Here is a 113042-nt window from a genome sequence, read left to right as displayed (position 1 = left end):
CCAACGTGATAAGCAGCAGGCCGATGAGGTTCCACACCAGGCAGGCGAGATAGGTGCGGTTGAAAACCACCGCGCAGCGCTCGGACCAGCGCAACACGGCCCAAGCAATGATGGCGAAGAACAAGGCGCCGATGCTGCTGTAGAGCACCCACCAGAGCAGGGTGCTGATAAGAGTGAGCAGGGTGGTCATGCCGCTTTCCTGTTTTTTTGCTCGTCATTCCGGCGCAGGCCGGAATGAGGGATAAGTGGGGCTGTCAGATCCCCACGCGCCGCAGCAGCTTGTCCATCAGCCACGCTGGCCCAACCAGCAGATAGGCCAGGTCGGTGAGAAAGCTCGGGCGTCGCCCTTCGATGGCGTGACCGACGAACTGGCCAATCCACGCCACGACAAACACGGCGACAGCTGTCAGTCGCAACGTCGATGGGCCCAGTTGCCGGTAGGCGAACTCGGTGAGTACGCACAGCACGGCCAGCGCGATCAGCAAGGCGGCGCCAAGCCGGTGCGACTGCTTCCAGTACCACGCAAACGCCAGTACCAGCGCGGCTACCGCCCAGAAGCCAGGGCGGCCGATCATCGGTGGCACCGGAATGGTCCACATCAGGGCGATCGCGCACCACACGATCAGTGGTACGCAGATCCAATGCAGGAGGCGATTGGTCGGGTGCTGGTGATCGTTGCTGTAGCTATCCAACCAATGCTGCATGTGTGCCTCAGCTGAGTGTGATACCGGCAAGACGCTGCAGTGCTTCGGCGTACTTGTCCGTGGTGGCGCCGATGACGTTGGCGGGTACGCGCGGACCGGGTGCTTGCTTGTTCCAGTCCAGCGTTTCCAGATAGTCCCGCACGAACTGCTTGTCGTAGCTCGGCGGGCTGATGCCCACCTTATACGAATCGGCCGGCCAGAAGCGCGAGGAATCGGGCGTCAGCATCTCGTCCATCACGTAGAGCTTGCCGTTCTCGTCGGTGCCGAACTCGAACTTGGTGTCGGCGATGATGATGCCGCGCTCAGCCGCATACGAGGCCGCCCACTTGTAGATGGACAGCGTCGCCTCGCGCACCTGCTCGGCGAGGTCGGTGCCCACGGCGGCGATGACCGCATCGAAGCTCACGTTCTCGTCGTGATCGCCCACGGCGGCCTTGGTCGAGGGCGTGAAGATGGGTTCCGGCAACTGTTGCGCCTGCTGCAGGCCGGCCGGCAGCTTGATGCCGCACAGCGAGCCGGTGGCCTGATAGTCCTTCCAGCCCGAGCCGATGATGTAGCCGCGTGCGATGGCCTCCACCGGCACCGGCTTCAGGCGGCGGGTGACTACGGCGCGCTTTTCGTACAGCTTGAGGTCGGTGCCGGCAGGCAGCACGTCGGCCAGCGGCACGTCGAGCAGGTGGTTGGGCACCAGGTGCGCCGTCTTGTCGAACCAGAAGTTGGAGATCTGCGTGAGCATCTCGCCCTTGCCCGGAATCGGATCGGGCAGCACCACATCGAACGCGGAGAGGCGGTCGCTTGCCACGATCAGCAGCCTGTTCTCCGGCAGCGCATAGACGTCGCGCACCTTGCCGCGATGGATCAGCTCGAGGCCGGGCAGGTTCGATTGCAGCAGGGTGGTGGGCACGGTCTTTCGCTCCTGGATGGCCGGCCTGGCGGAGCAGGACGGGGGATACGGTGAGCCGGCCCGGAACGGGCCGGTGAACAAGCCGGCAATTGTAGCCGGTGGCGCCTGTGCGCGAGGTGTAACGGTGGGAGGGCGCCCTCCGGTTCAAGCCTCGGCGGCTGCTAGACTTGGCGCTTTTTGAGCCCCGGCCCGTCCACATGGTCCAGCCCGCCCGCCCTGCCGTACTGCCAATCCGCTATCTGGCGCTTGTTGCCGTGGCCTGGGCTGCGCTGGGGCCCGTGTACGCCGCATCACCCGCCAGGCCCGCGCGGCTTGGCCTGTGCGCCGCCTGCCACGGCGAAACGGGCATGGCGCAGATTCCCGGGGCGCCCAATCTGGCCGGCCAGAAAGTGGACTACCTGCTCGAAGCGCTCAAGCAATACCGCGATGGTCGCCGCAATGTACCGCTGATGCGCACCGTGATCGGCCCGGTGAGCGATGCAGATCTGGATGCACTGGCGCACTGGTACAGCGCGCAGACGCCGCACACGCAAGGCAACCCATGAATTTCACCTGGACCTTCTGGCTGTTCGTATTTGGCTTCCTGTTCGGGCATGGCCTGCCCGGCGCCGTGGTGGGCGGCCTGATTGGCTTCACCATCGATAGCCTGCGGCGCGGACAGATGCGGCGGGCGACCCCGGAGGCCGGCGGCTATATCAGCCCGCTGTTCGCCTTGCTGGGTGCGGTGGCCAAATCCGATGGCCGCGTGTCGGAGGCCGAAATCGCCATCGCCGAGCGCCTGATGCAGCGCATGGGCCTGGAGCACGAACAGCGCAAGCAGGCCATCACCGCGTTCAACGCGGGCAAACAGGTGGAGTTCAACGTCACGCCGGCCATCGAAGAGCTGCGTCGTTGGGTCGGTCTGCGCCGCGACCACGCCTTCCCTGTGCTGGACGTGGTGATCGAGACGGTGTTGGCGGAGGGCAATCCCGCGCCCGAGAAAATGGCGATCCTGCGCCAGCTCGCTTTCGCGCTGCGTGTCAGCGATATGGAGCTGATGGCGCTGATGGCCATGAAAGGCTACGCCTGGAACGCGACCGGTTACTCGCGCGGCCAGGGGCCCTATGGCGGCAATGGCGGCTACGTACCGCCCCAGCGCAACACGAACGGCCCGGATCCTTACACCGTGCTGGGCATCGCGCGCAGCGTGGACGACCGCGCGGTGAAGCGTGCCTATCGCAAGTTGATCTCCGAGCACCATCCGGACCGTCTTGGCGACCTGCCCGAAGCCATGCGCAAACAGGCCGAAGCGCGCGCCAGCGAGATCAATGCGGCTTACGAGCGCATCAAGGCCGAGCGCGGATTCAAATAAACCAGGCGTCTACGCGTGGGAGCGCACGCTGTGCGCGACTGCAACCGCCTTGAAACCCCGGGTCGCGCACTTCGGTGCGCTCCTACAGGAACCATGAACATGAGCAAGCAATCCAACGTCATCGCCCCTTCGATCCTCTCCGCCGACTTTGCGCGTCTGGGCGAGGACACCGCCAAGGCATTGGCCGCCGGCGCGGACTGGGTGCACTTCGACGTCATGGACAACCACTACGTGCCCAATCTCACCATGGGCCCGATGGTGCTCAAGGCGCTGCGCGACTACGGCGTCACCGCGCCAATCGACGTGCATCTGATGGTGAAGCCGGTGGACCGCATCGTGCCGGACTTCGCCAAGGCCGGCGCCACGCTGATCAGCTTCCATCCCGAGGCGAGCGAGCACATCGACCGCACCATCGGCCTTATCAAGGATTCGGGCTGCCAGGCCGGCCTGGTGTTCAACCCGGCGACGCCGCTGAGCTATCTCGACTACGTGATGGACAAGCTGGACCTGATCCTGCTGATGTCGGTGAATCCGGGCTTCGGCGGGCAGAAGTTCATCCCGTCCGCGCTGACCAAGCTGCGCGAAGTGCGTCGTCGTATCGATGAGAGCGGCCGCGCCATTCGCCTGGAGATCGATGGCGGTGTCACCGCCGCCAATATCGGCGAGATTGCCGCTGCAGGTGCCGACACCTTCGTGGCGGGCTCGGCCATCTTCAATGCGCCCGACTACAAGACGGTGATTGAGGCCATGCGACAGAACCTGGTTGCCGCGGGCGGCTGAGAGCCTGTTCACGACCTCCGCGTAGCCCGCGTTGTTCTTGAATGGCCACCCGGTGGCAGTGCGTGGCGCAGCGCCTGCCTGGTGGGCAGGTCAAGCCGCGCGCTGCCACCGGGTGGCCATTCAAGAACAACCCTTCGGGCCGGGGCTGTTTGCCCACAGGCCAGCGTCATCACTCAGTCGTGTACGGACGTACACTCCCTCGATCTTCCTTGTCCTGCGAGCAAACAGCTCCCGGCGCGGGCCACGCGGAGGTCGTGAACAGGCTCTGAGGCCGGATAAGAAAATCCCGGCGCGGGTAGCGCCGGGACAAGTTTCGTCGGAACGACGTGTGAGGAGACCACATGGGGTCGCCCATCCACGGCAAGAATCGGCGACCACCGAAGGATATGACCGGGGCCGGACGGTTTGGTTCCCCCTGTTCGCCAAATCGATGGCCGGCGGTGTAGTCCGTTCATTTACGTTAAAAAAATCCCCGCGGTGAGCGGGGAGGGAACGTACCAAGGGGATGGGACTTACCGGTTCAACTGGGTTGCTCGTCATCGCCGGTTTGCCCGGCCCGGGCGGCCGGCACGCCTCCATGCGCACCAGCCGCCTCCATGCCTTCCACGGCAGATGACAGAAAGCGGAATTTCAGTGTTCGCCGCCCGGCAGGGTGGCGCCTCAGTGCAGGCTCATCACCACGCCCAGCACCAGCGCACCCAGCGCCAGCACCACGCGCAGCGGCTCGAAACCGCGCAGCTCGGCATTGGGATCGATGGGTGGCTGACCGGTGGGGCGCATGGCGAATTCCTCGAGAGACGGTGCCATTCGGCCATCGCCCGGGGTGCGCCCCGGGCCCCGGATATGGCAAAACGCGGGCAAGTTCGGCCCGTGATCGGGCGCTTCAGATGCAAGCTATACGCAAGGTCTGGCTTAGCCGAGCGGGAGACGCCGCTCAACGAGAGAAACCTTCGTGATGAACCCGCCGGCCACTCGCCCTTCGGCATGGCGCCGCGCCGACCGTAAATGGCGAAACGCTGACGGTTGCTGATCATGGCTTGCGTGACGGTGACGCACGCTGCACGCTGCGCGCCATTGCCATAGTGGAGCGTGCCATGGGCCGCAGTATCGCCATAGTCGAAGACGAACCGCTGATCCGCGCCAATTATGTCGAGGCGCTGACCCGCTTCGGCTACGAGACGCGCGGCTATGGCTCCCGGCACGAGGCTTCCAGCGCGTTCGGCATGCGGCTGCCCGAGCTGGTGATCATCGATATCGGCCTGGGCGACGAACCCGAAGGTGGCTTCGACCTGTGCCGCGAACTGCGGGCGAAATCGGCCACCTTGCCGATCATCTTCCTCACCGCCCGTGATTCGGATTTCGATGTGATCTCGGGTCTGCGTCTGGGCGCGGACGATTACCTGAGCAAGGACACCAGCCTGCATCAGCTGGCGGCGCGCATTGCGGCGCTGTTCCGCCGCATCGAGTCGCTGAAAGTGCCGGCCAGCAGCGAGACGGTGATTGAGCATGGTCCGCTCAAGCTCGAATCCGAGCGCATGCGCATCACCTGGAATAACGAAGAGATTCCGCTCACCGTCACCGAGTTCTGGATGGTGCACACGCTGGTGCGCTTCCCCGGTCACGTGAAGAATCGCGATCAGCTGATGCGCGAAGCGGAACTGGTGGTGGACGATGCCACCATCACTTCGCACATCAAGCGCATCCGCAAGAAGTTTATTGCCGTGGCGCCGGAGTTCGATGCCATCGAAACGGTGCATGGCGTGGGTTATCGATGGAAGCCGTAATGAAGCGTCTGCTTGGCGTGTGTTTGTTTTTGTTGACGGCTCTGTGTGCGCAAGCCAAAGAGGATGATCAGGGGCGTGGCGTGTTGGTTTACGGTGGCGCTGACCGCGACATCCCCGGCTGGGCCATTCTCTCCGATCTTCCGGATGGCTGGACGCGAGATTGCTGCATGTATGCCAAGGCGATTGGCGTGAATCTCGTGCTCTACAAGGGTGAGTGGACAGGCAAGCCTGAGCGCGTGATGGTGCTCAACGTCTGGCCGTCCAAGTTGTCCTCGCTTGAAGCCGAGCTGCAGGATGATCGCCATCACTATATGGAGCGAGACCGTTCTGCCAAGTTCAGCGTGCTTGCGCTCAACAACAAGGCCATGTCCTGTCGTGGCGTGCTGTATGAGGGCACGGACCACGAGGACGACGCTGTTGTGTTCTGCGATCCCGGCCTGGCAACGGGCATCCGTTTCAGTTGGTCCATGACGCTGTCCCACGATGATCCCCAGAAGCAGGACTTGCTTGCGTTGTTCCAGCGTGTCGTAGAGGGATCGCAGTACATGAAGCAAGTGGGCGGAAAGCCGGGCACCGCAAAAACCCAGCATTGAGCTGCGTTTTCGGTATCGTCGCACCATGACTCTGCGCCAGAAGCTCCTGCTCGTCGCCCTGTGCACACTGGCCCTGCCGGTGGCCGGTTGGCTGTACGTGCGCCAGATGGAAACCCTGCTGCGCGAAGGGCAGGCGCAGGCGCTGACCGCGTCGGCCCGCGCGATGGCACGCAGCCTGGTCGTCACCGATGCGCCGCTGCCGCCCGCGGGGCCCGTGTGGTACGTGCAGCAGGCCGCCAACCCCATCACCATCGATGGTTATGCGGACGACTGGGCGCCGCTCACGCCGTGGAGCCAGCCGCTGGACAAGCGCGGCAAGCTGCTGCTGGCCAGGGATGCCGACTGGCTCTATCTCTACGCCGAGGTGCGCAGCACACAGCGCACGCGTGCCGATACGGATGATCCCAATGCGTTGCGCGCCGATCATCTGGTGCTCAGTCTGGGCAAGGGAGAGCAATCGCGCCGCTATCTGCTGGCCAGTGCGGCACCGGGATCGGTCACGGCCCGCCCGCTTGATCCGCCGGTCGATGGGCTGCCGGCGATGGTCACCGCGCAATGGCAGGAAGACGGCAGTGGTTATCACGTGGAATTGCGCGTGCCGCGCACGGCCTCGCTCGATGCGTTGGGGCTGGCGGTTTACGACGCGAACAGCGGCGCCGACCCGGCGGCCGTGCAGAGCAGGCCGCTGGTGACCTATTCGTCCCAGCTTTCGCACGAGCTGGGTCAGTTGGCGCTCGACGGCGTGCAGGCGCGCGTGCTGTCGCCACAGGGCTGGCTGCTGGCGCAGACAGGCCATCTGGCGACGCCGGCTACTGGGCCAGGCGATCAGCCGGGCTGGTTCGCCTCACTGGTCTATCGCTCGTTATTGGCCAATCAGGTCGAGGACGCCGAACTGTGGACGCAGGACGTGCCACGTCTCGACGTGGCCGAAGTGCGTGAGGCGAGCGAAGGCAAGCCCGCCACGCTGTGGCGGCAGGGCGAAGCGCGCGGCAGCGTGGTGCTGGCCGCGGCAGTGCCGGTAGAACGCGACGGTCAGGTGCGTGGCGTGTTGCTGTTGGAGCAGGCGAGCCGCGCGGTGCCGCTGCTGGCCAATCGCGCCTTGCTCGGCCTGCTGTTGACCAGTTTCGGTGTGCTGCTGGTGGCGGGCGCGATTCTGTTGATCTTCGCCACGCGCTTGAGTATTCGTCTGGGTCGTTTGCGTGACGCTGCTGAGCGCGCCCAGTTGAATGATGGCCGCCTGGATGGCCCGTTCCCGATGACCGGTGCGGAGGATGAGATCGGCGATCTGGCGCGCAGCTTCGAGCGGCTGTTCGAGGTGGTGGGTGGCTATACCGACTATCTGCGCACGCTGGCTTCCAAGCTCTCGCATGAACTGAATACGCCGCTCGCCATCGTCAAATCATCGCTGGACAATCTCGAGCACACGCTCCAGTCGCATCAGGCGATGCCGCCGGATGCGCAGCCTTATCTGTCGCGTGCGCGGGATGGTGTTGCGCGCCTGGGCATGCTGGTACGTGCGATGAGCGAAGCCAGCCGGATGGAGCGTGCCATTGCCGCGGCGGAGCCTGAGGACGTGGATCTGGTTGCGGTGGTGCGCGGGTGCAGTGATGCCTATCGTCCGCTGGCCGGTACGCGAAGCCTGGAAACCGTGTTGCCCGACGGGCCAATGACCATGCATTGCGCGCCCGAGGTGATCGCGCAGGCGTTGGACAAGCTGTTCGACAACGCGCTGTCCTTCACCCCTGAACATGGCTGGTTGCGTCTGACCTTGCGGCAGCTCGATGACGGTGCCGAGATCGAGTTGGCCAACCAGGGCCCGCCGTTGCCTGCAGCGATGCAAGGACGGCTATTCGATTCGCTGGTGAGCCTGCGCGACAAAGCAACCCCGGGCGATGCGCCGCATCTTGGCCTCGGTCTGTACGTTGTCCGCCTGGTGGCCGAGCGCCACGGTGGCGTGGCCATGGCGCGTAATCTGGAAGACGCAAGTGGCGTCGCATTCACACTGCAATTGCGTGGGATGCCGCGGCAGAGGCTTTAAGGCAGAAGTGAGTGAAGAGAAGTGAGAAACGAGAGAGAGCCAGTTCTTCTCTCACTACTCACTCCTCTTCACTCGCTCCTCGCTCTACTTCGTCTCACCCAGCGTCCACCCGCCACCGCCGGGCATCACCATGAACTGGCGAACCGTCGTTGCCGCACAACTGGCCGGCTTGTCCGTGCACCGGGCCAGGGTGACGCGCAGGTGCTGATCGTCCACCAGATCGAATTCGGTGAGCTTCGTGGTCGCGACGCTGGCGGCGGAATCGAGCGCCGTGCCGATGAACACGCCATGGCGGAACACATACAGCTGCAGCGCGTCGGGTTCGCACTGCTGGTTGACCGACACCGCCGCCTCGGCCACATAGGTGTCGCCTTTTCGCTGGGCGCGTCCGGTAAGCACGCGTTGGCCGGTCAGCAGAAAGCGGTCCTCGTCGTTTTTCGGCGAGGCCGCCTTGGCGGCGCACTGCGGGGATGCATCGGCCGTGCTGGAAGGCAGCGGCTGCAGCGGTCTGGGCACATAGGGTTGCGCCACCTGCACCGGGGCCGGGCGGTGCAGCCACAGGAAACTGGCGGCGACGCTCAACAACACAGCGGCGACCGCCCAGGCGCGGCCGCGCAGCAGCGGCCGGCGGTACAAGTAGATCAGCGCGCCCAACGCCACCAACAGGGCAACGGGGGCCAGCGAGTGGATCAGTAGTGCCAGCAAACCGAACAGGGCGGCCACCACCGCCACGGCAGAAAGCGGTGGCCTGACCGATGATGTCGTGGGCGCCACCGATGCGGGTGGTTGCGGCGGCAGCGGCGGTGGTTCGGCAAGCGCATCAACACCGGAAAATTCGGGCGATTCGTGCGTGCGATACACCGGCGGCAGCGGGGGCGGCTCACCGTCATCAGATGCTGGCGACCAGGCGAACCATGCCTGCCCGCCGTCATGGCACCACTGATCGCCCGGCTCGGCGTAACGGTCCAGCGCCTGTTCGGGAAGCGGGCCGCATATGCGCCCGGCCCGTCGCAGCCAGATCAGCCGGTCGCTGTCGGGCAGGGCGTCGGCCTCGACGCCCATATCGCGCAGTTGAGCCGCCTGCGCCTCCGCAGCCGTTGCATCAAGACCGCGGCGGATGATCAGCGGCGCGCGCTCGAAGACGCGTTCGCGGAAGCCAGACATCTCCATGCCGAAGGCGGCGGCCATGCGCTCATGCACGGCCGAAGGGTCGTGCCCGTCGAGCAGGCGACCGGAAAGCACCAGACAATAGTGGTCCATATCCTTCGATTCCCCTGCGAATACCGCATCATGCACCGATGCCGCAAGGTTAGGCGGCCTACGGCGGGCGAACAAGCCGTATTGGCAGGCCCGGGAGGGGTTTCTACCCCGTGCGCTTCGGTTCATCAGGGTGCTGCCCCTACAATGGCGGTTCAAGCTTGGCCATCCGGACCTTCCCCACGTGATCTCCCGAGACGAATTCGACGCACTGGCAGCGCAGGGACACACCCGTATTCCGCTGGTGCGCGAGGTGTTTTCCGACCTCGATACGCCGCTGTCGGTGTACCTGAAGCTGGCCGACGGCCCGTACACCTTCCTGTTTGAATCGGTCGAGGGCGGCGCCACCTGGGGGCGCTATTCGATTATCGGTCTGCCGGCAAAGCGCGTGTATCGCCTGCGCGGCCACGAACTGGAAGTGGAAGATGCGGGCGAAATAACCGAGCGCCGCTACCTGGAAGACCCGCTCGGCGAAATCGAAGCCTTGCGCAAGCAATACCACGTTCCGCGATTGCCACAATTGCCCGCTTTCAGCGGCGGGCTGGTCGGCTACTTCGGTTTCGAAACCATCGGCTATATCGAGCCGCGCCTGGCGAAGTGGGATCGCGCTGACGAGCTGGGCACGCCCGATGTGCTGCTGATGCTCGCCGAAGAAGTGGCGGTGTTCGACAACCTCAAGGGGCGCTTGTATCTGATCGTGCATGCGGACCCGTCGCGGCCGCACGCCTACGCCGAAGCGCAACGCCGGCTGGATGCATTGGTCTATCGCCTGCGCCAGAGCGGTGTGTCGTATCCGCAGCTCAATCAGAGCACGGCGCTCGATGAGAGCGACTTCAAGTCCTCCTTCACCAAAGAAGAGTTCGAAGCGATGGTGGAGCGCGCGAAGGAATACATCCGCGCGGGCGATATTTTTCAGGTGGTGCCATCGCAGCGTCTCAGTGTTGGGTTCAACGCGCGTCCGGTGGATGTGTACCGCGCGCTGCGCGCATTGAATCCTTCCCCGTACATGTATTTCGTAGACCTCGGCAACACGCAGATCGTCGGTTCGTCACCGGAGATTCTTGCCCGCCTGAAGGATGGCAAGGTGGTCGTGCGCCCGCTGGCCGGAACACGCAAACGTGGCGCCACGGATGAGGAAGATCAGGCGCTGGAAGCGGAGTTGCTGGCCGATCCGAAGGAGCGCGCCGAGCACGTGATGCTGATCGATCTGGGCCGCAACGACATTGGCCGCATCAGCGAAACGGGTAGCGTGGAGGTGAGCGAGTCCTTTGTGGTCGAGCGCTACTCCCACGTGATGCACATCGTTTCGCAAGTGCAGGGCTCGGTGCGGCCGGACGTGGGCTACATGGACGTGCTCAAAGCGACGTTTCCCGCCGGCACGCTCAGTGGTGCGCCGAAAATCCGCGCACTGGAGATCATCCAGGAGCTGGAGCCCTACAAGCGCAACATCTACGCCGGCGCCATCGGCTGGATCGGCTGGTGGGGCGATGCGGATACCGCCATCGCGATCCGCACCGCCGTCATCCAGGATGGACGTCTGCACGTCCAGGCGGGCGCCGGCATCGTGTACGACTCCGATCCCGCGTCCGAGTGGGAGGAGACCATGAATAAGGGACGCGCGCTGTTCCGCGCGGTAGCTCAGGCAGCAAAAGGACTTTGAGCATGGGTACGGTGAGTCGGGGAGCGGCATGGTCTTGTATGTTGGGTATCGGCAGCGGTCTGATCGTTGCGCCAGCGCATTCGCGCGCGCCTGAGCCGCCGCCGGTATGGCACGACGACGTGACCTCGCGGCTGGAGGTGCTGGCACTGCTGCAGACGCTTAACGCCAACTTGCTCAGTCACGCCAGCGCCACGCTCACGCTGGAGCAGTGGTGTGGTGCGCACCATCTGGCACCTGACGCAAAAATTGTGGCCGAGCGGGTGCTTGGTGAAGACAAGCCGCTGCCGGCCGATGGCCGTACGCAGCTCGGCATCGGCCCCGATGAGCCCGTGCGCTATCGCCGCGTGCAACTGGCCTGCGGCGAGCATGTGCTCTCGGAGGCCGACAACTGGTACGTACCGTCGCGTCTCACTGAGGCGATGAATGAGGCACTCGACACCACCGATACGCCTTTCGGCAAAGTCGTGCAGTCGTTGCACTTCCGTCGGCAGACGCTGACAGCGGAATTGTTGTGGTCGCCCTTGCCGCAAGGTTGGGAAAGTGGCGCGCCATTGCCGGCCGCGCAGGGCGCTGCGCTGTCGATTCCGCACCATGTGCTGCAGCATCGCGCGGTGCTGTTCGATCAAGCCAACCGCCCGTTCAGCCTGGTGGTGGAGAGCTACACCTCGCAGGTGCTGGCGTTCACGCCACCATCGCGATGACCGCACGGGTGCCGTCGCCGGAAGCACGCGCTCGCTTTGCGCGTGAATCCGCTGTGAAATGTTCTCACGTAGGAATTCGCTGAGGACACTTTCAGAAAAGTCCCATATTTTCTGACAGCACTGCTCACTATCTTGCAGGGACCCCAACGAGACCTCTTAGGCGAAGGCCTACAGGTCGAAGGTTCCCCTGTGATGACCATCCACACCGAGTACACCGTGTCCCTGCACCATGGCCGCGGCTGGGTTGTCTTGCGCAACGGCGATCCGATTGGCCGCCGTTCCGAGCTGTTCGACGCGGTCAGTTTCGCCACGCATCTGGCTGAGCGTGAGGCGACGGTTTGCAGCTTGCCGACGCGCGTGTTGGTGGGGGCGTCGGATCTGTCGTCGATGTTGCAGTCGTCGCCGTTACGGCGCGTCGCTTAGCGCCTCCAGGTAAGAAGGCGCTACTGCACCGGCACGTCGTAAATAACGTTGGGCGCCGGCACGATGCTCAGCGTGTAGTGCCACCACTCCATCGCGTAGTTGCGAAAACCCTCACGCTCCATGGCGGCCCTGAGGAGCGCCCGGTTGGCGTGCTGGGCAGGTGTGGCCTGGGGCGAGTCGGTGTTCGCCAGCGTGCCGAAGAAATCGAACGAAGTACCCATATCCAGCGGTTTGCAGTGGGTGTCGTCAGGCTCGCATTGCATCAGCGTGAGATCCACCGTGGCACCGCGGCTATGGCCCGACACCGGGGCGATGTAGTCGCCCAGCAAGGCGCTCTTGTCCAGATTCGGATAGTGCTCGGCCTTGGTGCGTTGATCTTCGAGGTCGCCCGCCCAGCGCACGAAGTGCTTTACGGCGCGTGCCGGCCGATAGCAATCGAACAACTGCAGGCGCTGGTGCTGCGCCTGCAGGTCGTGCTCAACGCGCGCCAGCGCTTCCGCTGCTGGTTTGAGCAGCAGGCACTTCGGCGCGAGATAACCGTCGACGGGGGCACCCACGAAGTTATCGCTACCTGCGTACTTGATGTCTTCGGCGATGTCCGGCACCAGCTGGCGGATATCGACCAGGCCCGCTTCGGCCGCTGTGCGGGCCGGCGATAGCACGGGCGTTGAGTCCGCCATGGCATGGCGGGCCAGCAATAAGCCCGCAAACAACGGGAACGCACGTAGCGGCAACCGCAAGGTCATGCCATCACCCGCTCACGTGGTGAACCGTGGCGTGTTTCGCCACGTCGCCCCACACGCGCAGCAAGTTGCCGCCCCACAATTTGGCGATGTCGTCGTCGTTGAAGCCGGCGCGACGCAGCGCGGCGGTGACATTGCGCGTCTCCGAGGCATCCTGCCAACCGGCGATTCCGCCACCGCCATCGAAGTCGGAAGCGATGCCGACATGGTCGATACCGGCCACGCTCACCATGTGGCGAATATGCGCCGCGAAGTCGTCCACTGTCGGCAGCGGGAACGCGGCATCGATGCGGCGCATGCCATCGATGTATGCCGGCAGGTATTCGTGCTTGTCGCTGTCGAAGGTCTTGTCGCCGGCGTCGTGTGCCACTTGCGCTTGCAGCGCCTTCTCCGCCAGTTCGCGACCCGGGTCGAGCTTCAGGAAGCCTTTGTATGCCACGGCCTGGATGACGCCGCCTTTGGCCGCGATGGCGCGCAGCAAATCGTCGGAAAGATTGCGCGGGTGGTTGGTCAGTACGCGCGACGAGGAGTGCGAGGCGATCACCGGTGCGCTGGAGAGCGCGAGCACGTCTCGTACACAGGCGTCCGAGGAATGGGAGACATCCACCATGATGCCGAGCTGGTTGGCGCGTTTGACGACGCTGCGTCCAAAATCGCTGATGCCCGCATCGCTCAGCGGTGGGTCGCCCAGATCCGCTTCCGGGGTGGAGCTGGTGCACAGGTCGTTGTGGCCCATGTGCGCCAGGCCCATATAGCGCGCGCCGCGTGCATACGCTTTGTCGACATTGGTGATGTCGTGACCCAGCGAGTAGCCGTTCTCCACGCCGATCATGGCGGAGAGTTTGCCCGCCGCGCGATTGGCCCGGACCTGTTGCGGTGTCGTGGCCAGCCGGATGCGATTGGGATAGGTCTTGAGCATAAGCGCGATGGCGTCGTACTTACGCTGGGCCTCGGCGACCGCGTGCGCGTAACCCTCCGGCGTCAGAGGCCCCTGTTCCACATAGACGATGAAAAAGGCGGCATCGAGACCGCCGCGCTGCATCTTGTCCAGATCGACTTTCAGTACATCGGAGTGCGCGGCATCAAAGCGCGCGTCGTGCATGAAGGTGAAGGGGATATCGACATGGGTGTCGAGTGTGAAGGGCGGATTCTGCTGCGCCCATGCCGTGCTGCAACTCAGCGCCAAGGTGAGCGCCGTCACCTTCCCCAGCGTGCGAAACACATTCATGCCGACCTCCCCAGGTGTGCGTGCAGGCATCGTACAGGCTCGCCACCGTCATGTGACGAGGGGTAGGCGCTAAGTGCTGGCGGGCGATATGCTCGAGCCCACGTGCAGCTCAGTATTCGGCAAGGGTCATTCATGCGATGGGTTCAGACGACGGCGTGGGCGCTTGTCTTCGGTATGGCGACGGTGCCGGCATGGGCGGACCAGCTGCCCAGCTCCCTGCCAGTGCCGTCCTCAGGTGTTATCGGCATGACCCGTGACGACATGCTGACGGCCGACTTCTGGATACGGCAGGCGGCACAGCCTGATCGCGTGCTGCTCGATGCACCCGCCATTGCGGCGCAAAACCGGCAACTCTTTCAGCGCGACCCGTCCATGCGCGATCTGGGTGCCTTGCCGGCCACGCTTTCTCGCGCGCAGGTCGAAGGTTGGATCAAGGGCCTGTCCAGGTTGCCAAAGCGTCCGCTATATGACGACAAGGGTGTCCGCGTTTCCGATGCCACCCTGCAGCAGATCGGCGACCAGCTGGCGTTGGATCGTGTGCCGGCCGAGCAGTCGACCCGTTACGGGTTGATCGTGCGGCGCTCGGCGCTGCGCAGCTTCCCTACAGACCTGCGCGTGTTCACCTCTGACGATGACACCGACATCGATCGTTTCCAGGAAACCGCGGAGTTTCCTGGCACACCGGTTGCCATCGTGCACGAAAGCCGCGACGGGCAGTGGGTGTTCGTGCTCAGCCCCCGCTATTCGGCATGGACCCGCAAGGAAAACGTGGCCGAAGGATCGGCCATCGAGGTGTTTACTTATGTGGACAAGGCGCCGAAACGCGTCGTGACGGGTGCCAGCGTGGCCACCGTCCATACGCAGGAGCGGCCGGCGCTATCGCAGTTGCAGCTGGACATGGGCGTGGCCGTTCCGGTGATGACGGACCATCCGGCCGATCAGCCAGTCAACGGCGAATCACCCTATACGTCCTACGTGGTTGATCTCCCGGTGCGCGCCCAGGACGGCAAGCTGAGCTTTTCGCCAGCGCTACTGCAGCGCCAGAGCGATACGGCCGATCACTACCTTGCTCTGACCGAAGCCAATATTTTGCGTCAGGCCTTCAAGTTCCTCGGCGAGCGCTACGGATGGGGGCATGCCTATGACGGGCGCGATTGCAGCGGATTCGTATCGGATGTCTATCGCAGCATGGGTGTGCAGATGCCACGCGACACCGGGCGGCAGCTGGGCAGTCCGGTACTGACGCATCAGACCTTTCATGCCAAGGACAGTCACGACGTGCGCATGAAGGCCGTGAATGCCTTGCAGGTGGGCGACCTCGTCTACATCCCCGGGCACGTGATGATGGTGATCGGCCATCTGGATGGCGAGTCCTATGTCATCCATGACACCACGGGCATCGGTTATCGCGATGAGCATGGCGGTCTGCGGCAGGTCAAACTTAATGCGGTGTCCGTGACGCCGCTGCTGCCTCTGATGCTCGACGAGACGCACTCGTACGTCGATCGCATGGAAGGCATCGTGCATGTGCGACCCTGAGCGGTCTTAACCGGCGGCGCGATTCGTGCGAATCACAAAGATCGAGCTCGGCATGTTGCGCGTGCCGCTGAAGACGCCGTTTCGCACGGCGCTGCGCACCGTTGAGCAAGTCGAAGATATCGTCGTCAGGGTGCAAACCGACACCGGTCACGTGGGATATGGCGAGGCGCCGCCCACGGCAGCGATTACGGGCGATACGCACGCCACCATCATCCGCGCGATTCGTGCTGACATCGCGCCGGTAGTTATCGGAGAGGAGGTGGCGGATATCGACCGTTTGGTGCACCTGATTCAGGGCGCTTTGGCCGGGAATACTAGCGCCAAGGCGGCGATGGAGATCGCCATTTTTGATCTGTGGGCGCAACTGCATCAGGTGCCGCTCTGTCAAAAGCTGGGCGGCGATCTGGCGGTCATCACCACCGACGTCACGATCAGCGTGAACGACGTGGACACCATGGTGGCGGACGCCATTCAGGCGGTGGCGCAGGGTTATCGCGCACTCAAGATCAAACTCGGCAAAGACGCGCGACTCGACGTTGAGCGCGTCATGGCCATTCATGCGGCCGTGGGCAGCGGTATCGCGTTGCGTCTGGATGCCAATCAGGGATGGACGGCGGAGCAAACCGTGCGTGTTCTGAGCACGCTCGAAAGCGCGGGCGTGCATCCTGAGCTGGTCGAGCAACCCGTGCCGGCCCGTGACCTTGATGGCATGTGCTATGTCACGGCGAGGGTGAGTACGCCGGTGGTCGCGGACGAAAGCGTGTTCAGTCCCGCTGACGCGCTTGAGGTGATTCGCCGTGGCGCGGCGAACATCATCAACATCAAGCTGATGAAAGCAGGCGGTATCTCCGGGGCGCTGCGTATCGCTGATATCGCTGCCGAGCACGGCATGACCTGCATGATCGGTTGCATGCTGGAAAGCAGTATCAGCGTGGCGGCAGCCGCCCATGTGGCGGCTGCCCGGCCGACGGTGATCACCAAGGTCGATCTGGACGGGCCGTCGCTGTGCCAGTACAACCCAGTCGAAGGTGGGGTGATGTTTCAGGGTCCGCAGATCGCGCTGGTTGATGCGCCCGGTCTGGGCATTCGTCACGTACGCGGCGTGGAGAAGTTGAGCGACTGATATGTCTCTGCTTGCGAAGATGGGATGGGAGTCTGGGGCGCCGTGGCGTCTGGCATTGCGGTGGTGCCTGGCGGCCGCAGCGATGCTTGCCGGAGGAGGCGCCGTGGCTGCCGACGATGCTGCTGCCTGGCGCACCTCCCGTCAGATGGTGCTGGTGGTGACACCCGACTGGAACGCCGATCACGGCACGCTCCGCGCGTACGAACGCCGACAGGGAGGCTGGCAGCCCGCAGCCGATGCGCAGCCGGTGACCATCGGTCACGCCGGCGCTGCCTGGGGGCTGGGGCTCAATGCGCCGCAAGCCGTGGGGCCGCAGAAACAAGAAGGCGACGGCCGCAGCGCCGCTGGCGTGTATCGCATTGGCGAGACCTTCGGTTACGCCGCGAGCGCGGACACGCGCATGCCTTACCGCGCCCTGCAGGTGTCTGATTACTGCATGGATGTCAGCGGCTCGCCCTACTACAACCGCATCGTCGATGCGCGGCAGGTCGGCGAGCAGGCCGTGGCGGGATCCAGTGAGCCGATGCGGCGCGATCTGCATCTGAATGGCGATGCGTTGTACACGGTCGGTTTTGTGATCGAACACAATGCGCAAGGGCGTGCGGGTGCGGGCAGCTGCATTTTTGCCCACGTGTGGCGTTCGCCGGGCGATGCCACCGCTGGCTGCACGGCCATGCCGGAAGCCGCCATGCGTCAGTTGCTGGCGTGGCTGAAGCCTGAGGATCAACCGGTATTCGTCCTTCTGCCGCAAAACGAATACACACGCTTGCGCGCGACGTGGCACTTGCCGGCGCTGGAGCCGTGACCATCAGCGGGATGATGTAGGCCGACGTCATGGTCATCGGCGCCGGCTACGTGGACACATGGAGCAGGCTCTAATGCAGGCGTGAGCCGAACAGCACCAGGGCAGCTATCGTGGCGTGCTTCTGGTCGGCACCCCAGGGCGGTCCCGCCCACTTGCCCAGCGCGGTGATGTCGGCCATCCACGGGCAGGCAGAAGGTGCCAGCTGGTCCAGTTCGCGCTCGGGTATCAGGCCCAGCGGCAGTCCACAGGCGGCCACTGCGGCGGCGACGGCATCCGGAAAGAGGTGGCCTTCGGCCTGATGCATGCGGATATGCACGGCGAGAATCTGCTCAGTCGTCCAGGCCGGCATGGGCGAAGCGGTAAGTACCGCGCCGCCGGTGACATCGTGGCCCGCCTCGAGCAGCTCCTGCAGCCATGCGGCGACGACTCTGGCCGACGCGTGCCGCGCTGCCTCGATACCCCGTTGCACCATCGCCTGTGCGCGGGCGGGCGCCATGCCTTCGGCCGCGTGATAGGGCTGCCGCGCCCAGGGGGCGGTGCGCGCATCCACCAGGGGCAGCCGGCGCCGATCCACCAGTTGCAGATGTTCGTCCTGCAACCCGACGGCGACCGTCGCGGCCCAGCCCGAATGTGCCTTGAACCCGATGGCGACCTTCATAAACCGCGCCTCGATCCGCCCGGCTGTGGGAGTGCTAGCCCGCGCCCGGTATAGCACGCCGGGGGCGGCCCGGAGCGGCGGAACACGCCGTTGCTGCAGTGCGGCGCTGGTTTGAGCACAATGCACCCCTTGGTACCGCGTTTTGCGGGCCCCGCGGGACCGGCGATCATCCCCCGACGCGCCGCGTCCCCGCCGTTCCTTCGACGAGCAATCAACCGGTTGGCATGCCCATGCTTTTGATGATCGACAACTACGACAGCTTCACCTTTAACCTCGTGCAGTACCTGGGCGAACTGGGGCAGGCGGTGAAGGTGGTGCGTAATGACGCGGTGGACGTGGCTGGCATTCGGGCGCTGAAGCCGTCGCACATCATGATTTCGCCGGGCCCCGGTACGCCGGACGATGCCGGTGTCTCGCTGGATGTACTGCGCGAACTGTCTGGCGAAATTCCTGTTTTCGGCGTGTGCCTCGGGCATCAGGCGATCGGCCAGGTGTTTGGTGGCAAGGTGATCCGCGCGAAGCAGATCATGCATGGCAAGACGTCGCCGGTGCGCCACCGTGGCAAGGGCGTGTTCGCCGGCCTGCCGGATCCGTTTGACGCTACGCGCTACCACTCGCTGGTGGTGGAGCAGGCGTCGCTGCCCGATTGCCTGGAAGTCACCGCGTGGACGGAGAACCCCGACGGCTCCATCGACGAAATCATGGGCTTGCGCCACAAAACCCTGAACGTGGAAGGCGTGCAGTTCCATCCGGAGTCGATCCTCACGCAGTACGGTCACGACCTGCTGCGTAATTTCCTCGGCCTGCCGCTGAAGCTCGCGGCATGAACGGCGCAGGGACCGTCGGCCGTCGCGTCACCATCACGCCGCAGGAAGCTCTGCAGCGCACGATCGAGCATCGCGAGATCTTCCACGACGAAATGATCGAGCTGATGCGTCAGATCATGCGCGGCGAAGTGAGCCCGCTGATGACGGCGGCGATCATTACCGGCCTTCGCGTGAAGAAGGAAACCGTCGGCGAAATCACGGGCGCCGCGCGTGTCATGCGCGAGCTTTCCGCCAAGGTGGAGCTGCCGCCGCACGAACACTTCGTGGATATCGTGGGCACCGGTGGCGATGGCGCGTCGAGTTTCAATATTTCCACGGCATCGATGTTCGTGGCCGCTGCCGCCGGGGCCCGCATTGCGAAGCATGGCGGGCGCAGCGTGTCGTCCAAGTCGGGCAGCGCCGATGTGCTGGAAGCACTGGGTGCCGTTATCGACCTGCCGCCTGCGCGGGTGGCGGAGTGCATGGAGGCATGCGGCATCGGTTTCATGTTTGCGCCCAACCATCATCCTGCGATGAAGGTGGTGGTGCCCGTGCGCAAGGAAATGGGAGTGCGCACGCTGTTCAATATTCTCGGTCCGCTGACCAATCCGGCGGGCGCGCCCAATATCCTGATGGGTGTGTTCCATCCCGATCTGGTTGGTATCCAGGTGCGCGTGCTGCAGCAGCTTGGCGCGAAGCATGCACTGGTGGTGTGGGGGCGCGACGGCATGGATGAGATCTCGCTGGGCGCGGCCACGCTGGTCGGCGAGCTGCGTGACGGCGAAGTGCACGAGTACGAAGTCGAGCCGGAAGATTTTGGTCTGGCCATGGCCTCAAGCCGCAATCTTCGTGTGGAAAATGCCGAAGAGTCGCGAGCCATGCTGTTGGAGGCGCTGGAAGGCCGCCGTGGCGTGCCGCACGATATCGTCTGTCTCAATGCGGGTGCGGCGCTGTACGCGGCCAATGTGGTGGATTCCATCGCGGCAGGCATCGAGCTTGCGCGATCAACCATTGCCAGTGGCGCGGCCCGTGCAAAAATGGACGCCTTCGTCGCCACCACGCGGCGGCTGGGCGGAGCGGTTTGACGCTCACGCCCTCTTCATCCCCCATCCCCGCAAGCTTTCGTCATGACCGACATTCTCCAACGCATCCTCACTCGCAAAACCGAAGAAGTGGCCGAACGTAGCGCCAGGTTGCCGCTGGCCGAGTTGTCCGCGCGCGTGGCGGATCTGCCGGAAACCCGTGGCTTCGCCGCCGCCATCGAGGCTAAGGTCGATGCAGGTCTGCCTGCCGTCATTGCCGAAGTGAAGCGCGCCAGCCCGAGCAAGGGCGTGATCCGCCACGACTTCGATCCGGCGGCGATTGCTCGCAGCTATGAGAAGGGCGGGGCGGCATGCCTCTCCGTGCTCACCGACAAGGATTTCTTCCACGGCAGCGAAGATTTTCTGCAGCAGGCACGCGACGCCTGTTCGTTGCCGGTGCTGCGCAAGGATTTCGTGATCGACCCCTACCAGGTGTACGAAGCGCGCGTGATCGGTGCGGACTGCATCCTGCTGATTGTCGCGGCACTGAGCGATGCAGCGCTGCTGGAGCTGTCCCTGCTGGCGGCTGAGCTCGATCTGGATGTGTTGTGCGAAGTGCACGATGCCGAGGAATTGGAACGTGCGCTTGCGTTGCCGGTGCCGTTGATCGGCGTGAATAACCGCAACCTGCGCACCTTCCATACGGCGATCGAGACCTCCATCGAGCTGCAGCAACTGATGGAGTACGACCGCATCCTGGTCAGCGAGTCCGGCATCCATACACCGGACGACGTGGCCACGCTGCGCGATGCCGGTATCAACGCGTTCCTGGTGGGCGAGGCATTCATGCGCGCCGACGATCCGGGCACCGAGCTCAAGCGTTTGTTCGCCACCCGATAAGCCGCTTATGTCCACAGGGGAAATCTGTTCCACGCCGCAGGTGGCGGAAGCCGCCGTTTCTGCGCCGCGCACCGTGCTGTTCGATTTCGACGGCGTGTTGATCCACGGCGATGCGTTTTACCTGTTCATGCGCCACCAGTTTCAGCGTTCGGTGCTGCGCAAGCTGGCGGCCGTGCTGGCGCTGCCCTGGGTGGCGCTGATGGCGCCGTTCTCGCGCAAGCTGGCGGGGCGCTCGCTCGTGCATGTGGGGTTGTTGGGACTGAACGAGCGCAGCTACAAAACGGTTACCGAGGCGTTTGCGGCCAGTCTGGTGCGCCGTCCCAGGCAATTCTGCCGCGATGGGCTGAACGTCCTGCGCCGCCATCAGGCGGAGGGTGATCGCGTCATCGTGGTCACCGGCTGCGAGCACGTGCTGGTGAGCCACATCCTGGCGCAGCTGGGTCTCGCTGATATCGAAGTACTGGCCTCGCAACTGCGGCCGGGCCTGCTGGGCATGCGCGTGAAACAGCACAACGTGGGCCGGCGCAAACCCGCCCGGCTGGCTGCCGCCGGTGTTGGGGAGTGGCATGTGGCCTATAGCGATTCACTGGTCGATGCCCCCATGCTGAAGCCTGCGGCGGAAGCTGTGCTGGTCAATGGCACGCCCAAGCTGTGCAAAAAGCTGGAAAAGGCGCTGGGGCGAACGATCACCCGCGTCGACTGGTTCTAGCCCGACTCTCGTCTCTGATCGGAAGAGCACGCTGCGGGCGACCGCGGCGGCGTGCCGGCTTTTTTGCACTCAGGGCGCACTTACAGCTTTTGGGTAGGTGGCCGGTCTCGCCTCGCGTGGTGAAGTTGCGTTAGTGCTTACATGTATTTGGGGTAGTCCATGTATCTTCCTTCGCTCGCCCAATTGGCGCTTGGCAGTCGGCTCAAGTCGCTCAGTGATCACTTCTACGCCGCAGTGGACGAGGTCTATCGTTCGTGCGGCGCTGGCGTGGAATCGCGCTGGTTTCCGGTGCTGCGGTTCCTGTGGGAGCACGGTGAGACCACCGTCAGCGATGTAGCGGCGGCCATTGGCCAGACCCATTCGGCGGTCAGCCAGCTGGCCGACAAACTGGTTGACGCGGGTCTGGTGCGGCGCAAGAAGGACGTGCAGGACGGCCGCCGCAGCCTGCTCGTGCTGACCGACAAGGGGCGGACCGCCGTGTCGGCGCTGGGCCCGATCTGGGTGGCCGTTCGCCGCGGCATTCGGGCCTCGCTGGGAGAAGAAGGACTCGCCCACTTGCTCGAGGCCCTGGCCGCGACGGAGCAAGCCCTGGAAGATCGTCCGGTGGTCAACGCCATGCTCGCCGAGCACGCCGCGTTGACGTCCGCCAGGCTCGAAGTCGTGCCGTACGAGCCCGCGTTGAAGGACCACTTTTACCGCCTCAATGCGCAGTGGCTGGAGCGGCATTTCCGTATCGAGGACATTGATCGCGAGCTGCTGGGCGACCCGGAGCGATATGTGCTGGGGCCGGGCGGTGCCATCTTCTTCGCGCAGCTTGGCGGCGAGGTGATTGGCACCTGCGCTCTGCTGCAGGAGTCGCGGGGCGTTTACGAGCTATCCAAGATGGGCGTGGATGAAACCTTTCGCGGCATGGGTGCCGGCCGCAGCCTGCTGGCGGCGGCCATCGACGAGTTTCACCGGCGCGACGGCAAGGAACTGTTCCTCGAATCCAATAGCCGTCTCAAGACAGCGCTGCGCATGTACGAGCAAGTGGGCTTTGTGTTGCAGCCGTCGGTCCGCCCCGGATCGCATTACGAGCGGGCGGATGTGTACATGGTCTACCGGCCGGAAAAAGTCGAGATGGCACGGGCCAGTGCCGCCAAGGGCTGACGAGGCGCCACCGCCCGGAGTGCCCGAGGCGTCATCCCGGCCATGACCGGGATGACGCGACAGGTGGTGGTGTCAGTGGCCGGGTGAGCTCAGCGGGTGCCGCGCACCACGATGGTCTTGCCCGCCACATCGATCATGCGCTGCTCTTCGAGCTGCTTGAGCACGCGGCCGACCATTTCGCGGGAACAACCCACGATACGGCTCACTTCCTGACGGGAAATGCGGATCTGGGTGCCGTCCGGATGGGTCATCGCATCTGGCTCCTGGCACAGGTCCAGCAGCGTCTTGGAGATGCGGTTGGTCACATCCATGAACGCCATGCGGCTGACCTGGCGCGAGGTGCGCAGCAGACGGTGGGTCAGCTGGGAGCCGATCGCAAACAGGATCTTCGGGCATTCCTCGCGCAGCGGGCCTTCCATCAGCTGGAACAGGCGCTCGTAGCTGATTTCGGCCATTTCGCAGGCGGTGCGGGTGCGCACCATGGACTCGCGCTGGGCTTGCTCCACGAACAGGCCCATCTCGCCGATGAACTGGCCACGGCTGAGGTAGGCCAGGATCAGCTCGCGACCCTGTTCATCTTCGGTGCAAACGGCCAGCGAGCCGTCCACGATGTAATAAAGCGTGTTTGCGGGATCGCCCGGACGGATGATTGCGGTCTTGCCCGGGTAGCGCCGGCGATGGCAAAGCGCCAGAAAGCGCTCCATCGAGGCCGGATCCGGTGCAAAGTTGGCTGGCGCCTGAGAACGTTCAAAGGCTTGTTGTAGCTGATATTTGAGTTGCGCCACGTTAGATCCCATAGATTCAAACGGGGGCCGCAAGCGTCCCCCGATAGTCCAATCCATTCCCCCCTCCGGGCATTATGGCAAAGTAACCTAATCAGCCGAAGGTTCAGTTTTCCCTTTTTTTGCCGCATACTTCACGGTCTTTCCGACGCGATCCCTTTGTCGCGCTCCGGTCACAAGGGTCGTGGAAGCTTCCCGCTTTCACGTTCAATTATCTAGCGGGGACCCTTGTAGCTAACCCGCCCTCTGCTGCTGGCCCCTTCCCGGCCTGGAGAGTCGCTGTGGTGAAACCGCTTCCGCGCCTGCGTCTGCAGGGCTTCAACAATTTGACTAAGGCTCTGAGCTTCAACATCTACGACATTTGCTATGCAGTGTCTGAAGAACAGCGCCAACGCTACATCGAGTACATCGATGAGCAGTACGACGCCGATCGCCTCACCCAGATCCTGACGGACGTGGCTGAGATCATCGGTGCCAACATCCTCAACATCGCACGCCAGGATTACGATCCGCAAGGCGCTTCCGTCACGATCCTCATCTCCGAGGAGCCCGTGGTGGAGAAGCTCGGCCGCGACACCATCTCCGATGCCGTGGTGGCGCACCTGGACAAGAGCCACATTACCGTCCACACCTACCCGGAAACGCACCCGCACAACGGCATTGCGACCTTCCGCGCGGACATCGACGTGGCCACCTGCGGCGTCATCTCGCCGCTGAAGGCCCTGAACTACCTGATCGACAGCTTCGAGTCAGACATCGTCATTGCCGACTACCGCGTGCGCGGCTTCACCCGCGACGTGAAGGGCAAGAAGCACTTCATCGACCACAAGATCAACTCGGTGCAGGACTACCTGGCCAAGCACATCCGTCAGAAGTACGAGATGTTCGACGTGAACGTGTATCAGGAGAACATGTTCCACACGAAGATGCACATCAAGGACTTCGACCTTGATACGTACCTCTTCGAGGCGCATGCCGACGACCTCTCGTTCAAGGAGCGCCAGCGCATCGAATCGCTGCTGCGCCGCGAGATCGAAGAGCTCTTCCATGGCCGCAACCTGATGTAACGAAAAACCCGCCGAAAGGCGGGTTTTTTTTCTTTACTCCCTCTCCCCTCCGGGGAGAGGGTTGGGGTGAGGGACGGGTGCTCGCGAAAGCATGACAATCCGGGCTTTTAAACCCGATAAGCCACAGCCTTCATCACCATTGACGTCAAATGCATCACGCCAGGGACGGGGAACGGCAAATCAATGCCCCCACGCTCACGCGCGTCATGCGCATGGCGAATCTCATCTGCCTGCATCTGGGTCAGCACGGCGCGGGAGCGCTCATCTTGTGGCGGCAGCTTGTCCAGATGCTCTTCGAGATGGGCTTCCACCTGCCGCTCTGTCTCCACCACAAAACCCAGGCTCACCGCATCGCCGGCCATCGCGGCGATGGCGCCGATGGCGTAGCTGCCGGCGTACCACAGCGGATTGAGCAGGCTGGGGCGGCTGTCCAGCTCCCTCAGGCGCTCGGTGCACCAGGCGAGGTGGTCGGTTTCCTCGGCGGCGGCATGCAGCAGGTGCGCGCGGTTGGCTTCGTTGCGTGCCAGAGCGGCCTGGCCGTCATAAAGCGCCTGTGCGCAGACTTCACCGGTGTGGTTGATACGCATGAGTCCGGCCGCGTGGCGGCGTTCGGCGTCGTCCAGTTCGGCCTCTTCGAAAGCGTCGGCAGGCGAAGGGCGAGCCGCCTCAGGGGCGCCGGCCACGGTTTCCAGGGCGCGTTCGATGCCAGCCAGCAGGCGGTCAAGCGGGGAAAGCGTGCGTGCATTCATGGCGATATCTCCAGTTGCTGCGCCAGCAACGTCAGCGGATGCATGGCCGGCCAGCGCTGGCCTTCGGCATCCATGCCCGCGGTCAGGTGCAGGCGGCAACCGATATTGGACGACAACACTTGCTGTGGCGCCAAGATGGCGATCTGTCCCAGCACACCTTCGCGCAGGCGAGCGGCGCGCTCGGGAAACTCCAGCATGTGCGAACCCGCTGCTCCGCAGCAGTGGGGCGGGGCCGGTATTCTCGCCACCTCAAGCTCCGGAACTTTGCGCAGCAAGTTTTGCAGCGCGTTCTCATTGCGCGCCACATTGAGCTGCGTGCACGGCACATGCAGCGCCACACGCCGCGCAAGCGGACGGAAGCTCAGTCGGTCGGCTCGCGCGGCAAGCAGAGTAATCGGGTCAGTGACGGTGACGTCGGGCAGCGCGCGGCGCAAGGTGCCCAGACAGCCGGGAGTGACGGTCACCAGCTGCGTTGCACCGGACGCCATCCAGGTCTCGCGTACCCGCTCAGCCAGTCGATCAGCGGCCTGTAGCTCACCGCCATGCAGATCCATCGCGCCACAGCAGAACGCCGGCAAGCGGGTGACCTGATAACCCGCGGCGCGCAGCAATGCCGTGGCGGCTGCTTCAGCGGCAGCGTCTTCCACGCTCGCCACGCAACCGGGAAACAGCGCTACGACCGGTGCGTCTGATGGCGCGTTTGCCGCTGCCTGTGGCGGTGTTTGGTCAGCGACGGCGGGCAGTGTTTCCAGTGCTGATCGCCACGCCGAATCTGCCGGCAGGCGAGCGCTTAGTCGCGCCTTCCAGCGAGCCAGCCCCACGGCGCCACCGATACGGGTCGCGAGCCTGAGCAGCGTTGGCTGTTTCAGCATGGCGAGCAGCGCGCGTGGGCGATGGGCCATCGGGCCGATCAGTGCGCGGGTTTCCACCAGCAACTCACCGTATTTCACGTGGGCCGGGCATACCCGCTCGCAGTTGAGGCAGCCCAGGCAGTGATCGAGGTGGATGCGCAGAGCCGCCGTGGGCTCCGCATCCCCGCGCGCCAGGGCGGCGGCAATCGCGATGCGGCCTCGTGGGGACTCCGCCTCGTTGCCATCCAGTGCATAGGTAGGGCATACCGGCAGGCACAGGCCGCACTGCACGCACTGGTCAGCCAGCGTGCTGATGCTCTGTTTAAGAGTAGTGGGGGGCTTTTCAAGCGCCATGCTGATCATGCTATCATTGCCAGCTCGCATCCCACCGGTCGGTGGGCTTGCGCGATTGATGAAAACTCCGTTATCATCTCGCGCCTTTGTTCCACCGATTACGTGAACCGCCCTTGAGGCGGCAGACTAGGTATTCTGAAATGAAAACGTTCAGCGCCAAGCCGGAAAGCGTCAAGCGCGATTGGTTCGTGATTGACGCCACGGACAAGACGCTCGGTCGTCTCTCGACCGAGATCGCCCGCCGTCTGCGCGGCAAGCACAAGCCGGAATTCACTCCGCACGTCGACACGGGCGATTACATCGTCGTTGTCAACGCCGAGAAGGTTGCCGTCACGGGTGCCAAGCTGGACGACAAGATGTACCACCGCTTCACCGGCTACGTCGGCAACCTGAAGACCACGAGTCTGAAGGACATGCTGGCCTCGCATCCGGAGCGCGTCATCGAAATCGCCGTCAAGGGCATGCTGCCGAAGAATCCGCTCGGCCGCGCGATGTACCGCAAGCTCAAGGTGTACGGCGGTGCCGAACATCCGCATACCGCTCAGCAGCCGCAGGCGCTGGAAATCTAAGGAATCATTATGGCGATCCAGCAGAACTACGGCACCGGCCGCCGCAAGACCTCCGCCGCTCGCGTGTTCCTTCGCAAGGGCACCGGCGCGATCACCGTCAACGGCAAGACCCTCGACCAGTTCTTCGGTCGTGAGACGTCCCGCATGATCGTGCGTCAGCCGCTCGAACTGATCGAAGCGACCGACAAGTTTGACGTGAACGTCACCGTCGCTGGTGGCGGCATCACCGGCCAGGCCGGCGCGATCCGTCTCGGTATCGCTCGCGCGCTGATCGAGTACGACGAAAGCCTGAAGTCCCAGCTGCGCAAGGCTGGCTTTGTGACCCGCGATGCTCGTGAAGTCGAGCGTAAGAAGGTCGGTCTCCACAAGGCTCGTCGCGCCACCCAGTTCTCGAAGCGCTAATTCTCTTCGGAGAGCAGGCACTTCGACTGACCGGTGCATCAAGTCAGAGCGCACCGCTCAGCAGGGTATTGGGAGATCGTCTAACGGTAGGACAACGGACTCTGACTCCGTTTATCTAGGTTCGAATCCTAGTCTCCCAGCCAAAAACAAAAAGCCCGCCTTTACGGCGGGCTTTTTGTTTTTCGTTGGGAGGGTTCGGGAGGCGAACCTCGTTCGACAAATTTGTCTGGAACAAATTTGGACAGCGCAACGCGCTGGCCCCGTAGCGCGCAGCGCGGAGGGGTGAGCCCCATGGATGGGGCGAACAATCCCACCCTGCACGAAAAGAAGGCTCGCCCTAACAAGGCTGCTTTTGTTTTCAGCAAGGAAAGCAAGCACGAAGACGCACCTACTAAGTGCATCACTTTCCCAACCTGATAAACGTCAACAACGTTAGCCCACCCGCGCGACCCATCCAGAAGCGCTGAGCCAGGCCCACAAAAAAAGCCCGCCATAAGGCGGGCTTTCGTCTTCCATCAATCAACGCAAAGCGCCCCAACTACTCCCCCTGCTGCGCCTCAATCGCATGAGCTCGCTTCACATACTGCTGATACGACGGAATAGCGATCGCAGCCAGTATCGCGAGCATAAAGGGAATGATGAAAAGAAGATAAAACACGCCCTTCGGCGCCTTCGGGTTGCTAGACCCCGTGTTCTTCCAGCGCGAAATCCAGCTCAGCTGCCCTTGCAGGTAATACGTGTTGAAGAAGAACAGCGTCACGCCGCCAATCTCCACCGGCAGGCTGTAATCGGCGAGCTTGCGCTTGATGGAGTCGGCCATCGAAAAGTACGCGACAAGCCATAGCACCAAATACGCCAGTGTCAGCAAGCCGCCGAGCAAGGATCCCCGGTTGCCCGCCGAGAACACCTCACCAACGAAGAGGCAGCCCAGTGCGCCAGCCAGCATCATGGTGGCCTTGCTGTCACCGTCGATCTTGCGCACCCAGTTGGCCTGGATGAATGGCCAGACGATGGCGAAGATGCCGAAGGTGAGGATGGTGAACAGCAGCACCAGCCCCCAGTGCAGGGATGGCGGCGCAGGCAGGTCACGACGGTTCGCTGTGTCCGAGTCGTAGTCGTCGTGCGGTGCATACTCAGCACGCGAAAAAGCCGGTGCAGGCGCACGCTCGTCATAGCTGTAGGTTGCGCCCGGGCGATCTTCGGCAGCGAATACGGCAGGGGCGCTCGCCGTGGCTTTCGGTGGCGGAGGTGACGGTGGTGTCGCGGCGCTTTCCGGGAACAGCGAGTACAGCGGTACCCACTCCGGCATGCCCTTGCGCCAGGCGAGCGTATCGGGCCCATAGCGGCCTTCGGCCATCCAGCGGCGCACATCCTCTTCGAGGAACGGGCCACTCTTCTGGCCGTTCTCCGCTATCCATACTTTCTCGCCGTTGGTCATGTCGAGCCCCTTCCTGTTTGGAGTCACTGTTTACGAATGCCTGCTGCTGAGCAGGCGATGAAATGAGTGCGTGCGAAGCGCGTGCCGCCACCGACAAGACGAGTCTGCGAGCGAGGCACGAAGGGCGCAGCGTGAGACGAGCGGGCCGAAACCCGCAAACAAAGCGACGCCTGCGCAGGTTGAGCGCATACGCTGGTGCGTTCACGATGCTGATGCCGCCTGCTGCCGGGCGCGCCGGAGTCAGGCGGGCAAGCGATACATTCCATCTACCGCTCCTGGTCCCCGGGAAAGAGCCTAATGGCGCACAGGCAGCAGGACAAGTTGGTCACAAATACAAGAGACCCCGTTGCGTCCGGCGGCGTGGAGGCCGCCGCGTTGTAGGCGCCTGACGAATCGATATTCACAGCCCAAGGACAGGTGACCACCGACCCTTGGCAGCATGCCGGTGCTGCCGGCTTGCCCGTGGGCCGCTGATGCTCCAGTCCACTACGCCCGAGGTCGATGTTGCTCCCAGGCCGGCTGAGCCGCGGGAATCCGGCGTACTCGCGCCGTTGACGGTGCCGGTATTCCGGCAGATCTGGGCCGCCAACCTGGTTGGCAATCTCGGCACCTGGGCACAGTCGGTGGCTGTGGCGTGGGTGATCACCGCGTCCAATGCGGGTCCGATCATGGTGGCCATGGTGCAGGTGGCTTCGACGGCGCCGCTGGTGCTGCTCTCGATTGCCACCGGGGTGCTGGCAGACAACTACGACAAACGAAAGATCATGCTGGTGGGGCAGGTGGTGGAGATGGCTGGCGCCCTGTTTCTCACCGGGCTTGCCTTTCTGGGGATTCTCGACCCGACCTGGCTGCTACTGGCGGTGCTGTGGATCTCGCTGGGCAGTGCCATCACCGTGCCCGCCTGGCAATCGGCGGTAGGCGAGCAGGTGCCGCGCCCCATGGTGAGTTCGGCGGTGCTGCTCAATGGCGTGAACTTCAATGCGGCGCGCGCCATCGGGCCAGCGCTGGGCGGCCTCATGCTCAGCGTGCTGGCGCCGAGCTGGGTGTTTCTGCTGAACACGCTGAGCTATATCGGCCTGATCGCGGCGTTGTGGCATTGGCGGCGCGATGTTCCGGAGCGCCACTTGCCACCGGAGGGTATTCGCGAAGGCGTCGTGGCGGCGATTCGCTTTACCTGGAATTCGACAGTGACGCGCCTGGCCATGTGGCGCTCTTTCCTGTTCGGTTTCACCGCGAGCGTGATCTGGGCCTTGCTGCCCTTGGTGGCGCGCGACCGGCCCGGAGGCACGGCGGCGTTGTACGGCTACATGTTGGGCATGATTGGCGTCGGCGCGATTCTTGGCAGCATGGCCGTGCCGATGTTGCGCCGGCGGATGGGTTCCAGCCGGCTGATCAGCGTCGCGGCGTTCACTATGGCGATGATGTTGGCGCTGCTGGCTTATGGCGGCTCGTTGGCCGTGATGTTTCCCGCGCTGCTGGTCGCGGGGGCGTGCTGGATCGCCGCGCTCACCGAGTACAACGCCAACGTGCAATTGCTGGTGCCCGACTGGGTGAAGGGGCGCGCGCTGGCGTTGTACCAGACGTCACTTTATGCAGGTCTGGCCATCGGCTCGTTCTTGTGGGGTCATCTCGCCGCCACCATGAGCGTATCCGGCGCGATCTTTGCGGCAGCCATCGTGATGGCGGCGGGGGCGTTCCTGGCCTATCACGCCCAATTTCCGCAGATCGACGCGGGCGAGTTGGCGCAAGCCAGACGCGGCAAGCCGTCGTCACCCGAGCTGGCGTTCAATCATGAGCAAGGCGATGTGGAGATGTCGATCGAGTACGTGATTCCGGCCGAGAATGCGGCGGAATTCGTCGCGCTGGCCGACTCGTTGCGCCATCTGCGCTTGCGCAATGGCGGCCGCTACTGGGGACTGTTTCGCGATCTTCGCGATGAGGAGATATGGCGAGAGGTGCTGTTGGTCGAGAACTGGATTCAGCACCTGCGCATGCTCGACCGCATGACGATTGCCGATAAGGCGCTGATTGATCAGGTGCGGGTGTTGCACAAGGGGCCTGAGCTGCCACACGTCACCCTGGGTGTCACTTACCAGGCGATCACCTACGGGGATGACCTGACCTGATGATGTGTGGTCGCAACGCCCTCTGCCCTGCGAGCAGAGGGCGTTGAAAGGCTTACATCACCTTGTCACCCACCAGCACCACGTCGGCCGGGCGGCGCGCAAACAGACCCACCGTAACAATGCCGGGAATCTGGTTGAGATCGTTCTCCAGCCCGACCGGGTCGGCGATCTGCCAGCCGTGCACATCGATGATCCAGTTGCCGTTGTCGGTCACCACGCCGTCGCGCCACACCGGGTTGCCGCCGCGCTTGACGATTTCGCGACCGATCAGGCTGCGCGCCATCGGAATCACTTCGATCGGCAATGGGAATTTGCCCAGCAGGTTCACCTGCTTGCTCGAGTCGATGATGCACACGAACTTTTCGCTGGCTTCGGCCACGATCTTCTCGCGCGTCAGCGCAGCGCCGCCGCCCTTGATCAGTCGCTTGTGCGAATCGCATTCATCGGCGCCATCCACGTAGAGCGTAAGCGGGCCCGTGGCGTTGAGGTCGAGCACCGGAATGCCCAGGCGCTTGAGCTGCGCGGTGGACTGCTCCGAACTCGATACGGCGCCCTGGATGCGATCCTTCAGGTCGGCCAGTGCGTCAATGAAGTAGGCGACGGTGGAGCCGGTGCCGACGCCGACAATGGCGCCGTCCTCGACGTAGCGGATGGCGGCTTCGCCGGCCAGGCGTTTCTCGTTGGCGTTGCTCATGGGTGAGTTCCAGTAAGGGAGAAAGAGTTATTCCATCGTCAGGATGTGGCGCCATTCCTCGGCGCCTATCGGCATCACGGACAAACGGTTGCCCTTGCGCACCAGCGCCATGTCGGCCAGCACCGGTTCGGCCTGCAGCGCCTTCAGCGAAATCGTGTGTTTGAGCTTTTTCACGAACTTCACGTCCACCAGCATCCAGCGCGGGTTGTCGCGCGAGCTGGCGGCATCGAAGTATTTGCTCTTGGGGTCGAACTGGCTGGGATCCGGATACGCGTCGGTGGCCACTTCCGCGATACCGACGATGCCGGGCTCATCGCAATTGGAGTGGTAGAAGAACACCTTGTCACCCACGCGCATGCCGTCGCGCATGAAATTGCGCGCCTGATAGTTGCGCACGCCGTCCCAGGCTTCCTGGCCTTTACGCTTGAGGTCGTCGATGGAGAATGCATCCGGTTCGGACTTCATCAGCCAGTACTGCGTGTTCTTGCTCATGCGTGGGCTTCTCCATCCTCGCCGGTGGCGTGACAATCGATCAGTTCGCGGTCGGTAGCGATGAAATCCAGCGGTACGTCCCAGGGTTCCTCATCAATCTGCGGCAACTCCTGAAACGCATAGGCGATCCCTACGAGCAGCGGCTCCGTGGGGCGAACCTGGTCGTTGAGGAACGCAAAGGCGCGATCGTAATACCCACCACCGGTACCGAGCCGGTTGCCCTGGCGATCGAAGGCCAGCAATGGCACCAGTACCAGATCAAGCTGAAACGGCTCCAGCAACTCGCGCGGCGCCGCCGGTTCGGGGATGCCGTAACGGTTCGGCTGCACGTCTTCGCCGGCCTGCCATGGCGCGAAACGCAAGTGGTGCTTGGGGCCGATGACCGGCAGCAGAAACTGCTGACCCCGCGTGGACAGCGGCGGAATGATGAGATTGAGCGGCAATTCGCCGTCGCAGGCCCAATAACCGGCCACACGGGCATCGGTAAGGTATTCAGGTAGCTGCTCGAGACTGCGTCGCAGGCCCTGTGCGGCAGCGATGCGCTGCGGTGGCGTCAGCCGGCGACGCTGTTCAGCCAGTTGCCGGCGTAGTTCGCGTCGCTGGGCGGTAGCGTCCACGTTCGCGTCTCCTGCTATACGGGGCCCTGCGAGCGACCCTGAACATGCGGCGCCAGATGGCGCCGCATGACAAGGGAATGAGGTGGCGTTAACCGCGATGCCGCTGCCCACCAAACGACCTTGATCCACGATGGATCAGGTGGGAGAGCTACATGGCCTCAAGGCTTTCCGCACGTGGCGGACATGCACAACAGCCGATGAAAAGCCGACCCGGGGCCGTATTTAGGAACAAGGCAAATGTAAGAGTGTGCTGGCGCACACCGCAGAAAACGCCGTGGCTATTTTATGTGGGCGTCGAGGGCGGCTTCAAGCTTGCGTCGCAAAGAAGCCAATCCTTCAGTCACGCCCTGGTCACTGCCAGTGTGCGTCTTGCGCAAAGCGAGAAACTCATGGGTCACGCTGATGGCGGCCAGCACCGCCAGGCGGTCGAAACCGGGCGCCTTGGCGTTGGCACGAAGTTCGCGCATCTTGCGGTCGAGATAGGCGGCCGATTCCAGCAAGCCTTCGCGCTCTTCCGGCGCGCAGGCAATCAGGAATTCGCGGTCGACCAGGCGCAGGGCGACCGGTTCGTTGGCGGTGCTGCTTACGCTGTTCTCAGCCATTGTTCTCAAGCGCCTTCAGTCGCTGGATCATCGCCTCAACGCGGCTGCGTGCCTGCTCATTACGCGCCATCAAGCCGGCACGCTCAGTGGCCAGTTGCTCCTGGCTATGGCGAAGGCTGCGGTTCTCTTCTGTGAGGCGGCGCACCATGTCGAGCAGACGATCGACCTGCTCGCCGAGGGCGGCAAGCTCTTGCCTGACGGGGTCTGGCTTCACGGTTTCGGGCGGGCTCATGGGCCGGAACTATAGCAGGAGGCTTGCCCAAAGCAGCAGGCTCGGGGGCGTTTCGGGAACCAGTGCATTAAACTGAGCCATTGTCTTGAAAGGAGCCTGGCCATGACCGCAAACGAGCTGATCGGCTACGACGAACTGGATGCCGCGGCCGCCCGATTGCAGCTGGCAGAGGACGCCAGCGGACTGCATGGCTCCCTGTGCGGTTTCCTCGCGGGGGGCGGCCGTATCGGCAAGCAATCCGTAGTGGAGGCGCTGCACATGGATGCCGAAGCGGCCACGCCGTCCGCCGGTGACAAGGCATTGCTGGACCGCCTGGTGAAGCAGACCGAATCCGAACTGGCCGATCCCGAGCTGGGCTTCGAACCGCTGATGCCGGCCGACGACCGTCCACTGGCCGAGCGTGCGGACGCCCTGGTCGACTGGTGCCGCGGTTTTCTCGGTGGCTTTGGCCTCGGCGGCGCCGAAAGCCACAGCAAGCTGTCCGACGAGGCACGCGAGATCCTCAAGGACCTTGGCACCATCGCCGCGTCTGCATTTGAATTCGGCGACGAGGCGGAGGACGAAGACTCGCTCATCGAAGTGCATGAATTCGTACGCATGGGCGCCATGCTGCTGTTTGCCGAGTGCTCCAACCGCAACGCTTCCAACAGCGACACCGTGCATTGAGCATTTCGCCCGAGGAATACGCCCGCCGCCGCCGTCAGCTGATGCGCATGGCGGGCGAGGACGCGGTACTGCTGATCGCCGCCTCGCCTGAGCGCGTGCGTAACGCCGACGCCAACTGGCCTTACCGCCAGGACTCGGATCTGCACTATCTCTGCGGCTTTCCCGAACCGGACTCTGTGCTTGCCTTGCTGCCGGGGCGCAAGCATGGCGAGGCTGTACTGTTCTGTCGCGAACGCGATGAGGAACATGAGCGTTGGCATGGCGAGTCGATCGGCGCCGAGCGCGCCGTGAGCGAGCACGGCATGGATGATGCGTTTCCCATCGACGACATCGACGACATTCTGCCGGGCATGATTGAGGGCAGGGCGCGGGTGTACTGCCACTTTGGCCGCGAACCCGAGTTCGACGCACGCCTGCTCGGCTGGATGCGCCGTTTGCGCCAGCTGCGTGGTGGTGGTGTGGTGCCCAAGGAATTCGTTGCGCTGGGGCACCTGCTGCACGATTTGCGCCTCTACAAGTCGCGCGGCGAACTCAAACTGATGCAGGCGTCGTCATCGATCGCCGCCGATGCTCATGTCGCGGCGATGCGCGCGGCCATCGCAGGCCGTCACGAGTACGAAGTGGAAGCTGAAGTGCTGCGCGTCATGCGCAGCCGTGGCGCCGTACCGGCCTTTCCGCCCATCGTCGCCGGTGGTACCAACGCTTGCGTGATGCACTACACCGCCAATCGCGCGGTATTGCGCGACGGCGATCTGCTGCTGGTCGATGCCGGCGCGGAAGTGGACTGCTACGCCTCTGACATTACGCGCACCTTCCCCATCAATGGCCGCTACAGTCGCGAACAGCGCGCATTGTACGAAGTGGTTTACGCCGCGCAGCTGGCAGCGATCGATGAGGTACTTCCCGGCCGGGCTTTTAATGCTGCACATGAAGCGGCCGTCCGGGTGATTGCCGAGGGTCTGTGCGCGCTGGGTCTGCTCAAGGGGAGTGCCGACGATGCCATCGCCGAAGGAAGCTATAAGCGCTTCTTCCCGGCGAAGACCGGGCATTGGCTGGGCCTCGACGTACATGATGTGGGCGATTACCGCGTCGATGGCGAGCCGCGTGTGCTCGAACCGGGCATGGTGGTGACGGTGGAGCCTGGCATCTATGTGCCGCCGGGAGATTTCACGGTGCCTGAGCGGTGGCGCGGCATTGGTATTCGCATCGAGGACGATGTGGCGGTGACGCGCGAGGGCAATGAGGTGTTGACGGATGGTGTGCCGAAGGAAGCGGGCGAGATTGAGGCGTTGCTCTCGGGGCGCTAGTTTTTTTACTCGTTGTTTTGATGCGGGTTGCGTTGGTGCGAAGCGGTCACGCTTTTAGCTCCCTCTCCCCTCTGGGGAGAGGGTTGGGGTGAGGGGTGGGTGCTCGCGGTGACGTTGATCCCCCTCACCGTCATCCCAGCGAAAGCTGGAAGCGCTTCACAACAGCCGAAGGCTGGTCATCCAGTGACTTTGCTCTGGTGTGAGGTCTCCGCGACCTGGCTCGCCTGCGGCGGGCTTCCGACCTCCTGCCGGAGGCCGGGTCACTTCTCTTTGCGTGGCCAAAGAGAAGTAACCAAGAGAAAGGCCACCCCGATGGCGCGCCCTTCGGGTGCGCGTGCGGGTTACGGGGTTTTTCGACAGGGCTTCCTGCCCTGACGAAAAACTGGCCGGCATCCATGCCGGCCACCCTGCGGGCTATTCCTCCACCCGCCCGCCGCGCCATAGGGGCCCGGAGGTCAAGAGCGAAAGCCAGAGCCGGAGCCAGAGCGGCGCGCGACGCGCGCCAGAAGCAAAGGGCAGAGCGGAGGCCAAAGCCAAAGCCAAAGCAAAGGGCATCGAGGCCTACCTGCACGTGGAACATGGACACGGCTTCGCCAAGTGCGATGTGCAGCGAAGCTGCACGAGCCGTCTGCTTTTGATCTGAGGGGCCCCTGTGCGGCGGTGAGGGTTGGACGATCAGGCCCGCAGGGGGATCGGCATGGATGCCGATCCCTTTTCGTCAGGGCAGGATGCCCTGTCGAAAAGCCCGGCCGACCCTCACGGACTTGCCGGGCTACCAGCCCGGCAAGCGCCAAGCGGGGTGCTCTTTCTTTTGGTTACTTTTCTTTGAGCAAGCAAAGAAAAGTGACCCGGCGATCGGCAGATCGTCGGAAGCCCGCCGCAGGCGAGCCAGAGTGCGGAGTAGCCACAAAAGGGCAAAACACAAAACCGCCAGATAGAAACGTTACCGCGAGCACCCGCCCCTCACCCCAACCCTCTCCCCGGAGGGGAGAGGGAGCTGAAAGCAGGGCACATCGCGCCTATTCGCATAGAGGCCAAGCAGTATCTCAATGCCCCTACGGCCCCCGCGGCTCCTTCCGCTGATGCGCCTCATCCGTGGCCTGCACCTCGTACCACATCGCGTTGAGGATGCCGAACGCACAAGCCAGCCCAAGGCCGAGAATCCAGGAGAAATACCACATGATGTCGTTCCTCTCTCAATACATGTGACCGGACTGGCGCACGTGCTCCAGCGTCACCCGGCCGCGCAGCACACGAAACACCCAGCTCGTATAAATGATGATGATCGGCAGGAACACGGCCGTCGCGCCAAGCATCACTCCCAGCGTGCCCTTGCTGGATGAGGCGTCCCACACGGTCAGGCTGGAGCGCGGGTCAATGCTCGACGGCAGCAGGAACGGAAACAGCGCGAAGCCTGCGGAAAGAATCGTTCCGGCCACCATCGCACTGCTCCAGATGAAGCACGCGAGGCCCTTCTTGCCGATACTCAGCTGCACACCGATGGCGCCCAGTACGCCAAGCACCGGTGCCAGCCAGAACCATGGGTATTGCATGTAGCTGGCGAACCAGCTGCTGCCATGCGCCACTTCCTTGTAAAGGGGATTGGACACGCCGTTGGTGACGACGGGTCCCACGATGGCGTATCCGGCCACGCCATACGCAAGCCAGATGCCGGCAAGTACGTAGAACACCACATAGGCGAGGGTGGCCCAGCGCCCCACGCGTACCGCGCGGTCGGCAATCGTCTGGTCGGCCTTATAGGCGACCCAGCACGTGCCGTGAGCGAGCAGCATGGTCAGCGATACCAGGCCCGCGACCAGCGCGAAGGGATGCAGCAGATCGAAGAAGCCGCCGTGCCATGTCATGCGCAGGTTGCCATCGAAGCGGAACGGCACGCCAAGGAACAGGTTGCCGAAGGCCACACCGGAAATCAGCATCACCACGATGCCCGAAACGGTCAGCACCGCGTCCCATAGGTTGCGCCAACGTGCATCGTGGATCTTGCTGCGGAAGTTGAAGCCTACCGGCCGCACGATAAACGCGAGCAGCACCAGGAAAATCGCCAGGTACATGCCGGAAAACGACACAGCGTAGAGCGCAGGCCATGCGGCAAAGGCGGCGCCGCCACCCAGGATGAACCACACCTGGTTGCCTTCCCAGGTAGGCTCGATGGTCTCCAGCAACACGAGTCGCTCATCGTCGGTGCGGCCCAGCACGCGCAACAGGGCGGCGACGCCGAAGTCGAAGCCGTCCATCACTGCGAAGCCGATCAGCAGGGTGCCGAGCAGAGCCCACCAGATCACGCGAAGCGTTTCATAGTCGAACATGACGCTCTCTCCTCAGGCCTGCACCGGAACAGTGGTAGCTGCGGGTGCGGGCGAGGCAGGTGGCCACAGGCCCAGCCCGTCGGGGCCCTTGCGGGCGAACTTCAGCATCAACACCGCGTCGATGATGGCCAGAGCGCTGTAGAACAGCACGAAACCACCCAGCGACGTCCACACCTGGCCGGCAGTCACGCTGGATACGCCCAACGCGGTCGGCAACACCCCTTCGATCGCCCAAGGCTGGCGGCCGTATTCGGCCACGATCCAGCCAAGTTCTGCCGCAAGCCAGGGCAGCGGCAGGCTCCACAGGGCGAGCTTCAGGTACCAGCGGTGCTTATCCAGCTGACGCTTGCTGGCCTGCCAGAACGAGTAGGCAAACAACGCGATGAAGTAGAAGCCACAAGCCACCATGATGCGGAATGACCAGAACAACACCGGTACGTTGGGGATGGTGCTGTCGGCCGCCTTCTGGATATCGGCTGGCGTAGCGTGGCGCGGGTCGTCGATGAAGCGCTTCAGCAGCAAGGCATAACCCAGGTCCTTGTCGTGGGCCGCGAGAATGGCTTTGGCTTGTGCATTGTTTCGGTCTTCGCGCAATACCAGCATCGCGTCATAGGCGCGGATGCCGTTGTCGATGCGACCTTTGGTTTCCTCGACCAGATTCGTGATGCCCGGAATCGGCTTGTCGATCGATCGTGTGCCGATCAGACCCATCACCCAGGGAATGCGTATCGCGTAATGGGTGGTCTTGTTTTCGACATCAGGCAAACCGAACAGGGTGAATGACGCCGGTGCTGGTTCGGTTTCCCACATGGCCTCGATGGCGGCCATCTTCATCTTCTGGTTCTCGGAGACGGCGTAGCCCGATTCATCACCAAGCACCACCACCGAAAGCGCTGCGGCCAGGCCAAAGCTGGCGGCCACGGTCATCGAGCGCTTGGCGAAATCCACATTGCGTCCGCGCAGCAGGTACCACGCGCTGATCGAAAGGACGAACACGGAGCCCATCACATAGCCCGCGCTGACGGTGTGCACGAACTTCGCTTGTGCAACAGGGTTGAAGAACACCTCGGAAAACGACGTGACTTCCATGCGCATCGTCTCGGGGTTGAACGCCGAGCCGACAGGGTTCTGCATCCAGCCGTTGGCGATCAGGATCCACAGCGCGGAAAGACTGGTGGCCAGCGCGAGAAACCAGGTGACAAGCGAGTGTGCCACGCGCGACAGACGGTTCCAGCCCATAAAGAACAACCCGACCAGCGTGCCTTCAAGGAAGAACGCCATCAGGCCCTCAATGGCCAGCGGCGTACCGAAGACATCGCCCACATAGTGGGCGTAGTAGGCCCAGTTCATGCCGAACTGGAATTCCATGGTGACGCCGGTGGCAACACCCATGGCGAAGTTGATGCCAAACAACACACCCCAGAACTGCACCATGCGTTTCCAGACTTCGCGCCCGGTCATCACATAGACGGCCTCCATGATGGCGAGCATCCACACCAGGCCCAGCGTGAGTGGCACGAACAGGAAGTGATAGAGCGCCGTGAGTGCAAATTGCAGGCGCGACAGCGTGACGACATCGGGGGCGATGCTCATGGTCATTTCACTTGCGAAGAGGAAGAGGATGGCGCCGGCGCGAGCAGATGCTCTATGGCGGCAGGACGCGTATCGGGGCGTGAATAGGGGGCGATGGCCACCCACCAGATCAGCGTGAGCAGCGTGATCTTGGCGAGCACCAACAGAATCAGTTTAAGCGCGAGCTTACGTAGCTCCGGACGTGGCGAGTCGAGGGGTACGGCATCGGGCGATGTCGAGTCGGCTGACGGATTGGCCATGCGATGTGCCCGTACCATAACAAGGGCGAGCATACGCATCCCGTGTGAAGGTGTCGTGCGTAGGGTTGCCGCAGCGGTGGATGGCCGCAGGGGTAGAAAATCGATGGCCTTTTGGCAGCTCTTTCGTGTACGCGTCCATCAAGCGATGGTGTGGCGGCGGCGACGCGAAACGCTTCGCCATGGCATCACGCCGGCGTGAGCCGGCGTGATGCCAGTGGCTGCATGTTGGCCTCTATGCAATTAGATCCGCGCGAAAGCATCGCGCGTGAGGTTTTCCGGCGCACCATCGGTGCATACCACATCATCTTCGATGCGAATGCCGCCATACGGCCGGAAACTGTCTACTTTGGCCCAGTCGATGTCCCTGGCCTCCGGCTTCGCGCGCAGCTCGTCCAGCAACATGTCGATGAAGTACAGACCGGGCTCAATCGTTACCACCATGCCCGGCTCGAGCACGCGCGTCATGCGCAGATAAGGGTGGCCCTGCGGACGGGCGATGGTGCCGCCGCTTTCGCTGGCCTGGAAGCCGGCGACGTCATGCACTTGCAGACCGATCGGATGGCCAAGGCCATGCGGAAAGAACGTGGATGTGACGCCGGAAGCGACGGCGCTTTCTGCGCTCATGCGTATGACGCCATGCTCGCGCAGCACGTTCGCCAGCACATGATGCGCGTGAATGTGGAGTTCGGGATAACTCTGACCAGCGCGCACCTTAGCGGCAAACGCCTGTTGTGCAGCGTCGACGCTGTCGATCAGTGCTTGAAATTCGCTATGGCCATAAGCCGCGTAGGTGCGCGTGATGTCGCTGGCATAGCCCGATGCGCTGGCGCCCGCGTCGATCAGAAACGAACGGTTCTGCAACGGTGCCTTACGGTCGAAGTGCGTGTAATGCAGCACGGCACCATGTTCATTCAGGGCGACTATGCTCGCATAGGGCAGCTCCGCGTCGATCTGCCGGGCAGCGGCGAGGTAGGCCATGTGAATGTCGAATTCGCTTTCGCCAGCACGGAAGGCCTGTTCGGCGGCCGTATGCGCGCGTGCGCCGATGCGGCTGGCTTCTCGCACCAATGCGAGCTCATACGGTGTCTTGTAGGAGCGATGCCAGTGCAGGTAGTCGAGCACGACCTGCGGGTTGTTGGCTTCGGCGCCGGGCACGGCCGGGCATTCGGGGCCGATGATGGCGCGGCGCGTATCGGCACCCGGCAACAGGGCCACGGCATCGGTCGCGTTGCGCACGATCTCGATATCAAAATGGTCCACCCAGTAGCCGTGCGGCGCTTCCGGTACGACGTGCCAGTAGTCCTTGGGCTGCAGGAAGATCAGCTTGGGCTTGTGCCCGGGCGTATAGACAATCCAGCTGCCTGGCGTGTCCGTCAGTGGCAGCCAGTGGCGGAAATGGGGGTTGGCGACAAAGGGGTAATCCTGGTCGTCGAGATACTTGCGCAGCGGCATGCTCGCCGCGATCACCAGGTGATCGAACCCGCCCAGCGCAAGCGCCTTGTCGGCGCGTGCGCGCAGCGTGGTCAGGTGCTGGGCATAAAGCGGGGCGAGAAGGTCGTGCATGACAACTCCGGGCGGTGCGCCTGGCATGGGCGCCGGGCAGGTGGGGAAGGTCCCATCATCGCGCGGAGGGGCAGGTATCGCCAGTTTTGACGAGCGGATCGGTTCCGGGCTTGCGCTCTCCCGGGAGCCAGGGATGGGCTATCCCCGGTCGGGCTGCTCCAGCCATGCATCCAGCAGTGCGGCATCCGCTTCATCCATAGCCACGATGCGATAGCCCGACCACACCTGTCCTGGACTTGCAGCGGCCTCGTGCCATTGCTCCTGTATGCCCACTTCGATGCTCTGCGGATGACTGCCCAGACCCGGAAGTGCCAGGCTGACCTGATAGATCGCTTCGCTGCGCGGCGGATGCGTGCTGATCAGCAACATGCCGGTAGCGGACAGGTTGCCCAGATGGCCAATCGTCTGGCCACTGATCACGTCGGTAACCACCGCGGTGAAATTGGCGCGCTTGCGCAGGGCCCGGCGTTGATCGATGGAGGCGACGTTCTCACTCACGACGAGGATGCTCCGTTGCGCGAATGGGCTGGGTGGACGCGTGTCAGCTGGCGAAGCTGATTCGTCAGTGCCTGCCAGGCGCGGTCGAACAGACCCTCCCTCACCGGCGGCATTTCGCGCACGCGGCCACAGGCTATTTCGTGCGCCAGCTGTGCGAGTGTGACCTCGTCGCCGCGCAACCCTCGCCGGGTGACGAACAGACTGTGGTCGTTGACCGGCGAGTACCACGCCAGCTTGCGTTGTGTAACGCGGCCGTTGGCCGGGTCGATGAACTCGAACCAGGTGCCGAACGGCAATTGCCGCAGGCGATGGTAGATGCGTTGCTCGGGGGATTCCGGTGCCAGCGGTGGCGGTGCCGGCGGTGGCGCCGCAGGCGCGGGCTCGGTGGAGCCATGCTCGCCCAGCCGCTGACGCTGTTTGAGCTTGAGCGCCAGTTCGGTGGTGGTAGCGGCATCGGTCGCCGCCGGCGTCTGGGCCTGAATGCCGAGCAGGCGCTGAGCCACTTGCACGGCTTCTTCCGTATGCATGCCGATTTGCTGCAACCCCGATTCCACTTCGGCTTGCAACAGATGGCGATCGGAGACGGGCTCCTGTCCCAGTAGCTGATCGGTGACGCGCAGCCGCGAGGTAAACGCCTCGCTGTCTTCGCCGTGGCGCAGCAGGGTGAGCGCAAGCACATCGGACCACGCGCGTTCCAGCAGCGTGCGGAGCAGGCCGCGCGGATTGCAGGTGGCGAACCGTTGGGTCATCAGCTCGGTGGCACGATGGCGTGCCTGCTCCAGCCGCTCACGCCCTTGCATGGCTTCGACCTGCCGGCGTTCGGCAATCTGCGCCTTGCGATTGAGCAGCCCAAGATGATGTTCGATGTCTGCCAGCAGGCTGGTGTAAAGCCCCGTGCTGGGCGGTTCGCGCCGCGCGCGGTCTACCAGTTGATTGAGTTTGGCGGTGAGTGAGCGGTCGACGTCGCCTTCCGGACCATCGAGCCAGTCGTTGGCTGCTTCGGCCACCATGCTCAGCAGCTTGCGGGCAGGGTGTTCCTGTTGATTGAAGAAGCCCTGGTCCGCAACGGCCATGCGTAGCAAGGGCAGTTGCAAATCACCCAGCAGCGAATGTGCGTTGCTGTTGCGCTGCATTTGATGGCCGAGCTGCTCAAACAGCATGGCCACCAGCTCAACCGTGTCACCCTGCTCATCACTCAGGTGCGTTTGCGCGGAGCCCGCCGGTTTGCCGGTATTGAGCTGGGTGAGCAGTTCATCGCGCAAGGCCTGAGCGCTGCGCAGTTCGCGCTGCGCCTGGGTGGCCACATCGCTCACATGCAGCTGCAAAGCATCCAGCGCAAGTTGCAGTTCTTCCGATGTCGCGGCGCGACCGCCCGAGTGGTAGTTCAGTGCGCCCTGGCCGGCGCGGTGCTGCGCGAGCATTTCGCGCAGGTTGTCGAGTACCGCGATGTTGTCGCTACGCGGTGCACTGGCAGGCGAGGTGGCGGCTGGGTGTTGCCCGACGTTGCTGGTGGCCTCGGTGTTTGCCGTGCGCGGCTGACGCTCCACCTGGCTGCGCGGCACGATGGGGAAGGCGCGAAGCTGGGGCAGGATGCCATCGCCACGCAGATGCTCGTTGACGGTGTCGTACAGCGTCGCCAGGCTAAGCACCACGGACGTGTCGAAACTTTGCAGCAACAGCAGCCGATGCTCCACTGGCAGATCCATGGGAGCGACGGCGTCACGGAAGGCGATGGCCAGTGCCTGCGGTCCGAGTGGCAGGCTTTCACCCTCGAGCGGCGGTTCGCCTACGAGTACCGCAAAGCGATAGCCCAGTTCGAACAGGGCCATGGCATATCGGGCCTCGCCACGCGCCACCAGTTTGTCGAGCGCCGCGGTCTGCTCGTGTTCGGTCTGGTCGAGTAATTCCAGCGGACGGCGCAGGGCATCGTGCTCGGTTTCCGCCGGGATCACGGTACCCAGCCGGCTGAAATACTGGCTCACGCCATCGTCGAAGCGCCGCTCAAGGTCGTCGCGCTGTTGTTGCAGCACGTAGCGCGAGAACAGGCATAGCTGTTGCTCGATGTGATTGCGCGATCGCTCCGCCTGGGCGTAGAGCCGCTGTTCGGCGTCCCCCAGGCACAGGCGCAGGGGTGTTTCCAGCCAGCTGGCGCTGAGCGCGTGCGTTTCTTCGATCAGTCGACGTGCGCGCGGCGACCAGCCTGCATGGTCGGGGCGCGCCCCCCGATCAGATGCAAACGGCTGACGTCGACCCTGCTGTTCGACATCCATGACAGCCCTTTGTGAATTCCCCCCGGACAGGGGGGAACTCTAAACGGGCCGGGACAGGACTGCCATCGGCTAGAAGGAAGATCTATGCAGGCTGGATCACAGCTCAGGGGATATCACGACCTGGGGCGGCCGGACGCCGGCTGGCTGGCAGTCCAGTGCGGGGCCGGGTAGTACCTCCATGGGCATAGAGGCGCCGTTTGCCCTTAGCCGCAGTCGCATGCCCGAGGTGACCCGGAGGATGCCGTCGTGGCCCAGCAGCATCGCGCAGCCCAGATGCATGCGCTCGGTGGCGCGCTGGAACCCGGCCGGCCCCGCCACCATTAGCGCGGTGCTGGCCATGTCCGCGACGGTCGGGTCGTTGAGGATGACGCTGGCCGCCGAGCTTACGTGCTGGGGATGGCCTTGCCGTGTATCGATGATGTGTCCGCCTTCCCCCGGCGTGGCCCGGTGCCGGACGTAATCGCCGGAAGAGGACAGTGCCTCACCGTCATGCAGCGTGACGCCGGCCATCACGCCGGAAGGGCTGTTGAGGCCCACGCGCCACGGCTTGCCATCGTTGTCGCCAACCGCCAGAACGAAGCCGCCGATATAGATCAGGGCATGGTCAATGCCATGCTTGTCCAGCAACTGACGGACCTGTCCGGCGGCATAACCTTCGGCCAGGCCGTTGAGGTCGAGCGACACGGCTGTATTGCTTGCTGAGACAGTGCCGTCGCCGGCGACGTGCACATCGCGCATGGTGGGCAAGGCCGCGACCATGGCGTGGATCTGGGTGTCGGTGGGTGCAGGTGTTTCTACCGGGTATTTACTGGTGTGAAAGCCCCAGGCGCCGATCAGCTTTCCTGCGGCAGCGTTGAACCATCCGTCGCTCAGTTCGTACCCCTCCTGGGCACGCCGGATCATGTCGGCGACATCCGGTGGCACGCGTGCCGCGTGTCCCTGGGCAAGTGCGTCGTTGAGGCGGGTGAGGTCGCTGGGGTTCCAGGGGTGCCAACTCTGATGGTCGTGGGCAAAAAGCTTTCCGATATCTTCCAGCGCCGCCTGCGCCTGGTCCTGATCGGCGTCCCGCAGCTGGATGCGGGCGCGTGTACCGAACACCAGATACTCCCCCTCCACCGGTTGCTGGGGGCGAAGCGATAACACGGCTGCCGCGATGACGCCGGCCAATAGCAGGGCAATGAGTAGGCGATGCATGGGGATGGTTTGCGATGGTGCCGTGAAGCGCCACACTCCTTGCGGCGCTTCACGGCCCTCCACGGCACTTACGGTTGAACGATCAGGCGGGAACGCATTTCCAGATGCAATGCATGGCAGAAGTGCGTGCAGTAGCACCAGAAAATGCCGGGCTTGTCGGCAACGAAGGTGACCGACTTGGTTTCTTGCGGATTGACGATGAAGTTGATGTTGTACTTCGGAATGCCGAAGCCGTGCGTAAGGTCTTCGACCTTGTCGTGGTTGGTCAGGGTGATGGTGACGATATCGCCCTTCTTCACCGTGAACTCGCGCATCGAATAGGCCGGCGCCTGCGACATCAGGCGGATGTGCACCTTGTTGCCGTTGCGCTCGATCGTGCTCTCCTCCTTGCTCTTGACGGCATTGGGGAACTCGTTGAGATCGTAGATCTGGCGCGTCTTGATGATGTCGGCACGCACGATGATGGCGTCATGCGGTTCCGGGGCAGCCGAGTGATCGTGGATCAGCTTCATCTTTTCGCCGGTGATGTCGATGAGCTGTTCCGTCTCCACGTGCAGCGGCCCCACGGGCAGGAAGCGGTCCTTGGAGAACTTGTTACCCGAGTTGAAGAACTTGCCATCGGGCTCCTTGGTCTCGCCCATGGTCGTGTAGCCATGGCCAGGCTGGTAATGAACATCGATTGTGTCGATGATCACCTTGGCCTTGGTGTCGCCCTTGAACTGCGCGATAGCGCCATCGACGCTCCACTTGGCGATCTTGCTGTCCAGGAACAGCGTCGTATAGGCGTTGCCGCGCCCGTCAAAAGCGGTATGCAAGGGCCCCAGGCCCACATTGGGCTCGGCCACGACGGCATCACGGGGTTTGGCCAGTTCGCCATCGAACCACTTGTGCACCAGCGCCAGTTCGATCACCGAGCAGGTGGGCGAAAGCTTGCCCGAGCACACGAAGTACTTGGCATCGGGGCTCGCGTTCACACCATGCGGGTTCTTCGGCACCGGTACGTAGCAGGTGAGTGCGGTCTTCGGGTCGGCATTGGCTGCCTTGCGGCCATCCACCACAGGCACCTTCGAATCACCGATGGTGGTGAATTTGCCTGCCGCCACGGCTTGTTCGATGCGGGCAATGTTGAAGAACACGCAGGCGTCCTGCTCCGCGGACATCATGTCCTCGTAGTGAATGCCGTTCTCGGTGTTGTACTGGTTGGATGCGGCGAGCTTGCCGTCGTAGCTGGTGGCCACCAGATCCATGTTGCCGTCGATACGGCACTGCCAGCGCACTTCCATGCTTTCCGCGTCAATGCAGCTGAACAGGCAGCCGTACTTCTCCGGAGCGTCTTCATCGCGCCCATCGTTCGGCAGGGGAATATGGAATTCCGCACCGGCGAATACGCGCGTGGTGTGGTTGATCGACGCGTCCACCGGGTCACGCTTGTCGGGGAAGAGGCCGTGGTGTCCCTGCACATTGGGCAGCTCGACGATCTTGTCCACTTCAAACGTGTCGCCGCGAATACGCGCCACGCGGGCGTTCAACTTGTCGTTAACCCAGAAATGTTTGCCGTCGTATGTGCCGTCGTTGTACGAGCCGTGCACATGGTGGGTGTCGCCCGTCCAGTATTTGAGCTGGCCATCCGGACGCGTGCCGATGATGGCGCGCGACTCATTGGTAATGCCCCATCCCACCATCGGGTCGATGTTGAAGACGGGGATGCGCTTGATCGTTCGGCCGGACGGGCAACCAAGAATGCGCACTTCACCGGAGTGGCCGCCGGAAGAAATGATGTAGTAGGCATCCAGCTTGCCGGGCGGCACATCGTATTCGGGGTGTCCGGCAGGCAGCGCGGCTGACGCCGATGACGCAGATGCGGCAGCGTTGTTGCCGGCCTGCTGTTGCGAGGATCCGCAGGCGGTAAGACCGAGCACTGCGCCTGTGCCCGCCAAGCCCGCCATCGCTGTGGTGCCAAGGAACTTCCTTCGACTTGGATCAGCTACCGAATAGCCGTCTTTTGTTTCGTTACCGCTCATCTGCGCATCCCTCTTTGGTCGCGTCGGGTTTAGACGACGCGGACTCTAGGATTCGCATGACGACAAGCAATTGATTCAAGTCACGCATGATCGAAGTTCCACAATGCGCGTGCCGGATCGATTGTCACAGGGCTGACTCACGTCAAGGTGAAAACCGTCCTCCGCTGGTCTCATCTTTGTGTCGTCCAATGCAGCTTGTGCTTGCACGTGCACGACGCGCATCCGTACTCAGGGAAATCAATCGATGAAAGTCAGTCACTTTGGCGCTCCGCTGATCGTTGCGGCAGCCGTGCTTCTTGCTGCGTGTGGTGGCGACAAGGCCGCATCTGCTGGCGACGCAGCATCGTCGCCATCGGTCGCCGCCGAGGCGCCTGCCGCAGCACCCGCCGCCGAGCCTGTTGCTGCCGAGCCTTCTCCTGGCGAGAAGGTGTACCAGGGCACCTGCGTGATGTGTCACGGCAGCCCTGCCGTCGGCGCCCCGGTGCTCGGCAACAAAGAGGATTGGGCTCCGCGCATCGCGCAAGGCAAGGATGTGCTCTACGCCCATGCGCTGGACGGCTTCTCGGGTCAGAAGGGCGCCATGCCCGCGCACGGCGGTAACCCGAGCCTCGACGATGCCGCGATCAAGGCGGCGGTCGACTTCATGGTCAGCAAGGCGCAATAAGGCGGAAACGCGTCATGGACAGGGAAGGAGTGCGCCTCGGGCACGGCGCCGCTTTAGGGTGTAGTCGTCGATTTGGATGGCTATTCGTTTTGTTGAGCGGGTGTTGGCTGCTGTTTGGCAGCAGCCACGCCTGGGCGGGCGCCTACGAGGCCGAGTTGCCGGCGGCGATGTTTGCCAGTCCTGATCTGTGCCAGTACGCGCCATGCGGCAGTGTGCTGCCGCAAGCTGAGCGTTTCTCGCTGCGAAAGGGCCAGCCTTCGTATGTCGAGGGCATTCGCCAGCGCAACGGGCGCGACGAAGTCGTCGGCTACGTGTTCCTCTCCACCGATACCACGCCGGACATCGTCGGTTACTCGGGCAAGCCGATCATCACCCTGGTAGGCATGGACGCGCAGGGGCATATCACCGGCGTGCGTATCCTTCGCCACAGCGAGCCGATCTTGCTGGCGGGTATTCCCGAAGAGAAGCTGGTGAGTTACGTCGCCCAGTACACCGGCAAACCGGCCGGTGCGCATTTCGAACTGGGTCGTGCCGACGGCACCAATGTGCCGATGGACGCGATCAGTGGCGCCACCGTCACCGTGCTCGCCGAGAACCAGATGGTAGGACGCGGTAGTTACGCCGTGGCTCGCCAGGTCGGGCTGATCCATGCGGTAGAACGCCCGCAGGCCCGATTCACTGCGGCCACTGCACCGTCCGACTGGGCGGGGCTGGTGGCAGAAGGAAGCATCGGACACTTGAAGGTCATGCCCGGGCAAGTGGATGAGCCAGGCGCTGACCGCCCTTTCATCGATCTTTGGTTTGGCTATCTCAACGCGCCGGCGGTGGGCAAGGCCGTGTTGGGCGCTTCGGGCTATCAGCATCTGATGGCTGACCTGAAGCCGGGTGAGCATGCCATCTTCATCGTCAATGGCGGCAGCAGCTCGTTCAAAGGCTCGGCCTTTGTGCGTGGCGGCGTATTTGACCGCATCCAGATCACGCAGGACGCCGACACCTATCAGTTCGGCGACGGCGACTACCGCAACCTCTATCACCTGGATATTTCCGGCGTGCCGGCGTACGACGAGTCGGGCATCTTCATACTTCGTGGCGCATCGTTCTCCGCGGCCTATCCCTGGCGTCTCGCCTTTCTTTCCAAGCATGCCGGCGACCATGGCACCGCGGAATTCGCGAACTTCAATGCCGAGTACTGGCTGCCTGCGCGTTATCTGGAAGGCGGCCGGCCTACCGTCGAAAAGCCGGTTCCCGCGTGGGTGAAGTTATGGAAGGCCAAGGTCTTCACAATCGCCGTCTTCGTTGCATTGTTGCTGTTTGTCGCCGTGTTCTACGCCTTGCACAGGCGCTGGGCTGCACGCTCGCGGCGCAACGACAAGCGCTGGATCCTGTGGCCGCACATGGCGGTCTGGGTGATTGCCTTTGGCTTCATCGGTGTCATGCAACTGGCCCAGCCGTCCGTGGTGCAGGTGCTTACGCTGATCCATGCGCCGTTTGAAGGGTGGCGTTGGGATTTGTTCCTCAGTGACCCGCTGATCTTCCTGTTCTGGATCTTCATCGCGATCACCATCGCGCTGTGGGGGCGCGGGGTGTTTTGCGGCTGGCTCTGCCCTTACGGCTCCATGAGCGAGTTGCTGTTCCGCAGTGCACGTCGGCTCGGCCTGGGGCGGTGGCAGTTTGCTTTGCCATCGCGCTGGCATCACCGCCTGCGCTGGATGAAATACGTCGTACTGCTGGTATTGGTGGCGGCCTCGTTCCACTCGATGGCGCTGGCCGAGCGCATGGCGGAGGTGGAGCCGTTCAAGACCACCTTCATGGTGCATGTGTGGCACCGCAGCTGGCCGTTTGTCCTGTTCTGGTCGGTACTGGTGACGGCTTCGATGTTCATCGAGCGGCCCTTTTGCAAGTACCTGTGTCCGCTGGGTGCCGCTCTGGCGTTGCCTTCGCGGTTCCGCCTGTTCGGCTTGCGGCGCAAGGCGGATTGCACCACCTGTAAGGCGTGCGCGGTGGGCTGCGGTTCCCAGGCCATTGATGCGAAGGGCCGGATTGATCCGACCGAATGCATGCAGTGCCTCGATTGCATGGTGCTCTATCACGACGATCATGCCTGCCCGCCGCTCAGCGCGGAACGCAAGCGGCGTACCAAAGCGGGTCTGCCGCTGACGCCCATCGGCCGCGATGGTCACTTCATCCCGATCAAGTTGATCGAATGAGACGCCTGGCAGCGGTACTTCTGCTTGGCATGGCCGCTTTCTCTGCGGGGGCGGCCACGCTCCAGGTGCATCCCGGTGACCGGATCGATGTGGCCATCGCGCAGGCATCGGCAGGCGACACCATCGAGCTTCAGCGGGGAACGTATGTGGGGAGCCTACGCATCGATAAGCCGCTGGCGCTTGTGGGTATCGGTCGTCCCACCATCAGCGGCGACGGGCAAGGGGATGTGATTCGTGTCGCGTCCCCTGATGTGCGCATCGAAGGGGTGATTGTTCGGGACAGTGGTGACGATCTCGGTGCCCAGAACGCCGGCATCTATATTCAGCCGGGATCGGATCGTGCGGTCGTGCGCCACTGCGATTTCGCCCACGTACTTTTCGGCTTGTGGATCGAGAAAAGCAATCAGGTGAGGGTGGAAGACAACCTGATCACCGGCATGCGCGAAAAGCTTTCATCGCAGCGTGGCAACGCCATCCAGCTGTACAACACGGACGGTGCAACGATCGCCCGAAATCACATCAGCTTTGCCCGGGATGGCATCTACGTCGACGTATCGCACCACGCGCGCTTTATCGAAAACCGCATCCATGACGTGCGCTACGGCACGCATTACATGAACTCCTACCACAACCTGTGGGAGGGCAATGAGAGTTTTCACAATCTCGGTGGCCTGGCGCTGATGGAAGTGCGCGACATCGAAGTGCGCAACAACGTAGCGTGGGGGAATGCCAGTCACGGCATCATGTTACGAACCATCCAGGACTCCACCTTCACCGGCAACGTTTCGGCGGGCAATGGCGTGGGTCTGTTCGTCTACGACGCCGAGTACGTCGCCCTGCGCAACAACCTGGTGGTCGGCAACGCGGTCGGCGTGCACCTGTGGGCCGGTTCGTACAACAACGAGGTGGACGGCAACGACTTTATCGGCAACACCGAACAGGTGAGCTACGTAGCTACGCGTGATGTGCAGTGGGGCAAGCGCGAAGGCAATTACTGGAGCAACTACCTGGGCTGGGACGCTGATGCGGATGGTTACGGTGACGTGCCATTCGAGGCCAACGAGCTTACCGACCGGCTGGTGTCGCGCTACCCCTTCGTCAAGCTGCTCGACAGCAGCCCTGCGATGCAGGCGCTGGGGTTGGCCGCGCGGCAGTTTCCGGTGTTGCGCGTGGCCACCATTTTCGACGCGCATCCGGCGATGCGCCCCCATCATGCCGACTGGAGTAAGTGGCTTGAGCGCAGCGGTCGTTGAAATCAAAGACGTGGTGAAGCGCTATGCGGGCACGCCCGTCGTGCGTGGCGTCAGCTTTTCCTGCGGGGAGGGCGAGGTCGTCGGTCTGGCAGGTCACAACGGCGCCGGCAAGAGCACGCTGTTCAAGATGATGCTCGGCATCATTGCAGCGGATGAAGGGGACATTGTTCTCTTTGGCGAACCGGTGCGCGGCCGGCGCTTTCGCGAGGTACGCCGTGCCATCGGTTATCTGCCGGAGCACGTGGCGCTCTACGACAACCTTTCGGGCCTGGAGACGCTGCGCTTTTTTGCGCGGCTGAAATCCGCCGACCCGGCGCAATGCAAGACGTTGCTCAAGCGCGTGGGATTGGAACAGTCCATGCACCGTGCCGTGCGCGAATACTCCAAGGGTATGCGCCAGCGCCTGGGTTTTGCGCAGGCTTTGATGGGGGAGCCGCGCCTGCTGCTGCTGGATGAGCCGACCAATGGCCTGGATCCCGAGGCCATCCACACGTTCTACGACGTACTGCAGCAACTGAGACAGGAGGGGGCCACCATCATCCTCTGTTCGCATTTGCTGGCTGAGATCCAGACGCGGGTGGATCGGCTTGCCATCATGGCTAGTGGCCGTCTGGTCGCCCAGGGCACAGTAGCCGAACTGACCGATGTGGCGGGCTTGCCGGCGCGATGGATCGTGACGCCGAAAGACGGTGCGCACGAATGGGTGAGAAACGTCGTGCTGTCCGCCGGCTTTGTTCCCATGCAACGGCCTGATGGCGTGGTCGAGGTGACCGTTGCCATGCCGGACCGCATGGCGCTGCTCCATGCATTGGCGGGCATGTCCGATGCACTGGCGGCCTACACGCTCGCCGAGCCGACGCTAGAAGATGTGTTCCTGCGCCATCAGCGTGTCGCGGTAGCGTCGGAGCGTGCCGCATGAGCCGGCCGGCGATGTCGTGTTGGCAATGGCGCCTGGTGATGGCGATTGCCGCCAAAGAGTGGCGAGACAGGCTACGCAACCGCTGGGTGCTGGCAGTGGCGGTGGTATTTGCCACCTTTGCGTTGTTGATCGCGTACTTTGGTGGTGCCCAGTCAGGTGTGGTGGGGTTGCGCAGTGCGGCTGCCACGGTGGCCAGTCTGACCAGCCTCGCCATCTATCTGGTGCCTCTGATTGCATTGCTGCTGGGTTTCGACGCCGTCGTGGGCGAGCGTGAACGTGGCGTGCTTGATCTGTTGCTGTCGCTGCCAGTGACGCGGGCGGAGTTGCTGATCGGTAAGTACCTTGGGCTGGCAGCGGCCTTGTCCGTCGCGACCCTGGCAGGCTTCGGCGCCGCGCTGGTGCCGTTGGCCCGTGCCATGGACGTGGCATCGCTGGTGATCTACCTGCGATTCGTGGGCAGTGCGCTGATGCTTGGCCTCGCCTTTCTCAGCCTGGCGGTGCTGGTGTCGACTGTAGCGCGCGATCGCACGCGCGCCACCGGTGCGGCGATCGCACTGTGGTTCGGCTTCGTGCTGGTGTTCGACCTGTCATTGCTGGGCGTGCTGGTGGCTTCGGCAGGCAGCCATGCATCTGCCTGGGCACCGTATGCCTTGTTGCTCAACCCCGCGGATGTATTTCGCGTCATCAACGTGTTTGGCGCCGACGCGCTGCGCAGCTCGTTTGGGTTGGGCACCTTGATGGCGCAAGGCTGGAATGCGCCGGCCACGCTTTACACCGTGCTGGCCGCCTGGATCGTCGTGCCGTTGGGCATGGCACTTTGGAGATTTCGATGAGTTCGATTCGACGTTTCGTTCCCGTCTTCCTCGTGGTGTTACTGGCCGCGTGCGCACAGCAGGCGGCCACCATGGAGCCGGTTGAGCCACGTGCCGACACGCATTGCGAGCTCGATGGCATGACGCTTGCGGATTACCCCGGCCCGAAGGGTCAGGTTCGTTACGCGGAAGGCAAGACCGCGTACTTCTGCGACACGCTGGAATTGCTTTCGATGCTGCTTCACCCGGAGCTGGTTCGCCCGATGGCGGGCGCGTATACGCAAGACATGGGGCATGCGGACTGGGAACACCCGCAAGGCAACTGGATCGACGCAACTAAGGCGATCTATGTGCGTGGCGCACGCCGCAATGGAAGCATGGGTCCAACACTCGCCAGTTTTGCCGAACGCGCCGATGCCGAAGCATTCGCCCATCAGTTCGGCGGGGAAGTATTGACCTACGCACAGATCACGCCGGAGATGGTGCGCCTGGATGGTGCCGCCGGCGGTGACATGGGCATGTGATGGAGAACCTATGAACGCTTTCTTTGAACGCGTGGAACCTGAAACCGCATCCGCCATTGCGGACGTATCGAGGCGCATGTTCGACCTGCGCGAGCGGCGCAAGCGACTGCTCGCAGAGACCGGCAGCGAGAGTGCCGATGACATGCTGGCTGCCGTGCGCGACGGGTCGTTGCCCGAGCATCCCGGTTACGACGCCTGGCTCGCGGTGCAGCTGATCGGCCAACGCGAAGAGGCCTTGCGGGAAACTTTGCAATGGCGCTGTCTGATCGCCAATGGCGGAAAAGAGCTGCTGCCGCCGCCGCGATCCGGCATGGCGGCATTGGCGCATCGGTTGAAGCCGTCTCTGCCGCCAGGTTTTGCGGGAGGTATGCAGCTGCACCATGACGGCATCGCGTTCCATAGCGTGTCGGGCGTCAACGCCTTGGTGCGCATCGTGACGCCTCAGGCATGGTCGCTGGAGTGGCAATGGGCGGGCGAGCGGTGGCGGCTTGATACGGCACCGGTCGAGCATCCCGGCATCGACACCGTGGGCCACGTGCATCGGCCCGACGGCTCCTTGGCCGCCAATCCGGTGACGTTACCGCCGGAAGCGGATGCCTTAGCGGTTGTCCTCGAATTTCTCAAAGCGTTGGCGCAGTCGCCGACACTCGGCCTGATTTAAAGCGGCAGGCGGTGTCCCATGCTTTCGATCATTCGAGAAAGCTGGAAATGACGTCGTTGAGAAAGCGCTGCCCGAGCGGGGTGGTGCGCAGCTGTGCGGGGTCGTCGGTAAGCCAGCCGCGCTGGCGGGCAGCCGTCAGTGCGGGGGCGATGCGGTCGATAGGCAGGCCCGTGCGGGCGGCGAAGTCGGCTGCGGGCACGCCGTCGATCAGGCGCAGCGCGTTGAGCATGTACTCGAAGGGCAACTCGGCCGTGGCGACCGAACCGTCGCCACCGATGCGTTCGCTACCCCCCGGGGCAGCCAGGTACGCTTTGGGATGGCGGGTTTTCCAGCGGCGCCGGATCTCGCCGGAGTCGCTATCGCTGAGCTTGCCGTGTGCGCCGGCACCGATGCCCAGGTAATCGCCGAAGCGCCAGTAGTTGAGGTTGTGCGCGCAACGGCGATCAGCCTGCGCATAAGCGGATATCTCGTATTGGCCGTAGCCTGCCGCGGCCAATTGCTGCTCGCAGGCTTCCTGCATGGCCCATGCGTGGTCGTCATCGGGCAGCGGGGGCGGGTTGGCGGCGAAGGCGGTGTTCGGCTCCAGCGTGAGCTGGTAGTGCGAGATATGCGTCGGCTGTAGCGCCACAGCGCGCTCGACATCCGCCTCAGCGCCTTGCTGCGTCTGCTCGGGCAGGGCGTACATCAGGTCGAGATTGATATTGGCGTATCCGGCGTCTTGTGCGGACTTCACCGCGGCCTCTGCCTCTTTGGCGGAGTGAATACGGCCCAGTCGCCGAAGCTTCTCGTCGTCGAAGCTCTGAATGCCGAACGAAAGACGGTTGACGCCGGCGGACAAGTAGCCATCGAAACGGCCATGCTCGACGGTGCCGGGATTGGTTTCGAGGGTGATCTCGGTGTGATCGGTCATCGGCAGGCGCGAGCGAACGCCATCGAGGAAGCGATCGATGAGTTCTGGCGCGAACAGGCTGGGCGTGCCGCCACCGAAAAAGATGCTGTGCACCGGACGGCCGCTTGCGGCAGCGCCGAAATCACGCAAGTCGGCATCGAGGTCGGCAAGCAGCGCATCGACATACGACGCATACGGCGGTGGCTCGCCGCGCAGGCCGTGCGAATTGAAATCACAGTACGGGCACTTCTTCACACACCACGGCATGTGGACGTAGAGCGATAGCGGTGGTGCGATCAGGGCCATGCGGTCATGCTCAGGAATGTGGCGCGTCCAGGCTGGCGCGTAGCTGCGCCAATGCCCGTGCGCGATGGCTGATGCGATTCTTCAGGCCGGGCGTCAGCTCGGCGGCACTCACTGCTTCGCCGTCGGGAAGGAACAGCGGGTCGTAGCCAAAACCATGCGTGCCGCGCTGTTCGGTGAGCACGCTCCCGTGCCAGCGGCCCTCGGCGACCAGCGGTGCCGGATCATCGGCATGCTGCAACAACACCAGTACACAGATGAAGAACGCGCCACGCTGCTCGGTGGGCACACCCTCCAATTCGTGCAGCAAACGAGCGTTGTTGGCCGCGTTGTCGCCATGACGGCCGCTGTAGCGTGCCGAATACAGGCCCGGCGCACCGCGCAGATGCTCGACACACAGGCCGGAGTCGTCGGCCAGGGCGGGCAGGCCACTGATGCGCGAAGCGTGACGGGCTTTGAGCAGCGCGTTCTCCACGAAGGTGAGACCGGTTTCCTCGACGTCACTGACATCGTACGCCGACTGCGCGACGAAACTGAGGCCGCTGTCGGCCAGCAGGGCGTTGAATTCCGTCAGTTTGCCGGGATTGCTGCTGGCCAGAACGATACGTGTCATCGGTCAATCCGTAAGAAGATCAAAAGCGGGGGCGTAATCGACGCGGCCGTGATAGCCCGCGAGTCCGCCGGGTTGCAGCGCCAATACCATGAAGGCATCGCCGCCGCCGTAAGTGTCGTGCAGATGGGCGCGGGAGGCGGGCGTAAAGCCGAAGCGCGCGTAATAGGCGGGGTCGCCAAGGACCACTACCGCGCGTACATGGCCTTCGCTGCGCAGGTTATCGAGGGACTGGCGAATCAGCGTGCTGCCGATCCCTTGCCCCTGCCACGCGGGCAGTACGCCTACCGGTGCCAGACCAAGCACGTGGCCATCGTCGCCGTGCTCAATGCGGCATGGCGAGTACATCACGTGTCCGACGACGTCGGTGCCGGTTTCCGCTAGCAGCTCAGAGCTGTTGTCGCCAGCCAGGTGCAGCCGGCGCACCAGTTCCGCTTCGTCGTTCCGCCCGAATGCCGCGCGGTGAACGGCGAGCAATGCTTGCAGTTCACCCGGACGCGCCCGGCGCGTGTGAATCATCGGCAAGATCAGGCCTGCTCGAGCGCTGCGCGCTGAGCGGCAACCAGTTCGCCGATGCCTTTTTCGGCCAATCCAAGCAAGGCGTCCATCTCGTCGCGGCGGAACGCATGGCCCTCGGCGGTGCCCTGTACTTCGATAAAGCCGCCACCGTCGTTCATCACCACGTTCATATCGGTGTCGCAGTTGGAGTCTTCGGCGTAGTCGAGATCCAGAACCGGGGTGCCTTGGTAGATGCCTACCGATACCGCCGCGACCGCTCCCACGATGGGGTTGCGGCGAAGGTTCTCGCGCTTCATCAGCAGATTCACGGCATCGACCAGGGCCACGTAGGCGCCGGTGATGGCGGCGGTGCGGGTGCCGCCGTCGGCCTGCAGCACGTCGCAGTCGAGTGTGATGACGCGTTCACCCAGGGCTTGGCGATCCACACAGGCGCGCAGGCTGCGGCCAATCAGGCGCTGGATTTCCATGGTGCGGCCGCCCTGGCCACCACGCGCCGCTTCGCGCTGCATGCGGGTGTTGGTGGCGCGGGGCAACATGCCGTACTCGGCCGTGACCCAGCCTTCACCCTTGCCGCGCAGCCACGGTGGCACGCGGTCCTCAATGCTGGCGGTGCAAAGCACGCGGGTGTCGCCGAAGCTGATCAGCACCGAACCCTCGGCATGGCGGGTGTAATGACGTTCGATGGTGACAGTGCGCAGCTGGTCGCTGGCGCGGCCACTGGGGCGGCTAGGAGAGCTCATAAGTCGCGGGCCATTGGGCAAGGCAGGGCCGGAGAGTTTACCATTGCGCCCTTTCCAGCGATTCGCAGGCTTTCACATGATCCGCAGCATGACGGCTTACGCCTCCGCCGAGACGACCGGCCCTGCCGGTACGCTCAGCTGCGAGCTGCGCACGGTCAATCATCGTTACCTGGAACTGAGCCCGCGCCTGCCGGACGAGCTGCGCGTGTTCGAGTCGGCGCTGCGCGAGCGCATTGCGGCACGCCTGTCGCGCGGCAAGGTGGATATCACGGTGCGCGTGCGGGGTGAGTCGCGCGGCGAATCATTGCAGGTGAATGCCGGCACGCTGGCTCGCCTGTCCGAACTGGCGCTGGATCTGGAAGCGCGCTTTCCGCGCATGAACATCGAGTTCACCGAACTGCTGCGTTTCCCCGGCGTACTGCAGCAGGCCGAGGTGGACCCTGAAGTACTGCAGGCTGCCCTGCTGGAAGTGCTGGAGCGCGCCCTGGACGCTCTCACCGCCACCCGCGAGCGGGAGGGCGCCAAGCTGGCCGAGTTGCTCAAGGATCGTCTCGACGCCATCGAGCGCATCGTGGCGGATGTGCGCAGCTTCATGCCGCAGATTCGTGAGGGCCTGCGTGCCCGTCTTGAATCACGGTTGGCGGATATCAAGCAGCCTGCCGATCCGGGCCGGCTGGAGCAGGAGCTCGTGCTGCAGATCACCCGCAGCGACGTGGACGAAGAACTGGATCGCCTCAGCACGCATATCGCCGAAACGCGCCGCGTGCTCGGCACCAAGGAGCCGATCGGCCGCCGCCTTGACTTCCTGATGCAGGAATTCAACCGCGAAGCCAATACGCTCGGTTCCAAAGCCGTCGATGCGCGTAGCACCAATGCGGCGGTTGAGCTGAAGGTGTTGATCGAGCAGATGCGCGAACAGGTGCAGAACATCGAATGAACACTCAAGCGTCCCAGTCTGCGGGCGGCGAATGCACCTTGTTTGTGGTGGCTGCGCCTTCGGGTGCTGGCAAGTCCACCCTGGTCAACGCGCTGCTTGAGCGCGAGCCGGCCATTTCACTGTCGATTTCGCACACCACGCGGCCGCCCCGTCCGGGCGAGCAGTACGGCCGGCACTACTACTTCGTTGAACGCGAAGAGTTCGAGCGTGAGATTGCCGAGGGCATCTTCCTTGAACATGCCGAAGTGCACGGCAATCTCTACGGTACGTCGCGCACTACGGTAAATACGTTGCTGAGCCAGGGGCGCGACGTGCTGCTGGAAATCGACTGGCAGGGCGCGCGTCAGATCCGCAAGACCAAGCCCGATTGCGTGAGCGTATTCATCCTGCCGCCGTCGCGGCCTGAGCTGGAGCGCCGCCTGCGTGGCCGTGGTTCGGACAGTCCTGAAGTGATCGCCCGCCGTCTGCATAACTCGCGCGAAGAGATTGCTCACGCGCATGAGTTCGACTACATCATCGTCAACGATAACTTTGATGTTGCCCTTGGCGATCTGCAGGCGATCGTGCACGCCGTGCGTCAGCGCACTGCGTTGCAATGGCAGCGGCATGAGGCATTGATCGCCGAACTGCTGGCCTGAAAAGCCCTGGCGATGTCGGTGGGAGCGCGCCCTGTGCGCGACCGCGGAGCATCGCAGTGTCTCTGGTTTCAGGACTTTGCGGGTGGTGGGCACCTCTAACCCCATCCTTTCGCAGGGCTCGTCGCGCACAGGGTGCGCTCCCACAAGAGCCCTGGTGCATCGCAAGGTATTGTTTCGTTAGCGCTTCCTGAGCGCCCGGGCGGCCGGTACATGGTCTTCACCCCCGTATTCAGCTAACGTGGCCGCTTTCCCAAGCCACAGCCTTAGCCCATGACCGACTCCGTTAGCGCCAAGCCCGACGACAGCGCCCTCGTGCGCGTCCGTGGCCTGACCACGGTGCTCAATGGCAAGAAGGTGTTCGACGCGCTGGATATGGATATTCCGCGCGGCAAGATCACCGCCATCATGGGTCCCAGCGGCACCGGCAAAACCACGCTGCTCAAGCACATCACAGGCCAGATGCGCGGCAGTGCGGGCGAAGTGTGGGTAGATGGCCAGAACGTGCCGAAGCTGTCGCGTGACAAGCTGTTCGAGCTGCGTGAGCGCATCGGTTATCTATTCCAGAACTCCGCGCTGCTCACCGACTTCGATGTGTTCGAAAACGTCGCCTTTCCGCTGCGTCAGCATACGCAGCTGCCGGAAGTGCTGATCCGCAACATCGTGCTCACCAAGCTGCAGGCGGTGGGTCTTCGCGGTGCAGCGGGGCTGATGCCGTCGGAGCTGTCGGGCGGTATGGCGCGTCGCGTGGCGTTGGCGCGCTCGATCGTGTTCGATCCGATGTTGATTCTTTACGACGAACCGTTCGTCGGTCTTGATCCCATCGCGCTAAACCAGGTGCTCAAACTGATCCGCACGCTCAATCAGACGCTGGGTATCACCAGTGTGCTGGTCGCGCATGAGCTGGAAGCGATCAAGCAGGTGGCAGATCACATCTATCTCATCGCCAACGGCAAGGTCGTGGCGCAGGGCGATCCGAAGACCATCGCTGACGACGGTTCGCCGTGGACTCGCCAGTTCTTCGGTGGCGAAGCCGATGGTCCGGTGCCGTTCCAGTATCCGGCCGGTGACCTTGGTGTGTCGCTCGGTTTTCCAGGGAGGGGCGCATGAGCGCGACCATGAGCCGTGACAACATCGTGCTGCGCTCGCTGACGCAGATTGGCGAGTGCGGCCTGTTCCTGTTGCGCATGCTGGCGGCGGTGCCGCGCAGCCTGCGTCATATCCGCGAGACGGTGCGGCAGCTCTGGTTCGTTGGCGCGATGAGCCTGATCATCATCATGGTCTGCGGCCTGTTCGTCGGCATGGTGCTGGGCCTGCAGTTGTACGACGTGCTGTCGATTTTCGGCGGTACGTCGGCTACCGGCACGGTGGTGGCCATCGCGATCTATCGCGAGCTGGGCCCGGTGGTGACGGCGTTGCTGTTTGCCGGCCGTGCGGGTACCTCAGTCACCGCTGAGATCGGCCTGATGCGGGCCACCGATCAGATCGCTGCGATGGAAATGATGGCGGTCGACCCGATCGCCTACGTGGCCGTTCCCCGTTTCCTGGCCGGCATCGTCGCGATGCCGCTGCTTTGCTGCGTGTTCTGCGCGCTGGGCATCTTCGGTGGCCACTTGGTGGGCGTGACCTGGCTGGGCATCGACAACGGCACCTTCTGGTCAAACATGACCGCCACCGTCGAGGTGGTGAAAGACGTGATCAACGGCGTGCTGTGGAAGAGCGTGGTATTCGGCACGGTGGTGTCGCTTATCGCGGTGTTCCAGGGCTACACCACGCCACCCACCAGCGAGGGCGTGGCCTATGCCACGACGCGCACGGTCGTCGCCTCGTCGATTGCCATTCTTGCGCTCGACTTCGTGCTCACCGCCTTCCTGATGTGAACACCTTTATGCGCGCTGCCCTGATCGTATTCCCCCACTTTTCACAGAGGATCGTGCCGTGAGCCAGAGACCATCCTATGCCGTCGGCACCGGCCTGTTCATCGTGCTCGGCTTTACCGCGCTTGGCTATCTCGCCACCCAGACGACCTCGGTGGCCAACACCAGCCGTGGCCCGAGCTACACCGTCGAGGCGCACTTCGCCAACATCGGTCAGCTCAAGGAGCGTGCGCCGGTAAAGGTGGCGGGCGTGCGCGTCGGTCAGGTGCAGTCGATCGTGCTGGACCCGGGCAAGGAGACGGCCGACGTCAAGCTGGCCATCGACAACCGCTATAGCCAGATTCCCGACGACTCGGTCGCCACCATCTTCACCAGCGGTCTGTTGGGTGACCAGTACGTGGGTATCCAGTACGGCAACTCCAAGAAAGCCGTAGCCGATGGCGGCACGCTGGCGCTCACTCGCCCGGCGCAGCAGCTGGAAGAAATGCTCGGCAAGTTCTTCGGGGCTGGCGGATCGGCGGACAACCTGTCCGGCAGCTACCAGGTCAAGGCGCGCTTCACCAATGTGGGCGCACTATCGGTGGGTGCACCGGTGAAGATGGCTGGCGTGGCCATTGGCAGCGTGCAGTCGGTCAAGGCCGACCCGGTCAAGCTGGACGCCGAGGTGGCGCTGTCCATCGACAAGAAGTACAGCCAGATCCCCGACGATTCGGCTGCCGCGGTGTTCACCAGTGGTTTGATCGGCACGCAGTACGTTGCCATCCAGCCTGGCGGCTCGCCGGACATGCTCAAGGATGGTGACGAGCTGGTGCTGACCCAGTCGGCGCTGCAGATCGAGGATCTCATCGGCAAGTTCCTGGTCAGCGGTTCGTCCAGCGACAAGAAGGATGCCAGTAGCAGCAAGGCTGATACTGGCAGCAAGCATTGATCTGGCGCGACGCGTACCGATATTCCCCCAAGATACCGTTCAGGAGTTTCCCCATGTTGCGCAGTCTGGCTCTCGCCACCGCTATCGCTTTCGGCAGCGTGGTTGCCGCGCCCGCTTTCGCCCAGAACACCGCTGCGCCCGCCAGCGCCCAGCAGTCGCCGGTGCAGGTGGTTCAGGCCATTTCCGATGAGCTTTCCAAGGCTATTGATGGTCACCAGCAGGAGCTGAAGAACAATCACGAAAAGCTGATCGGCGTGATCGACAGCGTGTTCCTGCCGCACTTCGATATCGACTATGCGTCGATCCTGGTGCTTGGCCAGCATGCTCGTGAAGCCACGCCGGAGCAGCGCGCTCGCTTTGCCAAGGCGTTCTACAACTCCATCACGCATCGCTATGCCGAGGGCCTGCTCGACTACACCCGTGGCCGCGTGAAGGTGCTGCCGTTCAACGGCGACCTCAACGACAAGCGCACCATCGTGCGCAGCCAGGTAACGCTCGATGACGGCAAGACCGTGGCCGTTGACTACGCTTTCCGCAAGGATCGCGACGGCAACTGGAAGGCCTATGACGTGATCATCGAGGGCATTTCCTACATCACCAACTATCGCAACCAGGTCGACTCCGAAATCCGCAAAGTGGGTATGGACCAGCTGATTACCAACCTGGAAACCCAGGGCGAGAAGGCGCTGGAGACGATGGAAAAGGGCACCAAGGCGACGCAGTAATGGCTTCCCCTGGCACCCCTCCGCAGGTGGATGACAGCACGCCCGGCAGCGTACGCGTTGCCGGCACCATGACGTTCGCCAATGCGGCGGTCGCGCTGGATGTCATCAATACTGCCGTGGCGCGCGATGGTCGCATGACACTGGATTTGTCCGGGGTCACGCACAGCGACAGCGCCGGCCTGGCCTGTGTGCTGGCCGTGCTGGCCCAGGCGGCTGAGCGCGGTCATCGGCTGAGCGTGCGCAACATGCCGGAGGGCATGCATCTGCTCGCCAGCGTGTGTGAGGTCGAAGAACTGATGTCCTGAGGCGCTGCTCTTGCAGTAGTCCATGAAAAAGGGGCCTTGCGGCCCCTTTTTCGTTGGCGCTGAGCGCTCGCTCAGTCCTTGTGTTCCGGCGGCGGATTTTGTGCCGGCGCTGGCTTTTTGTTCTCCCAGTTCTGCTGTTCTTCCAGCAGCTTGTCCGGATCGAAATTCTGGTCTTTCAGGCCCTGCATCTGCTCGATCACGTCGGTCGGCGGATTGCCTTCGTAGATCATGTAGATGCGCTGCTGGCGATAAGCGTCGCGAATGAAGGCATACGGATCGAAGGCCGAATTCAGGAAGCTCTCCGCGTCGACCGCGCTGGAGCGCAGCGTCACCAGATACAGCACTTGCGGCAGGTATTCCTGGCCGTACTCGTAGTGGTTGTTGCGCGCGAAATAGCTCATCGGATCGAAGAAGTAACCGTCCACCGGGAGGCGCCACACGTCGCGGCCCGTGGTCGGGCCCATGAACGGCAGCACCAGATAGGGGCCATCCGGCACGCCCCATTGCGCCAGGGTGACGCCGAAATCGGTTTCGTTCAGCGGAATGCCAAGTTGGGTGGCCGGATCGAAGAAGCCACCGATGCCCAGCGTCAGGTTGACCAGGAAGCGGCCACTACCCACCACCGCGTCTTTGGGCCGCGCCTGCAGCAGATCGTTGGCCACTGAGATCGGCATGCGGATGTTGGTGAAGAAGTCGCTCACCCCGCGACGGATGCCCGGGGTGGTCACTTTGCGGTAACCCACCGCCACCGGGCGAATCACGGCCTTATCCAGCGAGTCGTTGAAGGCATAAACCTTGCGGTTCATCTTCTCGTACGGATCGTCGGTACGAGGCTTAGCGATCGTGCAGCCAGTCAGCAGCGCCAGCGCCACCAGCGGCAGGCTGCGCAAAAGTAGGGAGCGAAGGGCGGACGGCATAGCTGGCGACAGTCCTGGGGCTAAGGATAAGTAGAATATTGTACTTGTTGGTTTTTTATTGTGTACAGGGCCATCTAGTGTCCGGGCACCAGACTGCAGGCCACATGAACCGGGCATCATACGTCTTGCTGCATTGCCAGCAAAGCGGCCGATGGCTACACTGACAGGTGATAAGTCGCTTTATTCTTTAAGGATTTCAGATGGCCCGCATTACCGTCGAAGACTGCCTGCAGGTGGTCGACAACCGCTTCGAACTGGTGCTGATGGCGACCAAGCGCGCCCGCCAGCTCGCCAAGGGTGCCGAGCCGGCAGTCCATCCCGATCACGACAAGCCGACCGTGCTTGCCCTGCGCGAAATCGCCGACCGCCGCATCGATCAGGCTACCATCGATGAGATCGAGAAGGCTGAGCGCGAGCGCGCCGAGCGCGAGGCGCTGGAGTGGGCCGCGGCCGAAGTCGATGACGACCTTTCCAAGGGCGGTGACGACTGATGGAAGGTGGCGGCTGTAGCCAGCAGATCAGCGGCGCCGGCTCGTCCGGCGTTTTGCGCTGCAGGCGTCACGCCGCTTCCCTCGCTTCCCTTAAACGACGCGAGGCGGTCGCCTGAGCGGGGACCGAACATTCATGCCGGCAGTCACGGAGTCCTCTTCCACGGATACGTCGACGCTGCCACCGTACGTGCTGGCCCTGAAAGAGCGCGTCGCCTACCTGCCGGAGTCGCAGGTTGCCCGCGTAATCCGTGCCTACGAAGTGGGCGCCGTGGCGCACGAGGGTCAGGCCCGCAAGAGCGGTGAGCCCTACATCACGCATCCCGTGGCCGTGGCCGGCATTCTGGCTGAGCTGGGCCTGGACGCCGAGACCATCATCGCGGCGATCCTGCATGACACCCTGGAAGACACCGCGCTGAGCCGTACCGAGCTCGCGGGCGAGTTTGGCGAAACGGTCGCCGAACTGGTCGATGGCGTCACCAAGCTGGACAAGATGCAGTTTTCCAGTCGTCAGGAGGCGGATGCGGAAAGCTTCCGCAAGATGCTTCTGGCCATGGCGCGCGACCTGCGCGTCATCCTGATCAAGCTGGCCGATCGCCTGCACAACATGCGCACGCTGGGCGCCAAAGACGCGCCATCGCGCCGCCGCATTGCGCGCGAAACGCTGGAAATTTACGCGCCGATCGCGCAGCGCCTGGGCATGAACAAGTTCAAGGCGGAGCTGCAGGACCTGGGCTTCCGGGCGCTTCATCCCGATCGTTATCGCGTGATCAGCGAGCGCATTCGCGCTGCGCTGGGCAACCGTCGCGAGGCGATGGGCAAGATCGAGGCCGCGCTGTCCACACGTCTGACCGCGGAGCACCTCACCGCGAAGGTCGTGGGTCGCATCAAGTCTCCGTGGAGCATCTATTCCAAGATGCACAACGAGCACAAGAGCTTCGCCCAGTTGATGGACGTATACGGCTTCCGCGTCGTGGTCGATTCGGCAATGAGCTGCTACATGGCGCTCGGCGCGGTCCACGGGCTGTACAAGCCGGTGGATCGCCGCTTCAAGGATTTCATCGCGATTCCCAAGGCCAACGGCTATCAGTCGCTGCACACGGTGCTGCTTGGGCCGTTTGGCGCGCCGATCGAAGTACAGATCCGCACGGCGGAAATGGATTCGGTCGCCGAGCGCGGCGTGGCCGCGCATTGGGCGTACAAAACCGACTCCGGCCCGGCCAACAGTGCGCAGGCACGCGCGCGCGAATGGCTTTCTTCGTTGGCCGACAGTCAGGCGAACACCGCGTCGTCGTCGGAATTCATCGAAAACGTCAAGATCGACCTGTTCCCGGACGAGGTCTATCTGTTCACGCCGCGCGGCGACATTCTTGCGTTGCCGCGCAATGCCACGGCACTCGACTTCGCCTATGCCGTGCATACCGACGTGGGTGATCACGCCGTGGCCGCTCGCGTGGACAAGAAACTGCTGCCTCTGCGCACGCGGCTGGAGTCGGGTCAGCTGGTGGAAATCATCACCGCGCCGTCAGCAGTGCCTAATCCGGCATGGCTGGAGTCGGTGGTGACCGGCAAGGCACGCACGGCCATTCGCCAGTACCTGAAACATCTGCAGCACGAAGATGCGGTGGACTTCGGTCATCGCATGCTTGACCGTGCGCTCGACGTGCTGGGTACCAGCCTGGATGCGATTCCGCCGGCGGTGCTCGATCGCTTCCTCGAGACCTCCAAACTCAAGCGCCTCGAAGAGCTGCTTTCGGATATCGCGTTGGGCAATCGCATGCCGCATCTGGTGGCGAGCCAGCTGGTGGCGGCACGCGGTAAGAAATCCACGGATGTGCAGCCATTGCCGCATGCCGCGGAGAAAATTCGCATCACCGGCGCCGAGCGGGGCGTGCTCAGCTTCGGCAATTGCTGTCACCCGCTGCCGGGCGACGAGATCATCGGTTATCTCTCGTCGGGCAAGGGCATTGTCGTGCATCGCGTGGAATGCCCCAACGTGGTGGAGCTGCGCAAATCGCCAGAGCGCTGCGTGGCGATCGAGTGGGACCACGATGTGCAAGGCGACTACCGCGCCGAACTGCGTATCGAGGTCATCAACCGCCCGGGCGTGCTTGCCACCGTGGCGGCCGCGATTGCAGCCGCCAATTCGAATATCGAAAACGTGGAATACGTCGAGCGCGACGCCGCCGCCGCGACGCTTCTGTTTGCGTTGGAAGTGAAGAATCGCAAGCATCTGGCCGACGTCATCCGCCGCGTGCGCCGCACCGGCGTGGTCAGTGGCGCCTATCGCTATCCGCTTTAGGGCAGGGGATAGTGGAGAGGATTGAGAAGTGAGAGCAGGCAAAGGCCTTCACCGCTCACCTCTTGCTTCTCACTCCTCTTCACTCGCGTCTCGTTTTAGACTGGCAAGCCTGAGCAACCACGAGGCTTTCCCATGACACGCCAGATCATTGCCACCGACAAGGCTCCTTCGGCCATTGGCCCGTACTCGCAGGCTGTGCGCGCCGGCAATACGGTGTATTTCTCCGGTCAGATTCCGCTTTGCCCTGCGACCGGCAACATGGTGGAAGGCAGCATCGCTGCACAGACCCGGCAGGTCTTCGAAAACCTCAAGGCCGTGGCCGAAGCGGCCGGTGGGTCGCTGGACAAGATCGTCCGTGTAGGTATCTACGTCACCAATCTCGGTCACTTCGCTACGGTGAATGAAGTGATGGCTGATTACTTCAAGGCACCCTATCCGGCGCGTTCCACCATCCAGGTGTCTGCGCTGCCCAAGGTGGCCGACGTGGAAGTCGACGCCATCATGGTCCTCGACTGACGCTTAGGATCCTGGCTCTCAGGATTGGCTGATGGCACAGAGTCATGCCAGCGTCATGGCTGCCGCTTTGACCGACCCCGGCGCCACGCCGGTGTCGGTGCTGCCGGGTGTCGGTCCGGCGCTCGCCGAATCGCTGGCCAGGCTGGGTCTCGAGCGCGTACAGGATCTGTGGTTTCACCTGCCGCTGCGCTACGAAGACAAGACCCGTATCACCGCCATCGCCGATCTGCGGCCAGGTGATCGGGTGCAGGTGGAAGGTGTCATTGATGCGGTCGAGCGCGGTTTTCGTTATCGCCCGCAACTGAAAGTGGCGATTAGCGACGAGTCGCAGCAGACGCTGCTGCTGCGTTTTTTCCATTTCAACCGCAGCCAGTCCGAGCAACTGCGGCCCGGTACGCGCCTGCTTTGCTACGGCGAGGTACGTCAGGGCGGGCATGGGCTGGAGATGGTGCATCCCCAGTACCGCAGGTTGAGTGGCGACGAGCCCGTTGCGGTGGATGAGCTGCTCACGCCGGTGTATCCGACCACGGAAGGCCTGGGTCAGAAGCGGCTTGCCGGGGTGATTGCGAAAGCGCTGGCTTTGCTCCCGCCTGAGGCGCAGCTGGAGCTGATTCCGCCGGCGTTGTGCAAGGAGCACGGCCTGACCTCGCTGCGCGATGCTTTGTTGTACGTGCACCGGCCGCCGCCCGACGCGCATCTGGGGCAACTCACGGCCGGGCGTCATCCGGCGCAGCAACGCCTCGCGTTCGAAGAGTTGCTGACCCAGCACCTGAGTCTCAAGCGCATGCGGGCTGCCGTGCGCCGCCGTCACGCGCCCAGCCTGCGCGGTACTGGCGAGCTGCGGAAGCGGCTGTTGGCGAGTCTGCCCTTTGGTCTCACGGGGGCCCAGCAGCGCGTTACCGCGGAAATTGCCGGCGATATAGCGCAGTCGCAGCCGATGCTTCGGTTGGTGCAGGGTGACGTGGGCAGCGGCAAGACCATTGTGGCGGCGCTGGCCGCGTTGGCTGCGGTGGAATCTGGGCATCAGGTTGCGCTGATGGCGCCCACCGAGTTGCTCGCGGAGCAGCATCTTCATCATTTCCGTCACTGGCTCACGCCATTAGGCCTTGAAGTAGCCTGGCTGGCGGGCAAAGTCACAGGCAAGGCGCGACAACAGGCATTGCAACGCGTCGCTGCGGGGGCGCATGTCGTGATCGGTACGCACGCGCTGATGCAGGAAGGCGTCGCGTTTGCACAGTTGGGGTTGGTGATCGTCGATGAGCAGCACCGCTTTGGTGTGCAGCAGCGTCTGGCGTTGCGCGACAAGGGCGCGGACCACGAGTCCGGGCTTGTGCCGCATCAGCTGGTCCTTACTGCCACGCCCATCCCGCGCACGCTGGCGATGAGTGCTTATGCGGATCTCGATGTGTCAGCGATCGACGAGCTCCCGCCCGGGCGTACGCCGGTGCAGACCATCGCAATATCTAATGCGCGCCGTTTCGACGTCATCGAGCGCATCCATGCCGCCTGTCTGGAGGGGCGGCAGGTGTATTGGGTCTGCACGCTGATCGAGGAATCGGAGCAGCTGCGCGCGCAGGCGGCGGAGGTGGCGCATGCGGAGTTGTCCGCGGCGCTGGCCGATTGCCGGATCGGCCTTATCCACGGGCGCATGAAGCCCAGGGAAAAGCAGGTCGTCATGGACGCATTCAAGGCTGGCGAGCTGTCAGTGCTCGTGGCCACCACCGTGATCGAGGTGGGCGTCGACGTGCCGAATGCGAGTCTGATGGTGATCGAGAACAGTGAGCGCCTGGGTCTCGCTCAGCTGCACCAGTTGCGCGGGCGCGTGGGGCGCGGCGCCATCGCCTCGAACTGCGTGCTGTTGTATCAGCCGCCACTGGGGCAGCTGGCACGTGAACGTTTGCAGGTGATGCGCGAGACCAATGATGGTTTCCGCATTGCCGAAAAGGATCTGGAACTGCGCGGTCCTGGCGAGGTGTTGGGAACGCGCCAGACGGGGCAGTTGAGTTTTCGTATTGCCGATCTCGCGCGGGATGCGCACCTGCTGCCGGCCGTGCAGGAGGTGGGAGCTCACCTGATGGCTCACCATCCGCAGCAGACCGAGCAACTTGTCGCGCGCTGGATCGGTGGGGCGGACCGCTACGCCCACGCCTGAGGGCGGTGGGGTTTGCCTGCACGTCGCAAGCTTCTAAGCTTGACTGTTCGAACCCGACGACGACGCACTATGAGCAAACCGCTACTGCTGATCGATACCGACCCGGGCGTGGATGACGCGCTCGCCATCCTGATGGCGCACGAGCATGCCCGTGTCAGCGCGTTGACGATTGCAGCGGGCAATGTGGGCCTCGCGCATACCGTGCGTAATGCGCGAACGCTGGTGGATCTGCTGGGCGCGGACACGCTGGTCTATCCCGGATGCCAGACGCCACTGGTCCGCATGCCTGAAGAGGATGCGGTGCACGTACACGGCACGGATGGCCTGGGTGATGTCGGCTTTTCCGAGCCCAAGGCGGTTGTTGCCGATGAGCATGCGGCGCAGGCGATTCTTCGCATCACTCGCGAACAGCCGGACCTTACGCTGGTGGCCTTGGGGCCGCTCACTAATCTGGCACTGGCGGTGCGTCTGGACCCCACCTTGCCGCAGCGCGTGAAGCGGCTGGTGATCATGGGTGGCGCCGTCACGGGGCTGGGTAACACAGGCAAGATTCCCGCCGAATTCAACATTGGTTTTGATCCGGAAGCGGCGCATGTCGTGTTCGAAGCGTTTCCGATGTTCGATCTGGTCGATTGGGAAGTCGTGTTGCGGCATGCCTTCAACGATGGCGAGTTCAATGCCTGGCTCGCGGCAGGCGATCAGCGTGCTACGTTTTTTGAAAAGGTGTTCGGCACCGCGCGTGCGTTCAACGCAAAGCGCGGCCGCCGCGGCGTGATCGCCGCTGATGCATTGGCGATGGCGGTGGCGATCGATCCGTCAATGGTGACTCGCGTCGAGGAACGTCACGTGGCGGTGGAATTGGACGGTCGCCTGACCCGTGGCGCTACCGTCGTGGATTGGACCGCGCGGCTTGGCCAGCCGGCCAACGCGCGTATCGTGATGGCGGTGGATCAGGACCGTTTTGGCGCCATGGTGCGGGCCGCTCTGGGGGCCTGAACCGGCCCCGGAGGCGCCTTGCGCGGCCCAAGTGACTGACGGACTTGCCAATGGTTGGGGTTGGTGGTTAAAATGCCGCTCTTTTCACCCACCGCTTTGAGTCAGTCATGAAGCCCGATACCCATCCGAATTATCGCCCGGTGGTGTTCCAGGACCTGTCGTCCGACTTCGCGTTCCTGACGCGTTCGACGATCGCCACCAAGGAAACCGTCAAGTGGGAAGACGGCAACGAGTACCCGCTGATCAAGGTGGATATCTCGAGCCACTCCCATCCGTTCTACACCGGCAAGCAGAAGACGCTGGACACCGGCGGCCGCGTCGACAAGTTCCGTCGTCGCTACGCGCAGAAGTAATCGCGCGGACTAGCTTGCTGTAACGCTGCGGCCACGCAGCGTTTGCATGCATATCACACGGGGCGAGCATGGCTCGCCCCGTGCTTTTTTGCGTCTGCCATCCGACCATCCGCTAGGGCATGTTGGCGGGTCAATATGCGATAATGAGCGGCGAGGTGTCGCAGCCTTCCCCATTTGCGACATCAACCCTACCTCGTCGGCCATCGACCCAAGGGGCGGTACGCCGGCGACGACATTTCGTGAAGGAGGTTTTTCGTGTCCGATTCCAAGATCGTCAAGTTGGTGGATGAGTCGACCAACCGCAGCAGTGAACTGCCCCTGCTCAGCGGCACCCTGGGTCCCGCATGCATCGACATCGGAACGCTGTACAAGGACACGGGCCATTTCACCTACGACCCGGGTTACGGCAGCACCGCCAGCACCAAGAGCGCCATCACCTATATCGACGGCGACGAAGGCGTTCTGCTGTACCGCGGCTACCCGATCGAACAGCTGGCCGAAAAATCGTCCTTCCTTGAGACCTCGTACCTGCTGCTCAACGGTGAGTTGCCGACCAAGGACCAGTTCTCCAAGTTCGAGCACGACATCACGCATCACACGATGATGCACGAGTCCCTGAAGGACTTCTTCAAGGGCTTCCACCACGATGCGCACCCGATGGCCATGCTGGCCGCCTCGGTGGCTTCTCTGTCGGCGTTCTACCACGACGACATCGACGTCGATAACGCCGAGGACCGCAAGCTGGCTGCGATCCGCCTGATCGCCAAGATGCCGACCATCGCCGCCGCCTGCTACCGCTATTCGATCGGCTGGCCGTTCCGCTACCCGCGCAACAACCTCGAGTACGTCGACCGCTTCCTGCACATGATGTTCGAAGTGCCGAGCGAGCCGCTCGAGATGAGCCCGGTCGCCGCCAAGGCGCTGGATCTGCTGTTCATCCTGCACGCCGACCATGAACAGAACGCCTCCACCTCGACCGTGCGTCTGGTCGGTTCGACCGGTGCCAACCCGTACGCCTCCATCGCTGCCGGTATCACCGCGCTTTGGGGCCCGGCACACGGTGGTGCCAACGAAGCCGTGCTGAAGATGCTGGAAGAGATCGGCTCGGCCGACAAGGTCGAGACTGCCGTCAAGCGCGCGAAGGACAAGAACGACAACTTCCGCCTGATGGGCTTCGGCCATCGCGTGTACAAGAACTTTGACCCGCGCGCCAAGATCATTCGCGAGATGACCCACAAGGTCCTCAACGAGCTGGGCATCAATGACCCGCTGCTCGACGTGGCGATGAAGCTGGAAGAGGCCGCGTTGAAGGACGACTACTTCGTCGAGCGCAAGCTGTACCCGAACGTCGATTTCTACTCCGGCATCATCTACAAGGCGCTGGGCATCCCGACCGAAATGTTCACGGTGATGTTCGCCATCGCCCGCACCTCGGGCTGGATCTCGCATTGGATCGAGCAGCACGAAACCCCGGGTGCACGCATCGGTCGTCCGCGCCAGATTTACACCGGTGCCGACGTGCGCAACTACGTGTCGGCCGATAAGCGCTGATCGGTTTGGTTGCCGCGTAAGAAAAAAGCCCCGGTTTTGCCGGGGCTTTTTTTATGGGTGTTTCCGTGCGGTCGGGTCGCGCACGCGCGCGCTCCGGCCGGTGAGTGTCAGCGCAGCGCTGAAGACAGCATGCGTTCGAACTCGTCGTCGTTGTCGGCGGTGGCGAGCAGTTCCTCGACGGCGGTGAGCGAGGCTCGCCGCATGGGTTTCTCGTCGATGCGATCCAGCGGGGGCTGTCTGAGCGAATCGCGCGGCAGCACGGTGATGTCGAAGGGCAGGCCGTCCGCCGCGAACAGCAGCACGGGGTATTCCTGCTGCTCGTCCCGCGTGATTCGCAGCCGGCGGGTTTGCTGAGTGAGCGGGATGCCGCGTTCCTCCAGGAACAGTACGACGCTTTCCGGGGTATCGCTGAACACGTGCAGGCACACGGCAGAGTGGGTGTCAGCGGTGCCTTCGAGTACCGCGCCGACCAGGCGAGGGTCGAAGCGTTCGAGGAAGCGCATCGCTTCGACGGCGGCCTCACGGCGTTGCTGCAGCAGTTGAGGTTGGGAGTCGGCGTGGAAGATGCGCTGGTGTTCCCTCAGCGCATCTTCGATTTCGTTGTTGCGAGGTAGTGCCTGCGCTTCGAGGATGCCGAGCCGCTCGGCAGCTTTGACTTTGGCGTGATGGAAATCGCGGATGCCGTGTTCGCTCATTAATCGCGCCGCCTCCTGGGCGACGCGCAGACGGTTGCGCTGTAGGCGGTCCTGCGCGTGGATACGATGGTGCTGACCTCGTGCCATGCCTCATTCCTCCGGCAATCTGGCGCTCGCATGCGCGAGCGCGGGCGGCAGTGCGGTATGGGGATCGAACCGGCGCTGCCGACGATTAAAAGATGTCGTAGGCGTGCTGCTGATCCTGGTCCTCCTGTTCTTGATTGGCCTGCTGCTTCATGCGGTCCACATCTTCGACTTTCATTATTTCGGACTTGCCATTGATCTGCACCGTCGAAATACCGGGCGGCATCGGCAGAGTACTCGACGGCTGGTCCTTCAGGGCGGCGCCCATGTACGACATCCAGATCGGCAGGGCGGCCTTGGCGCCAAATTCGCCCTTGCCGAGCGAGCCGAAGTCGTCGAAGCCAACCCAGACGGTTGTTACGAGGGTGCCGTTGAAGCCGGAGAACCAGGCGTCGCGGTGATCATTGGTGGAACCGGTCTTGCCGGCCAGGTCGTCGCGGCCAAGGGCCATGGCTGCCGCGCCGGTACCGCGCTTGACCACGTCCTGCATCATGGAGGTGATGAGGAAGTCGTTGCGCACGTCGATGACCTGCGGGGCGAGCGCGGGTGGGTGAGCGCCGTCGCCATGGGCGTCCGCAGGGAGCACGGCGTCGCCCACACCGGCAACGCTTCCCGGGGTGGCCGGGCTGCCGGCGGAGCCGGCGGTGGCGACGATGTTGGCAGGCGCCGCCGCGGTGCCGGCCGGTGGCGGGCCGGGCGGGCGCGTGTCAAGCAGGCGTTCCGCGCAGGTGCGGCAGGCGCGGGCGGGGTTGGCGAGGTATATCGGCTTGCCGTCGCGATCATCGATCTCGCCGATGAAGTAAGGCGTCACCAGGTAGCCGCCGTTAGCGAATACGGCGTAACCGCGGGCCATGCTCATCGGGGACACGGAGGCGGTGCCCAGGGCCATCGAGAGGTTGCTGGGCAACGAATCGAGGCTGAAGCCGAAGCGGGTCACGTAGTCGCGGGCATACCGCACGCCGATGGCATCCAGCAGGCGCACCGACACCAGGTTCTTGGATTGCACCAGCGCTTCGCGCAGGGGGATCGGTCCGTCGAACTTGTCGTCGTCGTTGGACGGGGTCCACAAGCCGCCCGGCCGTGACGGGTCGGGCAGGGCCAGCGGCGCATCGTTGACGATAGAGGCCGGCGTGAAGCCCCGTTCAAAGGCGGCCGAGTAGATGAAGGGCTTGAAGCTCGAGCCAGGCTGGCGGGCCGCCATCACTGCGCGGTTGAACTTGCTGCGCAGGAAGTTGAAGCCACCCACCAGGGCTTGCAGCGAGCCATCCTCCGGATTGATGGAGGTCAGGGCGGCCTGAGCCCCCGGGATCTGAGTCAGCTGCCACTGGCCCTTTTCATCGCGCGATACGCGCACGATATCGCCGCGCTTGAGCACGCTGGAGACGTTTTTGGGGGTGGCGCCGACGCGCGTGTCGTCAATGCGGGGGCGTGCCCAGATCATGGCTTCGAGGCCGAGCTTCACCGGCTCGCGGCTGGCGAGATAGATGTTGGCCTCGTTGCCCGACACCTCGGTCACGATGCCTGGCTGCATGCCCGAGATATCGGTGTAACCCGCCAGGGCGCGGTCGAGATCCTCGTTGCCGGCATCGGGGGCCAGTTCCTGATGGGCCTCGGGGCCGCGCCAGCCGTGGCGGCGGTCGTACTCGATCAGGCCGGACCGGACGGCGTCCACGGCGGCCTGCTGGCGGCCGCTCTGAATGGTGGTCTTCACCACATAGCCTTCCGTCAGAGCGTCGTTGCCGAGGCGGTCCAGCACCTGCAGGCGCACCATTTCGGCCAGATAGGGGGCGTCGACTTCGATCGGCGGCTCGTGCGGCGAGGCGTTGTTGGCCTCGGCGATGGCCTGTTCATACTCGGCCTTGCTGATGTAGTGGTTCTCCAGCATCTGGCCCAGGACCCAATTGCGGCGGGCGATCATGCGCCTGGGGTTGTTCAGCGGGTTGACCACCGATGGCAGCTGGAAAGTGGAGGCCAGGGTGGCGCATTCGGCCACGCTCAGCTGGTCCAGCGTCTTGCCGTAGTAATAAGAGGCGGCGGCGGCCACACCGTAGGACCGGTGCCCCAGGAACATCTTGTTGAGGTAGAGCTCGAGAATCTGGTCCTTGGTCAGCTCGCTCTCCATGCGCAGGGCGATGAAGATCTCGGTCACCTTGCGGGAATACAGCTTCTCAGGGCTCAGAAAGAAGTTGCGGGCTACCTGCTGGGTGATGGTGGAACCACCCGGACCCTTGTCACCGCCGGACACCACGACGTGCCAGCCGGCGCGGGCGATGCCATGCCAGTCCACACCCGGGTGCTGGTAGAAGCCGGCGTCTTCGGCGGCCAGCACGGCGTGCTTGAGGCGGTCGGGAACCTGGCTGATGGCCACGGGGATGCGGCGCGTCTCGCCGAAGCTGGCAATCAGCTTGCCATCGGCCGAGAGCACCCTGAGGGGCACCTGCATGTGGTAGTCCTTGAGGACCGCCACAGAGGGAAGGCGAGGGGAAACAAGCCAGTAGGCCACGCCGATTGCCGCGAAACCCAGCAGCAAACCGGTAAAAGCCAGGATCAGGATCCAGCGCAGGAACCGCGTGAGAATTTGCATGATTTGGGTGGTTGCGAGACGTAAGTCAAAACAAGACAGAGTATAGATGTTGCAGTATCCACGGCATGAATCGAGCAGGTCACAGCAAGAAGCAGGCCACCGGCCCATTCGCCCAACCTGTGGATGCCGTCACGCGAATGAGTCGAGAAAAAGCTCGTAGGCCGTTGCCAATACGTTAATTTTTGGATTAAATGCCGACGCGCACTGTGCTTATCCAAGGTACGGGCGCCCAGGGGCAAGGGGGAAAATCGTGGGGCTCTTTACACCCAAGAAGCCGCCGCTTGTTGGCGTCGACATCAGTTCGACGGCCGTCAAGTTGCTGCAGCTCAGTCAGGCCGGCGGTCGCTATCGCGTGGAACACTACGCGGTCGAGCCACTGCCCCCCAATGCTGTGGTCGAAAAGAACATCGTCGAGGTCGAGGCGGTGGGCGAGGCCATTCGTCGTGCGTTGGCGCGCTCGGGCTCCAAGCTCAAGCACGCGGCGGCCGCGGTGGCTGGTTCGGCCGTCATTACGCGCATCATTCCGATGCCGAGCGAGTTGTCCGAGGATGATCTCGAAGGCCAGATCCAGGTCGAGGCCAATCAATACATCCCGTATCCGATCGAAGAAGTGAGCCTCGATTACGAGGTGCTCGGTCCGGTTCGCGACAACCCTGAAATGAATAATGTGCTGCTCGCTGCCTCGCGCACCGAGAACGTGGACATGCGCGTAGCCGCGCTCGATCTCGGCGGGCTCTCCGCCAAGGTGATCGACGTCGAGGCCTTCGCCATGGAGAACGCGTTCGCGATGGTGGCCGACCAGCTTAACGTCGGACGCGACGCGCTGGTGGCGGTGGTCGACATCGGCGCCACCATGACGACCCTGTCGGTGCTGCGCAATCAGCGCACCATCTACTCTCGCGAGCAAGTGTTCGGCGGCAAGCAGCTCACCGACGAAATCATGCGCCGCTATGGCCTCTCCTATGAGGAGGCCGGCCGCGCCAAGCGCAAGGGCGGTCTGCCGGACTCCTATGAGAGCGAGGCACTGGAACCATTCAAGGAATCGCTGGTTCAGCAGATCAGCCGCCTGCTGCAGTTCTTCTTCGCAGGCAGCGAATACAGCAAGGTCGACCAGGTACTGCTGGCCGGCGGATGTGCCTCTATCGAAGGCATTGGCCCGATGCTCGAGCAACAGCTCGGCGTGTCGTGCCTGGTGGCCAATCCGCTCGCACGCATGTCCCTGTCGCCTCGCGTGCAGGCACAGTCGCTGGCACAGGACGCCCCCGCATTGATGATTGCGGTCGGCCTCGCGCTGAGGAGCTTTGACTGATGGCACACATCAACCTACTCCCGTGGCGCACCGAGCGCCGCAAGCAGCGCGAACGAGAGTTCTTCATGCAGCTGGCTGCCGCCTTCGTGGCAGCGATCGTGGTGCTGCTGCTGTGGACGGCCTGGATGGGCGAGCGCATCGACAATCAGAACGATCGCAACACCTATCTGCAAGGTGAGATCAAACAGCTCGACGAGCGGATTGCCAAGATCAAGGATCTGGAAAAGGTCCGAGAGCGTCTGCTGGCACGCAAGCAGATCATCGAGCAGCTGCAGGCCAATCGTTCGCAAATGGTCCACCTGTTCGACGAACTGGTGAAAACCATTCCGGCCAGCGCCCGCCTGGGTGGACTCAAGCAGGTCGGTGAGTCGATGACGCTGGAGGGTGTGGCGCAATCCAATGCCAGCGTGGCGGAGTACATGCGCAACATTGAGACCTCGCCGTGGATGGGGCATGCCGACCTGCGCAAGACCGAGAACACGCATGGCGATAGCCGCATGCCGTATGCCTTCGGGCTGGATGTGGCGTTGAGCCGGCCCAAGTCGGCCGAGGAAGGCGAGGGCTCAGATGACGAACATGCGCCGATCCTGCCGGCATCGGCCAGCACAGCGGCGCAGCATTCGGCAGCGGCTCCGGCTGTAGCGGCGCCACCGGGTGCCGCGCAGCCCGCCAAACCGGCGACCGCTGCCCCTGCCGCTACGGGTGCCAAACCCTCAAGCCCTGCAGGCAATGGAGGAGCGAAGCCATGAAGTTCCTCAATGATCTGCAGAATCTCGATCGCAACAACGTCGGCGGCTGGCCGATGCCGATCAAGGTGTTTTTCTGCACGCTGCTGTTCGGCCTGGTCGTGTTCTTTGGTTGGTACTTGCATATCAGCGACCAGCAAGACCAATTGAACGGGGCGGTTTCCAAAGAAGACGAGCTGAAAAAAGAGTTCTCCCAGAAGCAGGCCAAGTCGGTCAATCTGGAGGCACTGCAGCAGCAGCTTGACGAGATGCAGGACATGCTGCGCCAGTTGCTGCGCCAGTTGCCCAGCAAGACGGAAATGCCCGAGCTGCTGATAGACATTTCGCAGACGGCGCTATCGGCAGGCCTGGAAACCGAACTGTTCCAGCCGGGTGCCGAATCGCCGAAGGATTTCTACGCCGAGAAGCCGATCCAGCTACGCATGGTGGGCACCTATCACCAGTTCGGCACCTTTATCAGCGGTGTGGCCTCGCTGCCGCGCGTGGTGATCCTGACCATGCACGACGTGTCGCTGACGCCGAAGAACAAGGACGCCAAGACCGGTATTGCAACGGGTGGTCAGCTGGTGCTGCAGGGTACGGTTAAGACCTACCGTTATCTGGAAGAAGACGAGAGTGCCGAGGCCAAGGCCGCCAATGCGAAAACGGCTACGGGTAAGGCGCCGGCAAAGACAGGGGGCCAGAAATGAGCAAGTGGGTTGCCATCAGGCCCTCCATCATGGTGAAAACCTTGCTGATGTGCTGCGCCATGTTGACGCTGGCGGGCTGCAGCGGGCAAGACGATCTGCATCAGTGGGTTGCGCAGGAAAAGCAGAGGAAGGGCGCACCGATTCCAGCGTTGCCGGTCATCAAGACGTTCGAGACATTCCAGTACAACGACCAGGACCGTCGCGATCCGTTCTCTCCAAGCACCGCCGAGTTGCAACAGGGGAATGACAACGCCGGCCCTCGCCCGGATCAGAACCGGGCCAAGGAACCGCTGGAGATGTTTGCGCTCGACAGCCTGAAGATGGTCGGTACGGTCGGGTCGGGCGCGGGCATGGAAGTGCTGGTGAAGGATCCGGGGGGCGTGATCCATCGCGTCCATCGCAATGAATACATGGGCCAGAGCTACGGTCGGGTCACCGCGATCAGCGAGGATCACATTGACCTGGTGGAGCTGGTTTCCAACGGCAACGGTGGCTGGATGGAACGTTCCGCCAGCATCGCGCTCAGCGAGAAATAAGAAACAGGGGCTGATGCAATGACCAACCAATTCAAAACTGTTCGGGGCCGTGTCATGCGCCAGGCTAGCCGTTATATGGTGGTGAGCCTGCTGACGCTGGGCGCAGCCTGGTCGAACGCCGCTGCCGCCGCTACCAGCACCCTGAAGGACATCAGCTACGACGTAGCACCCGGTGGCCGCGTCGAGCTGCACCTCAATTTCGCCCAGGGGCCGGTGCCGGAGCCGAAGATCTTCACCACTGGTAATCCGCCGCGCATCGCGGTCGACTTTGCCGACACCGATAACGCTGCGCCGCGCCATATCGATATCAATAAAGGCTCGACGACGGGCGTGTCGGCGGTGGCGGCCGGTGGCCGTACCCGTGTCGTGGTCGAGCTGGTCCGCGACTCCACCTATCGCTCGCGCGTCGAGGGCAACAGCCTGGTGCTGACCGTCAACAACGGTACCGACGCTCAGACGACGACGACTGCGGCGACCATTGACCCGTCCAAAGCATTGCCATCGATGGCCAATGGGCCCTCGGTGTCGAACATCGACTTCCGCCGTGGTCCGAATGGTGAAGGCCGCATCCTGGTCGATTTCAGCGGTGCGGGTGCCAGTGCCGATATGAAGCGTCAAGGCGACAAGGTGGTGGTCGACATTGACCACGCTAACTTGCCGTCCAACCTCGCGCAGCGTCTGGATGTGCTCGATTTCGCCACGCCGGTGCAGGCCATCGTCACAAAGGCAGGTGTGCGTGGTGGCGCCCGCATGGAAATCAGCACGAAGGGTGAGATCGAGACGTCGGCCTACCAGAGCGGCAACCAGTACGTGGTTGAGATCGCGCCCAAGAAGAAGGACGCCAAAGCTGGCGATCCGAAGCTGGCGAAGGGTCAGGAGCCGACCTATACCGGCAATCGCGTGACCTTCAACTTCCAGGACATTCCGGTGCGTTCGGCGCTGCAGCTGCTGGCGGACATCTCCGGCCTGAACCTGGTGGCGTCGGATACCGTGGGTGGCAGCGTGACGCTGCGTCTGGTCAACGTGCCGTGGGACCAGGCACTGGATGTGGTGCTACGCGCCAAGAGCCTCGACAAGCGCCGCAACGGCAACGTGATCTGGATCGCCCCGCAGGAAGAGCTGGCCAAGTACGAGCAGAGTGTTGCCGATGCACGTATGAAGGCTGAGGACAATGCGGAACTGGTCACTGACTACGTGCCGATCAGCTACGGCAAGGCCAAGGACATTGCGAAGCTACTGACTCAGGGTAGCCTGACCGCACAGTCCAGTGGTGGCGGTTCAAACGCGAATGCATCTCGCGGCTTCCTGTCCTCGCGCGGCAGCGTCTCGTTCGACGAGCGCACCAATACGCTGCTGATCAACGACAACCCGCAGAAGATCCGTGAGCTGCGCGAGCTGATCGCCACGCTGGATCGTCCGGTGCAGCAGGTGCTGATCGAGTCGCGCATCGTCATTGCCACCGACAATTTCACTCGCGAACTGGGTGCCAAGTTTGGCCTGCAGGGTAACCGCACCAATCCGAGCGGGCAGGTGCTGTCCACCGGTGGCAAGGACAACGGTAACGGCACGACCGGCGGCCTCAATGTCAATCTGCCAAGCACCACCGCTGGCGGCAGCTTTGCGCTCGGCATCTTGGGCAAGAACTACGCCCTGGATCTGGAGCTCTCGGCCGCTCAGACGGAAGGCCGTAGCGAAGTGATCTCCAGCCCCCGCGTGATCACCGCGAATCAGCAGGAAGCGGTGATCCGTCAGGGTCAGGAAATCGGTTACGTCACCTATCAGAACAGCGCCACCGGTGCGGCTGGCAGCGGTACCGCTACCGTGCAGTTCAAGGACGCGGTGCTGGAGCTGAAGGTCACGCCGACGATCACCTCGGACAACCGCGTCTATCTGATGATCAACGTGAAGAAGGATGCGCTGGCGGGCTACGTCACCGTGCCTGGCAGCGGTCAGGTGCCCACCATCGATACCCGCGAGATCAACACCTCGGTGCTGGTCGACAATGGGCAGACCGTGGTGCTCGGCGGCATTTACGAAATCACCAAGCAGAACTCGGCAACCAAGGTACCGGGTCTGGGCGATATCCCGGGTCTCGGCATCCTGTTCCGCACCACGAAGCGCGAAAGCGACAAGGCGGAGCTGCTGATCTTCGTGACGCCGCGTATCCTCAGCGAGAGCCTGCAGTAAGCGATCTCGCCAGCAAGTAGAAAAGGGCGGCTCAGGCCGCCCTTTTTTATGCCTGAACGCATCGCAGCCCACGTGCCCTTTAGGGCCAGAAGTCATGCGCATTAAACTTCTGGAGCGCATCAGGGTCTGTGATAGCGCCAAACCTTGACGGAATACCCGATGGACATGCCCGAGACCCAACCCGCATCACGTCTGCAGCAAGCGTTTCTGCATGTTCGCGATGAGCTGCAGCGCAGCGTCATCGGCCAGCCGCACCTGATCGACTGCCTGTTGGTGGCCTTGCTTGCTGACGGACACCTGCTGGTCGAGGGGGCTCCCGGACTGGCCAAGACCACCGTGGTGAAGGCGCTGGCGGGCTGTATCGAAGCCGACTTCCATCGCGTCCAGTTCACCCCGGATCTGCTGCCCGCCGACCTGACCGGCACCGACATATTCCGCCCGCAGTCAGGCAATTTCGAATTTGAGCGCGGCCCGTTGTTTCACAACATCGTGTTGGCGGATGAGATCAACCGCGCGCCGGCCAAGGTGCAGTCGGCGCTGCTCGAAGCGATGGCGGAGCGCCAGATCACCGTGGGGCGCAGCACTTGGCACCTCCCTGAATTGTTCATGGTGATGGCCACGCAAAACCCCATCGAGCAGGAAGGCACGTTTGCGTTGCCCGAAGCTCAGCTCGATCGATTCGTGATGCACGTGACCATCGGTTACCCCGATGCCGCTGCCGAGCTGGCCATTCTCAAGCTCGCCCGCGAACAGGCGCGGCGTATTCTGCATCCCGTGCCGGCATCCCGGGCGACCTTGAGCCAGGCCGATGTATTCAGCGCACGAGATGCCGTGCTGGCGGTCCATATGGCGCCGGCGCTTGAGGAATACCTGACGCAACTCGTGCTGGCCACGCGCAATCCAGGCACTTATGGGCCGGAACTCAAGCGCTGGATTGCCTGGGGCGCCAGCCCGCGCGGCACGATCGCCTTGGATCGCTGCGCCCGCGCCCATGCCTGGCTATCTGGACGCGATTACACCTTGCCCGAAGACGTACACGCCATCGCCTACGAAGTGCTGCGTCATCGCGTGCTGCTCAGCTACGAGGCGGAGGCAGAAGGTGTGCGCAGTGATCAGGTTATCCGTCGCGTACTGGATCTCGTGCCGCTGCCGTGAGTGCTGTCGCAGACAAGCAGGCAGACGGCGACGGACGCATTCGCGTTTGCCTCGCCGAATTGGTGGCGTTGCGCAGTCGGGTCGCCAAGGCTGCCTTGCCGCGGCTTGAGAGCCGGGCGATGCGTGCTGGTCAGCAATCCAGCCGTTTGTACGGTCGCGGCATGGACTACGCCGAATCTCGGGTTTATCAACCGGGTGATGACGTACGCCGGCTCGATTGGCGGCTCACTGCTCGAAGTGGGCGACTGCACACCAAGCTGTTCCAGGAGGAACGCGAAGGGCGTCTGCTGATCCTGCTCGATACCCATGAAAGCATGCGATTCGGCACCCGCGTGCGCCTGAAATCGGTACAGGCGGCGCGCGCGGCCGCCTTGGCGGCCTGGTACGCCGTGCGCGCGGGTGAACGCGTGGGTTTGATGGAATTTGGTAGTGGCGAGCGCTTGCTTCGGCCGCAGGGCGGTGCACGCGGTGCCCTGGCTGTCTGTGGCGCGCTTGCCGAATGGGATGCCCGGGACCCGTCATCGCATCGCGAACCTTTGTCCGACGCTTTGTTGCGCGCCACGCGCCTCATGCATGGTGCCAATCGCGTGTTGTTGATCAGCGATGGATTGAGTGGCGATGACGCCGCGCGCAGCCGCCTGCTCGATCTCGCCGGCAAGGCGGGTGTACGCGTGCTGGTGGTTGCCGACGCCTTGGAGTTGGGGTTGCCGCCGCCGGGCCGATATCCGCTTGAGCATGAGGGCACGCGACGCGAGGTCGTGCTGTTTGGCGAACGTCAACGGCGCGAGTTTCAGCAGCGCCTCGGTGCAGGCCAAAGCAAGCTCAACGCTCTCGCACAAGGTCTGGGTCTGCCGCACATCACCATCGATACGGGCAGTGATCCGCTCGACGCGGTGATGTCGCTATTGGCACCGGGAGTTCGCCGATGATGGCCGTATCCCGTGCGGCGTCGCCTGCCAGTGGACCCGATCTGCGCGATATCCATATGCCCTCACCGCCGCCCTGGTGGCCGCCTGCACCGGGTTGGTGGATCGTAGCTGTGCTCATCGTGGTGGCCGGCGCTTTGTTGCTCTGGTGGTGGCGCAGGCAGCACCGGCGTCGTCGGGCCGAGCAGGCCATCCTCGCGGAACTGGATTCGCTGGCGGCCCGCGAACAGGCCAGGCCTCAGGCACTGGCCGCTGGATTGCATCAACTGCTCCGGCGAGTTGCGCTGCAGATGGACGCCAACGCCGCCCGGCAGCACGGCAAGGACTGGCGTCAGACATTGGCATCCATGCCAGTGGATGCGCGCACTGTCGAAACGCTGGTGCAACTTGAAACAGTCATGTACCGGCCCGCCGCATCGTTCGATAGTGACGAAGCGGTGGCGGCGACGCGGCGCTGGCTGATCTGCGCATGGCGCCGTCATCTCAGAACCCACAAGGCGCCAGTCGCCTCATCAGCCTCGGCTGCAACGGAGTCCGGTCATGCCTGAGTTCGCATGGCCCTGGGCCTTTCTGCTGCTGCCACTGCCATGGCTGCTGCGTTGGTGGCTTCGGCCCGCACAGCCCGGGGAGGCGCTGCATCTGCCGCATCCAGGATTGCATCTGGAGGTTGCCGAACGTCGCAGTCTGGGTGGATGGCGGACATGGGCGCTGGTACTCGCCTGGATATGTCTGCTGGTGGCAGCCGCGCGTCCCCAATGGGTGGGGCCACCGCAGGCGCAGCAGCGCAGCGGGCGCGCGTTGATGTTGGCCGTCGACCTGTCGGGCAGCATGCGCACCAATGACATGACGCTAGGCGGTCAGCCGGTGAGCCGGTTCGGTGCGGTCGAAGCGATTGCTGGTGATTTCATTGCACGCCGAGGCGGCGATGAAATGGGACTGATCATGTTCGGTAGCCGCGCATTCCTGGTGACACCGCTGACGTATGACCTCAACGCCGTGCGCGCACAGTTGCAAGGTGCCGCCGTGGGGCTGGCCGGTACGGAAACAGCCATTGGCGACGCCATTGCGGTGGCCGTGAAGCGTCTCGCAGGTCTGCCCGAGCAGGCGCGTGTCGTTGTGCTGCTGACGGATGGCGTGAATAACGCCGGCAACATCGCGCCGCTCGACGCCGCGCATGCCGCCAAGGCGGCAGGTGTGCGCATCTACACCATCGGCATCGGTGCGACCGAGATGACGGTTCCCGACTTGTTTGGCTCGCATATCGTCAATCCTTCGGAAGATCTGGACGAAGGCATGCTTCGTTCTATGGCCACACAGACAGGTGGCCGCTATTTCCGCGCGACCGATGCACGCCAGTTGGCTGATGCGTACCGCGCTATCGACGCGCTGGAGCCTATGGCGCAGCAAGGTCCTTCACTGCGTCCACGCCATGAATGGTTCCGCTGGCCGCTGGCGTTGGCGGTGCTGGCATGGCTGGTGGCTATGACGCCGCGTACACGGCGTCCGGAGACGGCTGCATGAGCGACGCGCTGCAGCAGTTTCACTTTCTGCGCCCATGGTGGCTGCTCGCCTTGCTGGCGCTCCCTCTGTTGCTGGCTTTCGCTTCGCGTCGAAGCACGGCGCGTGAGGCGCTGACGCGCCTGGTGGATGCGGAGCTGTTGCCCTACCTATTGCAAGGTCACCAACGACGTCGTCGCATACCCGCGCTGTTGTTGGTCGCAGGTTGGTCGCTGGCCTCATTGGCCATGGCGGGCCCCACCTGGAGTCACGTCGCGCAACCGCTTTATGCCAGGCGCGCCGCGCAGGTGGTCGCGCTTTCGCTTTCGCAGCATATGCTGGCGCGCGATGTAGCGCCCAGCCGAATCGATCGCGCGCGCTACAAAGTGCGCGATCTGCTGGCCGCCAATCACGACGGCCTCAACGCGCTGGTGGCCTATGCGGGCGAGGCGTTCGTGGTGGCGCCGCTGACCACCGATGCCTCGAGCCTCAATGATCTGCTCGACGCGTTGGCGCCGGACACCATGCCGGTGGATGGCGATAACGCAGCGCAAGCCATCGAGCGTGGCGTGGCATTGGTTCGCGATGCAAAGGTGGGCGGCGGCTCGCTGGTGCTGGTGACCGATAACGTGGATGCAGCTGCGCGAGCAGCAGCCAGCAAGGCCCGGGATGAAGGCGTGCGCGTCTCCGTGCTGGGCGTAGGCACCCCACAAGGTGGGCCGGTGCCGCTCTCCGATGAGAGCTTTCAACGTGACGCGCGCGGCGATCTGACCATGGCGCGGCGAGATGATCAGGCCTTGCGTGCGCTTGCTGACGCAGGCGGCGGGCGCTTCGTGCCCATGACGGATGATCGCCGCGATATCGATGCGTTGCGCGCGGAGCTGCCCGCTGATGGCGGCGAAACGCAGGCCTCTGACCTGCATGGCGATGAGTGGCAAGATCGCGGGCCGTGGTTGCTCTTGCCGTTGCTGCCGCTGGCCGCCATGACATTCCGGCGCGGCTGGCTGATGTTGCTCGCGCTGGCTTTATTGCCTGGTGTGCCGGGCAACGCACATGCCAGCAGCTGGAGTGATCTGTGGCGGCGCCCCGATCAGCAAGCAGCAGCAGCACTGGCTCAGGGCGACGCCAAACAGGCGCAGCAACTGGCGCACGATCCGGCGTTGCGCGGCGCTGCCGCGTACCGGGCAGGCGACTACGCTGCGGCCGGCAGAGCGCTGCGAGATCTGCCGGGGTCGGACCCGCAGTACAACCTGGGTAATGCCCTGGCCAAACAAGGCGATTACCAAGGCTCGCTGGAGGCTTACGACCGTGCGCTCAAAGCCAATCCCGCGAATGCGGATGCGCTAGCCAATCGCAAAGCGGTGGAAGACTGGCTGCGCCGGCAACAGCAAGAGCCGCAAGACAAAGGCGCGCAGAACGACAAGGGCAAGACGGGGCAAGGGCCCTCGACGACGCCCCCGGACAATGCTCAAGGGCAGTCGGCACAGCAACAGAACGGATCGCAGCAAGACGATGGCGAGGGTAAATCCTCGCAGAATGCCCACGGCGATTCGCAAGGCGAAGGCAGCGATAAGGACGCGCAGGGCGAGCGTCAGTCGCAGGGCCAGCAGGGCGATACGTCATTGGGCACCAAGCCGCAAACGCCGCAGGAGCAGGCCGAGGAACGCGCACGTGCGCAGCAGGCGCAACAAGCGCTGCAGAAGCAGATGGATCAGGCATTGGGCAGGCAAGGGCCGCAACAGCAACCTGGAACGCACGAGCTGGGGGCTGTTGCTACCGATGATGCCCAATCGAAATTGCCGGCCGATGTGCGCCAAGCGCTGCAACGTGTGCCAGATGATCCCGGGGCGCTGCTGCGCCGCAAGTTTGATCTCGAGTACCGGCAACGTCACGGTGCCGTGCCAGCAGGAGATGATTCGCCGTGAACCTGCGCCGCCTGATGATTCTCTGTTGTTTCATGCTGTGTCTTTGGCCGCTGGCGACGCTTGCTGCCGACGTGCAGGCTACGCTCGACCGCACGCGGGTGGAGCTGGGCGAAACAGTGACGCTCAATCTTCGCGCAGAAGGCGGTGGAATGGCGCAAACGCCAGACCTTCGTCCGTTGTCGCAGGACTTCGCCGTGCTGGGCAGCTCCAGCAACACCAGCCTTAGCATCATCAACGGCAAGCGCTCTGCCCAGGTCACGGTGGGCGTGGCCTTGCGGCCATTGCATGCAGGTACCCTGCAGATTCCAGCCCTCTCATTCGCAGGAGGCACCACCGCGCCACTGCAGCTGGAAGTGGTGTCGCCCAATCCGGCCGATGCGGCAGCGGGACGTAAAGACGTCTTTCTCGAAGCCACTATCGATCCCGCGAGCGGTTACGTCGGACAACAGCGGGTCTATACCGTGCGGTTGTTCTTCGCTGCCAACCTCTCCAGTGGTGCCCTGGAAGATCCACAGCTTGCTGGCGTGGAGGTTCGTCGACTGGGTGATGAAATCAACTACCAGGCCGAACGTGGCGGGCGACGCTACAACGTCATCGAACGTCGCTACGCGGTAACGCCGCAACGCGAGGGGCAGCTGGTGATACCGCCGGTGGCCTTCCAGGGTGAAATGGTCAATCTGACCGACCCCGATGCTTTTTTCGGCAACGGGACGCCGATGTCCGCTTCCTCGCCCCCCGTATCCATCGATGTGCGGCCCGCACCCGCGCAGGCCGCTAAAAGCGCGTGGCTGCCTGCGCGTGACCTTGCCCTGCACCTCGATGGCGGCCCGGCCCAGGGCGAGTTGCGAGTCGGCGTGCCGGTCAATCTGGTGATGAGTCTGCAGGCGACGGGCCTGCCCTATGAGGCCTTGCCGGCCCTCAGCCTGCCTGCGCTTGACGGCGCCACCGTGTACCCGGACAAGCCCGTCGAAGGAACGCGCATCGAAGGGTCCTGGCTGGTCGGGCGGCGCCAGCAGGGCTTTGCCATCGTGCCGAGTCGCGCGGGAACCCTGACCATTCCCGAAACCACGCTTACCTGGTGGAACGTGGTGACGGATCACCTCGAAGTGGCGCGCGTTCCGGCGCAAACGTTCACCGTGCTGCCTGCCATCGGTGCTTCGAATGCGGCGCCTGCCACGGCGATGCCGGCCGTCCCTGCTCACGCAACGCCGATCGCATCGGCGCCAGTCGTGACTGGCGGTGTGTCATGGCGCTGGGTGGCCATCGGCAGTCTGTGTCTATGGGTGGTGAGTCTGGTGGTGTGGTTGGGATGGCGCTGGCGCCAGTCGCGTGGCGTGACCGCCGCGCCATCCGCAGAAGTGAGGCCCGCGGTGTCCCGTCTACGTGCCGCCTTCCTTACGGCGGCGCGTGGCACGGATGTCTCCGGCCAGGCCAACGCGCTGCTGTCATGGGCGCGGGCAGAGCAGCCGCAACTGCAGAATCTGAGCGAGCTGGCTGCGGCCCTGATTCCCGGACCTCAGGCGGATGCCATTGCTGCCCTGCAACGCAAACACTATGCGGGCGCAGACGAACCGGCATTGGGTGATCGTCTGGCCGCCGCTTTCCGCGATGGTTTTGCGTGGCAGCAGGGCGCAGCGCAATCCAACCCGTCGCCCTTGCCGCCGCTCTATCCGTTCAATCTGCATCAGTGAGGGCAGAGCGCCAGATGGCCGCCATCGCCTCGTCGAAACTGCACAGCAGCACCCGCATTGGCCTTTGCTGCTGCCCCATACCTCTCAGGCTGCGTAGAGCCACGGACGCGGCCAGCCTTGGCGGGTAGCCGTAGACACCGCAACTAATCGCAGGAAACGCCACGGAACTCACGCCATACTCGTAAGCCAGCGTCATGCTCTGCCGATAGCAGCTCGCCAGCAGGTCGGGTTCGCCCTGCGAGCCTCCATGCCAGATGGGCCCGACGGTGTGGATGATGTAGCGGCCGGGTAGGCTGAACCCCGGTGTGATGCGGGCCTCGCCGGTGGGGCAGCGCACCCCGGGGCTTACCTCCGGCAGGGCGCGGCAGGCTTGCAGCAGCATGGGTCCTGCGGCACGGTGAATGGCGCCATCCACGCCACCGCCGCCCAGCAGGCTGACGTTGGCGGCATTGACGATGGCATCCACTTCCAGCCGGGTAATGTCCGCAGTGATGAGTTCGATGTTCATGGCATTGGATTCGTAAGATATTGCGTTCTATGCTTAGCCTTACACTTCGCGAGCCAACAGACCTGACAGCTATGACTAAGGTAGAAGACATCTCCTTCGGCTATCTGCTCAACGACGTGACTTTGCTCTTTCGCAAGCACTTCGACAGGCGCGCCGTGAAATTCGGGTTGACCCGAGCGCAATGGCGGGCCACCAAGATGCTCTATTACCGCGAAGGGCTGCGCCAGACCGAGCTCGCCGAGCAGCTGGAAATGGAGCCGATCGCCGTCGGACGTGTCATCGACCGTCTGCAGGCGGCTGGCTTCGTCGAGCGGCGTCCTGACCCCAAGGACCGCCGCGCCTGGCGTTTGTATGTCACCGATCAGGCGCGCGGCGTCATTGCCGACATGGAGTTGATCGGCAAGGGCCTCCGTAAAGACGCCACGGTGGGTATCGACGTCAGCGAAATGCAGCAGGCCATGGACGTACTCAACCGCATCAAAGACAACCTGCAGGCGTTGGACGGCGGCGCAGCCGACGAAGAAAGCGAAGCCTGAGTAAGCTGCTCACCTTCAGCGGCCGCGCCCATGTCATGCGGCCTTTCGCCAGGAGCGCGTCATCGCGCCGCCACACTATTTTGCGATGAAGATGACGCCTGCCTGACGACAAGCGATTTGCCAAGTGCTGTCGGTCGTGCGGGTCATGGACGCTCGCTGCTACACAATGCCCGATGCGGCGCGCCGTGGTGGAGCAAGCAGCGTCGCGTCCCCAGGCACAGATAGCAGTCTATATCGCGGCGTCGCGGCGCATGGCAGGCCACGCGCTCGCCGTCGACGGTTGGAGAGATCATGCAGCGCACGTCCCGGAAGAAATTCGTATTACTCGCAGCGTTGCTAACCACTGCGGTGGTGGCTGTCCCGCTGTTCCGTGGTCATGAGCGCGCGTCGGCGAAGAGTCCCCCGGCGGTGACCTCGGTGCCGGTGAAGGTAGCGAGTGCGCATCGGGGCGATCTGGATCTCCACCTGAAGGTCATTGGTCGTGCCGAGGCGTTCTCCACGGTCAACGTGCAGGCGCGCGTCAGTGGTCAGCTGGAAAAATTGATGTTTACGCCTGGCGGACACGTCAAGCAGGGCGACACCATCATCCGCCTCGATCCCAGCCTGCTGCAGGCGCAGCTCGATCAGGCGCTGGGTAACCTCGCCAAGGATCAGGCGCAGCTGGATAACGCGCGAACCGTGCTCAAGCGCTACCAGCCGCTGCTGGGCAAGGGCTACGTTGCGCAGTCCGATGTCGACAATTACACGGCCAACGAAGGCGTTTACGCCGCCTCGGTGAAAGCCGACAAGGCAGCGGTGGAGTTGGCCCGCACGCAATTGAGCTACGCGCAGATCCAGGCTCCGTTCGACAGCATCGCCGGCGCTCCGTTGGTGTATCCGGGCGCGCAGGTGACGGCGAACGACACCTCCATCGTGGTGCTCAACCAGATTCGCCCCATCCGCGTAACGTTCTCGGTGCCGGAAACCGGGCTGGCGGGCATCAAGGCCAACATAGCGAGCGGCACGGTGCCCGTGACAGTGAGTATCCCCGGTACCCAACAGCCGGCGATGCAGGCTGAGCTGGAATTCATCAACAATGCGGTGGACGCCGCCACCAGCACCATCCAGCTCAAGGCGCGCTATGCCAACCAGCAGGACGAGCTGACGCCGGGCCAATTCGTCGAAGTCGTCTTGCCCACCACGCGTCTCAGCCATGTGGTGACCGTGCCCGTGGTCGCTCTGCAGAACTCGCCCCTGGGCAGCTTTGTTTTTGTGCTGAATGCCGATGGCACGGTGCAGCAGCGCATGGTCACCGCGGGCCCCGGCAGCGGTTCGCAGATCGTGATCGAAAAGGGGCTCGATGGCAGCGAGCAGGTGGTGACCGATGGCCAGTTGCTGCTGGCAGACGGCACGCACGTGCACGTCGTAACCGACCACAGCTAAGCCTGGATCCGTAGCGCATGAACCTGCCTGCACTCTGTATCCGGCGCCCGGTGATGACCACGCTGCTGATGGTCGCACTGCTGGTGTTCGGCATCGCTGCGTATCCGAAGCTGCCGGTCAACGAACTGCCCAACGTGGACTTTCCCACGATCACGGTCAATGCCAGCCTGCCGGGTGCGGCGCCTGAAACCATGGCGACTGCCGTGGCCACGCCGCTGGAAAACCAGCTGTCCACCATCGCCGGCATCCAGTCGATGACTTCGACCAGCGCGCTGGGATCCACCTCGATCACGCTGACGTTCGAGCTGAATCGCAATATCGATGGCGCCGCACAGGATGTGCAGGCAGCGATCTCTTCCGCGCAGCGGCAGCTGCCCACCAACATGCCCACGCCGCCGACCTACCGCAAGGTCAATCCGGCTGATGCTCCCATTCTCTACCTCACGCTGCGCTCGAAAACGCAGCCGCTGTCGGTTGTGGATGACTATGCGGAAACCCAGCTTGCGCAGCGCTTGTCGATGATCGACGGGGTGGCGCAGGTGAGCGTGTACGGTGCGCAGAAGTACGCCGTGCGCATCAGCGTTGATCCGCAGAAGCTGGCAGCCAGCGGTATCGGCATCGATACCGTGCAGAACGCCGTCGCCAGCGCCAACGTCAACCTCGCCACCGGTTCCCTCAACGGCAACCGCCAATTGCTGCAGATCCGTTCGGATGGCCAGTTGCAGCGGGCCAACCTCTACAACCGCATCATCGTGGCGTATCGGGATGGCGCACCGGTGCGCTTGTCTGATCTCGGCAAGGCCGAAGACAGTGTGCAGAACGATCAGGTCGCCAGCTGGTACAACGGTGATCGCGCCATCGTGCTCGCCATCCAGCGCCAGCCGGGCTCCAATACCGTAGCGACCATCGATCGCATTCGTGCGGTGCTGCCCACGTTCGAGGCGACACTGCCGCCGTCGATCAAGCTGGCCGTGCTCTACGATCGCTCTGAATCGATTCGCGCCTCGGTGGAGGATGTACAGCTCACTTTGCTCCTGGCCGGTGTGCTGGTGGTGCTGGTGATCTACCTGTTCCTGGGTAATGCGTCGGCGACGCTGATTCCCGGCCTGGCGTTGCCGGTATCCATTGTGGGTACGTTCGGTGCGATGTTCGCCCTTGGCTACAGCCTCGACAACCTTTCGCTGCTGGCGCTGACGCTGGTCGTCGGCTTTGTGGTGGACGATGCGATCGTGATGCTCGAGAACATCGTGCGCCACGTGGAAGCAGGCATGGACCCTTACGAGGCATCGCTCAAGGGCGCCAGCGAAATCGGCTTCACCATCTTCTCCATGACGCTCTCGCTGGTGGCAGTGTTCCTGCCGGTGATGTTCATGGGCGGCATTGTGGGACGGCTGTTCCACGAGTTTGCGGTGACTCTCAGCGTCGCCATCCTGATCTCGGGTTTTGTATCGATCACGCTCACGCCGATGCTGTGCAGCCGCTTTCTGCGTCACGCGGAGCACGAGAAAAAGGCACGGGTGGTGCTTTGGTTCGATGCGGGTTTCGAGCGCGTGCGCCGGGGCTATGTGCGCACACTGGGATGGGCAGTGAATCACCCGCGCAGCGTCCTCTTGGCGTTTGCCGGCAGCTTGCTGCTGACGGGCTTGCTGTTTGCGGTGGTGGACAAGGATTTCATTCCGGCCGGCGATTCGGGCCAGCTCAATGTGAATGTGGAAGGGCCGGATGACACGTCCGTGGCAGGCATGGCCGCGCGCCAGCAGGCCCTGGCAAAAATCGTCGCGGACGATCCGAACATCGAGGGCTATATGTCGTCGGTGGGAGCAGGTGGCGCACGTACGACCACCAACAATGGTTCGCTGCTGCTGCGGTTGAAGCCCGCGAGCGAACGATCACTGGATCCCAATGGCATCATTCAGGAGCTGCGCAAGAAGTTTGCGCCGATTCCGGGCATTCGCGCCTATATCCAGAACCCGCCATCGATCCAGGTGGGTGGCCGTCAGTCCAAGGCGCAGTATCAATACACCTTGCAGTCGATCGACACGGAGGCGCTGTACAGCTGGTCGGGCAAGGTGATGAGCGCCTTCACCCGATTGCCGGGTTTCCAGGACGTCACCAGCGATCTCGATCTCAATGGCCCCTCGATGGTGGTCAGTGTCGATCGCGACAAGCTGGGCACGCTCGGCTTGACCATGGATCAGGTGCAGCGCGCGCTCGGTTCGGCGTTTGGCGCCAGCCAGATCTCCACTATTTACGGCGCCTCATCGCAGTACTGGGTAATCCTGCAGGTGTACTACGCCTTGCAGAACGACCCGGATGTGCTTTCGCAGATTTATGTGACGTCGGACAGCGGCACGCTGGTGCCGCTCAATGCGGTGGCGAGCTTTGAGCGCAAGCCTCAGGCGCTCACGGTGAACCATCAGGGACAGATCCCGGCGGTGACCGTGTCGTTCAACCTGGCGCCTGGCGTGAGCCTCAGTGAAGCGGTGGCCAGCATCGATGGCGCGATGAAGAACATCGACCTGCCACCGTCGATCACTGGCAGCGTGCAGGGCACGGCGCAGGCATTCCAGGACTCCATGCAAGGCATGGGGTTGCTGCTGGTGCTGGCCGTGTTCGTGATTTATCTGGTGCTCGGCATTCTCTACGAGAGTTTCATCCACCCGCTGACGATTCTCTCGGGGCTGCCATCTGCGGCGGTGGGCGCGTTGCTGACGCTGATGATCTTCCGGGCGCCGCTGGATCTGTTCTCCTTCGTCGGCATTGTCATGCTGATCGGTATCGTGAAGAAGAACGCGATCATGATGATCGACTTTGCGCTGGAGAAGCAGCGCGGTGAAGGTATGGCGCCGGCCTTGGCGATTGTTGAAGCCTGCCATGTGCGCTTCCGCCCCATCATGATGACGACCATGGCCGCCTTCGCTGGCACCTTGCCGATCGCCCTGGGTCTGGGCGCTGGTGCGGAAACGCGGCGTCCGCTGGGCCTGGCCGTCGTTGGCGGTCTGCTCGTGTCACAGGTACTCACTTTGTACCTGACGCCGGTGATCTATCTGTACCTCGATCGCTTGCATGAGCGCTTCTCGCGCAAGCGGCGCGTTGGTAAGGCGGAAGTGGCTCACTAACAGTGCAGAAGCGCAGTGGTGCGCGACCGCAGCGCCTTGTCGTTACCGCTTCGTAGGCTTGTCGCGCACGAGTGCGTTTTTACCGATGACAGGCTCGACGAAAGGCATAAAAAAGGCGGCCAATGGCCGCCTTTTTTCTTCATGACGCGAAAGGGTCAGTCCCCTGCGCCATCGTTGGCAAATGCGCCCGGTGCGGAACCAAAGTCGCCATCCGCCTGAGCCGCCATGTACGAGAACGCCGCATAGACGGCCACATTCTGCGCCAGCTCCTTGGGATCGATCTTGTCCAGGGTATCGTTGGCGGTGTGGTGGTAGTCGAAGTAGTCCGTGCCGTCCTGCGTCAGCGATAGCGCGGCCATGCCCTTGCCATGCATCTGCGAAAGGTCGGAACCGCCGCCGCCCGGCATCTTGGCGTCATAGTCGACGCCGACCGGGCTAAGCACCTTGGCGATCTGCTCGATGGCGCCGCGCGCCTCCGGCTTCACACTGGCGCTCATGCGCCAGATCTTGCGCGCGCCGAAATCCGACTCGGTACCGAGCTGGAACTTGGCGACTTCGGCAGCGTGCTTTTCCGCATACGCGCGGCCGCCCCACAGCCCCATCTCCTCATTCGCAAATGCGATGACGCGGATGGTGCGGTCGGGGCGCTGCGGCATGTCGTGGATCAGCTTGCCTGCTGCCATGGCAATGGCCACGCCGGCGCCGTCATCGATGGCACCCGTGCCCGGATCCCACGAATCGAGATGGCCGCCGATGACCACCACCTGGTCGGGATGCTTCTTGCCGGTGACTTCACCGATCACGTTGGCGCCGGTATAGCTGCCGGTGACGCCGCAATCCAGATCCAGCTTGATGCTGACCGGCTTGCCGTAAGCGAGCACGCGCGTCAGCTGATCGGCATCGGGGTTGGAGAGCGCGGCGGCAGGAATCGCTTCCTTGGGATCCTTGAAGCCAGTGACACCGGTATGCGGTGTGCGGCTGTTGGCGTCGGTACCCGCCGAGCGCAGCAGGAAGGCGGCAGCACCCATCTTGGACGCGATCACCGGACCGCCGACGCGCACGGACGAGCCGATGGCGTAATCATGACCGTCCTTGTGACGCTCCATGTGCGCATCCACAAACACGATCTTGCCCATGACGCTGGCGGGGTCCGCCTTCTTCAGTGCGTCGAGGCTGTCGAACCGCACCACCTGCGCGGTGAGGCCGCCCTTCGGCGTGCCAGCCGAGTAACCCAGGGCGATCAGATCCAGTGCCTGCGGAAACGGCCCCACGATTTCGGCGTGTTCGCTGCGGCGTTCCCACAGCGGATAGGTCACCTGCTCGGTATAAACCTTGTCGAAGCCCAGCGCCTTGAACTTGGCGATGGCCCATTCGCGGCCGCGTTCGTCGGCCGGGCTACCCGCAAGGCGCGCGCCTACTTCCGTGGTGAGCGAGGAGACGATCTCGTAGCTCGTATTGTCGTTCATCGCCTTGTCGCGCAGCTGTTCGGCCGTCTTTACGGCTGCGGCGGGGATGGTGGTCTGGGTCGCTGCGTTAGCGGTGCCGATGGCAAGCATCAGGCTGGCGGCGAGCAGGGAGAGGGGCAGGCGGCGCATGGAAAACTCCTCGGGCGGAAACGACGATTATGGCGTGCCCCCATGTGGCTGCTTAGGCCAGAAGTCATGGTCGGGCGGCCTCAAAACACGAGAAACGAAAAAGGCGCCCAAAGGCGCCTCGTTCGCGCGACGTTCCTCATCGCTTACTTACGATCTTGCGCCTTCAGCAGGTCGCGGATCTCGGTCAGCAACACCACGTCCGGTGCCGGCGGTGCGGGCGCGGCTTCCTGACGGCGGGTGAGCTTGTTGATGGCCTTGACCACCAGGAAGATCGCAAAGGCAATGATGAGGAACTGAATCAGGGTATTGATGAAGTTGCCATAACCAATAGCCACTTCAGCCACTTTATGCGCTGGATCGGTATTGTCCGCCGGCTTCAGCACCCACTTCATCTGCGAGAAGTCGACACCGCCGGTGAGCACGCCGATGGGCGGCATGATGATCTGATCGACCAACGACGTGACGATCTTGCCGAACGCACCACCGATGACCACACCGACGGCGAGGTCGATCACATTGCCACGCATGGCAAATTCTTTGAACTCTTTAAGCATGCTCATGCTTCACTCCCAATCGTTGTCCCCGACGGCGTAAGAGTAACAGGGCGGTGCCGGACAAAGCGGCACGCAGCAAACTCTTGCGGCGCTCAGGCGACGCGGCCTTCCAACGTCGCGACGCCCGCAAGCTCGGCGTGGAAGCGATCACCGCGTTGCAGCGCGGATACACCCGCAGGCGTGCCGGTAAAAATCAGGTCACCCGCCTTCAGCTCGAACAGCGTCGAGAGAATGGCGATGATCTCGGCCACGCCATGCACCATGTCGCCCAGCCGGCCCTGCTGACGTGGCTGGCCGTTGATGCTGAGTGTCAGCGTGGTGTCAGCATCGAGCTTCACCTGGCTCGCAGGACGCAAGGCAGACACCGGCGCGGAATGGTCAAACGCCTTGGCCACATCCCACGGATGGCTCTTGGCCTTCGCTACCGCCTGCAGATCGCGGCGGGTCAGGTCCAGGCCCACGCCATAGCCCCAGATCAGCGACGCCGCCTGCTCGACGGGGATGTCGCGACCACCGCCTCCTAGTGCCAGCACCATTTCCACTTCGTGGTGCAGATCCTGCGTTGCCTGCGGGTAGGGCACGTCCGCGCCGTCGGTCACCACGGCGTCCGCGGGTTTGCAGAAGAACAGCGGGGTGTCCTTGTCCACCGTGGCGCCCATTTCGCGGGCATGTTCGGCGTAGTTGCGCCCGATGCAGAAGATGCGGCGGACGGGAAAGCGCTGGTCGCTGCCGATGATGGGCAGGCTGGGAATAACGGGGGGCGAGATGGCATATGACATCTGAAGAGAGTATCACTGCCGGGAGCAAGAGCCCGTCAGTTGTCACGTAAGCTTTTCACGGCGATAGCATGCGAGTACAACCGGGCGGGTTTGGCCCACTGAGGATGACAGCTGTCATCGACGACGACTGATGTGGGTCTCTGGCGGCGGCAAGGCCGCTCCAGCATCGTGTACCGCAACGTAGGACCGGCAACGGGCCGGCAGGGAGAGCTTGTGGCGAATTCGGATTTGCTGAAGGAACTGCGCATCGAGAAACACCAGCGCGAGGAACACAGGCACGGAGGCGGGCGCTGGATGTGGATGGTGGCCGGAGCGCTGGTTGTAGTGGTGCTCGTTGGCCTGGCAGGCTGGTTGTTGACCGGCAAGCGCGCCGTCGAGGTGCAGACCGCGCAGGCGCAGTCCCCCGCCGCCAACGCCGCGGCGGGCGCCGTGCTGCAGGCCACCGGTTATGTCACCGCGCGCCGACAGGCCACGGTCTCGGCGCAGATCACCGGTACGCTCACGCAGGTGCTGATCGAGGAAGGTGACCACGTCAAGCAGGGGCAGATCGTTGCCCGGCTCGACGATGCGCAATACAAGGCCGCGCTGGACGCCGCCCGCACTCAGGCCGCTGCTGCTCATGCGTTGGTAGCCCAGTTCCAGGCGCAATTGGCGCAGAACGAACGGGATGCCGTGCGCAACGAGGCCGTTGCGGCGAAGGGACTGATTGCCAAGCAGGTGGCCGAGCAGTCCCGTACGCTGGTGGACACCACGCGCGCCCAGCTGCTGTCTCAGCAGCGCAACGCGGCGTCGGCCGATGCGCAGGTAACGGCGGCAGAGGTGAACTTTGGCTACTGCGTGATTCGTTCGCCGTTCGATGGCGTTGTGACCACCAAGGACGCACAGGTCGGTGAGATCGTGTCGCCATTCTCGGCCGGCGGCGGCTTCACCCGCACCGGCATCGGTACGGTGGTGGATATGGATTCGCTGGAAGTGGACGTGGATGTCAACGAGGCGTACATCGGACGCGTGAAACCGACCATGCCCGCCGAAGCCGTGCTGGACGCCTATCCCGATTGGAGAATTCCGGCCCACGTCATCGCCATCGTGCCAGCAGCCGATCGCGGCAAAGCCACTGTGAAAGTGCGTGTGGCGCTGGAGCACAAGGACTCGCGCATCGTGCCGGATATGGGCGTGCGCGTGTCGTTTCTGGAGCAGAAGCAGCCGCACGAGGAAGCGCAGGTGCCGCAGGGCGTGTTGGTGCCTTCGTCAGCCATTGTGCAGCGTGACGGCCATGAGGTCGTGTTCGTCGTGTCGGGCGATGTGGTGCAGCAGCGCACGGTGTCGCCGGCGGCGTCGAAGTTCGGCGATCAGCGGTTGCTGCCTGCCGGTATGCAGTTGGGTGAGACCGTCGTGGTGTCGCCATCGGCGGATTTGCAGGACGGCACCCGCGTGGCCACTTCGGCTAAATCGAAATGATGATGAAGTGTTTTGCATGATTGGGCGCATCGCGGCAAGCGATGCCAGGGACTACGATTCAGGAGCACAAGCATGAACACATTGATCGAAACCCGCGACCTCTCCAAGGTGTATGAGCGCGGCAGGCAGAAAGTGGAAGTGCTGCATCACATCAACCTCGACATTGCCGAAGGCGATTTTCTGGCATTGATGGGGCCCTCCGGTTCGGGCAAGACGACCTTGCTCAACCTCATCGGCGGGCTGGATACGCCCACCGGCGGTTCCATCACGGTGGCCGGCCAGCGGCTGGATCAGCTCAGTGGCGGCGCGCTGGCGAAGTGGCGTGCTTCGCACGTCGGCTTCGTGTTCCAGTTCTACAACCTGATGCCGATGCTGTCGGCGCAGCGCAACGTAGAGTTGCCGCTGTTGCTCACCAAGCTGTCCGCCGCACAGCGCCGTAAGAACGCAAGCATCGCATTGCAGCTGGTGGGTCTGGGTGAGCGTGCATCGCACAAGCCCAGCGAGCTGTCGGGTGGTCAACAGCAGCGCGTGGCGATTGCGCGAGCGATCGTTTCCGACCCCACCCTGTTGGTGTGCGATGAGCCCACGGGCGATCTGGATCGCCAGTCTGCCGAAGAAGTGCTTGGCCTGCTGCGCGTGCTCAACCGCGAGCACGGCAAGACCATCGTGATGGTGACGCACGATCCCAAGGCAGCTGAGTACGCCAATCACACACTGCATCTGGACAAGGGCACCCTGGTCGAACAGGCCATTGCGTGAGGATGCGACGATGAAATATCTCCATCTCATCTGGGCGGCGCTGTTCCGGCGCAAAGCCCGCACCATTCTGACGCTGGTATCAATCATGGCCGCGTTCCTGCTGTTCGGCATGCTCGATGCGGTGCGTACGTCATTCAATCAGGCCGGCCAGAGCGCGAATGGCGCTCAGCGTTTGCAGACAGGCTCGAAACTCTCGTTTATCCAGACCTTGCCGCAATCGCTGGAATCACAGATTGCGCAGGTGCCCGGGGTGAAGTTGGTGACCTATGCCAACTGGTTCGGTGGCGCTTATCAGGATCCGCACAACCAGGTCTTCAGCTTCGCGGTGGAGCCCAACTATATCGATCTCTATCCGGAGATCGAGGTAAGCCCGGCCGAGCGCAAGGCGTTCGATGACACGCGCACCGGTGTCCTGGTGGGCGAGACGCTGGCCAAGCGTTTTGGCTGGAAAGTGGGTGACAAGATTCCGCTGCAGTCCACCATCTTTCCTAATCGTCAGGGCAGTAAGAACTGGACCTTCGATGTCATGGGCATCATGCATTCGAAGGATAAGAAGGCGGGTGGTTTCTACGACCAGTTGCTGCTGTTGCACTGGAAGTACTTCGACGAAACCACGCCGTTCAATCGCGGCACGGTGGGTTGGTACGTTACGCGCGTGACCGACGTGAACCAGGCCGATCGCGTGGCCAAGGCCATCGATGCCATCTCGGCGAACTCCGATCACGAAACGCGTACGCAGACCGAACAGGCCGCCACCGCCAGCTGGATGAAGCAGCTTGCCGATATCGGTCTGATTGTCGGTTCGATCATGGGCGCCGTGTTCTTCACCCTGCTGCTGCTATCGGGCAACACCATGATGCAGGCCGTGCGCGAGCGCACCAGCGAGCTGGCGGTACTCAAGACGATTGGTTTCTCCAATCACGCGGTGCTGGGCATCGTGCTGGCCGAGTCGGTGCTGCTGCTGTTGCTTGGCGGCGTGATCGGCCTTGGGCTGGCATCGCTGATCATTCCGGCGGTGAGCGCGAATAGCGGCGGTATGTTGAATCTTCCGAGTGTGGGCGCGAGCAGTTGGGCACTGGGACTGGTGCTGATGATCGTGATCGGGTTGCTGGTCGGTGCCTTGCCGGCACTGCGCGCCATGCGCCTGAACATTGTCGATGCACTGGCAGGACGCTGAGGAGCACACCATGAATTTTCTTATCAATTTAGCGTTGCTTGCCCTTGTGGCCGTGGTGCTCGCGGCGTGGATCGCGTTGCCCTGGCAGGGCGTGTTGGCCCTCGTCGTGCTGTTTGCGGCCTGGATGGCCTTTACGCGCCGTGGGCAGCAGGCGGCCTCGGTGACGAGTGTTGGCATCAGTACACTCGGTCAGCGCGTCGGTTCCTCGGCCGTGATCGTGGTGGGTATTGCAGGTGTGGTCGGAGTGCTGGTGGCCCTGCTCGCGATGGGCGAGGGCTACTCGCAAACCCTGCGCAACACGGGCACTTCCGATACGGCGATTGTGATGCGTGGTTCTTCCGCGTCGGAAGTGATGTCGGTGCTGGACCACGACAGCGTGACGCTGATTCCGCAGGCACCGGGTATCGCCAAGGATGCCAAGGGTCAGCCGATCGCTTCGCCCGAACTGGTCGTCGCCGCCAACCTTCCGCTCAAGGGTGGTAAGGCGGATGACGAAGGCAGCGTGCAGGTGCGCGGCGTGAGCGAACAGGCCTGGGCGGTGCGCCCCAACGTAAAGATCATTGAAGGGCGCAACTTTCAGCCAGGCATGCGCGAGCTGATTGTGGGCAAGGGTGCTGCGAAGCAGTTCGCGGGGCTGGAGCCGGGACGCACCATCCGGCTGGGCAGTGAGCAATGGCAGGTGGTGGGCGTGTTCTCCTCCGGTGATGCGATGGACTCGGAAGTATGGGGCGATGCGTCCGCAGTGGCCGATACCTACCGCCGCGGCAGCAGCCGTGCCTCGGTCGTCGTGCGGCTGACTGACCCGAAAGCCTACGACGCGTTCAAGGCAGAACTGGATGGCAACCCGCAACTGAAGGTGGATGTCAGCACCACCCTCGACTACTTCGCCAAGCAGTCCGAAGGCATGAGCAAGGTGATCAGGGGCATCGGCATCACCGTCGGCCTGATCATGGCGATCGGCGCCATGTTTGGTGCGCTCAACACCATGTTCGCTGCGGTAGCCGCGCGTGCTCGCGAAATCGCCACGTTGCGAGCCATCGGTTTTCGCGGACTACCCGTCGTGGTGGCGGTGATGCTGGAGACCATGCTGCTGGCGCTGATTGGCGGCGTCATAGGAGGGCTGCTTGCGTGGCTGCTGTTCAATGGCTACAGCGCATCCACGCTCGCCGCAGGCACGGTCGGCAAGTTGAGCTTTGAACTGAAGGTCACGCCGGCGTTGCTGTGGACTGGGCTGAAGTGGGCGCTGGCCATTGGCTTCATTGGTGGCCTGTTCCCGGCCATGCGCGCGGCGCGACTGCCGGTGACTACGGCATTGCGCGAGTTGTGAGTCGCGGTGGGGCGCGGCATGGCCGCGCCCCAGTCGCGCACAGGGTTTCCCCCGTCCTATGGCATCACCGGCGGTACGTAGTTCAGCGTAAGGCCAAGCGCCCACAACAAGCCCAACACCAGCGGCACATGCACCAACAGCTGCATGAAGGTGAAACCCACCATGTCGCGCGCTTTCAAGCCCAGCACGCCGAGCAGCGGCAGCATCCAGAACGGGTTGATGAGATTGGGCAACGCTTCGGCGGCGTTGTACACCTGCACGGCCCAACCCAGGTGCACATGCAAGTCGTTGGCCGCATGCATCACATACGGCGCTTCCACCAGCCATTTGCCGCCGCCCGACGGTACGAAGAAGCCAAGCACCGACGAATAGATTCCCATCACCAGCGGGAAGGTATCGGTGGTGGCGATATGCACAAACAAGCCCGATAACCGATGTGAAAGTGTCACATCACCGAACCCTGGCGCATGAGTGAGCAGCGAGGCTATGCCGCCATACAACGGAAACTGGATAAGCACGCCTGCCGTGCCCGGCACCGCGCGTGACACCGCGTTGAGGAAGCTGCGTGGCCGCCAGTGCAGCAACAGACCGATCGTGAGGAAAAGGAAGTTGTAGGTATTGAGGTTGGCGATGGCCACCACGACCGGCTTGGTGGTGAACTCGTAGCCCAGCCAGCCGAAGCCGAGCAGGCTGATCACTATCGATAGCAGTGGGCTGTATTCCAGCCATTCGCCGGGGCGCTGGCGTGGAGGTAACGCCGGCGTGGCTGTTTCTGTCACGCCAAAATCGGAGGCGGTGCGTGCGCGCTGATCCGAAGGGGAGGTCAGCCAGCAAATCACCAGCGAGACGATGATCAGTACGGCGGTAAGCGCCACCGACTGCCACAGAAAGATGGTCTCGGAGAAAGGCAGAATGCCGGTGATATTGAGCAAGCCCGGCGGCATGCTCTTGGGATTGGCCTGCAGTTGTGCGGCGGACGAAGAGAGTCCCATCGCCCACACCGCACCAAGACCCAGATACGCCGCGGCGCCAGCCGCGCGATAGTCCATGCGCAGATCCTCGCGACGGGCCAGTGCGCGAACGAGCAAACCACCAAACACCAGCGAGAAGCCCCAGGAGAGCAGCGAAGCAAGCATGCTCACCAGACCGACGTAGCAGATCGCGCCGCGACCTGTTGTCGGAGCGCGCGCCAGCCATTCGATAAAGCGCGCCACCACCGGCGCCGTGGCGACAACGTAGCCGCCGATCACCACAAAGGCCATCTGCATGGTGAAGGGAATCAGGCTCCAGAAGCCGTCGCCGAAGGCGTTCACGGCCACCGTGGGCGTGGCGCCAAAAGCGAGTGCGGCGGCCGCCACGATCACAACGCCAAGTGCCGCAAACACCCATGCATCGGGAAACCACTTTTCCGACCACGCCGCGCAGCGCAGGGCAGCGCGAGCCATCAGACCTTCGTTCGCATCGTTCATGGGATTCCCCCGATCCAGGATCGGGCCCATGGTGAGCGCGTGGTGGTTATCGCGGCAAGATGCGGTAGTTAGTGAGCGCGTTTCTGCCGGGCCAGCGCAATGGCACCCACGCCTAGCAGGATGATCGCCATGCCGGCGATGTCATACGGCCCCACGCTTTCGCCCACCAGCAGCACGCCGAACAGGACAGCGACAGGCGGGTTCACATAGGCGTAGCTCGTCGCCAGCGCGGGACGCGCGTGCTTGAGCACGTAGAGGAATGCACTGAACGCGATAATCGAGCCGAACAGGCCGAGATAGACCACTGCCGCCGTAGCGCGCATCGTGGGGTGCTCTGGCAACCGTTCGCCGGTGGCAAAGCCCACCAGCAGCAGCGCCACGCTGGCGCACAACATCTGCGCGGCGGTGTTCATGGGGCCGGCCGGCATGTCCTGGCGGCGGCTCCAGGTGGCGCCGAACGCCCAGCTTGCAGCCGCGATCAGCAGCGCGATGGCGCCGATGCGCGAGCCTGAAAGGCTGCTGCCCAAGTTGAGCACGATCACGCCGGCGAAACCGATGACCAGTCCCACGGTTTCGTTTCGCGACGGCCATTCCCCGTACATGCCGGAGAACATGGCCGCAAACAGCGGCATGCTGGCCACGGCAACGGCGGCAATGCCGGAGCTCACGTGTTGTTCTGCAAAGCACACCAGTCCGTTGCCGAAGCCGAGCAACAGGACGCCGGTGATGGCCGCATTGCGCCATTGACGCGGCGTCGGTCCGGCCACTCCGCGCATACGCAGAAATCCGAACAACAGGATACCGGCACCAAGAAAACGTAATCCCGCCAGCAAGAAGGGTGGGTAGCTTTCCAGCGCGTAGCGGATGCCGAGATAAGTCGACCCCCAGATGATGTACAGCGCAAACAGCGATAGCGGCACCATCACGCGGGTGTCGGCAACAGGGGCAGGCGCCGCGGAAACGGCGGATGTCGAAGCAGAGTCGTTCATGGCAGGGAGCGCTGTAGGAGCATCGCGGGGTCGATGCTCGTCATAGTTTACCGCGAGCCTGACAATAAACCGGATGTTGCAGAGGCAGTAGCGAGGCCTCTGCAAGGCAGTCTTGAGACGCGCTCAAGTCTTGAGCATCCCTAGGCGGCGACGGGCTGCTTTCGGTGCTCCGCGCCATGGCGCTGTTCGCTGGCCAGCAGTTCGCGTTTGCGTTCCACGCCCCAGCGCCAGCCGCCCAGCGAGCCATCCTCCCGCACAATGCGATGGCACGGCACGATCAGAGCCAGCCGGTTGTTGCCGCAGGCGTTACCGATGGCCCGGGCGGCCTTGGGCATGCCGAGCTCGGCAGCCAGTTCGCCATAGCTCTTGGTGACGCCGCTGGGGATGCGGGTGAGCGCATTCCAGACGCGCCATTGAAACGCTGTGGCGGCGACATCCAGAGGCGGCAGATCGGGCGCATCGGCGTCGCTCCAGCCGAGCTCGCCGGCGATACGAGCGATGACCGCATCCAGCCACTCTTCACGTCCCGCGTCGACACGCTCACGCGAAGCATGCGGGAATTCATCGGCGAGGCGGGCTTCGAGTTCAGGGTCGGTATCGCCCAGCGTGACTGAGCAGATGCCGCGCGTGGTGGTAGCGACCAGCAGTCGACCCAGCGTCGTCCCCGTCGTGGTGAAACGGATGCTCGCACCGGCACCGCCGGCCCGATAGCTGGCCGGCGTCATGCCCAGCAGGCGATCGCTGTGCTCGTAAACGCGGCTGCCGGAACCGAAGCCGGCGTCGTACACCGCGTCAGTCACGGCGGCGCCCTTGCGCAGCGCGGTCTTCAGCTGGCCGAAACGGCGTGCCCGGTGATACTCGGAGGGACTCATCCCGTAGCGGCGCCGAAAGGCGCGCTGCAGGTGACTTGGGCTCAATTGGGCCTCATCGGCCAGCGCCTGCAGCGTGGGAGCCTCGTCGGTACGCTCCAGCAGCAGCCGGATCTGTTCCAGGGTGGATTCGGTGGTGTGGCGGGCATTCATGGGCGGCATCCGTGAAGCGATGGGCTCAGCCTAGTGCTGCCCCCTGACCATGACCATCCGGATCTTGCGCCGCCGTAGGCGGCGCTGGGTTGTGCTCAGCGCGCGGCGTGGCGCGTCTGCTGCAGCACCACGAATTCGCCGTCGATGACTTCCGGCTGATGTGCATGGCGGCCGGCCGGGGACATCGTGGCGCGCTTACGCGACCAGTGGCGCAGCGCGAACACCAGTGTGCCGCCGACCAGCAGCACGCCGGCCACGACCAGACCGAACACCATCAGCACGCCGACCACGGCCAGTCCCACGAGCAGGGACAGGGCACGAATCAGCGGATGGCGGGAACGACGCGGCATGGGCAGCGAAAAACGCATGTGTTAAAAATCCGTGTGGTAAAATCAACGACTTACGTGCGTAACGATGGGGCCTTAGAGCCCAAGAGGCAAGTGCCACTATGGATACAGCAACTCCCGACCAGGCGCTTTGCCGGCTGGACGATATTCCCGATGGCGGCGCGATTGCCGTCGATGCCGTTCTGCGTGACGGCGAAGAAAGCGTGATTGTGCTGCGCCGCGATAACGCGGTGCGCGCCTACCTCAACATTTGCCCTCATGCCGGTCGACGGCTCGACTGGGCGCCGGGCAAGTTCCTCATCAAAGACAACCTGCTGATTTGCGCGGCCCATGGGGCCTCGTTCAATGACAGCGACGGCCTGTGCGTCGGCGGCCCCTGCCGGGGTGAGCACCTGCGCGCGGTGGGCGTGCGGGTCGCCGAGGACGAAGTCTGGTTGGACGACTGAGGCAGCTCAGCGGTACATCAGATTGATCACCACCAGCGTGAGCACCAGCACCATGCCGGTAAGCGGCAGGCCAACGCGCAGGAAATCCTTGCCGCGATAGCCACCGGGGCCGGCCACCATCATGAGCGCTGGATGACCCGAGCTGAGCAGAAAGGTGTTGGATGACGACACCGCCACGATCAGCGCATACGCCGACGGGTTGCCGCCGGTGGCTACGGCCACGCTGATGGCAATGGGCACCATCATCACGGTGGCGCCCACATTCGACATCACCTGCGAGAACAGCAGCGTGAGCACGGCAAGCGACAGCTGCAGAACCCAGTGGGAGGTGTGGCCAAGGTGCTGCAGCACCACCTGCGCGATCCATGCGGCGGCGCCGGTGGCGTCCATCGACCAGCCCAGCGGAATCAGGCAGGCGGTGACGAAGATGGTCTTCCAGTTGATTGCCTTATAGGCCTCGTCCATGTTCAGCACGCCGGTCAGCAGCATGCCGATGGCGCCGGTCATCATCGCCACCGACAGGTCGAGGTGGGTGAACAACGCCAGACACTTGGCCAGCAGGAAGAAACCGACGGCCTGCCAGATTTTGCCGGGGCGTTGCTCTTCCTTTGGAATGTCGGTGACGACGACAAGGTCCTTGTCTTCGGTGGCCAGCCCCAGATCGCGCCAGCTGGAATGCAACACCAGCGTGTCGCCCGCGCGCAGGCTCACCGAGCGCACGTCGTCGCGATACACCTGATCGCCGCGGTTCACCGCCAGCACCGAAATGCCATAGCGCTTGCGCAAACGCAGATCGCCCACGGTCTGCTTGAGGAAGCGTGAGCTGGGCGGAATCACCGCTTCGGAAATGCCCGCGCGCGTCGGGTTGAACAGCTCACCCAGCTGGCGCATGCGCGGCGACAGTTTGCACAGCTGGTTGTTGGCGAAATGGCTCAATTGTTCGCGCGGCCCGAGCACACCCAGCACCGAGCCCACCCAGATCACGTGATCAGCAGGCGGTGCCATGCGGGCGTCGTTGCCACTCTTGATGGCAAGAATCAGCGGCGCGCCGTAGAGCTGTTCCACTTCGCCGATGCTCATGCCCACCAGCGGGCTTTCCGCGGTCACGGTGAGTTCTGCCGTTTCGCCGACAATGCCGTAGGTGTCCGCGAAATAGCTCTCGGTGCGGCCTGGGGTAACTTTCAGGCGCTCATCTTCGCGCTCGGGTAACAGCTTCTTGCCAAAGAAGTAGAAAAAGCCCACACCCGCCAGCGCCAGCACGAGACCCACGGGCGTCACGCTGAATAGTCCGAACTTCGGAATCGTGTGCGCACCCGCCGGCAGGTTGGCATTGGCGCTGGCCACCAGGTCGTTGAGCACGATGAGCGGCGAATTCGCGATCAGCGTGGTGTTGGTCGCGGTGAGAATGCAGAACGCCATCGGCAACAGCAGCCGGGAGATCGGCACGCCGGTACGTGCGGCCAGTCGGCTGGTGACCGGAATCATCAATGCAGCCAGCGCCTGGCTGGGAATCACCGCGCTGAACAGGCTGGTGACCAGGTTGATGACCACACCGAGCCGCGACTCGACGCCACGCGCCATGCGCATCACGAAGTTGGCGGTCAGACTGAGTACGCCAGCGCGATCCAGCCCGGCGCCCATGATCATGATCGCGATAATGGCGATGACGGCGTTACCGGCAAAGCCGTTGAACACGCGATCGGAGGGGATAAGGCCCGTGAGGCCGATCACCACCACCACCAGCAACGCCACCATGTCGGCGCGGATCCACTCCAGCACCAGCATCAGCATGGTGAAGCCCACCAGCCCGAGCACCAGGATCATTTCGGGGGTGAGCGACAGACCCACTAGCGCACGTCCCCTTGCCGGGCGTTCTGGCGATGGATGTGAATGGGCAGTGGAAGCTTCACGCTGCGATGACTCGTCCCTGTTTGAGTCGGGAGTATAAGCGGGTCATGACGCGGGCTGGTGAACCGTTTCCACACTGTGGAACGCGCAGCTCAGTTCCCTCTCCCCGGCGGGGAGAGGGTTGGGGTAAGGGGCGGGTGCTCGCGGCGAGGTTGCCTGTAGCGAGCTTGCTTAGCCGATCTGAAGTTGCCGCGAGGAGGCCAGCGTGCTCCTCACACCTTGCGATAAAGCAGATCCCACACACCGTGCCCAAGCTTCAGGCCGCGCCGCTCGAAGTGCGTCTCGGTGCGCCACTCAGGCTTTTCCGCGTACTGGCCGGGTCCGACGTAGTTGCGCCAATCGGGAGCAGCCTCCATCACCTCAAGCATGTGCTCGGCGTAGGGCTGCCAGTCGGTGGCCAGGTGCAGCAGTCCGTTGGGCGCCATGCGTGAAGCGAGCAGTGCGACGAACGCCGGCTGGATAATGCGGCGCTTGTTGTGGCGCTTCTTGTGCCACGGGTCGGGGAACCAGATCCGTGCCTCGGCCAGCGTGCCCGGAGGAACTTCGTGCTCCAGCACTTCCACCGCGTCGTGCTTATAGAGACGCACATTGCCAGCGTCGCGCGCCGCCAGCGCGTTCATCAGTCGGCCGACGCCGGGGCCATGCACTTCCACGCCAATGAAGTCGCGGGCGAGATCGTGCTCGCTCGCCCACGCCAACGCCTCTCCGTTGCCAAAGCCAATCTCCAGCACCAGTGGCGCTGTGCGGCCGAAGTGAGCGCCAAACTGCTGCGGGGAGCCGCTGTAATCGATACCGAAGCGGGCCCAGTGATCGTCGAAGGCGCGCTGCTGCGCAGGCGTCATGCGGCCTTCACGCAGCACAAAACTGCGGATGCGGCGCATGAAATGCGGGTGTTCGGCGCCTTCGTGTTCGCCGTGGTTGTCGTGCTCGTCGCTCATGACGTCAGCCGATGGTGCCGTCGATCGGGCTGGATGCCGAGGCGAAACGCTTGCGCGGAATGCGGCCCGCCTTGAACGCGGCGCGGCCGGCCTGGATAGCCAGCTTCATGGCGTGGGCCATCAGCACCGGATCTTTGGCGCCGGCGATGGCGGTGTTCATCAGTACGCCGTCGCAGCCCAGCTCCATCGCAATGGCGGCGTCCGATGCGGTACCCACGCCGGCGTCGACGATGATCGGCACCTTGGCGTTCTCGATGATCTCAAGCAGGTTGTAACGGTTCTGGATGCCCAGGCCCGATCCGATCGGCGCCGCCAGCGGCATCACCGCTACGCAACCGATCTCTTCCAGGCGCTTGGCCAGGATCGGATCGTCGCTGGTGTAGACCATCACGTCGAAACCGTCGGCCACCAGCGTTTCAGCAGCCTTGAGCGTTTCCACCACGTCGGGGAACAGCGTGCGCTGGTCGCCCAGCACTTCCAGCTTCACCAGCTTGTGGCCGTCCAGCAGTTCGCGCGCGAGCTTGCAGGTCCGCACCGCGTCGACGGCGTTGTAGCAGCCGGCGGTGTTAGGCAGCAGGGTGAATTCGTCAGGGGGCAGCGCATCGAGCAGGTTGGGCTGGCTGGCGTCCTGGCCGATGTTTACGCGGCGAATGGCCAGGGTGACGATCTCGGCGCCAGCGGCCTGGGTGGCCCGGCGCGTTTCGTCGAAATCCTTGTACTTGCCTGTGCCCGTAAGCAGGCGCGAGCCGAAGCTCTTGCCGGCGATGACGAGCGGATCGGTGGAATCGAACGTCTTGGTATTCATCGTGATGTCTTCAGTCTGCAGGCGACGCCATGGAGCGCCGCGTGAAAGCGGATGCCGGGGCGATCAGCCGCCGCCGATCGCATGGACTATCTCTACCTGGTCACCTTCGGTCAGCGCGTGGCTGGCGTGCAGGCTGCGCGGAACAATCTCGTGATTCACTTCCACTGCGACGCGGCGTTGGCCATAACCGGCCTCCTCGAGCAGTTGGGTGACGGTCGTGGCGGGGGCGCAGTCGCGCGGACTGCCATTGAGCGTGATGTGCATCCGCCCATTGTACCGGCTGATGGCCCCGGTGCCCTGTTTCCGGACAGAAAAAGGCCCGGCATGGCCGGGCCTTTTGGGCGGTGAGGCCTTGCCGGGCCTCAGTTGTGCTGCTCGTTCTTTTGAGGCGGTGGTGCCTTGTGGTCGTCGTGGCCCGACTGCTGCGGGTGCTGCTGGGGCTGGGGTTGCGGCGGCTGGTAACCGCGCGGTGGCTCGTAGCCGCGCTGCTGCTGGGCCTGGCGCTGCTGCATTTCCTGTTGCTGCGCCTGGCGCTGTTGCATCTCCTGCTGTTGCATGGCCTGCCGTTGCTGCATCTCCTGGCGCTGTTGCTGGGCCTGTTGCTGCTGCATAGCCTGACGCTGTGACTCCTCGCGCTGCTGCATCTCCTGCCGTTGCTGCATCTGCTGTTGCTGCACCTGGCGCTGCTGCATTTGCTGTTCCTGCGCCTGCCGCTGCTGCATCTCCTGCTGTTGCGCGGCCTGACGTTGCATCGCGTTGTCGCGCTGAAACCGCTCCTCGTTGTCCTGGTTCGCCGCCTGGCGCGGCGCCTGCTGCGGTTGCGCCGGTTCGAAGCGGGGAACATTGGGCAGTGCGCCCTGCTGCTGGCCCCGTGCCCGATCAGATTCGGCATTGGGGATGTAGCTCACGCCCGGTCGTGGCTGGTTGTTGTTGGGGGCCGGACGCTGCTGGGGCTCGGCATACGGACGCGCAAAACGGGCGGAGGGCAGTTCGCCCGGTCGCATGGCAGGCTGTTGGTTCTCCGAACGCACGTAAGGGCGCTGCGCTTCTGCGGGGGCGCCATTGCGCATCGACGGCGCTTGCTGCATCGCCGGAGCACCAGCCTGCCGTTCCGGAGAGGCCGTGCGCATAGCAGGGCCCGAACCATTCAGCATGCGCACGTTGGCCGGCGCCTGCGCTTGCGCCGCCCGCGGCATGCCGGCCGGGTTGGGATTGCGGTTGGCAAACGCTGCAGCCGGTGCCGTGCGAGCGACGACTTCGCGCTGGAATCCGCCAGCGGGCAGGGCGCGGGCGGACGCGGCGCGCGGCGGGGCAAAACTGGTGCGCGACGGCTGCATGTCGATGCCTCGCGGCATCACCGGGGCAGCGGCAAACCGTTGCGGATCGACTGACACCATGTGCCGCTGCGCGTTGCGGGCGGCCGCGAAATCCTGGCCCGACATTGCGGTAAAGGCGTGCGGCACCTCACGGTTGGCCCAGCGCTCATTCGGCACCGGCCGGCCCGCGCGGAAGTAGTTGTACTGGTTGTTGATGTTGTTGATCACCACGTTGCGGTCGTTGTGCACGTAGATGTTGGTGACGTTGACGTTGGTGTAGTAGTTGCGGCTGGCGCGATACCACGGGTTGTAAACCTCGCGCGGGCCAAGCGGGAACCAGCCGACCGGCCCCCGGCCGATGCCCACCGACACGTTGAAGCCGGCGCCACCCACGAAGGCCACCAGGGCCGGTGCATACACCGGACGCACGGCGACAGGACCCGGCACCCAGCACCAGCGATCCCGTACGTGGGCCCAACGGCCGTAGTGATAAGGCGCGAAGCCCCACGGGGAATCGTCCACCCAGGTCCAGCCCCAGGGGCCAACGTAGGCCCAATGGCCGTTGCGGTACGGGGCCCAGTCCACCGCTACGTTCGCCGGGTACCAGACCTGGCCGTAATCCGGGTCACTTTGCCAGCTGCCGTACTGATCGAGGTCCTGATAACCCACGACCTCGTCGGAGACGTATTGCCGCGAAACCGGGCGTTCATAACGTTGGTCGCGGCTATTGCACCACGCGTCGAAGTCGTCGCCGCCATCGGTGTCACTGACCGTCACGTTGTTGAGTGACGAGTCGGGGAACTCATAGCTGCGCCCCGCGGCTAGCTGGCGCTGGGCGCCGCCTTCGCCATACACCGTGGCACGGCCATTGATATCGATAACGCGCGTCGACTTGCCGTCATCGCTGATGTCGACGCGGTAGGTGCCGGGTTGATCCACTACCAGCGCCACGTTGGGCGTGTCGATCTCGTAGCTCTGGCCTTCGGCCAGTCCACGCACGGACAGATTCAACGTGCCCTTGGTGACCTCGACCTGGGCCATCTGGTCGTTGAGGGTCAGGAAGCCGAAGTCGGAATCGTCAGCGATGCGCAGGGTGCCGCCGCCGATTTCCAGTTCAGCCCGCGCCCCGTCGCCGGTCGACAGGCGATCGCCGGTGGTCAGCGGCCGGTTGAGGCTGGCATCCCCCCAGTTCTTCTCGCCGGCGGGCAGCAGGCCCACGTCACCGGTGCGGTAAGACAGGCGCGCGGCGCGCGAGGGTGGGTCGCCCGCACCGCTATCGTCAGGTGGTGGCTGGGTTTGCGCCTGTGTGATGCCGGTGGCGCAGATAAACAGGGCGGCCGCCATCCATCGCCGGACGCGCGGCGACAGTAGGGAGGCAGAAAGCACACGCATCGGATTCTCCGGAGCAGGGCGCGGTGGCCGTCGCGCGAAACGCTGTCGTCATCCGTAAAAACGCTTCATGAGGCATCGGCGCCGACGGCCCATTATGCGGATGAGGGATCCGGCGCCTGCAATAACCCGCGGTGCTTGAACGCGAGCGTGATTCAGCCGGCCGCCATGTATGGTTTAACCGGTGTTGGGTTCCAAAATCCGGCAATCCCGGGTTACCATCGCCGGGCGTTGCGGGTGTAGCTCAATGGTAGAGCTGTAGCTTCCCAAGCTACTGACGAGGGTTCGATTCCCTTCACCCGCTCCACTCCCCACCCCACCGAGCTTTTTCACGTAACCCAGCACTATGGCGGATGTGATCACCCTCGGCTGGCGGGAACGGCTGGCGTTGCCGACGCTCGGTATTCCGTTACTCAAGGCCAAACTCGACACTGGCGCGCGCAGCAGTTCGCTGCACGTGGACGCGCTGGAGCACTTCGAACGCGATGGTGAAACCTGGTTGCGCTTCGCCGTGAACGTGGGCGGCCGCCATCGCGTGGCCGTGGTTTGCGAGTCACGGGCGCTTGATCGGCGAGCGGTGACGGATACGGGTGGCCGTCGCACCATGCGGTGGTTCATACGTACTGAGGTATGTCTGGCGGGTGATCGTTTTGAGGTCGACATCAATCTGACCGATCGGCGCCACATGCTGTTTCCTATGCTATTGGGCCGCACGGCGCTGCAGGGGCGGTTCGCTGTGGATCCCGCGCTTTCCTATTCACAGCCCCGTCCGGTGATGGCGGGCAACATGGGTGTTTCATGAAGATCGCTATTCTTTCGCGCAACACCCGGCTCTACTCGAC

The 113042-nt window shown here is 63.5% G+C and carries 111 protein-coding genes, 2 tRNA genes and 1 other RNA gene (2 of these 114 cut by a window edge); 67 read left to right on the top strand and 47 right to left on the bottom strand.

The annotated features are described in order from the left end of the window. From OQE56_RS12465 to OQE56_RS12455, 3 genes are all read right to left on the bottom strand, one after another. Positions 1 to 190, bottom strand: the 5' portion of a protein-coding gene (locus OQE56_RS12465) for a hypothetical protein (RefSeq protein ID WP_267224698.1). 221 nt of this gene lie to the left of the window's left edge; the window shows 190 of its 411 coding nt (coding positions 1-190); it begins with the start codon at positions 188 to 190; its stop codon lies beyond the left edge, outside the window. Between the two features lie 64 nt (positions 191 to 254). Beyond that, positions 255 to 704 carry an Mpo1 family 2-hydroxy fatty acid dioxygenase gene (locus tag OQE56_RS12460; RefSeq protein ID WP_267224696.1) on the bottom strand — a complete coding sequence of 150 codons (450 nt, stop codon included), beginning with the start codon at positions 702 to 704 and terminating at the stop codon, positions 255 to 257. A 7-nt stretch (positions 705 to 711) separates the two neighbouring features. Continuing rightward, on the bottom strand, positions 712 to 1608 hold the full coding sequence (locus OQE56_RS12455) for a phosphoribosylaminoimidazolesuccinocarboxamide synthase (RefSeq protein ID WP_267224694.1): 897 nt from the start codon (positions 1606 to 1608) through the stop codon (positions 712 to 714). A 197-nt stretch (positions 1609 to 1805) separates the two neighbouring features. On the opposite strand from OQE56_RS12455, the gene OQE56_RS12450 reads away from it, so the two are divergent. The 3 genes from OQE56_RS12450 (at position 1806) to rpe (ending at position 3739) form a co-directional block, all read left to right on the top strand. Continuing rightward, the gene (locus OQE56_RS12450; protein WP_425601625.1) at positions 1806 to 2153 is read left to right on the top strand and encodes a c-type cytochrome; all 348 of its coding nucleotides are present in this window, start codon (positions 1806 to 1808) and stop codon (positions 2151 to 2153) included. Further along, positions 2150 to 2959 carry a co-chaperone DjlA gene (gene djlA / locus OQE56_RS12445; RefSeq protein WP_267224692.1) on the top strand — a complete coding sequence of 270 codons (810 nt, stop codon included), beginning with the start codon at positions 2150 to 2152 and terminating at the stop codon, positions 2957 to 2959. Before OQE56_RS12450 ends, djlA begins: the two co-directional genes overlap by 4 nt. Positions 2960 to 3058: 99 nt before the next feature. Beyond that, positions 3059 to 3739 (top strand): ribulose-phosphate 3-epimerase, encoded by a 681-nt coding sequence (gene rpe, locus OQE56_RS12440; protein WP_267224690.1) that lies wholly within the window; start codon positions 3059 to 3061, stop codon positions 3737 to 3739. Between the two features lie 660 nt (positions 3740 to 4399). Here the strand turns inward: rpe and OQE56_RS12435 are convergent. After that, positions 4400 to 4546: a hypothetical protein gene (locus tag OQE56_RS12435; protein ID WP_267224688.1), complete on the bottom strand. Its 147-nt coding sequence runs from the start codon at positions 4544 to 4546 to the stop codon at positions 4400 to 4402. 287 nt (positions 4547 to 4833) lie between these two features. Here OQE56_RS12435 and pdsR point away from each other — a divergent pair, with 287 nt between their 5' ends. From pdsR to OQE56_RS12420, 3 genes are read left to right on the top strand one after another with little or no spacing between them, the layout of a single operon-like run. Then, positions 4834 to 5523 carry a proteobacterial dedicated sortase system response regulator gene (gene pdsR, locus OQE56_RS12430; RefSeq protein WP_267224686.1) on the top strand — a complete coding sequence of 230 codons (690 nt, stop codon included), beginning with the start codon at positions 4834 to 4836 and terminating at the stop codon, positions 5521 to 5523. After that, positions 5523 to 6116 (top strand): hypothetical protein, encoded by a 594-nt coding sequence (locus OQE56_RS12425; protein WP_267224684.1) that lies wholly within the window; start codon positions 5523 to 5525, stop codon positions 6114 to 6116. The genes pdsR and OQE56_RS12425 overlap by 1 nt, the downstream gene beginning before the upstream one ends. A gap of 25 nt (positions 6117 to 6141) precedes the next feature. Continuing rightward, entirely contained in the window at positions 6142 to 8154 is a 2013-nt protein-coding gene (locus OQE56_RS12420) for an ATP-binding protein (RefSeq protein WP_267224682.1), read from the top strand. 84 nt (positions 8155 to 8238) lie between these two features. Here OQE56_RS12420 and OQE56_RS12415 read toward each other — a convergent pair whose 3' ends face one another. After that, on the bottom strand, positions 8239 to 9414 hold the full coding sequence (locus tag OQE56_RS12415; RefSeq protein ID WP_267224681.1) for a hypothetical protein: 1176 nt from the start codon (positions 9412 to 9414) through the stop codon (positions 8239 to 8241). 181 nt (positions 9415 to 9595) lie between these two features. Here OQE56_RS12415 and trpE point away from each other — a divergent pair, with 181 nt between their 5' ends. From trpE to OQE56_RS12400, 3 genes are all read left to right on the top strand, one after another. Next, complete coding sequence (gene trpE / locus OQE56_RS12410; protein WP_267224679.1) at positions 9596 to 11071, top strand: anthranilate synthase component I; 1476 nt, start codon at positions 9596 to 9598, stop codon at positions 11069 to 11071. 38 nt (positions 11072 to 11109) lie between these two features. Then, a complete protein-coding gene (locus tag OQE56_RS12405; protein ID WP_267224677.1) occupies positions 11110 to 11772 on the top strand; it encodes a hypothetical protein in 663 nt (220 codons plus the stop codon). 192 nt (positions 11773 to 11964) lie between these two features. Beyond that, positions 11965 to 12195: a hypothetical protein gene (locus tag OQE56_RS12400; protein ID WP_267224675.1), complete on the top strand. Its 231-nt coding sequence runs from the start codon at positions 11965 to 11967 to the stop codon at positions 12193 to 12195. A gap of 20 nt (positions 12196 to 12215) precedes the next feature. Here the strand turns inward: OQE56_RS12400 and OQE56_RS12395 are convergent, their stop codons facing one another. Further along, the gene (locus OQE56_RS12395; RefSeq protein ID WP_425601624.1) at positions 12216 to 12941 is read right to left on the bottom strand and encodes a M15 family metallopeptidase; all 726 of its coding nucleotides are present in this window, start codon (positions 12939 to 12941) and stop codon (positions 12216 to 12218) included. Between the two features lie 4 nt (positions 12942 to 12945). Beyond that, the gene (locus tag OQE56_RS12390) at positions 12946 to 14166 is read right to left on the bottom strand and encodes a dipeptidase (protein ID WP_267224673.1); all 1221 of its coding nucleotides are present in this window, start codon (positions 14164 to 14166) and stop codon (positions 12946 to 12948) included. A gap of 132 nt (positions 14167 to 14298) precedes the next feature. On the opposite strand from OQE56_RS12390, the gene OQE56_RS12385 reads away from it, so the two are divergent. The 3 genes from OQE56_RS12385 to OQE56_RS12375 all read left to right on the top strand — a co-directional run bounded on the left by OQE56_RS12385 (position 14299) and on the right by OQE56_RS12375 (position 17633). Beyond that, positions 14299 to 15705 carry a C40 family peptidase gene (locus OQE56_RS12385; protein ID WP_267224672.1) on the top strand — a complete coding sequence of 469 codons (1407 nt, stop codon included), beginning with the start codon at positions 14299 to 14301 and terminating at the stop codon, positions 15703 to 15705. A 25-nt stretch (positions 15706 to 15730) separates the two neighbouring features. After that, entirely contained in the window at positions 15731 to 16828 is a 1098-nt protein-coding gene (locus OQE56_RS12380) for a dipeptide epimerase (RefSeq protein ID WP_267224670.1), read from the top strand. A 103-nt stretch (positions 16829 to 16931) separates the two neighbouring features. After that, positions 16932 to 17633 carry a L,D-transpeptidase family protein gene (locus tag OQE56_RS12375; RefSeq protein ID WP_425601623.1) on the top strand — a complete coding sequence of 234 codons (702 nt, stop codon included), beginning with the start codon at positions 16932 to 16934 and terminating at the stop codon, positions 17631 to 17633. Between the two features lie 70 nt (positions 17634 to 17703). Here OQE56_RS12375 and OQE56_RS12370 read toward each other — a convergent pair whose 3' ends face one another. Further along, the gene (locus tag OQE56_RS12370) at positions 17704 to 18291 is read right to left on the bottom strand and encodes a hypothetical protein (protein ID WP_267224668.1); all 588 of its coding nucleotides are present in this window, start codon (positions 18289 to 18291) and stop codon (positions 17704 to 17706) included. Between the two features lie 230 nt (positions 18292 to 18521). On the opposite strand from OQE56_RS12370, the gene OQE56_RS12365 reads away from it, so the two are divergent. The 5 genes from OQE56_RS12365 to OQE56_RS12345 all read left to right on the top strand — a co-directional run bounded on the left by OQE56_RS12365 (position 18522) and on the right by OQE56_RS12345 (position 22877). Beyond that, positions 18522 to 19118, top strand: a complete 597-nt coding sequence (locus OQE56_RS12365) for an anthranilate synthase component II (protein WP_267224666.1) — start codon at positions 18522 to 18524, stop codon at positions 19116 to 19118. Next, on the top strand, positions 19115 to 20182 hold the full coding sequence (trpD, locus tag OQE56_RS12360) for an anthranilate phosphoribosyltransferase (RefSeq protein ID WP_267224665.1): 1068 nt from the start codon (positions 19115 to 19117) through the stop codon (positions 20180 to 20182). The genes OQE56_RS12365 and trpD overlap by 4 nt, the downstream gene beginning before the upstream one ends. Positions 20183 to 20224: 42 nt before the next feature. Beyond that, positions 20225 to 21019, top strand: a complete 795-nt coding sequence (trpC, locus tag OQE56_RS12355; RefSeq protein ID WP_267224664.1) for an indole-3-glycerol phosphate synthase TrpC — start codon at positions 20225 to 20227, stop codon at positions 21017 to 21019. Between the two features lie 7 nt (positions 21020 to 21026). Further along, positions 21027 to 21728: an HAD family hydrolase gene (locus OQE56_RS12350; protein WP_267224662.1), complete on the top strand. Its 702-nt coding sequence runs from the start codon at positions 21027 to 21029 to the stop codon at positions 21726 to 21728. Between the two features lie 159 nt (positions 21729 to 21887). Further along, positions 21888 to 22877, top strand: a complete 990-nt coding sequence (locus OQE56_RS12345) for a bifunctional helix-turn-helix transcriptional regulator/GNAT family N-acetyltransferase (protein ID WP_267224660.1) — start codon at positions 21888 to 21890, stop codon at positions 22875 to 22877. 89 nt (positions 22878 to 22966) lie between these two features. Here the strand turns inward: OQE56_RS12345 and crp are convergent, their stop codons facing one another. Continuing rightward, positions 22967 to 23674, bottom strand: coding sequence for a cAMP-activated global transcriptional regulator CRP (gene crp, locus OQE56_RS12340; protein ID WP_425601622.1), 708 nt, complete (start codon positions 23672 to 23674; stop codon positions 22967 to 22969). Positions 23675 to 23940: 266 nt separating this feature from the next. On the opposite strand from crp, the gene speD reads away from it, so the two are divergent. After that, positions 23941 to 24726: an adenosylmethionine decarboxylase gene (speD, locus tag OQE56_RS12335; RefSeq protein ID WP_019465856.1), complete on the top strand. Its 786-nt coding sequence runs from the start codon at positions 23941 to 23943 to the stop codon at positions 24724 to 24726. 107 nt (positions 24727 to 24833) lie between these two features. Here speD and coq7 read toward each other — a convergent pair whose 3' ends face one another. Continuing rightward, positions 24834 to 25475, bottom strand: coding sequence for a 2-polyprenyl-3-methyl-6-methoxy-1,4-benzoquinone monooxygenase (gene coq7, locus OQE56_RS12330; RefSeq protein WP_267224656.1), 642 nt, complete (start codon positions 25473 to 25475; stop codon positions 24834 to 24836). Next, entirely contained in the window at positions 25472 to 26680 is a 1209-nt protein-coding gene (locus OQE56_RS12325; RefSeq protein WP_267224653.1) for a (Fe-S)-binding protein, read from the bottom strand. The genes coq7 and OQE56_RS12325 overlap by 4 nt, the downstream gene beginning before the upstream one ends. 140 nt (positions 26681 to 26820) lie before the next feature. Here OQE56_RS12325 and rplM point away from each other — a divergent pair, with 140 nt between their 5' ends. The 3 genes from rplM to OQE56_RS12310 all read left to right on the top strand — a co-directional run bounded on the left by rplM (position 26821) and on the right by OQE56_RS12310 (position 27794). Then, complete coding sequence (gene rplM / locus OQE56_RS12320) at positions 26821 to 27249, top strand: 50S ribosomal protein L13 (RefSeq protein ID WP_267224651.1); 429 nt, start codon at positions 26821 to 26823, stop codon at positions 27247 to 27249. Between the two features lie 9 nt (positions 27250 to 27258). Beyond that, positions 27259 to 27651, top strand: a complete 393-nt coding sequence (rpsI, locus tag OQE56_RS12315; RefSeq protein WP_074546260.1) for a 30S ribosomal protein S9 — start codon at positions 27259 to 27261, stop codon at positions 27649 to 27651. Between the two features lie 69 nt (positions 27652 to 27720). After that, positions 27721 to 27794 (top strand) — tRNA-Gln (locus OQE56_RS12310). A 395-nt stretch (positions 27795 to 28189) separates the two neighbouring features. Here the strand turns inward: OQE56_RS12310 and OQE56_RS12305 are convergent. Next, the gene (locus OQE56_RS12305; protein ID WP_267224649.1) at positions 28190 to 29089 is read right to left on the bottom strand and encodes a GYF domain-containing protein; all 900 of its coding nucleotides are present in this window, start codon (positions 29087 to 29089) and stop codon (positions 28190 to 28192) included. Positions 29090 to 29562: 473 nt separating this feature from the next. Here OQE56_RS12305 and OQE56_RS12300 point away from each other — a divergent pair, with 473 nt between their 5' ends. Next, on the top strand, positions 29563 to 31215 hold the full coding sequence (locus OQE56_RS12300; RefSeq protein WP_267224648.1) for an MFS transporter: 1653 nt from the start codon (positions 29563 to 29565) through the stop codon (positions 31213 to 31215). Between the two features lie 52 nt (positions 31216 to 31267). Here OQE56_RS12300 and rpiA read toward each other — a convergent pair whose 3' ends face one another. The 6 genes from rpiA to OQE56_RS12270 form a co-directional block, all read right to left on the bottom strand. After that, complete coding sequence (gene rpiA / locus OQE56_RS12295; protein ID WP_267224647.1) at positions 31268 to 31909, bottom strand: ribose-5-phosphate isomerase RpiA; 642 nt, start codon at positions 31907 to 31909, stop codon at positions 31268 to 31270. Positions 31910 to 31936: 27 nt separating this feature from the next. Next, entirely contained in the window at positions 31937 to 32401 is a 465-nt protein-coding gene (locus OQE56_RS12290; protein ID WP_267224646.1) for an EVE domain-containing protein, read from the bottom strand. Next, a complete protein-coding gene (locus tag OQE56_RS12285) occupies positions 32398 to 33018 on the bottom strand; it encodes a 5-formyltetrahydrofolate cyclo-ligase (RefSeq protein ID WP_267224645.1) in 621 nt (206 codons plus the stop codon). The genes OQE56_RS12290 and OQE56_RS12285 overlap by 4 nt, the downstream gene beginning before the upstream one ends. A gap of 85 nt (positions 33019 to 33103) precedes the next feature. Then, positions 33104 to 33290: non-coding RNA, 6S RNA (ssrS, locus tag OQE56_RS12280), on the bottom strand. A gap of 6 nt (positions 33291 to 33296) precedes the next feature. Then, entirely contained in the window at positions 33297 to 33620 is a 324-nt protein-coding gene (locus OQE56_RS12275) for a cell division protein ZapA (protein ID WP_267224644.1), read from the bottom strand. Then, a complete protein-coding gene (locus tag OQE56_RS12270; RefSeq protein ID WP_267224643.1) occupies positions 33613 to 33852 on the bottom strand; it encodes a TIGR02449 family protein in 240 nt (79 codons plus the stop codon). The genes OQE56_RS12275 and OQE56_RS12270 overlap by 8 nt, the downstream gene beginning before the upstream one ends. A 102-nt stretch (positions 33853 to 33954) precedes the next feature. Here OQE56_RS12270 and OQE56_RS12265 point away from each other — a divergent pair, with 102 nt between their 5' ends. After that, the gene (locus OQE56_RS12265) at positions 33955 to 34518 is read left to right on the top strand and encodes a UPF0149 family protein (RefSeq protein WP_267224642.1); all 564 of its coding nucleotides are present in this window, start codon (positions 33955 to 33957) and stop codon (positions 34516 to 34518) included. Beyond that, positions 34515 to 35825 (top strand): aminopeptidase P N-terminal domain-containing protein, encoded by a 1311-nt coding sequence (locus OQE56_RS12260; RefSeq protein ID WP_267224641.1) that lies wholly within the window; start codon positions 34515 to 34517, stop codon positions 35823 to 35825. The genes OQE56_RS12265 and OQE56_RS12260 overlap by 4 nt, the downstream gene beginning before the upstream one ends. Before the next feature lie 1055 nt (positions 35826 to 36880). Here the strand turns inward: OQE56_RS12260 and cydX are convergent. From cydX to nosZ, 9 genes are all read right to left on the bottom strand, one after another. Beyond that, the gene (gene cydX / locus OQE56_RS12255; RefSeq protein WP_267224640.1) at positions 36881 to 37006 is read right to left on the bottom strand and encodes a cytochrome bd-I oxidase subunit CydX; all 126 of its coding nucleotides are present in this window, start codon (positions 37004 to 37006) and stop codon (positions 36881 to 36883) included. A 15-nt stretch (positions 37007 to 37021) separates the two neighbouring features. Next, the gene (gene cydB, locus OQE56_RS12250) at positions 37022 to 38152 is read right to left on the bottom strand and encodes a cytochrome d ubiquinol oxidase subunit II (protein ID WP_267224639.1); all 1131 of its coding nucleotides are present in this window, start codon (positions 38150 to 38152) and stop codon (positions 37022 to 37024) included. A gap of 12 nt (positions 38153 to 38164) precedes the next feature. Continuing rightward, positions 38165 to 39745 carry a cytochrome ubiquinol oxidase subunit I gene (locus OQE56_RS12245; RefSeq protein ID WP_267224638.1) on the bottom strand — a complete coding sequence of 527 codons (1581 nt, stop codon included), beginning with the start codon at positions 39743 to 39745 and terminating at the stop codon, positions 38165 to 38167. A 2-nt stretch (positions 39746 to 39747) separates the two neighbouring features. Next, positions 39748 to 39984, bottom strand: a complete 237-nt coding sequence (gene cydP / locus OQE56_RS12240; RefSeq protein WP_267224637.1) for a cytochrome oxidase putative small subunit CydP — start codon at positions 39982 to 39984, stop codon at positions 39748 to 39750. A 240-nt stretch (positions 39985 to 40224) separates the two neighbouring features. Further along, positions 40225 to 41547, bottom strand: a complete 1323-nt coding sequence (gene pepQ / locus OQE56_RS12235) for a Xaa-Pro dipeptidase (protein ID WP_267224636.1) — start codon at positions 41545 to 41547, stop codon at positions 40225 to 40227. Between the two features lie 138 nt (positions 41548 to 41685). Then, positions 41686 to 42045 carry a PilZ domain-containing protein gene (locus OQE56_RS12230; protein WP_267224634.1) on the bottom strand — a complete coding sequence of 120 codons (360 nt, stop codon included), beginning with the start codon at positions 42043 to 42045 and terminating at the stop codon, positions 41686 to 41688. Beyond that, on the bottom strand, positions 42042 to 44315 hold the full coding sequence (locus OQE56_RS12225; protein ID WP_267224633.1) for a DUF1631 family protein: 2274 nt from the start codon (positions 44313 to 44315) through the stop codon (positions 42042 to 42044). The genes OQE56_RS12230 and OQE56_RS12225 overlap by 4 nt, the downstream gene beginning before the upstream one ends. A 96-nt stretch (positions 44316 to 44411) precedes the next feature. Then, complete coding sequence (locus tag OQE56_RS12220) at positions 44412 to 45509, bottom strand: FAD:protein FMN transferase (RefSeq protein WP_267224632.1); 1098 nt, start codon at positions 45507 to 45509, stop codon at positions 44412 to 44414. Positions 45510 to 45577: 68 nt separating this feature from the next. Further along, positions 45578 to 47530, bottom strand: a complete 1953-nt coding sequence (gene nosZ, locus OQE56_RS12215; RefSeq protein ID WP_267224631.1) for a TAT-dependent nitrous-oxide reductase — start codon at positions 47528 to 47530, stop codon at positions 45578 to 45580. A gap of 244 nt (positions 47531 to 47774) precedes the next feature. Here nosZ and OQE56_RS12210 point away from each other — a divergent pair, with 244 nt between their 5' ends. The 7 genes from OQE56_RS12210 (at position 47775) to OQE56_RS12180 (ending at position 54570) form a co-directional block, all read left to right on the top strand. Next, on the top strand, positions 47775 to 48194 hold the full coding sequence (locus tag OQE56_RS12210) for a c-type cytochrome (protein ID WP_267224630.1): 420 nt from the start codon (positions 47775 to 47777) through the stop codon (positions 48192 to 48194). An 89-nt stretch (positions 48195 to 48283) separates the two neighbouring features. Next, positions 48284 to 50401: a NosR/NirI family protein gene (locus OQE56_RS12205; protein ID WP_267224629.1), complete on the top strand. Its 2118-nt coding sequence runs from the start codon at positions 48284 to 48286 to the stop codon at positions 50399 to 50401. Next, positions 50398 to 51654, top strand: coding sequence for a nitrous oxide reductase family maturation protein NosD (locus OQE56_RS12200; RefSeq protein WP_267224628.1), 1257 nt, complete (start codon positions 50398 to 50400; stop codon positions 51652 to 51654). Before OQE56_RS12205 ends, OQE56_RS12200 begins: the two co-directional genes overlap by 4 nt. Beyond that, complete coding sequence (locus tag OQE56_RS12195; RefSeq protein WP_267224627.1) at positions 51635 to 52573, top strand: ABC transporter ATP-binding protein; 939 nt, start codon at positions 51635 to 51637, stop codon at positions 52571 to 52573. Before OQE56_RS12200 ends, OQE56_RS12195 begins: the two co-directional genes overlap by 20 nt. Continuing rightward, positions 52570 to 53406: an ABC transporter permease gene (locus OQE56_RS12190; RefSeq protein ID WP_267224626.1), complete on the top strand. Its 837-nt coding sequence runs from the start codon at positions 52570 to 52572 to the stop codon at positions 53404 to 53406. Before OQE56_RS12195 ends, OQE56_RS12190 begins: the two co-directional genes overlap by 4 nt. After that, positions 53403 to 53909 carry a nitrous oxide reductase accessory protein NosL gene (locus tag OQE56_RS12185; RefSeq protein WP_267224625.1) on the top strand — a complete coding sequence of 169 codons (507 nt, stop codon included), beginning with the start codon at positions 53403 to 53405 and terminating at the stop codon, positions 53907 to 53909. The genes OQE56_RS12190 and OQE56_RS12185 overlap by 4 nt, the downstream gene beginning before the upstream one ends. 10 nt (positions 53910 to 53919) lie before the next feature. Further along, entirely contained in the window at positions 53920 to 54570 is a 651-nt protein-coding gene (locus OQE56_RS12180) for a hypothetical protein (protein WP_267224624.1), read from the top strand. 28 nt (positions 54571 to 54598) lie between these two features. On the opposite strand, the gene hemW is transcribed toward OQE56_RS12180, so the two are convergent. Genes hemW through rph form a run of 4 tightly spaced genes read right to left on the bottom strand, consistent with a single transcriptional unit; the run spans position 54599 to position 57631 of the window. Next, positions 54599 to 55765 (bottom strand): radical SAM family heme chaperone HemW, encoded by a 1167-nt coding sequence (hemW, locus tag OQE56_RS12175; RefSeq protein WP_267224622.1) that lies wholly within the window; start codon positions 55763 to 55765, stop codon positions 54599 to 54601. Between the two features lie 10 nt (positions 55766 to 55775). Beyond that, positions 55776 to 56375, bottom strand: coding sequence for an RdgB/HAM1 family non-canonical purine NTP pyrophosphatase (gene rdgB, locus OQE56_RS12170; protein ID WP_267224621.1), 600 nt, complete (start codon positions 56373 to 56375; stop codon positions 55776 to 55778). A gap of 3 nt (positions 56376 to 56378) precedes the next feature. Next, the gene (locus OQE56_RS12165) at positions 56379 to 56891 is read right to left on the bottom strand and encodes a GNAT family N-acetyltransferase (RefSeq protein WP_267224620.1); all 513 of its coding nucleotides are present in this window, start codon (positions 56889 to 56891) and stop codon (positions 56379 to 56381) included. A gap of 8 nt (positions 56892 to 56899) precedes the next feature. Then, positions 56900 to 57631 (bottom strand): ribonuclease PH, encoded by a 732-nt coding sequence (gene rph, locus OQE56_RS12160; protein ID WP_267224619.1) that lies wholly within the window; start codon positions 57629 to 57631, stop codon positions 56900 to 56902. Positions 57632 to 57707: 76 nt separating this feature from the next. Here rph and OQE56_RS12155 point away from each other — a divergent pair, with 76 nt between their 5' ends. From OQE56_RS12155 to OQE56_RS12125, 7 genes are all read left to right on the top strand, one after another. Next, positions 57708 to 58568 (top strand): YicC/YloC family endoribonuclease, encoded by an 861-nt coding sequence (locus tag OQE56_RS12155; RefSeq protein ID WP_267224618.1) that lies wholly within the window; start codon positions 57708 to 57710, stop codon positions 58566 to 58568. Beyond that, positions 58565 to 59206, top strand: coding sequence for a guanylate kinase (gene gmk / locus OQE56_RS12150; protein ID WP_267224616.1), 642 nt, complete (start codon positions 58565 to 58567; stop codon positions 59204 to 59206). Before OQE56_RS12155 ends, gmk begins: the two co-directional genes overlap by 4 nt. Before the next feature lie 270 nt (positions 59207 to 59476). Further along, the gene (locus tag OQE56_RS12145) at positions 59477 to 60313 is read left to right on the top strand and encodes an ABC transporter ATP-binding protein (RefSeq protein ID WP_267224615.1); all 837 of its coding nucleotides are present in this window, start codon (positions 59477 to 59479) and stop codon (positions 60311 to 60313) included. Beyond that, complete coding sequence (mlaE, locus tag OQE56_RS12140; RefSeq protein ID WP_267224614.1) at positions 60310 to 61083, top strand: lipid asymmetry maintenance ABC transporter permease subunit MlaE; 774 nt, start codon at positions 60310 to 60312, stop codon at positions 61081 to 61083. Before OQE56_RS12145 ends, mlaE begins: the two co-directional genes overlap by 4 nt. Before the next feature lie 58 nt (positions 61084 to 61141). After that, on the top strand, positions 61142 to 62008 hold the full coding sequence (gene mlaD, locus OQE56_RS12135; RefSeq protein WP_267224613.1) for an outer membrane lipid asymmetry maintenance protein MlaD: 867 nt from the start codon (positions 61142 to 61144) through the stop codon (positions 62006 to 62008). 53 nt (positions 62009 to 62061) lie between these two features. Continuing rightward, on the top strand, positions 62062 to 62733 hold the full coding sequence (locus OQE56_RS12130) for an MlaC/ttg2D family ABC transporter substrate-binding protein (RefSeq protein ID WP_267224612.1): 672 nt from the start codon (positions 62062 to 62064) through the stop codon (positions 62731 to 62733). Then, a complete protein-coding gene (locus OQE56_RS12125; RefSeq protein WP_267224611.1) occupies positions 62733 to 63038 on the top strand; it encodes an STAS domain-containing protein in 306 nt (101 codons plus the stop codon). Before OQE56_RS12130 ends, OQE56_RS12125 begins: the two co-directional genes overlap by 1 nt. 71 nt (positions 63039 to 63109) lie before the next feature. Here OQE56_RS12125 and OQE56_RS12120 read toward each other — a convergent pair whose 3' ends face one another. Then, positions 63110 to 63955, bottom strand: coding sequence for an MlaA family lipoprotein (locus tag OQE56_RS12120; RefSeq protein ID WP_267224610.1), 846 nt, complete (start codon positions 63953 to 63955; stop codon positions 63110 to 63112). Positions 63956 to 64155: 200 nt separating this feature from the next. Between OQE56_RS12120 and rpoZ the strand changes: the two genes are divergently transcribed. From rpoZ to OQE56_RS12085, 7 genes are all read left to right on the top strand, one after another. Then, positions 64156 to 64446 (top strand): DNA-directed RNA polymerase subunit omega, encoded by a 291-nt coding sequence (rpoZ, locus tag OQE56_RS12115; protein WP_267224609.1) that lies wholly within the window; start codon positions 64156 to 64158, stop codon positions 64444 to 64446. A 133-nt stretch (positions 64447 to 64579) separates the two neighbouring features. After that, positions 64580 to 66745 carry a RelA/SpoT family protein gene (locus OQE56_RS12110; protein ID WP_267224608.1) on the top strand — a complete coding sequence of 722 codons (2166 nt, stop codon included), beginning with the start codon at positions 64580 to 64582 and terminating at the stop codon, positions 66743 to 66745. Positions 66746 to 66877: 132 nt separating this feature from the next. Further along, positions 66878 to 67261 carry a RidA family protein gene (locus OQE56_RS12105; RefSeq protein ID WP_267224607.1) on the top strand — a complete coding sequence of 128 codons (384 nt, stop codon included), beginning with the start codon at positions 66878 to 66880 and terminating at the stop codon, positions 67259 to 67261. 31 nt (positions 67262 to 67292) lie between these two features. Then, a complete protein-coding gene (gene recG / locus OQE56_RS12100) occupies positions 67293 to 69413 on the top strand; it encodes an ATP-dependent DNA helicase RecG (RefSeq protein WP_425601621.1) in 2121 nt (706 codons plus the stop codon). Between the two features lie 69 nt (positions 69414 to 69482). After that, positions 69483 to 70409 (top strand): nucleoside hydrolase, encoded by a 927-nt coding sequence (locus tag OQE56_RS12095; RefSeq protein WP_267224605.1) that lies wholly within the window; start codon positions 69483 to 69485, stop codon positions 70407 to 70409. A gap of 107 nt (positions 70410 to 70516) precedes the next feature. Beyond that, positions 70517 to 70762: a type B 50S ribosomal protein L31 gene (locus tag OQE56_RS12090; protein ID WP_038614848.1), complete on the top strand. Its 246-nt coding sequence runs from the start codon at positions 70517 to 70519 to the stop codon at positions 70760 to 70762. Positions 70763 to 71017: 255 nt separating this feature from the next. Then, positions 71018 to 72313 carry a citrate synthase gene (locus OQE56_RS12085; RefSeq protein ID WP_267224603.1) on the top strand — a complete coding sequence of 432 codons (1296 nt, stop codon included), beginning with the start codon at positions 71018 to 71020 and terminating at the stop codon, positions 72311 to 72313. A gap of 107 nt (positions 72314 to 72420) precedes the next feature. Here the strand turns inward: OQE56_RS12085 and OQE56_RS12080 are convergent, their stop codons facing one another. Continuing rightward, on the bottom strand, positions 72421 to 73095 hold the full coding sequence (locus tag OQE56_RS12080; protein ID WP_267224602.1) for a hypothetical protein: 675 nt from the start codon (positions 73093 to 73095) through the stop codon (positions 72421 to 72423). A gap of 85 nt (positions 73096 to 73180) precedes the next feature. Then, positions 73181 to 75676, bottom strand: a complete 2496-nt coding sequence (locus OQE56_RS12075; protein ID WP_267224601.1) for a penicillin-binding protein 1A — start codon at positions 75674 to 75676, stop codon at positions 73181 to 73183. Between the two features lie 250 nt (positions 75677 to 75926). Between OQE56_RS12075 and OQE56_RS12070 the strand changes: the two genes are divergently transcribed. The 11 genes from OQE56_RS12070 (at position 75927) to OQE56_RS12020 (ending at position 88337) form a co-directional block, all read left to right on the top strand. Continuing rightward, positions 75927 to 76985, top strand: a complete 1059-nt coding sequence (locus tag OQE56_RS12070) for a pilus assembly protein PilM (protein WP_267224600.1) — start codon at positions 75927 to 75929, stop codon at positions 76983 to 76985. Continuing rightward, entirely contained in the window at positions 76985 to 77734 is a 750-nt protein-coding gene (locus tag OQE56_RS12065) for a PilN domain-containing protein (protein WP_267224599.1), read from the top strand. The genes OQE56_RS12070 and OQE56_RS12065 overlap by 1 nt, the downstream gene beginning before the upstream one ends. After that, positions 77731 to 78420 carry a type IV pilus inner membrane component PilO gene (locus tag OQE56_RS12060; protein WP_267224598.1) on the top strand — a complete coding sequence of 230 codons (690 nt, stop codon included), beginning with the start codon at positions 77731 to 77733 and terminating at the stop codon, positions 78418 to 78420. Before OQE56_RS12065 ends, OQE56_RS12060 begins: the two co-directional genes overlap by 4 nt. Continuing rightward, positions 78417 to 78956, top strand: a complete 540-nt coding sequence (locus OQE56_RS12055; protein ID WP_267224597.1) for a pilus assembly protein PilP — start codon at positions 78417 to 78419, stop codon at positions 78954 to 78956. The genes OQE56_RS12060 and OQE56_RS12055 overlap by 4 nt, the downstream gene beginning before the upstream one ends. A gap of 54 nt (positions 78957 to 79010) precedes the next feature. Continuing rightward, a complete protein-coding gene (locus OQE56_RS12050) occupies positions 79011 to 81143 on the top strand; it encodes a type IV pilus secretin PilQ (RefSeq protein WP_267224596.1) in 2133 nt (710 codons plus the stop codon). A gap of 159 nt (positions 81144 to 81302) precedes the next feature. Next, positions 81303 to 82298, top strand: a complete 996-nt coding sequence (locus OQE56_RS12045; RefSeq protein WP_267224595.1) for an AAA family ATPase — start codon at positions 81303 to 81305, stop codon at positions 82296 to 82298. Next, a complete protein-coding gene (locus tag OQE56_RS12040; RefSeq protein WP_267224594.1) occupies positions 82295 to 83227 on the top strand; it encodes a DUF58 domain-containing protein in 933 nt (310 codons plus the stop codon). The genes OQE56_RS12045 and OQE56_RS12040 overlap by 4 nt, the downstream gene beginning before the upstream one ends. Beyond that, positions 83224 to 83772: a DUF4381 family protein gene (locus OQE56_RS12035; RefSeq protein WP_267224593.1), complete on the top strand. Its 549-nt coding sequence runs from the start codon at positions 83224 to 83226 to the stop codon at positions 83770 to 83772. Before OQE56_RS12040 ends, OQE56_RS12035 begins: the two co-directional genes overlap by 4 nt. Then, positions 83765 to 84745: a VWA domain-containing protein gene (locus OQE56_RS12030; RefSeq protein ID WP_267224592.1), complete on the top strand. Its 981-nt coding sequence runs from the start codon at positions 83765 to 83767 to the stop codon at positions 84743 to 84745. Before OQE56_RS12035 ends, OQE56_RS12030 begins: the two co-directional genes overlap by 8 nt. Beyond that, positions 84742 to 86646 carry a VWA domain-containing protein gene (locus OQE56_RS12025; protein ID WP_267224591.1) on the top strand — a complete coding sequence of 635 codons (1905 nt, stop codon included), beginning with the start codon at positions 84742 to 84744 and terminating at the stop codon, positions 86644 to 86646. The genes OQE56_RS12030 and OQE56_RS12025 overlap by 4 nt, the downstream gene beginning before the upstream one ends. After that, the gene (locus OQE56_RS12020; protein WP_267224590.1) at positions 86643 to 88337 is read left to right on the top strand and encodes a BatD family protein; all 1695 of its coding nucleotides are present in this window, start codon (positions 86643 to 86645) and stop codon (positions 88335 to 88337) included. The genes OQE56_RS12025 and OQE56_RS12020 overlap by 4 nt, the downstream gene beginning before the upstream one ends. Here the strand turns inward: OQE56_RS12020 and OQE56_RS12015 are convergent. Continuing rightward, entirely contained in the window at positions 88321 to 88845 is a 525-nt protein-coding gene (locus OQE56_RS12015) for an O-acetyl-ADP-ribose deacetylase (protein WP_267224589.1), read from the bottom strand. The genes OQE56_RS12020 and OQE56_RS12015 overlap by 17 nt on opposite strands. 71 nt (positions 88846 to 88916) lie before the next feature. On the opposite strand from OQE56_RS12015, the gene OQE56_RS12010 reads away from it, so the two are divergent. The 3 genes from OQE56_RS12010 (at position 88917) to OQE56_RS12000 (ending at position 93922) form a co-directional block, all read left to right on the top strand. Next, complete coding sequence (locus OQE56_RS12010; protein ID WP_267224588.1) at positions 88917 to 89381, top strand: MarR family winged helix-turn-helix transcriptional regulator; 465 nt, start codon at positions 88917 to 88919, stop codon at positions 89379 to 89381. Between the two features lie 291 nt (positions 89382 to 89672). Then, positions 89673 to 90803: an efflux RND transporter periplasmic adaptor subunit gene (locus OQE56_RS12005; RefSeq protein WP_267224587.1), complete on the top strand. Its 1131-nt coding sequence runs from the start codon at positions 89673 to 89675 to the stop codon at positions 90801 to 90803. A 17-nt stretch (positions 90804 to 90820) separates the two neighbouring features. Continuing rightward, complete coding sequence (locus tag OQE56_RS12000; protein ID WP_267224586.1) at positions 90821 to 93922, top strand: efflux RND transporter permease subunit; 3102 nt, start codon at positions 90821 to 90823, stop codon at positions 93920 to 93922. A gap of 155 nt (positions 93923 to 94077) precedes the next feature. On the opposite strand, the gene OQE56_RS11995 is transcribed toward OQE56_RS12000, so the two are convergent. The 3 genes from OQE56_RS11995 to OQE56_RS11985 form a co-directional block, all read right to left on the bottom strand. Next, positions 94078 to 95517: a M20/M25/M40 family metallo-hydrolase gene (locus OQE56_RS11995; protein WP_267224585.1), complete on the bottom strand. Its 1440-nt coding sequence runs from the start codon at positions 95515 to 95517 to the stop codon at positions 94078 to 94080. A 143-nt stretch (positions 95518 to 95660) separates the two neighbouring features. Then, on the bottom strand, positions 95661 to 96077 hold the full coding sequence (gene mscL / locus OQE56_RS11990) for a large-conductance mechanosensitive channel protein MscL (RefSeq protein ID WP_267224584.1): 417 nt from the start codon (positions 96075 to 96077) through the stop codon (positions 95661 to 95663). An 86-nt stretch (positions 96078 to 96163) separates the two neighbouring features. Next, positions 96164 to 96850: a fumarylacetoacetate hydrolase family protein gene (locus tag OQE56_RS11985; protein ID WP_267224583.1), complete on the bottom strand. Its 687-nt coding sequence runs from the start codon at positions 96848 to 96850 to the stop codon at positions 96164 to 96166. A 213-nt stretch (positions 96851 to 97063) separates the two neighbouring features. On the opposite strand from OQE56_RS11985, the gene OQE56_RS11980 reads away from it, so the two are divergent. The 4 genes from OQE56_RS11980 (at position 97064) to OQE56_RS11965 (ending at position 101571) form a co-directional block, all read left to right on the top strand. After that, positions 97064 to 98308, top strand: a complete 1245-nt coding sequence (locus OQE56_RS11980) for an efflux RND transporter periplasmic adaptor subunit (RefSeq protein WP_267224582.1) — start codon at positions 97064 to 97066, stop codon at positions 98306 to 98308. A 72-nt stretch (positions 98309 to 98380) separates the two neighbouring features. After that, positions 98381 to 99067 carry an ABC transporter ATP-binding protein gene (locus tag OQE56_RS11975; protein ID WP_267224581.1) on the top strand — a complete coding sequence of 229 codons (687 nt, stop codon included), beginning with the start codon at positions 98381 to 98383 and terminating at the stop codon, positions 99065 to 99067. Positions 99068 to 99077: 10 nt separating this feature from the next. Next, a complete protein-coding gene (locus tag OQE56_RS11970) occupies positions 99078 to 100244 on the top strand; it encodes an ABC transporter permease (RefSeq protein ID WP_267224580.1) in 1167 nt (388 codons plus the stop codon). Positions 100245 to 100254: 10 nt separating this feature from the next. Continuing rightward, positions 100255 to 101571: an ABC transporter permease gene (locus OQE56_RS11965; protein ID WP_267224579.1), complete on the top strand. Its 1317-nt coding sequence runs from the start codon at positions 100255 to 100257 to the stop codon at positions 101569 to 101571. 56 nt (positions 101572 to 101627) lie between these two features. Here OQE56_RS11965 and OQE56_RS11960 read toward each other — a convergent pair whose 3' ends face one another. The 4 genes from OQE56_RS11960 to OQE56_RS11945 all read right to left on the bottom strand — a co-directional run bounded on the left by OQE56_RS11960 (position 101628) and on the right by OQE56_RS11945 (position 105419). Continuing rightward, positions 101628 to 103016 carry a short-chain fatty acid transporter gene (locus OQE56_RS11960; protein ID WP_267224808.1) on the bottom strand — a complete coding sequence of 463 codons (1389 nt, stop codon included), beginning with the start codon at positions 103014 to 103016 and terminating at the stop codon, positions 101628 to 101630. 92 nt (positions 103017 to 103108) lie between these two features. Further along, a complete protein-coding gene (yedA, locus tag OQE56_RS11955; protein ID WP_267224578.1) occupies positions 103109 to 104029 on the bottom strand; it encodes a drug/metabolite exporter YedA in 921 nt (306 codons plus the stop codon). 140 nt (positions 104030 to 104169) lie between these two features. Continuing rightward, positions 104170 to 105051, bottom strand: coding sequence for a methylated-DNA--[protein]-cysteine S-methyltransferase (locus tag OQE56_RS11950; protein WP_267224577.1), 882 nt, complete (start codon positions 105049 to 105051; stop codon positions 104170 to 104172). 95 nt (positions 105052 to 105146) lie between these two features. Further along, positions 105147 to 105419, bottom strand: a complete 273-nt coding sequence (locus tag OQE56_RS11945) for a hypothetical protein (protein WP_267224576.1) — start codon at positions 105417 to 105419, stop codon at positions 105147 to 105149. Positions 105420 to 105499: 80 nt separating this feature from the next. On the opposite strand from OQE56_RS11945, the gene OQE56_RS11940 reads away from it, so the two are divergent. Further along, positions 105500 to 105844: a Rieske (2Fe-2S) protein gene (locus OQE56_RS11940; RefSeq protein WP_267224575.1), complete on the top strand. Its 345-nt coding sequence runs from the start codon at positions 105500 to 105502 to the stop codon at positions 105842 to 105844. Between the two features lie 6 nt (positions 105845 to 105850). Here the strand turns inward: OQE56_RS11940 and OQE56_RS11935 are convergent, their stop codons facing one another. The 5 genes from OQE56_RS11935 to OQE56_RS11915 all read right to left on the bottom strand — a co-directional run bounded on the left by OQE56_RS11935 (position 105851) and on the right by OQE56_RS11915 (position 112203). After that, positions 105851 to 107668 (bottom strand): SLC13 family permease, encoded by a 1818-nt coding sequence (locus OQE56_RS11935; RefSeq protein ID WP_267224806.1) that lies wholly within the window; start codon positions 107666 to 107668, stop codon positions 105851 to 105853. A gap of 296 nt (positions 107669 to 107964) precedes the next feature. Next, entirely contained in the window at positions 107965 to 108690 is a 726-nt protein-coding gene (gene trmB, locus OQE56_RS11930) for a tRNA (guanosine(46)-N7)-methyltransferase TrmB (protein ID WP_267224574.1), read from the bottom strand. 4 nt (positions 108691 to 108694) lie between these two features. Continuing rightward, positions 108695 to 109495 (bottom strand): thiazole synthase, encoded by an 801-nt coding sequence (locus OQE56_RS11925; RefSeq protein WP_267224573.1) that lies wholly within the window; start codon positions 109493 to 109495, stop codon positions 108695 to 108697. A gap of 63 nt (positions 109496 to 109558) precedes the next feature. Further along, positions 109559 to 109759: a sulfur carrier protein ThiS gene (gene thiS / locus OQE56_RS11920; RefSeq protein ID WP_267224572.1), complete on the bottom strand. Its 201-nt coding sequence runs from the start codon at positions 109757 to 109759 to the stop codon at positions 109559 to 109561. Positions 109760 to 109857: 98 nt separating this feature from the next. Next, positions 109858 to 112203, bottom strand: a complete 2346-nt coding sequence (locus tag OQE56_RS11915; protein WP_267224571.1) for a DUF6600 domain-containing protein — start codon at positions 112201 to 112203, stop codon at positions 109858 to 109860. Between the two features lie 230 nt (positions 112204 to 112433). Between OQE56_RS11915 and OQE56_RS11910 the strand changes: the two genes are divergently transcribed. From OQE56_RS11910 to rimK, 3 genes are all read left to right on the top strand, one after another. Continuing rightward, positions 112434 to 112507: transfer RNA gene (locus OQE56_RS11910), tRNA-Gly, on the top strand. A 39-nt stretch (positions 112508 to 112546) separates the two neighbouring features. Continuing rightward, positions 112547 to 113002, top strand: a complete 456-nt coding sequence (locus tag OQE56_RS11905; RefSeq protein ID WP_267224570.1) for an ATP-dependent zinc protease family protein — start codon at positions 112547 to 112549, stop codon at positions 113000 to 113002. Further along, positions 112999 to 113042, top strand: the 5' end (the start) of a protein-coding gene (rimK, locus tag OQE56_RS11900; protein WP_267224569.1) for a 30S ribosomal protein S6--L-glutamate ligase. Its footprint extends 874 nt past the window's final position; only the first 44 of its 918 coding nucleotides appear in the window; the start codon lies at positions 112999 to 113001; the stop codon falls past the right edge of the window. The genes OQE56_RS11905 and rimK overlap by 4 nt, the downstream gene beginning before the upstream one ends.

It is taken from the genome of Dyella silvae (assembly GCF_026421305.1).
Lineage (GTDB): Bacteria > Pseudomonadota > Gammaproteobacteria > Xanthomonadales > Rhodanobacteraceae > Dyella > Dyella silvae.
The sequence above is the reverse complement of the archived record's forward strand: the minus strand, read 5'-3'. Positions and strand labels throughout refer to the sequence as shown.

Coding starts and splice junctions, on each gene's coding strand:
- OQE56_RS12460 (WP_267224696.1), bottom strand. CDS start 704: ATGCAGCATTGGTTGGATAGCTACAGCAACGATCACCAGCACCCGACC.
- OQE56_RS12450 (WP_425601625.1), top strand. CDS start 1,806: ATGGTCCAGCCCGCCCGCCCTGCCGTACTGCCAATCCGCTATCTGGCG.
- djlA (WP_267224692.1), top strand. CDS start 2,150: ATGAATTTCACCTGGACCTTCTGGCTGTTCGTATTTGGCTTCCTGTTC.
- rpe (WP_267224690.1), top strand. CDS start 3,059: ATGAGCAAGCAATCCAACGTCATCGCCCCTTCGATCCTCTCCGCCGAC.
- OQE56_RS12435 (WP_267224688.1), bottom strand. CDS start 4,546: ATGGCACCGTCTCTCGAGGAATTCGCCATGCGCCCCACCGGTCAGCCA.
- pdsR (WP_267224686.1), top strand. CDS start 4,834: ATGGGCCGCAGTATCGCCATAGTCGAAGACGAACCGCTGATCCGCGCC.
- OQE56_RS12425 (WP_267224684.1), top strand. CDS start 5,523: ATGAAGCGTCTGCTTGGCGTGTGTTTGTTTTTGTTGACGGCTCTGTGT.
- OQE56_RS12420 (WP_267224682.1), top strand. CDS start 6,142: ATGACTCTGCGCCAGAAGCTCCTGCTCGTCGCCCTGTGCACACTGGCC.
- OQE56_RS12415 (WP_267224681.1), bottom strand. CDS start 9,414: ATGGACCACTATTGTCTGGTGCTTTCCGGTCGCCTGCTCGACGGGCAC.
- OQE56_RS12405 (WP_267224677.1), top strand. CDS start 11,110: ATGTTGGGTATCGGCAGCGGTCTGATCGTTGCGCCAGCGCATTCGCGC.
- OQE56_RS12400 (WP_267224675.1), top strand. CDS start 11,965: ATGACCATCCACACCGAGTACACCGTGTCCCTGCACCATGGCCGCGGC.
- OQE56_RS12395 (WP_425601624.1), bottom strand. CDS start 12,941: ATGACCTTGCGGTTGCCGCTACGTGCGTTCCCGTTGTTTGCGGGCTTA.
- OQE56_RS12390 (WP_267224673.1), bottom strand. CDS start 14,166: ATGAATGTGTTTCGCACGCTGGGGAAGGTGACGGCGCTCACCTTGGCG.
- OQE56_RS12385 (WP_267224672.1), top strand. CDS start 14,299: ATGCGATGGGTTCAGACGACGGCGTGGGCGCTTGTCTTCGGTATGGCG.
- OQE56_RS12370 (WP_267224668.1), bottom strand. CDS start 18,291: ATGAAGGTCGCCATCGGGTTCAAGGCACATTCGGGCTGGGCCGCGACG.
- OQE56_RS12365 (WP_267224666.1), top strand. CDS start 18,522: ATGCTTTTGATGATCGACAACTACGACAGCTTCACCTTTAACCTCGTG.
- trpD (WP_267224665.1), top strand. CDS start 19,115: ATGAACGGCGCAGGGACCGTCGGCCGTCGCGTCACCATCACGCCGCAG.
- trpC (WP_267224664.1), top strand. CDS start 20,225: ATGACCGACATTCTCCAACGCATCCTCACTCGCAAAACCGAAGAAGTG.
- OQE56_RS12350 (WP_267224662.1), top strand. CDS start 21,027: ATGTCCACAGGGGAAATCTGTTCCACGCCGCAGGTGGCGGAAGCCGCC.
- OQE56_RS12345 (WP_267224660.1), top strand. CDS start 21,888: ATGTATCTTCCTTCGCTCGCCCAATTGGCGCTTGGCAGTCGGCTCAAG.
- crp (WP_425601622.1), bottom strand. CDS start 23,674: ATGGGATCTAACGTGGCGCAACTCAAATATCAGCTACAACAAGCCTTT.
- coq7 (WP_267224656.1), bottom strand. CDS start 25,475: ATGAATGCACGCACGCTTTCCCCGCTTGACCGCCTGCTGGCTGGCATC.
- OQE56_RS12325 (WP_267224653.1), bottom strand. CDS start 26,680: ATGGCGCTTGAAAAGCCCCCCACTACTCTTAAACAGAGCATCAGCACG.
- rplM (WP_267224651.1), top strand. CDS start 26,821: ATGAAAACGTTCAGCGCCAAGCCGGAAAGCGTCAAGCGCGATTGGTTC.
- rpsI (WP_074546260.1), top strand. CDS start 27,259: ATGGCGATCCAGCAGAACTACGGCACCGGCCGCCGCAAGACCTCCGCC.
- OQE56_RS12305 (WP_267224649.1), bottom strand. CDS start 29,089: ATGACCAACGGCGAGAAAGTATGGATAGCGGAGAACGGCCAGAAGAGT.
- OQE56_RS12300 (WP_267224648.1), top strand. CDS start 29,563: ATGCTCCAGTCCACTACGCCCGAGGTCGATGTTGCTCCCAGGCCGGCT.
- rpiA (WP_267224647.1), bottom strand. CDS start 31,909: ATGAGCAACGCCAACGAGAAACGCCTGGCCGGCGAAGCCGCCATCCGC.
- OQE56_RS12290 (WP_267224646.1), bottom strand. CDS start 32,401: ATGAGCAAGAACACGCAGTACTGGCTGATGAAGTCCGAACCGGATGCA.
- OQE56_RS12275 (WP_267224644.1), bottom strand. CDS start 33,620: ATGGCTGAGAACAGCGTAAGCAGCACCGCCAACGAACCGGTCGCCCTG.
- OQE56_RS12270 (WP_267224643.1), bottom strand. CDS start 33,852: ATGAGCCCGCCCGAAACCGTGAAGCCAGACCCCGTCAGGCAAGAGCTT.
- OQE56_RS12265 (WP_267224642.1), top strand. CDS start 33,955: ATGACCGCAAACGAGCTGATCGGCTACGACGAACTGGATGCCGCGGCC.
- cydX (WP_267224640.1), bottom strand. CDS start 37,006: ATGTGGTATTTCTCCTGGATTCTCGGCCTTGGGCTGGCTTGTGCGTTC.
- cydB (WP_267224639.1), bottom strand. CDS start 38,152: ATGTTCGACTATGAAACGCTTCGCGTGATCTGGTGGGCTCTGCTCGGC.
- OQE56_RS12245 (WP_267224638.1), bottom strand. CDS start 39,745: ATGAGCATCGCCCCCGATGTCGTCACGCTGTCGCGCCTGCAATTTGCA.
- cydP (WP_267224637.1), bottom strand. CDS start 39,984: ATGGCCAATCCGTCAGCCGACTCGACATCGCCCGATGCCGTACCCCTC.
- pepQ (WP_267224636.1), bottom strand. CDS start 41,547: ATGCACGACCTTCTCGCCCCGCTTTATGCCCAGCACCTGACCACGCTG.
- OQE56_RS12225 (WP_267224633.1), bottom strand. CDS start 44,315: ATGGATGTCGAACAGCAGGGTCGACGTCAGCCGTTTGCATCTGATCGG.
- OQE56_RS12220 (WP_267224632.1), bottom strand. CDS start 45,509: ATGCATCGCCTACTCATTGCCCTGCTATTGGCCGGCGTCATCGCGGCA.
- nosZ (WP_267224631.1), bottom strand. CDS start 47,530: ATGAGCGGTAACGAAACAAAAGACGGCTATTCGGTAGCTGATCCAAGT.
- OQE56_RS12210 (WP_267224630.1), top strand. CDS start 47,775: ATGAAAGTCAGTCACTTTGGCGCTCCGCTGATCGTTGCGGCAGCCGTG.
- OQE56_RS12200 (WP_267224628.1), top strand. CDS start 50,398: ATGAGACGCCTGGCAGCGGTACTTCTGCTTGGCATGGCCGCTTTCTCT.
- OQE56_RS12190 (WP_267224626.1), top strand. CDS start 52,570: ATGAGCCGGCCGGCGATGTCGTGTTGGCAATGGCGCCTGGTGATGGCG.
- OQE56_RS12185 (WP_267224625.1), top strand. CDS start 53,403: ATGAGTTCGATTCGACGTTTCGTTCCCGTCTTCCTCGTGGTGTTACTG.
- OQE56_RS12180 (WP_267224624.1), top strand. CDS start 53,920: ATGAACGCTTTCTTTGAACGCGTGGAACCTGAAACCGCATCCGCCATT.
- hemW (WP_267224622.1), bottom strand. CDS start 55,765: ATGGCCCTGATCGCACCACCGCTATCGCTCTACGTCCACATGCCGTGG.
- rdgB (WP_267224621.1), bottom strand. CDS start 56,375: ATGACACGTATCGTTCTGGCCAGCAGCAATCCCGGCAAACTGACGGAA.
- OQE56_RS12165 (WP_267224620.1), bottom strand. CDS start 56,891: ATGATTCACACGCGCCGGGCGCGTCCGGGTGAACTGCAAGCATTGCTC.
- rph (WP_267224619.1), bottom strand. CDS start 57,631: ATGAGCTCTCCTAGCCGCCCCAGTGGCCGCGCCAGCGACCAGCTGCGC.
- OQE56_RS12155 (WP_267224618.1), top strand. CDS start 57,708: ATGATCCGCAGCATGACGGCTTACGCCTCCGCCGAGACGACCGGCCCT.
- gmk (WP_267224616.1), top strand. CDS start 58,565: ATGAACACTCAAGCGTCCCAGTCTGCGGGCGGCGAATGCACCTTGTTT.
- OQE56_RS12145 (WP_267224615.1), top strand. CDS start 59,477: ATGACCGACTCCGTTAGCGCCAAGCCCGACGACAGCGCCCTCGTGCGC.
- mlaE (WP_267224614.1), top strand. CDS start 60,310: ATGAGCGCGACCATGAGCCGTGACAACATCGTGCTGCGCTCGCTGACG.
- OQE56_RS12130 (WP_267224612.1), top strand. CDS start 62,062: ATGTTGCGCAGTCTGGCTCTCGCCACCGCTATCGCTTTCGGCAGCGTG.
- OQE56_RS12125 (WP_267224611.1), top strand. CDS start 62,733: ATGGCTTCCCCTGGCACCCCTCCGCAGGTGGATGACAGCACGCCCGGC.
- OQE56_RS12120 (WP_267224610.1), bottom strand. CDS start 63,955: ATGCCGTCCGCCCTTCGCTCCCTACTTTTGCGCAGCCTGCCGCTGGTG.
- rpoZ (WP_267224609.1), top strand. CDS start 64,156: ATGGCCCGCATTACCGTCGAAGACTGCCTGCAGGTGGTCGACAACCGC.
- OQE56_RS12110 (WP_267224608.1), top strand. CDS start 64,580: ATGCCGGCAGTCACGGAGTCCTCTTCCACGGATACGTCGACGCTGCCA.
- OQE56_RS12105 (WP_267224607.1), top strand. CDS start 66,878: ATGACACGCCAGATCATTGCCACCGACAAGGCTCCTTCGGCCATTGGC.
- recG (WP_425601621.1), top strand. CDS start 67,293: ATGGCACAGAGTCATGCCAGCGTCATGGCTGCCGCTTTGACCGACCCC.
- OQE56_RS12095 (WP_267224605.1), top strand. CDS start 69,483: ATGAGCAAACCGCTACTGCTGATCGATACCGACCCGGGCGTGGATGAC.
- OQE56_RS12090 (WP_038614848.1), top strand. CDS start 70,517: ATGAAGCCCGATACCCATCCGAATTATCGCCCGGTGGTGTTCCAGGAC.
- OQE56_RS12080 (WP_267224602.1), bottom strand. CDS start 73,095: ATGGCACGAGGTCAGCACCATCGTATCCACGCGCAGGACCGCCTACAG.
- OQE56_RS12075 (WP_267224601.1), bottom strand. CDS start 75,676: ATGCAAATTCTCACGCGGTTCCTGCGCTGGATCCTGATCCTGGCTTTT.
- OQE56_RS12065 (WP_267224599.1), top strand. CDS start 76,985: ATGGCACACATCAACCTACTCCCGTGGCGCACCGAGCGCCGCAAGCAG.
- OQE56_RS12060 (WP_267224598.1), top strand. CDS start 77,731: ATGAAGTTCCTCAATGATCTGCAGAATCTCGATCGCAACAACGTCGGC.
- OQE56_RS12055 (WP_267224597.1), top strand. CDS start 78,417: ATGAGCAAGTGGGTTGCCATCAGGCCCTCCATCATGGTGAAAACCTTG.
- OQE56_RS12050 (WP_267224596.1), top strand. CDS start 79,011: ATGCGCCAGGCTAGCCGTTATATGGTGGTGAGCCTGCTGACGCTGGGC.
- OQE56_RS12045 (WP_267224595.1), top strand. CDS start 81,303: ATGGACATGCCCGAGACCCAACCCGCATCACGTCTGCAGCAAGCGTTT.
- OQE56_RS12035 (WP_267224593.1), top strand. CDS start 83,224: ATGATGGCCGTATCCCGTGCGGCGTCGCCTGCCAGTGGACCCGATCTG.
- OQE56_RS12030 (WP_267224592.1), top strand. CDS start 83,765: ATGCCTGAGTTCGCATGGCCCTGGGCCTTTCTGCTGCTGCCACTGCCA.
- OQE56_RS12025 (WP_267224591.1), top strand. CDS start 84,742: ATGAGCGACGCGCTGCAGCAGTTTCACTTTCTGCGCCCATGGTGGCTG.
- OQE56_RS12015 (WP_267224589.1), bottom strand. CDS start 88,845: ATGAACATCGAACTCATCACTGCGGACATTACCCGGCTGGAAGTGGAT.
- OQE56_RS12010 (WP_267224588.1), top strand. CDS start 88,917: ATGACTAAGGTAGAAGACATCTCCTTCGGCTATCTGCTCAACGACGTG.
- OQE56_RS12005 (WP_267224587.1), top strand. CDS start 89,673: ATGCAGCGCACGTCCCGGAAGAAATTCGTATTACTCGCAGCGTTGCTA.
- OQE56_RS12000 (WP_267224586.1), top strand. CDS start 90,821: ATGAACCTGCCTGCACTCTGTATCCGGCGCCCGGTGATGACCACGCTG.
- OQE56_RS11995 (WP_267224585.1), bottom strand. CDS start 95,517: ATGCGCCGCCTGCCCCTCTCCCTGCTCGCCGCCAGCCTGATGCTTGCC.
- mscL (WP_267224584.1), bottom strand. CDS start 96,077: ATGAGCATGCTTAAAGAGTTCAAAGAATTTGCCATGCGTGGCAATGTG.
- OQE56_RS11985 (WP_267224583.1), bottom strand. CDS start 96,850: ATGTCATATGCCATCTCGCCCCCCGTTATTCCCAGCCTGCCCATCATC.
- OQE56_RS11975 (WP_267224581.1), top strand. CDS start 98,381: ATGAACACATTGATCGAAACCCGCGACCTCTCCAAGGTGTATGAGCGC.
- OQE56_RS11970 (WP_267224580.1), top strand. CDS start 99,078: ATGAAATATCTCCATCTCATCTGGGCGGCGCTGTTCCGGCGCAAAGCC.
- OQE56_RS11965 (WP_267224579.1), top strand. CDS start 100,255: ATGAATTTTCTTATCAATTTAGCGTTGCTTGCCCTTGTGGCCGTGGTG.
- OQE56_RS11960 (WP_267224808.1), bottom strand. CDS start 103,016: ATGGCTCGCGCTGCCCTGCGCTGCGCGGCGTGGTCGGAAAAGTGGTTT.
- yedA (WP_267224578.1), bottom strand. CDS start 104,029: ATGAACGACTCTGCTTCGACATCCGCCGTTTCCGCGGCGCCTGCCCCT.
- OQE56_RS11950 (WP_267224577.1), bottom strand. CDS start 105,051: ATGAATGCCCGCCACACCACCGAATCCACCCTGGAACAGATCCGGCTG.
- OQE56_RS11945 (WP_267224576.1), bottom strand. CDS start 105,419: ATGCGTTTTTCGCTGCCCATGCCGCGTCGTTCCCGCCATCCGCTGATT.
- OQE56_RS11940 (WP_267224575.1), top strand. CDS start 105,500: ATGGATACAGCAACTCCCGACCAGGCGCTTTGCCGGCTGGACGATATT.
- OQE56_RS11935 (WP_267224806.1), bottom strand. CDS start 107,668: ATGATCCTGGTGCTCGGGCTGGTGGGCTTCACCATGCTGATGCTGGTG.
- trmB (WP_267224574.1), bottom strand. CDS start 108,690: ATGAGCGACGAGCACGACAACCACGGCGAACACGAAGGCGCCGAACAC.
- OQE56_RS11925 (WP_267224573.1), bottom strand. CDS start 109,495: ATGAATACCAAGACGTTCGATTCCACCGATCCGCTCGTCATCGCCGGC.
- thiS (WP_267224572.1), bottom strand. CDS start 109,759: ATGCACATCACGCTCAATGGCAGTCCGCGCGACTGCGCCCCCGCCACG.
- OQE56_RS11915 (WP_267224571.1), bottom strand. CDS start 112,203: ATGCGTGTGCTTTCTGCCTCCCTACTGTCGCCGCGCGTCCGGCGATGG.
- OQE56_RS11905 (WP_267224570.1), top strand. CDS start 112,547: ATGGCGGATGTGATCACCCTCGGCTGGCGGGAACGGCTGGCGTTGCCG.